The sequence below is a fragment of the Paenibacillus barengoltzii G22 genome (assembly GCF_000403375.2).
In the GTDB taxonomy this organism is placed as follows: domain Bacteria; phylum Bacillota; class Bacilli; order Paenibacillales; family Paenibacillaceae; genus Fontibacillus; species Fontibacillus barengoltzii.
In genome coordinates, this window is sequence record NZ_KE159652.1 from 939,819 (window position 1) to 1,055,161 (window position 115,343).

Annotated in this window: 106 protein-coding genes, 4 tRNA genes, 1 pseudogene and 1 other annotated feature (1 of these 112 only partly in view); of the genes and pseudogenes, 86 read left to right on the forward strand and 25 right to left on the reverse strand. The window is 51.8% G+C overall.

The annotated features are described in order from the left end of the window. Positions 1–135: 135 nt before the first annotated feature. The 3 genes from C812_RS04360 to thiI all read left to right on the forward strand — a co-directional run bounded on the left by C812_RS04360 (position 136) and on the right by thiI (position 3,416). A complete protein-coding gene (locus C812_RS04360; protein WP_016311475.1) occupies positions 136–906 on the forward strand; it encodes a lytic transglycosylase domain-containing protein in 771 nt (256 codons plus the stop codon). A 119-nt stretch (positions 907–1,025) separates the two neighbouring features. Beyond that, positions 1,026–2,165, forward strand: coding sequence for a cysteine desulfurase family protein (locus tag C812_RS04365; RefSeq protein WP_028537917.1), 1,140 nt, complete (start codon positions 1,026–1,028; stop codon positions 2,163–2,165). 15 nt (positions 2,166–2,180) lie between these two features. Beyond that, positions 2,181–3,416 carry a tRNA uracil 4-sulfurtransferase ThiI gene (gene thiI, locus C812_RS04370; protein ID WP_016311477.1) on the forward strand — a complete coding sequence of 412 codons (1,236 nt, stop codon included), beginning with the start codon at positions 2,181–2,183 and terminating at the stop codon, positions 3,414–3,416. Positions 3,417–3,477: 61 nt separating this feature from the next. On the opposite strand, the gene C812_RS04375 is transcribed toward thiI, so the two are convergent. Next, a complete protein-coding gene (locus C812_RS04375) occupies positions 3,478–4,182 on the reverse strand; it encodes a TerC family protein (protein WP_016311478.1) in 705 nt (234 codons plus the stop codon). A gap of 131 nt (positions 4,183–4,313) precedes the next feature. Between C812_RS04375 and C812_RS04380 the strand changes: the two genes are divergently transcribed. The 6 genes from C812_RS04380 (at position 4,314) to C812_RS04405 (ending at position 9,766) form a co-directional block, all read left to right on the forward strand. Further along, complete coding sequence (locus tag C812_RS04380; protein WP_016311479.1) at positions 4,314–4,973, forward strand: TerC family protein; 660 nt, start codon at positions 4,314–4,316, stop codon at positions 4,971–4,973. Between the two features lie 161 nt (positions 4,974–5,134). Next, positions 5,135–5,629 carry a hypothetical protein gene (locus C812_RS04385; RefSeq protein ID WP_028537918.1) on the forward strand — a complete coding sequence of 165 codons (495 nt, stop codon included), beginning with the start codon at positions 5,135–5,137 and terminating at the stop codon, positions 5,627–5,629. A gap of 202 nt (positions 5,630–5,831) precedes the next feature. Further along, positions 5,832–7,673, forward strand: coding sequence for a translational GTPase TypA (typA, locus tag C812_RS04390; RefSeq protein ID WP_016311481.1), 1,842 nt, complete (start codon positions 5,832–5,834; stop codon positions 7,671–7,673). Positions 7,674–7,710: 37 nt separating this feature from the next. Further along, positions 7,711–8,019 (forward strand): YlaH-like family protein, encoded by a 309-nt coding sequence (locus C812_RS04395; RefSeq protein WP_016311482.1) that lies wholly within the window; start codon positions 7,711–7,713, stop codon positions 8,017–8,019. Between the two features lie 93 nt (positions 8,020–8,112). After that, positions 8,113–9,207, forward strand: a complete 1,095-nt coding sequence (locus C812_RS04400) for an LCP family protein (RefSeq protein ID WP_016311483.1) — start codon at positions 8,113–8,115, stop codon at positions 9,205–9,207. Positions 9,208–9,313: 106 nt separating this feature from the next. Further along, positions 9,314–9,766 (forward strand): pyridoxamine 5'-phosphate oxidase family protein, encoded by a 453-nt coding sequence (locus tag C812_RS04405; RefSeq protein WP_016311484.1) that lies wholly within the window; start codon positions 9,314–9,316, stop codon positions 9,764–9,766. 40 nt (positions 9,767–9,806) lie between these two features. Here C812_RS04405 and C812_RS04410 read toward each other — a convergent pair whose 3' ends face one another. Next, positions 9,807–10,382, reverse strand: a complete 576-nt coding sequence (locus C812_RS04410; protein ID WP_016311485.1) for a YhcN/YlaJ family sporulation lipoprotein — start codon at positions 10,380–10,382, stop codon at positions 9,807–9,809. A gap of 125 nt (positions 10,383–10,507) precedes the next feature. Between C812_RS04410 and C812_RS04415 the strand changes: the two genes are divergently transcribed. Then, positions 10,508–11,839 (forward strand): PhoH family protein, encoded by a 1,332-nt coding sequence (locus C812_RS04415; RefSeq protein ID WP_028537921.1) that lies wholly within the window; start codon positions 10,508–10,510, stop codon positions 11,837–11,839. Between the two features lie 293 nt (positions 11,840–12,132). Next, positions 12,133–13,398 (forward strand): extracellular solute-binding protein, encoded by a 1,266-nt coding sequence (locus C812_RS04420; RefSeq protein ID WP_016311487.1) that lies wholly within the window; start codon positions 12,133–12,135, stop codon positions 13,396–13,398. A 15-nt stretch (positions 13,399–13,413) separates the two neighbouring features. Here C812_RS04420 and C812_RS04425 read toward each other — a convergent pair whose 3' ends face one another. Further along, positions 13,414–14,490 carry a coiled-coil domain-containing protein gene (locus C812_RS04425; protein WP_028537923.1) on the reverse strand — a complete coding sequence of 359 codons (1,077 nt, stop codon included), beginning with the start codon at positions 14,488–14,490 and terminating at the stop codon, positions 13,414–13,416. Positions 14,491–14,619: 129 nt separating this feature from the next. Continuing rightward, positions 14,620–14,856 carry a DUF2626 domain-containing protein gene (locus tag C812_RS04430; RefSeq protein WP_009225581.1) on the reverse strand — a complete coding sequence of 79 codons (237 nt, stop codon included), beginning with the start codon at positions 14,854–14,856 and terminating at the stop codon, positions 14,620–14,622. A 346-nt stretch (positions 14,857–15,202) separates the two neighbouring features. Between C812_RS04430 and C812_RS04435 the strand changes: the two genes are divergently transcribed. From C812_RS04435 to C812_RS04620, 38 genes are all read left to right on the forward strand, one after another. Next, positions 15,203–15,856 (forward strand): RsfA family transcriptional regulator, encoded by a 654-nt coding sequence (locus tag C812_RS04435; RefSeq protein ID WP_009225582.1) that lies wholly within the window; start codon positions 15,203–15,205, stop codon positions 15,854–15,856. Between the two features lie 104 nt (positions 15,857–15,960). Then, complete coding sequence (locus C812_RS04440) at positions 15,961–16,890, forward strand: ketopantoate reductase family protein (RefSeq protein WP_016311489.1); 930 nt, start codon at positions 15,961–15,963, stop codon at positions 16,888–16,890. A gap of 88 nt (positions 16,891–16,978) precedes the next feature. Further along, a complete protein-coding gene (locus C812_RS04445; protein WP_341860317.1) occupies positions 16,979–17,356 on the forward strand; it encodes a DUF3397 domain-containing protein in 378 nt (125 codons plus the stop codon). Between the two features lie 225 nt (positions 17,357–17,581). Beyond that, on the forward strand, positions 17,582–19,297 hold the full coding sequence (locus tag C812_RS04450) for a peptide ABC transporter substrate-binding protein (RefSeq protein WP_016311491.1): 1,716 nt from the start codon (positions 17,582–17,584) through the stop codon (positions 19,295–19,297). 186 nt (positions 19,298–19,483) lie between these two features. Then, positions 19,484–20,416, forward strand: coding sequence for an ABC transporter permease (locus C812_RS04455; RefSeq protein ID WP_016311492.1), 933 nt, complete (start codon positions 19,484–19,486; stop codon positions 20,414–20,416). Beyond that, complete coding sequence (locus tag C812_RS04460) at positions 20,416–21,387, forward strand: ABC transporter permease (RefSeq protein ID WP_269635492.1); 972 nt, start codon at positions 20,416–20,418, stop codon at positions 21,385–21,387. Before C812_RS04455 ends, C812_RS04460 begins: the two co-directional genes overlap by 1 nt. An 11-nt stretch (positions 21,388–21,398) precedes the next feature. Beyond that, entirely contained in the window at positions 21,399–22,394 is a 996-nt protein-coding gene (locus C812_RS04465) for an ABC transporter ATP-binding protein (protein WP_016311494.1), read from the forward strand. After that, positions 22,391–23,332 carry an ABC transporter ATP-binding protein gene (locus tag C812_RS04470; protein WP_016311495.1) on the forward strand — a complete coding sequence of 314 codons (942 nt, stop codon included), beginning with the start codon at positions 22,391–22,393 and terminating at the stop codon, positions 23,330–23,332. Before C812_RS04465 ends, C812_RS04470 begins: the two co-directional genes overlap by 4 nt. 170 nt (positions 23,333–23,502) lie before the next feature. Then, complete coding sequence (gene bshC / locus C812_RS04475; protein WP_016311496.1) at positions 23,503–25,140, forward strand: bacillithiol biosynthesis cysteine-adding enzyme BshC; 1,638 nt, start codon at positions 23,503–23,505, stop codon at positions 25,138–25,140. Between the two features lie 12 nt (positions 25,141–25,152). Next, positions 25,153–26,421: an adenosylhomocysteinase gene (locus C812_RS04480; RefSeq protein WP_016311497.1), complete on the forward strand. Its 1,269-nt coding sequence runs from the start codon at positions 25,153–25,155 to the stop codon at positions 26,419–26,421. Between the two features lie 521 nt (positions 26,422–26,942). Then, complete coding sequence (mraZ, locus tag C812_RS04485; protein WP_009225592.1) at positions 26,943–27,380, forward strand: division/cell wall cluster transcriptional repressor MraZ; 438 nt, start codon at positions 26,943–26,945, stop codon at positions 27,378–27,380. Between the two features lie 54 nt (positions 27,381–27,434). Then, positions 27,435–28,409 (forward strand): 16S rRNA (cytosine(1402)-N(4))-methyltransferase RsmH, encoded by a 975-nt coding sequence (gene rsmH, locus C812_RS04490; RefSeq protein ID WP_016311498.1) that lies wholly within the window; start codon positions 27,435–27,437, stop codon positions 28,407–28,409. After that, entirely contained in the window at positions 28,410–28,808 is a 399-nt protein-coding gene (locus C812_RS04495; protein ID WP_016311499.1) for a hypothetical protein, read from the forward strand. 19 nt (positions 28,809–28,827) lie between these two features. Beyond that, positions 28,828–31,074, forward strand: a complete 2,247-nt coding sequence (locus C812_RS04500) for a penicillin-binding transpeptidase domain-containing protein (RefSeq protein ID WP_016311500.1) — start codon at positions 28,828–28,830, stop codon at positions 31,072–31,074. An 83-nt stretch (positions 31,075–31,157) separates the two neighbouring features. After that, positions 31,158–33,122, forward strand: coding sequence for a stage V sporulation protein D (locus C812_RS04505; protein WP_016311501.1), 1,965 nt, complete (start codon positions 31,158–31,160; stop codon positions 33,120–33,122). 130 nt (positions 33,123–33,252) lie between these two features. Next, complete coding sequence (locus C812_RS04510) at positions 33,253–34,743, forward strand: UDP-N-acetylmuramoyl-L-alanyl-D-glutamate--2,6-diaminopimelate ligase (RefSeq protein WP_016311502.1); 1,491 nt, start codon at positions 33,253–33,255, stop codon at positions 34,741–34,743. Continuing rightward, positions 34,740–36,140, forward strand: coding sequence for a UDP-N-acetylmuramoyl-tripeptide--D-alanyl-D-alanine ligase (locus tag C812_RS04515; protein ID WP_016311503.1), 1,401 nt, complete (start codon positions 34,740–34,742; stop codon positions 36,138–36,140). The genes C812_RS04510 and C812_RS04515 overlap by 4 nt, the downstream gene beginning before the upstream one ends. Positions 36,141–36,163: 23 nt before the next feature. After that, positions 36,164–37,129: a phospho-N-acetylmuramoyl-pentapeptide-transferase gene (gene mraY / locus C812_RS04520; protein WP_016311504.1), complete on the forward strand. Its 966-nt coding sequence runs from the start codon at positions 36,164–36,166 to the stop codon at positions 37,127–37,129. Positions 37,130–37,134: 5 nt separating this feature from the next. Then, positions 37,135–38,559 (forward strand): UDP-N-acetylmuramoyl-L-alanine--D-glutamate ligase, encoded by a 1,425-nt coding sequence (gene murD / locus C812_RS04525; protein WP_036624674.1) that lies wholly within the window; start codon positions 37,135–37,137, stop codon positions 38,557–38,559. 49 nt (positions 38,560–38,608) lie between these two features. Then, positions 38,609–39,706 carry a stage V sporulation protein E gene (gene spoVE / locus C812_RS04530; protein WP_016311506.1) on the forward strand — a complete coding sequence of 366 codons (1,098 nt, stop codon included), beginning with the start codon at positions 38,609–38,611 and terminating at the stop codon, positions 39,704–39,706. Between the two features lie 4 nt (positions 39,707–39,710). Then, positions 39,711–40,820 carry an undecaprenyldiphospho-muramoylpentapeptide beta-N-acetylglucosaminyltransferase gene (murG, locus tag C812_RS04535; RefSeq protein ID WP_016311507.1) on the forward strand — a complete coding sequence of 370 codons (1,110 nt, stop codon included), beginning with the start codon at positions 39,711–39,713 and terminating at the stop codon, positions 40,818–40,820. A 232-nt stretch (positions 40,821–41,052) separates the two neighbouring features. Then, complete coding sequence (gene murB / locus C812_RS04540; protein WP_016311508.1) at positions 41,053–41,958, forward strand: UDP-N-acetylmuramate dehydrogenase; 906 nt, start codon at positions 41,053–41,055, stop codon at positions 41,956–41,958. A 16-nt stretch (positions 41,959–41,974) separates the two neighbouring features. Further along, the gene (murA, locus tag C812_RS04545; protein ID WP_028537939.1) at positions 41,975–43,255 is read left to right on the forward strand and encodes a UDP-N-acetylglucosamine 1-carboxyvinyltransferase; all 1,281 of its coding nucleotides are present in this window, start codon (positions 41,975–41,977) and stop codon (positions 43,253–43,255) included. A 116-nt stretch (positions 43,256–43,371) separates the two neighbouring features. After that, a complete protein-coding gene (locus tag C812_RS04550; protein ID WP_016311510.1) occupies positions 43,372–44,139 on the forward strand; it encodes a cell division protein FtsQ/DivIB in 768 nt (255 codons plus the stop codon). A 242-nt stretch (positions 44,140–44,381) separates the two neighbouring features. Then, a complete protein-coding gene (gene ftsA / locus C812_RS04555; protein WP_016311511.1) occupies positions 44,382–45,632 on the forward strand; it encodes a cell division protein FtsA in 1,251 nt (416 codons plus the stop codon). A gap of 56 nt (positions 45,633–45,688) precedes the next feature. After that, positions 45,689–46,804: a cell division protein FtsZ gene (gene ftsZ, locus C812_RS04560; protein WP_036624324.1), complete on the forward strand. Its 1,116-nt coding sequence runs from the start codon at positions 45,689–45,691 to the stop codon at positions 46,802–46,804. A 187-nt stretch (positions 46,805–46,991) separates the two neighbouring features. Beyond that, positions 46,992–47,963 (forward strand): sigma-E processing peptidase SpoIIGA, encoded by a 972-nt coding sequence (gene spoIIGA, locus C812_RS04565; RefSeq protein WP_016311513.1) that lies wholly within the window; start codon positions 46,992–46,994, stop codon positions 47,961–47,963. Positions 47,964–47,982: 19 nt separating this feature from the next. Then, complete coding sequence (sigE, locus tag C812_RS04570; RefSeq protein ID WP_016311514.1) at positions 47,983–48,705, forward strand: RNA polymerase sporulation sigma factor SigE; 723 nt, start codon at positions 47,983–47,985, stop codon at positions 48,703–48,705. 155 nt (positions 48,706–48,860) lie between these two features. Then, complete coding sequence (sigG, locus tag C812_RS04575) at positions 48,861–49,643, forward strand: RNA polymerase sporulation sigma factor SigG (protein ID WP_016311515.1); 783 nt, start codon at positions 48,861–48,863, stop codon at positions 49,641–49,643. Positions 49,644–49,764: 121 nt separating this feature from the next. Further along, positions 49,765–50,583, forward strand: a complete 819-nt coding sequence (locus tag C812_RS04580; protein ID WP_016311516.1) for a MerR family transcriptional regulator — start codon at positions 49,765–49,767, stop codon at positions 50,581–50,583. 108 nt (positions 50,584–50,691) lie between these two features. Further along, on the forward strand, positions 50,692–52,635 hold the full coding sequence (locus C812_RS04585; protein WP_016311517.1) for an FAD-dependent oxidoreductase: 1,944 nt from the start codon (positions 50,692–50,694) through the stop codon (positions 52,633–52,635). A 189-nt stretch (positions 52,636–52,824) separates the two neighbouring features. Next, a complete protein-coding gene (locus C812_RS04590; RefSeq protein ID WP_016311518.1) occupies positions 52,825–53,160 on the forward strand; it encodes a YlmC/YmxH family sporulation protein in 336 nt (111 codons plus the stop codon). 219 nt (positions 53,161–53,379) lie between these two features. Beyond that, a complete protein-coding gene (gene pgeF / locus C812_RS04595; protein WP_016311519.1) occupies positions 53,380–54,216 on the forward strand; it encodes a peptidoglycan editing factor PgeF in 837 nt (278 codons plus the stop codon). A gap of 8 nt (positions 54,217–54,224) precedes the next feature. After that, positions 54,225–54,917, forward strand: coding sequence for a YggS family pyridoxal phosphate-dependent enzyme (locus C812_RS04600; RefSeq protein WP_016311520.1), 693 nt, complete (start codon positions 54,225–54,227; stop codon positions 54,915–54,917). Then, on the forward strand, positions 54,917–55,366 hold the full coding sequence (locus C812_RS04605; protein ID WP_028537946.1) for a cell division protein SepF: 450 nt from the start codon (positions 54,917–54,919) through the stop codon (positions 55,364–55,366). Before C812_RS04600 ends, C812_RS04605 begins: the two co-directional genes overlap by 1 nt. A gap of 7 nt (positions 55,367–55,373) precedes the next feature. After that, entirely contained in the window at positions 55,374–55,649 is a 276-nt protein-coding gene (locus C812_RS04610) for a YggT family protein (protein WP_016311522.1), read from the forward strand. A gap of 2 nt (positions 55,650–55,651) precedes the next feature. Next, a complete protein-coding gene (locus C812_RS04615) occupies positions 55,652–56,434 on the forward strand; it encodes a YlmH family RNA-binding protein (RefSeq protein ID WP_016311523.1) in 783 nt (260 codons plus the stop codon). 181 nt (positions 56,435–56,615) lie between these two features. Continuing rightward, a complete protein-coding gene (locus C812_RS04620; RefSeq protein ID WP_016311524.1) occupies positions 56,616–57,122 on the forward strand; it encodes a DivIVA domain-containing protein in 507 nt (168 codons plus the stop codon). Between the two features lie 52 nt (positions 57,123–57,174). On the opposite strand, the gene C812_RS04625 is transcribed toward C812_RS04620, so the two are convergent. Both C812_RS04625 and C812_RS04630 read right to left on the reverse strand, forming a co-directional pair. Beyond that, a complete protein-coding gene (locus C812_RS04625; protein WP_016311525.1) occupies positions 57,175–58,089 on the reverse strand; it encodes an AraC family transcriptional regulator in 915 nt (304 codons plus the stop codon). 99 nt (positions 58,090–58,188) lie between these two features. Continuing rightward, positions 58,189–61,218 (reverse strand): family 78 glycoside hydrolase catalytic domain, encoded by a 3,030-nt coding sequence (locus C812_RS04630; protein WP_016311526.1) that lies wholly within the window; start codon positions 61,216–61,218, stop codon positions 58,189–58,191. Between the two features lie 220 nt (positions 61,219–61,438). After that, positions 61,439–61,750, forward strand: a binding site (T-box leader). A gap of 52 nt (positions 61,751–61,802) precedes the next feature. Between C812_RS04630 and ileS the strand changes: the two genes are divergently transcribed. Continuing rightward, positions 61,803–64,898 (forward strand): isoleucine--tRNA ligase, encoded by a 3,096-nt coding sequence (ileS, locus tag C812_RS04635; RefSeq protein ID WP_016311527.1) that lies wholly within the window; start codon positions 61,803–61,805, stop codon positions 64,896–64,898. Positions 64,899–65,030: 132 nt separating this feature from the next. Continuing rightward, complete coding sequence (locus C812_RS04640; protein WP_036624334.1) at positions 65,031–65,396, forward strand: DUF5665 domain-containing protein; 366 nt, start codon at positions 65,031–65,033, stop codon at positions 65,394–65,396. Here the strand turns inward: C812_RS04640 and C812_RS04645 are convergent. Beyond that, complete coding sequence (locus C812_RS04645) at positions 65,383–66,120, reverse strand: TraR/DksA C4-type zinc finger protein (RefSeq protein WP_016311529.1); 738 nt, start codon at positions 66,118–66,120, stop codon at positions 65,383–65,385. The genes C812_RS04640 and C812_RS04645 overlap by 14 nt on opposite strands. Before the next feature lie 210 nt (positions 66,121–66,330). Here C812_RS04645 and lspA point away from each other — a divergent pair, with 210 nt between their 5' ends. The 10 genes from lspA (at position 66,331) to pyrE (ending at position 78,991) form a co-directional block, all read left to right on the forward strand. Further along, the gene (gene lspA, locus C812_RS04650; protein ID WP_036624676.1) at positions 66,331–66,825 is read left to right on the forward strand and encodes a signal peptidase II; all 495 of its coding nucleotides are present in this window, start codon (positions 66,331–66,333) and stop codon (positions 66,823–66,825) included. Then, complete coding sequence (locus C812_RS04655; RefSeq protein ID WP_016311531.1) at positions 66,822–67,769, forward strand: RluA family pseudouridine synthase; 948 nt, start codon at positions 66,822–66,824, stop codon at positions 67,767–67,769. Before lspA ends, C812_RS04655 begins: the two co-directional genes overlap by 4 nt. A gap of 191 nt (positions 67,770–67,960) precedes the next feature. After that, entirely contained in the window at positions 67,961–69,214 is a 1,254-nt protein-coding gene (locus tag C812_RS04660) for an LL-diaminopimelate aminotransferase (RefSeq protein WP_016311532.1), read from the forward strand. 876 nt (positions 69,215–70,090) lie between these two features. Then, a complete protein-coding gene (pyrR, locus tag C812_RS04665) occupies positions 70,091–70,636 on the forward strand; it encodes a bifunctional pyr operon transcriptional regulator/uracil phosphoribosyltransferase PyrR (protein ID WP_016311533.1) in 546 nt (181 codons plus the stop codon). Position 70,637: 1 nt separating this feature from the next. Next, a complete protein-coding gene (locus C812_RS04670) occupies positions 70,638–71,549 on the forward strand; it encodes an aspartate carbamoyltransferase catalytic subunit (RefSeq protein WP_016311534.1) in 912 nt (303 codons plus the stop codon). Between the two features lie 91 nt (positions 71,550–71,640). Continuing rightward, complete coding sequence (locus tag C812_RS04675) at positions 71,641–72,948, forward strand: dihydroorotase (protein WP_016311535.1); 1,308 nt, start codon at positions 71,641–71,643, stop codon at positions 72,946–72,948. A gap of 51 nt (positions 72,949–72,999) precedes the next feature. Further along, positions 73,000–74,136 (forward strand): glutamine-hydrolyzing carbamoyl-phosphate synthase small subunit, encoded by a 1,137-nt coding sequence (gene carA, locus C812_RS04680; RefSeq protein ID WP_016311536.1) that lies wholly within the window; start codon positions 73,000–73,002, stop codon positions 74,134–74,136. Between the two features lie 4 nt (positions 74,137–74,140). Further along, the gene (gene carB / locus C812_RS04685) at positions 74,141–77,353 is read left to right on the forward strand and encodes a carbamoyl-phosphate synthase large subunit (RefSeq protein WP_016311537.1); all 3,213 of its coding nucleotides are present in this window, start codon (positions 74,141–74,143) and stop codon (positions 77,351–77,353) included. A gap of 224 nt (positions 77,354–77,577) precedes the next feature. Next, on the forward strand, positions 77,578–78,345 hold the full coding sequence (pyrF, locus tag C812_RS04690; protein ID WP_051134897.1) for an orotidine-5'-phosphate decarboxylase: 768 nt from the start codon (positions 77,578–77,580) through the stop codon (positions 78,343–78,345). A gap of 1 nt (position 78,346) precedes the next feature. Continuing rightward, complete coding sequence (gene pyrE / locus C812_RS04695) at positions 78,347–78,991, forward strand: orotate phosphoribosyltransferase (RefSeq protein WP_016311539.1); 645 nt, start codon at positions 78,347–78,349, stop codon at positions 78,989–78,991. A 139-nt stretch (positions 78,992–79,130) separates the two neighbouring features. Here the strand turns inward: pyrE and C812_RS04700 are convergent, their stop codons facing one another. Beyond that, positions 79,131–80,726: an S-layer homology domain-containing protein gene (locus C812_RS04700; protein ID WP_016311540.1), complete on the reverse strand. Its 1,596-nt coding sequence runs from the start codon at positions 80,724–80,726 to the stop codon at positions 79,131–79,133. A gap of 255 nt (positions 80,727–80,981) precedes the next feature. Between C812_RS04700 and C812_RS04705 the strand changes: the two genes are divergently transcribed. From C812_RS04705 to C812_RS04735, 8 genes are all read left to right on the forward strand, one after another. Next, the gene (locus tag C812_RS04705; protein WP_016311541.1) at positions 80,982–81,830 is read left to right on the forward strand and encodes an ABC transporter ATP-binding protein; all 849 of its coding nucleotides are present in this window, start codon (positions 80,982–80,984) and stop codon (positions 81,828–81,830) included. Beyond that, positions 81,793–82,893 (forward strand): efflux RND transporter periplasmic adaptor subunit, encoded by a 1,101-nt coding sequence (locus tag C812_RS04710; RefSeq protein ID WP_016311542.1) that lies wholly within the window; start codon positions 81,793–81,795, stop codon positions 82,891–82,893. Before C812_RS04705 ends, C812_RS04710 begins: the two co-directional genes overlap by 38 nt. Then, the gene (locus C812_RS04715; protein ID WP_016311543.1) at positions 82,893–85,790 is read left to right on the forward strand and encodes an ABC transporter permease; all 2,898 of its coding nucleotides are present in this window, start codon (positions 82,893–82,895) and stop codon (positions 85,788–85,790) included. The genes C812_RS04710 and C812_RS04715 overlap by 1 nt, the downstream gene beginning before the upstream one ends. Before the next feature lie 3 nt (positions 85,791–85,793). Further along, positions 85,794–86,678, forward strand: a complete 885-nt coding sequence (locus tag C812_RS04720; protein ID WP_016311544.1) for an ABC transporter ATP-binding protein — start codon at positions 85,794–85,796, stop codon at positions 86,676–86,678. After that, positions 86,675–88,174, forward strand: a complete 1,500-nt coding sequence (locus C812_RS04725) for an ABC transporter substrate-binding protein (protein WP_016311545.1) — start codon at positions 86,675–86,677, stop codon at positions 88,172–88,174. Before C812_RS04720 ends, C812_RS04725 begins: the two co-directional genes overlap by 4 nt. Before the next feature lie 129 nt (positions 88,175–88,303). Further along, the gene (locus C812_RS22495; RefSeq protein ID WP_139817567.1) at positions 88,304–88,483 is read left to right on the forward strand and encodes a hypothetical protein; all 180 of its coding nucleotides are present in this window, start codon (positions 88,304–88,306) and stop codon (positions 88,481–88,483) included. Positions 88,484–88,544: 61 nt separating this feature from the next. Then, a tRNA-Met gene (locus C812_RS04730) sits at positions 88,545–88,618 on the forward strand. Positions 88,619–88,631: 13 nt separating this feature from the next. Further along, positions 88,632–88,705: transfer RNA gene (locus C812_RS04735), tRNA-Ile, on the forward strand. 262 nt (positions 88,706–88,967) lie between these two features. Here C812_RS04735 and C812_RS04740 read toward each other — a convergent pair. From C812_RS04740 to C812_RS04755, 4 genes and pseudogenes are all read right to left on the reverse strand, one after another. Continuing rightward, positions 88,968–89,420, reverse strand: a pseudogene (locus tag C812_RS04740) (manganese catalase family protein); the annotation flags it as partial. A 118-nt stretch (positions 89,421–89,538) separates the two neighbouring features. Next, positions 89,539–89,697, reverse strand: a complete 159-nt coding sequence (locus tag C812_RS04745; RefSeq protein WP_009225645.1) for an aspartyl-phosphate phosphatase Spo0E family protein — start codon at positions 89,695–89,697, stop codon at positions 89,539–89,541. A gap of 269 nt (positions 89,698–89,966) precedes the next feature. Further along, positions 89,967–90,623: an S-layer homology domain-containing protein gene (locus tag C812_RS04750; protein ID WP_016311547.1), complete on the reverse strand. Its 657-nt coding sequence runs from the start codon at positions 90,621–90,623 to the stop codon at positions 89,967–89,969. A gap of 70 nt (positions 90,624–90,693) precedes the next feature. Then, on the reverse strand, positions 90,694–90,894 hold the full coding sequence (locus C812_RS04755) for a hypothetical protein (protein ID WP_016311548.1): 201 nt from the start codon (positions 90,892–90,894) through the stop codon (positions 90,694–90,696). A gap of 166 nt (positions 90,895–91,060) precedes the next feature. On the opposite strand from C812_RS04755, the gene C812_RS04760 reads away from it, so the two are divergent. The 5 genes from C812_RS04760 to C812_RS04780 all read left to right on the forward strand — a co-directional run bounded on the left by C812_RS04760 (position 91,061) and on the right by C812_RS04780 (position 95,438). Continuing rightward, a tRNA-Leu gene (locus C812_RS04760) sits at positions 91,061–91,146 on the forward strand. A gap of 172 nt (positions 91,147–91,318) precedes the next feature. Next, positions 91,319–93,601 carry an Ig-like domain-containing protein gene (locus C812_RS04765; RefSeq protein WP_016311549.1) on the forward strand — a complete coding sequence of 761 codons (2,283 nt, stop codon included), beginning with the start codon at positions 91,319–91,321 and terminating at the stop codon, positions 93,599–93,601. 153 nt (positions 93,602–93,754) lie between these two features. Next, positions 93,755–94,660: a ComEC/Rec2 family competence protein gene (locus C812_RS04770; RefSeq protein WP_016311550.1), complete on the forward strand. Its 906-nt coding sequence runs from the start codon at positions 93,755–93,757 to the stop codon at positions 94,658–94,660. Between the two features lie 6 nt (positions 94,661–94,666). Next, positions 94,667–94,885, forward strand: coding sequence for a DUF3006 domain-containing protein (locus C812_RS04775; protein ID WP_016311551.1), 219 nt, complete (start codon positions 94,667–94,669; stop codon positions 94,883–94,885). Positions 94,886–94,919: 34 nt separating this feature from the next. Next, on the forward strand, positions 94,920–95,438 hold the full coding sequence (locus C812_RS04780) for a DinB family protein (RefSeq protein WP_016311552.1): 519 nt from the start codon (positions 94,920–94,922) through the stop codon (positions 95,436–95,438). A gap of 76 nt (positions 95,439–95,514) precedes the next feature. Here C812_RS04780 and manA read toward each other — a convergent pair whose 3' ends face one another. Next, on the reverse strand, positions 95,515–96,462 hold the full coding sequence (gene manA / locus C812_RS04785) for a mannose-6-phosphate isomerase, class I (RefSeq protein ID WP_016311553.1): 948 nt from the start codon (positions 96,460–96,462) through the stop codon (positions 95,515–95,517). Positions 96,463–96,490: 28 nt separating this feature from the next. Then, on the reverse strand, positions 96,491–97,405 hold the full coding sequence (locus C812_RS04790; protein ID WP_016311554.1) for an ROK family protein: 915 nt from the start codon (positions 97,403–97,405) through the stop codon (positions 96,491–96,493). Between the two features lie 104 nt (positions 97,406–97,509). Here C812_RS04790 and C812_RS04795 point away from each other — a divergent pair, with 104 nt between their 5' ends. After that, the gene (locus tag C812_RS04795) at positions 97,510–98,544 is read left to right on the forward strand and encodes a LacI family DNA-binding transcriptional regulator (protein WP_084770590.1); all 1,035 of its coding nucleotides are present in this window, start codon (positions 97,510–97,512) and stop codon (positions 98,542–98,544) included. 102 nt (positions 98,545–98,646) lie between these two features. Here C812_RS04795 and C812_RS04800 read toward each other — a convergent pair whose 3' ends face one another. Further along, positions 98,647–99,264, reverse strand: coding sequence for a superoxide dismutase (locus C812_RS04800; RefSeq protein WP_016311556.1), 618 nt, complete (start codon positions 99,262–99,264; stop codon positions 98,647–98,649). A gap of 193 nt (positions 99,265–99,457) precedes the next feature. On the opposite strand from C812_RS04800, the gene C812_RS04805 reads away from it, so the two are divergent. After that, on the forward strand, positions 99,458–99,709 hold the full coding sequence (locus C812_RS04805) for a YuzB family protein (RefSeq protein WP_016311557.1): 252 nt from the start codon (positions 99,458–99,460) through the stop codon (positions 99,707–99,709). A gap of 51 nt (positions 99,710–99,760) precedes the next feature. Here C812_RS04805 and C812_RS04810 read toward each other — a convergent pair whose 3' ends face one another. Both C812_RS04810 and trhO read right to left on the reverse strand, forming a co-directional pair. Beyond that, the gene (locus tag C812_RS04810) at positions 99,761–100,396 is read right to left on the reverse strand and encodes a helix-turn-helix transcriptional regulator (RefSeq protein ID WP_016311558.1); all 636 of its coding nucleotides are present in this window, start codon (positions 100,394–100,396) and stop codon (positions 99,761–99,763) included. A gap of 38 nt (positions 100,397–100,434) precedes the next feature. Next, entirely contained in the window at positions 100,435–101,328 is an 894-nt protein-coding gene (trhO, locus tag C812_RS04815; protein WP_016311559.1) for an oxygen-dependent tRNA uridine(34) hydroxylase TrhO, read from the reverse strand. Between the two features lie 130 nt (positions 101,329–101,458). Here trhO and C812_RS04820 point away from each other — a divergent pair, with 130 nt between their 5' ends. Continuing rightward, positions 101,459–101,863 (forward strand): phosphatase PAP2 family protein, encoded by a 405-nt coding sequence (locus tag C812_RS04820; protein ID WP_084770591.1) that lies wholly within the window; start codon positions 101,459–101,461, stop codon positions 101,861–101,863. Between the two features lie 182 nt (positions 101,864–102,045). Beyond that, on the forward strand, positions 102,046–102,519 hold the full coding sequence (gene tnpA / locus C812_RS04825; protein WP_016311435.1) for an IS200/IS605 family transposase: 474 nt from the start codon (positions 102,046–102,048) through the stop codon (positions 102,517–102,519). A 154-nt stretch (positions 102,520–102,673) separates the two neighbouring features. Here tnpA and C812_RS04830 read toward each other — a convergent pair whose 3' ends face one another. From C812_RS04830 to C812_RS04840, 3 genes are all read right to left on the reverse strand, one after another. Continuing rightward, positions 102,674–103,216: a DoxX family protein gene (locus C812_RS04830; RefSeq protein WP_016311561.1), complete on the reverse strand. Its 543-nt coding sequence runs from the start codon at positions 103,214–103,216 to the stop codon at positions 102,674–102,676. A 193-nt stretch (positions 103,217–103,409) separates the two neighbouring features. Further along, positions 103,410–103,598, reverse strand: a complete 189-nt coding sequence (locus tag C812_RS04835) for a hypothetical protein (RefSeq protein ID WP_016311562.1) — start codon at positions 103,596–103,598, stop codon at positions 103,410–103,412. Positions 103,599–103,624: 26 nt separating this feature from the next. Then, positions 103,625–104,395, reverse strand: coding sequence for a polysaccharide deacetylase family protein (locus C812_RS04840; protein ID WP_016311563.1), 771 nt, complete (start codon positions 104,393–104,395; stop codon positions 103,625–103,627). 435 nt (positions 104,396–104,830) lie between these two features. On the opposite strand from C812_RS04840, the gene C812_RS04845 reads away from it, so the two are divergent. Beyond that, complete coding sequence (locus C812_RS04845; RefSeq protein WP_016311564.1) at positions 104,831–105,712, forward strand: metallophosphoesterase family protein; 882 nt, start codon at positions 104,831–104,833, stop codon at positions 105,710–105,712. 453 nt (positions 105,713–106,165) lie between these two features. Here the strand turns inward: C812_RS04845 and C812_RS04850 are convergent, their stop codons facing one another. Both C812_RS04850 and C812_RS04855 read right to left on the reverse strand, forming a co-directional pair. After that, positions 106,166–106,750 carry a hypothetical protein gene (locus tag C812_RS04850; RefSeq protein ID WP_016311565.1) on the reverse strand — a complete coding sequence of 195 codons (585 nt, stop codon included), beginning with the start codon at positions 106,748–106,750 and terminating at the stop codon, positions 106,166–106,168. 320 nt (positions 106,751–107,070) lie between these two features. After that, positions 107,071–107,143, reverse strand: a tRNA-Val gene (locus C812_RS04855). 243 nt (positions 107,144–107,386) lie between these two features. On the opposite strand from C812_RS04855, the gene C812_RS04860 reads away from it, so the two are divergent. The 3 genes from C812_RS04860 to C812_RS04870 all read left to right on the forward strand — a co-directional run bounded on the left by C812_RS04860 (position 107,387) and on the right by C812_RS04870 (position 108,677). After that, positions 107,387–107,671, forward strand: a complete 285-nt coding sequence (locus C812_RS04860) for a hypothetical protein (protein ID WP_016311566.1) — start codon at positions 107,387–107,389, stop codon at positions 107,669–107,671. Positions 107,672–107,916: 245 nt separating this feature from the next. Next, complete coding sequence (locus C812_RS04865; RefSeq protein WP_016311568.1) at positions 107,917–108,369, forward strand: GNAT family N-acetyltransferase; 453 nt, start codon at positions 107,917–107,919, stop codon at positions 108,367–108,369. Positions 108,370–108,437: 68 nt separating this feature from the next. Continuing rightward, a complete protein-coding gene (locus C812_RS04870) occupies positions 108,438–108,677 on the forward strand; it encodes a DUF3892 domain-containing protein (protein ID WP_009227124.1) in 240 nt (79 codons plus the stop codon). Positions 108,678–108,744: 67 nt separating this feature from the next. Here C812_RS04870 and C812_RS04875 read toward each other — a convergent pair whose 3' ends face one another. Next, entirely contained in the window at positions 108,745–109,482 is a 738-nt protein-coding gene (locus C812_RS04875) for an MBL fold metallo-hydrolase (RefSeq protein ID WP_016311569.1), read from the reverse strand. Between the two features lie 180 nt (positions 109,483–109,662). On the opposite strand from C812_RS04875, the gene C812_RS04880 reads away from it, so the two are divergent. Together C812_RS04880 and C812_RS04885 are read left to right on the forward strand one after the other, a co-directional pair. Next, the gene (locus C812_RS04880; RefSeq protein WP_016311570.1) at positions 109,663–110,217 is read left to right on the forward strand and encodes a hypothetical protein; all 555 of its coding nucleotides are present in this window, start codon (positions 109,663–109,665) and stop codon (positions 110,215–110,217) included. Between the two features lie 135 nt (positions 110,218–110,352). Next, a complete protein-coding gene (locus C812_RS04885; protein WP_009227121.1) occupies positions 110,353–110,676 on the forward strand; it encodes a DUF1292 domain-containing protein in 324 nt (107 codons plus the stop codon). A 119-nt stretch (positions 110,677–110,795) separates the two neighbouring features. Here C812_RS04885 and C812_RS04890 read toward each other — a convergent pair whose 3' ends face one another. Continuing rightward, positions 110,796–112,271, reverse strand: coding sequence for an aminotransferase class I/II-fold pyridoxal phosphate-dependent enzyme (locus C812_RS04890; RefSeq protein ID WP_016311571.1), 1,476 nt, complete (start codon positions 112,269–112,271; stop codon positions 110,796–110,798). Between the two features lie 187 nt (positions 112,272–112,458). On the opposite strand from C812_RS04890, the gene C812_RS04895 reads away from it, so the two are divergent. Beyond that, entirely contained in the window at positions 112,459–113,724 is a 1,266-nt protein-coding gene (locus tag C812_RS04895) for an MFS transporter (RefSeq protein ID WP_016311572.1), read from the forward strand. Positions 113,725–113,975: 251 nt separating this feature from the next. Here the strand turns inward: C812_RS04895 and C812_RS04900 are convergent, their stop codons facing one another. Beyond that, positions 113,976–114,599 carry a YktB family protein gene (locus C812_RS04900; protein WP_016311573.1) on the reverse strand — a complete coding sequence of 208 codons (624 nt, stop codon included), beginning with the start codon at positions 114,597–114,599 and terminating at the stop codon, positions 113,976–113,978. Between the two features lie 175 nt (positions 114,600–114,774). On the opposite strand from C812_RS04900, the gene C812_RS04905 reads away from it, so the two are divergent. Next, positions 114,775–115,343 carry the 5' portion of a hypothetical protein gene (locus C812_RS04905; protein WP_016311574.1) on the forward strand. Its footprint extends 28 nt past the window's final position, so 569 of the gene's 597 nt are visible here — the first part of the coding sequence; it begins with the start codon at positions 114,775–114,777; the stop codon falls past the right edge of the window.

Below are 115,343 nucleotides of genomic sequence, written 5' to 3' on the forward strand. Positions count from 1 at the left end.
CCGGCTAACGCCATCTTTAAGGCGTTGGCCTTTTCTTTTCTGCAGCTTTTATCGAAAAAGGGTGGTATGCGTCGCGGATTGCGTGTAAAATATAGGCATTGAACTAGTTATTCCTCGATAAGGAGCTTATTACGCATGCAAATCGATCCGCGAACGGTGGAACAGCTGATTCAGCTTCAGTCTTTAAATCCATTAAATTTGCAACAATCGTCATCTGAACGAGCAACCGGGGATATGGACGGCTCGTTGTTTGATATATTGCTTCAGGAAATGATGTTGGCTGAGCAGGGCGAGAGATCTTTGCCTGAGACCGGCTCCAGTGTTGATACTCAAGCTTTATTAGCATCGCTTCAAGGGTATCTATATTCTGCGGGGATCGACGGCGGAGATTCGTTAGACGCAGCCTCTTTTGCAGAGCTGCTTCCGAATTACTTAACGGCCGCTGCGGCAGCGACAGTAGGGGATGTTCCGGGGCAAGCCGCGGAGGTTACCGCTGACTTGCAGTCTTTGATTGCCGAAGCTAGTTCGCGATATGGCGTGCCGGAGAGTCTGATCAAAGCGGTCATTGCGACGGAATCCTCCTTTAATCCGCAGGCGGTATCGTCCGCCGGAGCCAAAGGGCTGATGCAGTTGATGGACGCAACGGCGAAAGGGCTGGGAGTCAGCGACCCGTTTGATCCTGCGCAGAATATTGATGGCGGCACCAAATATTTGTCATATCAAATCCACCGTTACGGCGGGGATATTAAAACGGCTCTTGCGGCCTACAACGCTGGACCAGGCAGACTGCAACAGCTGGGCATCAGCAACGATGAGCAACTGATGGAGAAGTTCCACTTATTGCCGCAGGAGACGCAAGGCTATATTGCCAAGATTATGCGAGCGCAAGCGAAATACGAGGCTTAATTTGGTTATAAAATTGAGAAGTACATGATTCGAAAGATCAAATGGAAAACGCTCCGATCGCGGTGATTTCGGGAATACGCGTTTTTCATTTGATCTTTTTTGAGATGAAGGTGAACCTAATGATCTATTTTGACCATGCGGCGACGACCCCGCCCTATGAGGACGTCACCAAGACTGTAGCAGAAGTAATGGCAAGGCACTATGGCAACCCGTCTTCATTACACCGGCTGGGCGAAGATAGTGCAAAGCTGTTGGACAAAGCAAGGGAGGTAAGCGCCGCTGCACTAGGCGTTCAACCTCGGGAAATCGTATTTACCGGCGGGGCGACGGAAAGCAACAATATGGCCATTAAAGGGGTTGCCCTCCAGTTTATCGAACGGGGTAAACATTTAATCACAACGGCAACGGAGCATCCGTCTGTACTCGAGAGTGTCAAGCAGTTGGCCTCATGGGGCTGGGAAACGACGATTCTTCCGGTTGACGAGAATGGAGGCGTGACCGTCAAGCAGGTGCGGGAAGCGTTGCGCCCAGATACCGTGCTGGTGACGATCATGCATGTGAACAACGAAACCGGGACCATACAACCGGTGGAGGAAATCGGCCGCATGCTGAAAGCGACTGCCCCTAGGGTGCTGTTTCATGTAGATGGCGTTCAGGGCTTTGGCAAGCTGCCCTTGTCGTTGAATGACAGCGGAATTGATTTATACAGCCTGTCTGCGCACAAACTAAGAGGACCCAAAGGGGTAGGCCTGCTGTACGTCCGCGAAGGGCTTCGGCTTGCGCCGCTGCTGGCTGGCGGCGGACAGGAGGGCGGCTATCGTTCAGGTACGGAGAACATCCCTTATATCGTGGCTTTCGCGAAGGCGTTACGTCTGGCGAAGGAAGGCCGCGAGACTCGGGCAACCAAGCTGTATGGCTTGCGTGAGCGTCTGATGAAGGGGCTTGCAGAATTGCCGGAGCTTGTGGTCAACTCTCCGGCGCAAGGCGCGCCGCATATCGTGCATTTCTCTTATCCGGGGATGAAAGCTGAGGCGTTGCTGCACATGCTGGAGGAAGAAGGTTTTTTCGTATCTACCCGCTCAGCTTGTTCTTCCAAGCGAAGTGAACCAAGCCGTATTCTGCTCGCTATGGGCAAAACGAAGGAAGTTGCCTCGTCCGGCATTCGGATCAGTCTAGGCGAGGAACATGAAGAACGAGACATTGACGCCCTGCTTGCCGCGTTGCAACGAAGTGTGAAGCGGCTGCAGGCTTTACGATAGGAGAGAAACGTTAAAATGGAATATGATATGCTGCTGCTCCGTTTTGGAGAAATCACCCTTAAGGGGCGAAATCGCTCACGCTTCGAGCAAGTGATTCACAATCATGTCAAAGCACTGATGCATAAATTTCCCCGGGCGCAAGTCATCAAAGAATATGGAAGAATTTTTATTGCCATCAACGGAGAGCCGCTGGAGCCGATGATTGCGGAGATGAAGAACGTGTTTGGCGTAACTTCGATGTCTCCCATCAAAGTTGTCCCCTCCCGGTTGGAAGATATTCTGCAGACGGGAGTTGATTTCATTAACGAACTGGGGCCGGCCCCGGGAACGAAGTTTAAAGTGACTGCCCGCCGGATCTGGAAGGCATTTCCCCACTCGTCGCATGAAATGAACAGACTGGTCAGCACCCCTATCCTGAACGCGAACCCCGAACTTAAGGTGGACGTTCATCACCCCGAAGTGGATCTGCGCGTGGAGATTCGAGAGCAGGGTACGTATTTGTTCTGTGAAGTGATCCCGGGGGCAGGAGGATTCCCGCTCGGCTCAAACGGTAAAGCCATGCTGCTCTTGTCCGGTGGAATCGACAGTCCGGTTGCCGGTTGGTCGGCGCTGCGTCGCGGATTGGAAATCGAATGCGTTCATTTCCACAGCTATCCTTTTACGAGTAAAAAAGCCGAGCAGAAGGTCATTGATTTAGCCCAAGTGTTAGCTAGGTATTCCGGCTTCATCAAGCTGCACCTCGTGCCGTTTACTGAAATTCAAACGAAGCTGGCACAGACCGGTCAGGATAACTTGATCATCACGATGATGCGAAGAGCGATGCTGCGCATTGCCACGAAGCTGGCGGAACGGAATGGCGCCTTGGCTCTGGTCACCGGAGACAGCTTGGGCCAAGTAGCCAGCCAAACGTTGTCCAGCATGAATGCGATCGGACGCGTAACGAATCTGCAAATACTTCGGCCGTTGGTGATGACCGACAAAGTGGATATCATTGCGTTGGCACAGCAGATTGGCACGTACGACTTGTCGATTTTGCCCTATGAAGATTGTTGTACGTTATTTGTTCCGAAATCTCCAGCAACCAACCCAAATCTGCGAGTCCTGGAGAATGTGGAGCGTTCGCTGACGGATTTGGATGAAATGATTGACAAAGCGGTCGAGGATACGGAAACGATCTTTATCCGCCCTGGGCGCACCATTAAGCGACGGGAGAACACAGAGGATAATGTCGTTCAGGAAAGCTGGTTCTAACTATAAAAAAAGAGAAACCCGCCAAGCCAATTCAAATGGCTTTCGGCGGGTTTTACTGTTTCTAGCGGGTTGCCGGATGCGTCTGAGCTCCTTCAGTTTCTTTGCGCTGTTGGCGCTTCTTCATGTAACCCGCTAACAGTACAGCGGCGATTACAATGGCGATCAGTAGATAACGAAGAGCTGGATTCTCTTCGAAGAAATGCACGAAATGGCGCTCCTCGGTAATCATATTGGCGGCGGTGTAGGCAAGCACGGCAGCGCCAAGATAAGCGATCCAAGGGAACTTGTCCAACAGTTTAATAAACAAAGTACTACCCCAAACAACGATCGGGACGCTGATCAGCAGGCCGATGACCACCAGCACCATATGCTGCTTGGACGCCCCTGCGACGGCAATGACGTTGTCGAGCCCCATGGCAGCGTCAGCAATGATAATGGTACGAATTGCCGGCCATAGCTTGTCCTTGGCTTCAATGTTGTCATGACCGCCTTCATCTGCTAGCACTTTGTAGGCGATAAAGATTAGCAACAACCCGCCTATGGCTAGCAGCCAAGGGATTTGCAACAACCATACAACAATCAGCGTTGCTGCGATTCTTAGCACAACGGCACCGATTGTACCGTATAGGATAGCTTTCTTCTGTACCGTGTGGGGCAGCTTTCGTGCCGCCATCCCGATGACGATGGCATTATCACCCGCTAAAATGAGATCGATAAAAACAATATTGATCAGAGCGAGAAAAAATGCAGCACTAAATAAGTCCACGTTATGTCACTTCCTCTATAGACGTATATACGTATTAAATCGCTAAAAAGATTCATTTGTCCAGAGATGTTTTTATAAAGTGGCATAGCTTGGCTACATCCCTCATACAAGTTGTAGGGGGAGGGATGAGCTTGGAACATTTGCTGCTGTTATCAGAAATTTTAATCATCAATCTCGTACTCAGCGGCGATAACGCCGTTGTAATAGCTATGGCAAGCAAGAATTTGCCGCTCAAACAACGTAAGCGGGCGGTATGGTGGGGGGCATTGGGAGCCGTACTGTTGCGTTGCGTTTTGACCTGGGTAGCCGTGTTACTGTTGAAAATCCCGTTTATTCATGCGGCAGGCGGCGTGCTGCTGGCTGCGATTGCCGTGAAGCTGCTGCTGCCGCAGGAGGAACACTCCCGCGTGGCGGGCGCAAGCTCATTATGGAAGGCGGTGCAGACGATTCTCGCCGCCGATTTTATTATGAGCTTGGATAACGTGCTGGCAATCGCTGCGCTGGCAGAGGGCGATGTGTCGATTCTTGTAATCGGGATCGCCATCAGCATTCCGATCGTGGTCTGGGGCAGCAATCTGATCGCCGATTGGCTGCAGCGTCTGCCGATCCTCGTTTATGCCGGAGCAGGCATACTCGGATACACTGCCGGAGATATGCTGCTGCAGGATCCGCAGCTTGGACCAGCGCTTGCGGCGGCTGCCCCCGCATTGGCACGAGCTGTACCGGCGGGAACCGCCGCGGTCGTTATTATGTTCGGCTGGCTGCGAAAATATAACGCCGGGCGCAGCTAACGCCCCCAGCAGTTCCATCCACACCATCCGAAAAAAAACATCGGGCCCCGCCTTAGGCCGAGTGGTTTTTTGGGCAGAATTCATATAAACTGGAAGTGAAGGGGATGTCGTAAATTGCAACGTCTTGTCCCTCATTGTCTTCTGGAAGGTGTGTGATGGATATGTCCGACAACAACAAACTCATGACTGGCGTCTTGATCCTCGCTGCCGGAGTGATTATCCTGCTCGGTAAATTAGGGTTTTTCAGCTTTCTGGGAAGAGCGCTTTGGCCGCTGCTGCTGCTGATCCCTGGGATCTTGCTGCACATCTGGCATTTCTGGCGGAAAGGTCCTGCGGAATTGCTGCTTCCTGGTGCCATTCTGGTCGTCTACAGCCTTGTATTTTTTACCGGGGTTATCGGTGGATGGCAAACCTTGAAATACACCTGGCCGATCTTCTTCCTCGGCGTTGCCGTCGGTTTGTTTGAGTATGGTTACTTCGCGCCTCAGCGCCAGAACGGAATATTCATCGCCGCCCTGATTTTGGGAGCGATCTCACTTCTGTTGCTCGGTTGGACGTTGTTTGCTTCATCCATCGTTTATTTCTTGGCTATTGTTCTAATCGTTGCCGGGATTTGGTTGATTGCAGGTCGAGGCAACCGTCGGAGATCATGGTGAGGCAGGGATAGTTCTTGAAAATTTCAAGATTTCACGTATAATATAAGGGATATGTCAAGCGTCGGCATTTAAGTCGACGCTTTGTTTTGTGGTCGATGAGACTGCACTTGGTCTTGTCGACTAATTCCTGTTCGAAGTGCAAATTGTATTGATAAACCCTTCTCAATAATCTATAGAGACGAAAGGATATGGAGACAAACCTATGCATGATAGAAAACAAATTCGCAATATTGCGATTATTGCCCACGTTGACCACGGGAAAACGACACTTGTCGATAAACTGCTGCAGCAATCCGGGATCTTCCGGGAGAACGAAGCAGTGCAAGAGCGGGCCATGGACTCCAACGATTTGGAGCGGGAACGCGGAATTACCATTTTGGCCAAAAATACCGCCATTACGTATAAAGACTATTTGATTAATATTGTGGATACTCCGGGACACGCCGACTTCGGCGGGGAAGTAGAACGGATTATGAAAATGGTCGACGGCGTGCTGCTCGTGGTGGATGCTTACGAAGGCTGCATGCCGCAGACGAAGTTTGTACTTCGCAAAGCGCTGGAACATCATCTGACACCTATCGTTGTGGTGAACAAAATCGACCGTCCAGCCGCACGTCCGGCCGAAGTCATCGACGAGGTGCTGGATCTGTTTATCGAGTTGGAAGCCAGCGATGATCAGTTGGATTTCCCTGTCGTTTACGCTTCGGCGTTGAACGGCACATCCAGCCTGGATCCAGAGAAGCAGGATGACAACATGCTGGCATTGTATGAAACGATCATCGATCATATTCCGGCACCGACGGAGAACGTCGACGAGCCGCTGCAATTCCTCGTCACGTTGATGGACTATAACGAATACTTGGGAAGGATCGCTATTGGCCGAGTGAACCGCGGCGTGATTCGCCAAGGTCAATCTGTCGCAGTCATGACGCGTGACGGCAGCAAGAAGACCGCACGCATCGAGAAGCTGTTTGGCTTCCAAGGCTTGCGCCGCGTGGAAATCGAAGAAGCGGGCGCCGGGGACATCGTCGCCGTTGCCGGGATTAAGGATATCAATATCGGGGAAACGATCGCCGATCCGAACAACCCGGAAGCCTTGCCGGTCTTGAAGATCGATGAACCAACGCTCCAAATGACGTTCCTTGTGAATAACAGTCCGTTTGCAGGACGTGAGGGTAAATGGGTAACTTCCCGTAAACTGCGCGAGCGTCTGTTTAAGGAACTCGAAACGGACGTTTCCTTGCGTGTGGATGAGACGGACAGCCCGGACGCCTTTATCGTATCTGGCCGTGGTGAGCTTCATCTGGGGATTCTGATCGAGAATATGCGTCGTGAAGGATACGAGCTGCAAGTATCTAAGCCTGAGGTTATCGTACGGGAAATCGACGGCGTGAAGATGGAACCGATCGAACGCCTGCTGATCGACGTGCCGGAAGAGAGCATGGGCGCCGTTATGGAAAGTTTAGGTTCCCGCAAAGCGGAAATGGTGAATATGGTCAACAACGGTAATGGCCAAGTTCGCTTGGAATTCTTGATTCCAGCCCGCGGCTTGATCGGGTATCGGACGCATTTCCTTACGTTGACTCGCGGCTACGGCGTTATGAACCACGCGTTCGACAGCTATGGTCCATTTGTTGGCGGCCAAGTTGGCGGACGTCATGAAGGCGTGCTGGTTTCCAGTGAAAACGGCGTTTCGACTCTTTACGGGATCTTGTCCATTGAGGATCGCGGCATCCTGTTTGTGGAACCAGGTACAGAAATTTATGAAGGTATGATCGTAGGGGAGCATACCCGCGATAATGATATCGTTGTAAATATTTGTAAAGAAAAACAACTGACCAACGTCCGTTCTGCTACGAAGGACGAAACAGTGAAGATGAAGACACCGCGGCTCTTCTCGCTGGAACAGGCGCTGGAATATTTGAATGACGACGAATATTGCGAAATTACGCCAAAATCGGTTCGCTTGCGCAAGAAGATTCTGAACAAGAGCGAGCGGGAACGTGCAGAAAAACATCGCAAAATGGCGGAAGCCAACCTATAATTAGGAATAAGGTTGCCATTTGAAGGAGGGTTTCGTTATGCAGGCTTGGTTTGCCAGCCATCCGATAATTTCCTACGTGCTGATCTTCGTGCTGATTATTTATGTTTACAATAAGGTGTTTCGTGCACAGCAGAAGCTGCCGCTGTTTAAGGAGATTATTTTGTACCTCCTCATGGCGCTGGGTTCCTTCCTGCTGCTCATTTTCCAAATTGATAAGCTGCCGATCATTCAATGTTTGCTGGTGGCTGTCGTATTGATGCTTATGGTGAGAATTCGTTATTTTGTCGAGGGACGACGGAACAAGCAGAGCAAGAAGGGTTCACCGTCTGGCGATAAATCGCTATAATTTACCTTCGCTTTCGAACCGGTAACTTTTCCGAAGCTCGGTACGTCTTATTGAATACAACAACATTTTTACAGAAATAAGGTGTTTTAGTTCATGAGTTCTAACCGCAGCGGCTTACCTCCACGAGGGAAGGGCCAACGAGGGTCGACAAAAGGTTCAAAACGGGGTTCCACTCGAAAAAGAAAATCCAGCGGCCTCAAACGGTTCTTCCGAACCGTCCTGACGCTCCTCATTGTCGGAGTGATTGGGGTAGGACTTTATGCAGGGTATTTATTCTATACCGCCGATAAGGTGATCGATGCCACAGGGACCTCAGGCGAGGTGCCACCTGAGAAATCCGCCAAGGTCAAGCCGATTACGATGCTGCTCCTAGGGACGGATTACCGTCCGCAGACCGGCACCCATCTGAGTGACGTGATGATGGTCATCGCGATGAACCCGGATACGAAATCGGCCACGGTTGTCTCTCTTCCGCGCGATACGAAGCTGGAATTGGACGGATATAAGACGAATAAGCTCAATGCGTACTATCCGAACTTCCTAGCGGCAGAGAAGAAATCAGGAATCCCTGCCACTCAGGAAATGAAAACGATGATGAGCAAGTTTTTTGGGATCAACATCGATTATGTAACGGTGCTGAATTTCCAAGGGTTCCGCGATGTGGTGGATGCGCTGGGCGGCGTAGACGTCAATGTGGATGCCAACATGTGTTATCGGGATACGGCGGATGGCACGAACATCAATCTGAAGAAAGGCGAGCAGCACCTGAACGGGGAAGATGCGTTAGGTTATGTTCGCTACCGCAAATCGAACTGTAGTCCGAAGACGAAGGGTTCGGATGATTTCGATCGTAACCGCCGACAAAATGAAGTACTGCACGCCCTGATTGATCAAGCGAAGTCGCTGAATGGGGTCATGGGGGCTGGCAAAGTCATTGAATCCGTCGGCAAGAATTTGGAGACGGACCTGGAATCGCAGCAAATGAAGAATATCATTCAAGCGTACTGGAATATTTCCAAGGAAAATGTAGATTTCATGCCAGTAACCGGGGATTGGAAGAGTCCGTACGTATACTTGCATCAGGATGAACTCGAAGCGGCTAAGCAGGCGCTGAAGGATCAGCTCGACGGGAAGGCAGGTTCGGCGCAGGCAAACACCGGGGAGACGGAAGACGGACAGGTCAACTGACGATTGAATGCAAGTTTTACTGCGTGCTATAATACAATTGACTTAAGGATAGCTGAAGCGTATTGAGCAGAAATCCGATGTAACACCGTACAGGAGGGCTGGTCTAATGTCCGAAGTCGTAACCCAATTGTCTGATTCGCTTTATTCCCTACTCCAGTCCGAAACGTATGTATTGTTGAACACGGTGGATCAGGAATCCGGCGGCCCTACATCCAGTGCGATTTCTTGGGTGTATGCCGTGGATCCTTCGAAGTTGCGGCTGGCTCTGGATCATCGCTCCAGATTGGTCGGCAATTTGAAGGCCAATCCGCGGGCGACAGTGACGGTGTTTGGCCAGGATACGATTTATGCCATCAATGGCCGAGCTTCCGTTGTACAGGATCCACTGGATGGAGTGCCGTTTAATATGTGCTGTTTCGACATCCAGATCGATGCGGTGCGAAACGCGTTGTTTTATGGCGCGCAACTGGTGTCACCGCCGGAATATGCCAAAGTTTATGACCAGCGTGCTGCGGACATGCTGGATCGTCAAGTGTTTGAAGCCATGAAGAAAGCCTAGCGAGTTGATCGCTAGGCTTTTTTTCCTTCTTGGGACAAACTTAACGCAGATTTTGCCGCGTTCCGCCGTCGCCAGGGGCGATTTGCATTTGCTTCGGATTGCCTTCCGGCGGACGGGTATCGTTCGGAATTTGAGGGACGATCCGGCCGATAATATCTGCCAGCTCGGTGGCGAAGCCGGACACCGGCCGACCTTCGCGGATTTTTTTGCCGATCTCGGCAATCCGTTGATTTAAGTCGATATCCGCGGTGACGATGGCGCCGGCCCCGTGCGGATCTTTTCGAAGCGCTTCAGCTACCGTATACTTAATGCTTCCAACCCTTGCACGTTCGAGGCGGCTATCCACATCGATACCCACGATGGCGGTTTTGCCCATAATGACACAATGCGCGCCTTTCACGCCGGGGACCTTTTTCACCAATTGTTCCAAATATTCTTGTCTTTCCTGATCCGACATGACCTCTTTATCGTTGATATTGGTTGCATAAGGGTCCAGGCTATGTGCCTGGGGCGCATTCCCTGTTTGATTATTTGGAGAGGGTGATGCCTTTTCAGAACGAGTTCCGCAACTTGTAAGCAGGGTAGCCGTCAGTAACAAACACAGCCATAATCGCATGTTCGATCCGTCCTTTCGGAATTGATCTCTCGATACCGGGTTCTAATATCGGTTATAGAGTTCCCGGGACGCCAAAAAATATGTATGCTCATAAGGCTGCAATGACCGCGGTGGAGGGGATAATGGTGAAGAAGATCTTTGTATTGGATACGAATGTATTATTGCATGATCCGGGGGCCGTATTTGCCTTTGACGAACATGATGTGGTCATTCCGGCTGTCGTGCTGGAGGAAATCGACAGCAAGAAGCGTAACGCCGACGAGATCGGCCGGAATGCGCGGGGCGTCTCCCGCTTGCTGGATGGCTTGCGGTCGACGGGCCATTTGCATGATGGCGTACCGCTGGAGGGCGGCGGGCGAATTAAGGTGGAGTTAAATCACCGCAGCTTCGTCAAGGTTCAGGAAATGTTCGGGGAAGTCACTAACGACAACCGGATTCTTGCCGTAGCCCTGAATTATCACCTGGAGCAAGCGGAGATGGAAACGCCGCGGCCGGTGATCCTGGTCAGCAAGGATGTACTGGTTCGGATCAAAGCCGACGTTCTGGGACTTCATGCTGAGGATTACTTGTCAGACCGGACCGTAGGCCCCAGCGATCTATACGGAGGTTATTCAACCATTAAGGTTCACCCATCGGTGATCGATGAATTTTATACGTATCGCTTTTTGCCCATTAACCCGCTGGGACTTAGTTATTCCCTTTATCCGCATGAGTTTGTAATATTAAAAGATGAGATGGGAACCGGAAAATCCGCTTTGCTGAAAGTAAACGAAGATGCTACTCGCTTGGAACCGTTGTATCTTAGCAATGAGCCGGTTTGGGGAATCAGCGCCCGAAATGCGCAGCAGCGCATGGCATTGGAATTGCTGCTTAACGATGATATTCCGCTCGTCACGATCACGGGCAAAGCCGGGACGGGGAAGACGTTGCTTGCGTTAGCCGCCGGACTGTTGAAGGTTGAAGATGAGCACAAATACAAAAAGCTGCTGATTGCCCGGCCCGTTGTCCCGATGGGCAAAGATATCGGTTACCTTCCCGGTGAAAAGGAAGAAAAGCTGCGTCCGTGGATGCAGCCGATCTATGATAACCTGGAGTATCTGTTCGATACGAAGAAATCAGGTGACATTGAGAAAATCTTGATGGGGCTGGGCAGCATCCAGGTCGAGGCCCTCACATACATTCGCGGCCGCTCGATCCCGGGTCAGTTCATCATCGTGGACGAGGCGCAAAACCTGTCGCGCCATGAGGTGAAGACAATCGTGTCGCGCGTCGGTGAAGGCAGCAAGATCGTGCTGGTCGGTGATCCGGAGCAGATCGACCATCCGTATCTGGACGCTTCCAGCAACGGGTTAACCATATTGGTCGAACGCTTTCGCGACCAGGGGATCAGCGGGCATATCACGCTGGAGAAGGGAGAACGCTCGAAGCTGGCTCAGCTGGCGGCGGATTTATTGTAGAAGGGAGAGCTCGCTCACATTCGAGGAAAATCATAGTAGCAGCCCGGCGAATCGTGCAACTTGATTCCCGGGCTTTTTTCGTGCGTGTGAGCCGGACTTTTCAGTGAATGATGGTAAAATCAACTAAGAGGCGGACCGGTACAGTCGAAATCGCATATCGGTCAGAGGGTCCGCCGGGGCGTATACATTTTTTTACGGGACAATTCATCCGGCAATTTGCTACAATACGGAGTATCAGAAGGTTATCGATTGACGTGACGTGCGCTCCTAAATTGTGGAGAGGAAGGACAGGCGTGAAGCGAAAAAATCATTGGGTGCTTTTTGCAATCCTCCTGCTCGCTTTAATTAATCTGTCGCCTAGCGAAGAATTAACGCTAGTTCGCCAAGAAGACGGCGGGGAGGCTCAGCCGGTTACGCCGCCTGAAGCGCAAACCAAGGAGGAGACTGGCCACATCCAGGTGGCAGTACAGATGAATGAGACTGACTTCCGTCGTCTGGAGGAGATGAACCGGCAGTTTACGCTGAGCCATCCGGTGGAGGTGGATCTAGTGAATGTGCCGATGGAGGAGAGTTATCCCGCGTACCAACGCAAGCTGATGAAGCTTGGGGAGTCGCCGGACGTTCTGCTTTTGGACAATGTCTGGGTTCGCCGTTTTGCGGCGGACGGTTACCTGCTGCCCACGGAGGGGTATTTCTCAGGTTCCTTGTCAGGCGAAGTGTTAAGCGCTTCCTTGATTCCGAACGAGTGGAATGGTTACGTATGGGGAGTTCCGCTCGATGTGGATCCCTATGTGCTGGTCTATCATGAGGACAAGCTGAAGCAGTTAGGATGGAAACGCCCGCCGGCTACAGCGGATGATTGGAACGTCTTCGTCTCCACCTTCAAAAAGCAACATTCCCAGCCCTACCTGTTAGGGTTGGATTTCCGTGATCCCTACGCTGCAGCGACCTTACTATGGCAAGTCGGCGGAGGCTGGAAACCAACCGGTTCCGGACCCTTCTATGTAATGGAAGAGGGCCATCTGACATACGCCTTGCAACAGCTGGAATCACTGCGCTCAACGCTTTTGGATTCTAGCTTGACTGGATTGGATGCGTGGAGCAAGCTGAGTGACGGCGAACTGTCGATGATGATCACGACGGCAACGGAAGCCGAGAAGCACCGGCATCCTCGCACGAAAATCTGGATGCCCGAGCTGCAACAGAATCTAGCGTCGACGTGGATCCTCGGCCGAAGTTACGCCGTTTCTTCCCAAACGGATCATCCCGATGCGGCCGGATTGTGGATCTCGGAGATGACCTCCCTTTATAATCAAGCGCGTTGGTATGAAACTACCGGGAATCTTCCCGTGCTCAAAACGATTTATTACGAAGCCGCGCGAAATCAGCTTCCCACTTGGATCCCCGCCACGTTGGCTGCGGGCTCCGGCATTGTACTGCCAGCCAGTCCATCGCTACCGGAACAGCTCGAAAGCTTCGCACCGCCTACCACCGATTTTTTAAGCGGAGCGATTACCGGCAAACAATATCGCGGACGGTTGGCTGAGCTAAGTCGATAAAACATTACCTCGTACTTATAATGTCAACTTCAATTTCACAGTTAACGTCCCCTCGGAGATCACTGCTTCAGTGGCCTCCACGAAGGGGACGATTTTTTTCGGATAAAAGCCAAGGTCGAAATCCCGCTCCAGTTCAGCCCGCGTCGTATCCGGGAGAGCCAATCCATTAAACAGCAAACGGTCTACGTGGAAAACAATTGCGTTCTCCGGTTCCTGCTCCACCGTATAATGACCCTCGACTTCGAGCTCCAAGCCTTCCCGGCTGCCGCGTGCGATGATCTTATTTGTTTTGAATTGAAAGCTCATATCCTTGAGCAGCTCGTTCTTGCGGTAGAGAAACGCATTTAGATCCTGCTCGTGGACTTCTAGACGATAGCCCCCTTTTTCAGCGATCAAACTGCTCTCGTTCTGCTTCAAAAAGTCGGAGAATTGCGACATCGCGGAGCTGAGTGCCTGAAAATATCTGCGAAGCTCGTACAGTCCAACGTTCTCCCAATAGGCAGTTAACTCCTGAATTAACGCCTTCAACTTCTCGGGATCGGCGCTGAGGCCAAGGGATTCGTCGACGCTTTGTCGAAGCGCGGCCACTCGGGTTCGCTGGAGCTCCAGTTCTTCCTTCATACGGGCCAGTTCAATGGACGTGGCTTCCAGCTTCTGTTTGGTCTTCGTCAGTTCAGCATATTCCGACTTGTATTGGTTAAGGATGGTACGATCCCGATCCAGAATGAGTTGATAATAATCCAATACGGTAAAAAAATCTTTCAGACTGTTCACACTCAGCAAAGCATACAGCAGATTTTCCCGTTCCCCCATATAATACGCACGTAATCTTAAGCCAGCTTGTTCGCGGCTGATCCGGATTTGCTCGTTTTTATCACTTAATTGTGCCTGCAGCTTGTGAAGGTCTGTTTCCGTCTCGTGCTGGCGGGAAGCGATTCGCTCGATTTCTCGGTCGATTTCCTGAATGGACAAGCTTTGTTCCAGGATCTGTTGTTCTTCAGCAGTCAGCGGAGCAGCGGCAGCCGACAAACTGGCAAACTGAAGAGCCGCCAGCAACAGCAATAGACAGAGCGATATGATGCGTATCTTCAACAACGATCCTCTCCCATCTGTAGTTGTCCTATATATATGATAACAGGTCCCGAAATAGCAGAACTCACGAAAAAAGGCGTTCCAGCATAATGCCGAAACGCCTTTTTGAAATACTTATGCGATTTGGGATTAGAGGGGTAAACCCATTTTGAAGACCGTCCAGTAGCTGAAACCGGTAAATGCGACGATCATATATCCCCAGAACAGCAGGATATAGGTTCTCTCGGTAAGCTTCAGATAGCCGAAAAGGACGAAAAAGGCGGTTTGCAAGAAGAACAGCAAAGCCATTTCCGTCAGATCGCCCGCAAAGGCCATAAGCCCAATAGCCAGTGTGAAGAAGCCAAGGACGCGAAACATGCGTGCCACGAGGTAATCCCCCTTTCTTATGTATCAACGAGCCTTCCATTCCTTTTCCCATTATACCCGTTAGGCTGAAAAGTGTAAACGAAAAGTCACGATTTAGCCAAATATCGAAGGTGTTGTTGTGACAAACCTTACAGTAGTGTTGGTGCCCCCTACTCTTGTTATTCATTTCATGAAACGTCATGTATGGAGTCCCCGGATTTTGGAAATACATTTTAGTATCAAATAGATTCTATGAACTCTATGAGAGGCATAGAAATGGAGTAAGAAGCATTTTACCCTTACGCCTGCCGGAGACCGCCGGTTGGATGACGGTTAGATTAGGATGTCGTTAGGAGGTTTTTATAGCATGACAGCTGTGAGACAAGATGCATGGAGCCCAGAAGATGATTTGATTCTGGCCGAGGTTACCCTTCGGCATATACGGGAGGGCAGCACCCAATTAAACGCTTTCGAAGAGGTCGGAGAACGGATAGGCAGAACGGCGGCGGCCTGCGGTTTCCGATGGAACAGCTGCGTTCGCAAGAAGTACGAAGCGGCCATAAGCATCGCGAAAGCACAAAGACAGAAACGTAATTATATGAAAAAGCAAAACTCGCTAACGGCCGGTTCCGGCATGGCCTCGCTAACTTCCGTCGATATGGACGACAACGGTTATCGCGGAGATGGGGTGTCGGAGGAGACGATTTCGATCGACGCGGTGATCCGCTTCTTACGCGGATGGAAAAACACGATTCAGGAAACGAATCGCCAAATCAAAACGCTGGAGAAAGAGCTTAAAGAGAAAGAAGAGGAGATTGCGAAGCTTCGCGAGGAAAACGAGAAGTTGTCGGCGCAGGTCAATGAGGTGCAGACGGATTATCGGGTTGTGAACGACGACTATAAAGCGTTAATTCAGATCATGGACCGGGCCAGAAGATTAGCTTTCTTAAATGAAGAAGACGAAGAAAACAAATCCAGATTCAAAATGGATGCGAACGGAAATTTAGAACGGATCGAATAACCGAAAAATATCGCAAAATCTCGCCTAAATGGCGGGATTTTTGTGTTATTAGGGGGGAGTTTGGTATAAAGGGATTAGGAGATACAGAAAGGGAGTGGAGCTTCATGCAGATCGATATCATCGGTGCCGGTGCACTGGGGCTGCTGTTTGGCGGTAAGCTGGCGGCGTCTGGTGTGCCGGTACGTTTTTGGACAAGAACTGCTGAGCAGGCTGAAAAGCTAAATAAAGAGGGGATTCGTCTTACTGAAGCGGACGGGTCCACAACCTTTGTGAATGGAAAGCGGCTCAAAGCTTTTCCCGCTGGAGAAAGTGGCGTGCCGGATCGGGCGGCTGAATGGCTGGTGTTAACGACGAAGCAACGCCATATCGATGCGAAGCTGCTGTCTTTTCTGAAGCAGATTGTGGGGCCAGAGACGAAGGTTGTGTGCTTTCAAAATGGGATCGGACATCTTGAGCTGATCGGCAAAGCATTGCCGGGGATACCGCTCTATGCGGCGATTACAACGGAAGGTGCCAAACGGCTGGATGAATGCAGCGTGAACCGGGCTGGCCAGGGGACAACGCAGATTGGTGCGAACGGCGATATGGCCGATCTGGAGTCTCATGCAGAAAGTTTCGTGAAATTGCTGGTGAAGGCAGGATTTACCGCCCTTTTGTCGAAAGACATCGGGAGAGAAGTCTATAGAAAGCTGCTAATCAATGCGGTGATTAACCCCTTAACAGCTTTGTGGCGGCTGAATAACGGCCAACTGTTGGAGAACGATGAACGAATGGGCCTGCTCCAGCAACTTTGCGATGAAGGATTACAGGTTTATGAGGCTTACGGGATTCCACACGATGCCGATATGTTCAATCAAATCGTCAAGGTTTGTCGATCAACCTCAACGAATATCTCTTCCATGCTAAAGGACGTGCAGCAGGGAGCGCCAACGGAGATTGATCAGATTAACGGGAAAATCGTTGAGATGGCGCGCAGCAAAGGGGTCGCGGTTCCCGGACACGAGATGGTTTGGCGGTTGGTCCGAGCTTTGTAAGCTGACATGGATATAAAAATATAGTTACTTACTTTTTTGAATTGATTTTTTCTATAACCAAAATTGATGCGGAGGTGAGGCTTTGGAAGTGTTGGTCTCTTCCTTTATCGTGTTGGCTATGATACCGGTCATTCCATTTGGGCTCGTTTACTTCATTCATTATTATGTCAAACGGGACAAGAAAAGAGCGTTAAAGCTGGCCATGGACGTAACGACGCTATTTCTGATCTTGTCGGTCTCTGCTTTGTTTAATAATGTGTTCCATTCGACCTTTGGCTTCTATCTGATCGTAATCATTCTATTGGTGGTTAGCGGATTGATTGGCGGGGCGCAGACTCGCTTGAAGGGAAGGGTCGACGCACGCAAGCTGCTGCGTGTGGTGTGGCGTTTGGCGTTTGCGGCAACCGGATTAGCATACGTTTTATTATTTTTGATCAGCTTTATTACATATATCACCGCCGCTTAGGTCAAACTATGCTTAACTTTTCAATACCGAATAAAGGGATGACATACATGGTTAATTGTTAAGAAAATCAAATGTCAATATTGTATATTGGACTATTTTGTTAAAGTCTAGCGCGAAATTTGACAAATTACGCGAAAAATCTTTAATTTTGTGTTGGATTTTTTTGACCGCTGGTTGTATAATCTAAAAACATATACCAAACCATTTTAAGGGGGATATTGCTAGATGAAGAAGAGTAAGAGTCTATTGCTTCTTCTGACGCTCGTTCTTGCAGTCGGCACATTGCTTGCCGCATGCGGATCGAACAACGGAAACAGTGGCGCTGCAAACAATGGCGCAGCAAATGGAGGCAATACAGCTTCCGACAATGGTAACACCGGCGGAGAGAAACTGGCCGCAGATCAAACGCTTAGAATTAACCTGAGCGCTGAACCGCCAACTTTTGACCCGGCTCAAGCTCAAGACAGCCAAGCTAACACGGTTCTGAAATTGATGTATGAAGGTCTTACTCGTATGGATGAATCCGGTCAAGTTATCCCTGCTGCAGCTGAAAACTGGGACATTGACGGAACGAAGTATACGTTCCATCTGCGCAAAGACGCTAAATGGAGCAACGGCGACCCTGTAACGGCGAACGATTTCGTATTCGCTTGGGAGCGCGTTCTGAGCCCGAACACAGATCCGGCTGCACCTTATGCTTACCAATTGTATTACCTGAAAAATGCTCAAGAATATAACGAAGGAACAATTACAGACTTCAGCCAAGTTGGTGTCAAAGCAGTTGACGACTACACGCTGGAAGTAGAACTGGTTGCTCCAACTCCTTACTTCCTCGGTCTGACTTCCTTCTATACGTTCTATCCGGTTCACCAATCCGTTAAGGATGACGCGAAATGGGCGGTTGACCCAAGCAAAATGATCGTAAACGGCGCATTTACGCTGACCAACTGGGTGAAGGGCCAAACGATCGAAGTTACGAAGAACGAAAGCTATTGGGATAAAGCCAACATCAAGCTGAACAAAATCACCATGTCTCTGGTGAACAGCAGTGCAACTGAGTTGGCATCTTACCAAAACAACGAATTGGATCGCGCAGGTGCGCCTAACGGCGAAATCCCAACCGACCAAATTCCGATCCTGAAAGATCAACTGAAAGACGAACTGGAGATCAAAGGGATTGCAAGTACGTACTACTATGAATTTAACGTAACGGCTAAGCCGTTTGATAACGTAAATATCCGCAGAGCGTTCTCGATGGCAATCGATCGTCAAGCGATCGTTGACAACGTAACGCTGGGTGGTCAAGTTCCGGCATTTGGCTTCGTACCTCCGGGTATCAAAGGCGTGAATGACGAATACCGTAACGAACATAAAGACGACTACTTCACGGAAAACGTGGAAGAAGCGAAGAAGCTTCTTGAGCAAGGTATGCAAGAAGAAGGTTACACAAAACTGCCTGAGATCACATTGACTTACAACTCCAGTGAAGGCCACAAGAAAATCGCTTTGGCTATTGCTGATATGTGGAAGAAAAACCTGGGCGTTGACGTGAAAACGGAAAACCAAGAATGGGCCGTGTTCATCGAAAACCGTCAAAACCTGAACTACCAAGTAGCTCGTGCTGGTTGGAGTGCAGACTACAACGATCCGATGACATTCATGGATATGTGGGTAACAGGTGGCGGTAACAACGACACCGGCTTCTCGAACGAAGAATACGACAAGCTGATCAAAGAAGCGAAAAATAGCGAAGATATGGCACTTCGTGACGCGAACTTCGCAAAAGCCGAAGAAATCCTGATCAAGGACAACCAAGTCTTGATGCCGATCTACTACTACACGAACGTTTCGGCTACGAAACCGTGGTTGAAAGGTGTAGTACTTGATTACAGTGGTGCGATCGATTACACCCGCGCTTATATTACGGATGATCGTAAATAAGTCATTGCAAATTGCATAGAAATCTCGGGATATATATGTGGGTATTCCATATATATCCCGTTTTTTTTGCGTGTCCTCTTCTTCCAAGCATTACGTCCTTATACAAATATATGGAATAGACAAAGTGGTTCTTTTCACCTAAAATCGATATATGTCGAAATTTAAAAGAAGGAGGTGTGAACGGGCATGGTACGCTATATTGCCAGTAAGTTTTTTTACATGTTAATTTCACTGTTTATTTTGATCTCGGCTACCTTTTTCTTGATGAAGGCGATTCCAGGGAATCCGCTGACTTCAGAGAAGCAGGTACCTCCGGCAATTAAGGAGCGCCTTATAGAACAGTTAGGTCTCGATAAGCCCGTTTACCAGCAATATCTGAAATATTTGGGTGAAATTGCTCAGGGCGATTTGGGAATTTCCATGAAGCAAATCAACCAGGATGTATCGAACATTATCAGTCAAACGTTTTCGGCTTCATTGAAGCTGGGGATCGTGGCGATTATCGTCGCGTTAATCCTTGGGGTACTGCTTGGTATGCTGGCAGCGCTGTATCATCGCAAATTGATTGACAATGTGGCGATGGTGTTAGCGGTGCTGGGCATCGCGGTACCTAGCTTCGTCGTGGCTTCATTGCTGCAGTATGTGTTTGCTTCGAAGCTGCACTGGTTGCCAACGATGGGTTTTAAAGGTCCAATGTACTATGTGTTGCCGGTAGCGGCTCTCACGGCGCAGCCGATCGCGTTTATTGCCCGTTTGACTCGTTCCAGCATGCTGGAGGTATTGCATGCGGACTACATTAAAACAGCAAAAGCAAAAGGCTTGGGCTGGATGGCCATTCTGTTCCGTCACGTTATTCGTAACGGGATTATGCCGGTCATCACCTACATGGGACCGATGACGGCAAACATTGTAACCGGTTCTGTGGTTATTGAGCAGCTCTTCGGGATTGGCGGCATCGGGAAGCAGTTCGTGCAAGCGATCAGCGTTCGCGATTATCCGTTGATTATGGGGATTACGATCTTCTACGGCGTAATCTTGATGGTGGCTCGGTTTATCACAGACATCCTTTACGTGCTGGTGGATCCGAGAATTAAGCTTGCGAAAGGGAAGGAGGGATAATGCGCATGGAAAATACAAATCCGATGAAAGTGATGCCGACACCGGTCGATCTGACAGCGGAGGATTTCCGCAAAATTGGCGCGGACGAGAAAGAAGCCGAAGTCATTCAACGCGAAAGTATTTCTGCTTGGCGTGATGCATGGCAACGATTGCGCAGCAATAAGCTGGCGATGACGGCTTTGATTTTCTTGGCGCTAGTTACGCTCGCTGCGATTATCGCTCCTTGGATTGTCGGTAAAATTTACGGCTACAACTATTATTCGAATGATCTTCTAAATACGAACAAAGCGCCATCGGCCGCACACTGGTTTGGCACGGATGATCTCGGTCGTGATATGTTTATCCGTACCTGGATGGGGGCTCGTATATCCCTGATCGTAGGTTTGGCGGCGGCGTGTATCGACCTCTTGATTGGCGTTATTTACGGCGGAATCATGGGGTACTACGGCGGTCGCGTCGATGAAATTATGAGTAAGTTTTCGGAGATTTTGTACTCCATCCCTTATTTGCTCGTTACGATTCTTTTGCTGGTCGTGATGGAGCCAAGCTTAGGGACGATTATCCTGGCATTAACTATCACCGGCTGGATTAATATGTCGTGGATTGTCCGCGGTGAAATTATGCAGCTGAAGAACCGTGAATACGTACTGGCATCCCGCTCGATGGGCGCAGGCCACGGACGCTTGTTGTTCCGCCACCTGTTGCCAAACGCAGTTGGCCCAATCATCGTTACGGTGACCTTATCTGTGCCTAACGCCATTTTCGCAGAAGCATTCCTTAGCTTCCTTGGCTTGGGCGTTCAAGCCCCGGTTGCTTCGCTGGGTTCGATGATCAACGATGCCTTGACCGGCTGGTTGTATTATCCTTGGCGGATGCTGTTCCCGGCTATTCTGATCAGTATCATCATGCTGGCGTTTAATATTTTTGGTGACGGTCTTCGCGATGCGCTTGACCCTAAACTGAAGAAGTAGGAGGTGGAATGATGGAGCCGATTTTACAAGTTAAAGATTTGCATGTTTCCTTCCAAGTCAAAGGTGGAGAAGTGAAGGCCGTTCGCGGTATGAACTTTGAAGTGGGGAAAGGTGAAACGGTTGCGATCGTCGGCGAATCCGGCAGCGGCAAGAGTGTCACAGCCCAAACGATTATGCGCCTGATTCCGTCTCCTCCTTCCATTATTAAGCAAGGTGAAATTATTTTCCAAGGGCAAGACCTATTGAAGAAAAGCGACAAGCAAATGGAATCGATCCGCGGGAAAGATATTGGCATGATATTTCAGGACCCGATGACCTCCTTGAATCCTACAATCAAAGTAGGCCGACAAATTACTGAAGTATTAATCAAACATCAGAAAATGTCAGCGGGCGAAGCGAAGAAACAGGCTATCGAAATGCTGAAGCTTGTAGGCATCAAAAATGCAGAAGCCCGCTTTAACCAATATCCACACGAATTTTCCGGGGGGATGCGGCAACGCGTCATGATCGCCATTGCGCTTGCCTGCCGGCCTGCGCTGTTGATCGCTGACGAACCTACAACGGCGCTCGACGTGACGATTCAAGCTCAAATCATGGACGTCATGAAAGAAATGCAATCCCGGCTGGGCACCTCCATCATTTTGATTACCCATGACCTTGGCGTTGTAGCAGGCATGTGTGATCGCGTCATCGTTATGTACGCGGGTGAAGTGGTGGAGACCGGAACGAAGTGGGAGATCTTTAAAAACCCGCAACATCCGTACACCAAAGGTTTGTTACGTTCGATGCCGCGTTTGGACCAGAAGAAAGGCGAACCGCTGATTCCAATTATCGGGACGCCGCCGGACTTGATTAAGCCGCCAATTGGTTGTCCATTCGCTGCTCGTTGCGACCAAGCGATGAAGATTTGTGAACGCATCGACCCAGGCGCGACGGTATTTAGCGAAACACATACCGCCCGTTGCTGGGATCTTCATCCGATGGCCAAGGAGGTACAGTCGTCATGAGCAAAGGCAAGACGTTAATTGAAGTTGAAGGCTTGAAAAAATACTTTAATGTTGGCGGCGGTAACGTCCTGAAAGCAGTTAACGACATCAGCTTCTCGATTGCCGAAGGCGAAACGCTTGGCCTCGTTGGCGAATCGGGTTGCGGTAAATCGACCGCAGGCCGTACCATCCTTCGTTTGTACGAGCCTACAGCTGGCAGCGTCCGCTTTAACGGCGTTGATATCAGCAAATTGCCGCCGAAGAAAATGAAAGCGATGCGCCGTGATATGCAGATGATCTTCCAGGATCCATATGCATCGCTGAATCCACGGTTTACCGTAACGGATATTATCGGGGAAGCGCTGGATATCCACGGTTTGGCCGGCTCGAGAGCTGAACGTAAGAAACGCGTTGAGGAATTGCTCGATATGGTTGGCCTGAACCCGGACCATGCAACCCGTTATCCGCATGAGTTCTCCGGCGGTCAACGTCAACGGATTGGGATTGCTCGCGCGCTTGCGGTAAATCCGAAGTTCATCATCTGTGACGAACCGATCTCGGCGCTGGACGTTTCCATTCAAGCCCAGGTTGTTAACCTGCTTGAGGATCTGCAGGATCGTCTCGGGTTAACGTATCTGTTTATCGCGCACGACTTGTCCATGGTGAAGCACATCAGTGACCGTGTGGCCGTGATGTACCTGGGCCGGATCGTAGAGCTGGCTGACAGTGAAGAGCTGTATGCCAACCCGTTGCACCCTTATACGAAAACACTTCTGTCCGCGATTCCGATTCCGGATCCGGAAGTTGAAGCGAATAAGAAACGGATTGTTCTGGAGGATACCACCAGCGGTCCAATCGGCAAAGCAGGCGCAGCCAGCGGAGGCTTGTACGACTTGGAGAACTCCGAGTTGGTGGAAGTGTCGAAAGGACATTTCGTATCCATGCCGAAAAAAGGTTGATCGAACCTGCGAACTCCCGCAGCCGTGTATGACGGATGCGGGAGTTTTTTTGCGCCTTATTAATTACGGAAAGTTAGAGGTTTAGCTAAAGTAAGGATTTCTTTGACGGAGCAGTGGGACATCCGTTACAATCAAGGAAGGTTTTGATGCAGACAGGAGGACGCAAACTGATGAATGTCGTTCAAGAGCAACTTCCATTTGCAGGGCCGCTGGCTGAAGTTTACGTAAATCAGTTTGCTACGGTTCAGCAATTGTATGAGAGCAACCCGGCGGAAGCGAGCAGCTGGGCTGAACGAGTCGCATGGCTTGATCAATCAGAGCATACGCGCGTAGGTCGGAAGGCGCTAGCAGCCCGACTTCGTGAATATAACAGACAATATAACCCGGACCCAGCCGTGGAGCAGGCAATCCATCAGCTTGAGCAGCCGGGAACGGCGGTGATTGTCGGCGGGCAGCAAAGCGGATTGTTTACCGGGCCGCTGCTCGTGATCTATAAAGCGGTGACCATCCTCAAAGCGGCGAAGGATGCTTCTGCCCGGTTAAATCGCCCGGTGGTGCCCGTGTTCTGGATTGCCGGCGAAGACCACGATTGGGATGAGGTTAATCACACCTATGTCATGGCGCCGGATTTGCAGGTGCGTCGGATCCGCATGCATCGAGGCGGCATGGAACGGCTCCCCGTCAGCTTTACAAAAGTGACGTCTGAGGCGTGGGACAAGGCTCTAACCGAGCTGGAGCAGCTGCTGCCCGACAGTGAGCATAAGGCGGTGGTCCTGGATTTGGCACGAAGCTCATCCGCGGATGCGGATAACTTGTCCGTTGCTTTTGCCAAGCTCATGGGGACTTTGTTTGGAAAATACGGGCTGGTGCTGCTCGACTCGTCGGATCCTGAGCTTCGCCGCTTGGAGATCCCTGTGTTTGAGCAAATGATTCGTCGCAATGACGAGCTGGAGTCGGCTTACCACGAAACGGTACGAGATTTGGCAATCTTGGGATTTGAACCTTCGGCTGAAGTGGCTGAAGATGGAGCAAATTTGTTCTATATTAATGAACGCGAAAGGCTGCTGCTGTTTAAACGGGAGGGCCGCTTCGAGGATCGTAAGGGCAAGCTCTCCTTTACGGCTGACGAACTGCTTGACGAGTTGCGAGAGCATCCCGAGCGGTTCAGCAACAATGTGTTAACTCGCCCATTGATGCAGGATAGTTTACTGCCTGTCCTCGGCTCGGTTCTTGGCCCCGGCGAAATTGCATACTGGAGTCTGACGCGCAAGGCGTTTCATAAACTGGGGCTGAAAATGCCGTTGCTGCTGTCACGGGAAGCTTTCACCGTAGTCGATCGCACCGTCCAAAAGCATATGCAAAAATACCAGCTCAGCTGGGAGGATGTGAAGGATGCGGAAGGCTTCCGACGCAGACGTGATGCTTGGCTTGCAGCGCAGGAGCGAATGCCGGTCGACCAACGGTTTGATGAGGTCATCGCTGCATTTGTGGATCTGTACAATCCGCTCATTGAGGAGCTGGCAGGGATTCAAAACGACTTATCCCGACTCGGGGCGGTGAATCGGGACAAAATCATTGGTCAAATCGAGTATTTGCGGGGCAAAGCGAAGGATACACTGGAGAAAATTCATGAGACCGGCTTACGCCATTTCGATCGGATTCAACTTTCGTTGTTCCCTCTAAGCAAACCGCAGGAGAGAGTCTACAATCTCTTTGATGCATTAAATCGGTATGGGACAGATTGGATCGAAGACCTGATGAATATCCCTTATGAGTTAACTGGCAAACATCGAATTATCTATTTATAGGAGGAGACATTAATGAGTTCGTTGGCCATTCAGAACAGCATCATTACCGACTTGAAGCTTGCGCCGGAGGGGCATTTGAAGATCGATTGGGTGGAAGCCCATATGCCGGTGCTCAACCGAATTCGGAAGCAATTCGAGGCAGAGCAACCTTTCAAGGGCTTGAAAGTAACCATCTCGCTTCATTTGGAGGCCAAAACAGCCTACTTGGCCAAAGTCATCCAAGCCGGTGGGGCAGAAGTGACGATTACCGGCAGTAATCCGCTGTCGACGCAGGACGATGTATGCGCTGCACTCGTTGAAGATGGCATCACCGTTTACGCCAAATATAATCCGGAACCGGAAGAGTATAAAGCCTTGTTGATTAAAGCGCTGGAGACGAAGCCGGATCTGATCATCGATGATGGCGGTGATTTGGTGACGATCCTGCACTCGGAACGTCAGGATTTGCTGGAAAATGTGCGGGGCGGCGCTGAAGAGACGACTACCGGGATTTTGCGCCTGAAAGCGATGGACAAGGAAGGTCAGTTGAAATTCCCGATGGTTGCAGTTAACGATGCTTATTGCAAATACTTGTTCGACAACCGTTACGGCACCGGCCAATCGGTGTGGGATGGCATTAACCGGACGACAAACCTGGTCGTTGCGGGGAAAACCGTGGTTGTTGTCGGCTACGGCTGGTGCGGCAAAGGCGTGGCGATGCGGGCCAAAGGCCTCGGCGCTAACGTTGTGGTTACCGAAGTTGACGCGATCAAAGCGGTGGAAGCGGTGATGGACGGCTTCCAAGTGATGCCGATGCTGGAAGCAGCGAAGATCGGCGATTTCTTCGTTACAGTAACAGGCAACCGCGATGTCATTCGCGGCGAGCACTACGATGTGATGAAGGATGGCGCGATTCTGTCCAATGCCGGCCACTTCGACGTGGAAGTGAACAAGCCAGATCTTGAGGAGCGTTCGGTTTCTGTTCGCACGGTGCGTAAGAACATTGAAGAATATCAGCTGAAAGACGGACGCAAAATGTACCTGCTCGCCGAAGGCCGTCTGGTGAACTTGGCTGCTGGTGATGGACATCCAGCTGAAATTATGGACATGACGTTTGCGCTGCAGGCGTTGTCTTTGAAATACGTCAATGACCGTTATAAAGAAATCGGGAAGACGGTTGTTAATGTCCCTTACGAATTGGATGAGCAGGTAGCTCGCTTCAAATTGGAAAGCCTCGGCGTGAACATCGATACGCTGTCCGCGGAGCAACGCGCTTACCTAGATAGCTGGCAAGAGCATTAATTTGTTGGGAGTGCGGGAGCAGTTCAATCGCTGGTGGAGAGAAGATCCTCGTTCCAATTGGTGCTGCTCCATCGCCAAGAGGCGATAGTTAACGGTAAATCGTACCGTTAATTGCTGATTTTCCCCCGCTAGAGGAGATTTAACGGTAAATCCTACCGCTAATTCCGACAGATAGAGCAAAGTTGGAGGATTTCACCTAAAATAACGGTACAAAATGCTCTTAATTCGCAGAAACCAGAGATCAATCCATAAAATAACATTAGTTTTTACTGTTAACGCACGATAAGCGGACTATCTCAGGCAGATTCAATCTGTCGGGATAGTCCTTTTTGCTGCTTCTTAAGCGCCAAACGAACTTCTACCGCGGTCGCTGTCCTAAAGCAATACACTCTTCGCATCCACCTCATGTCAAAAAAAATTTGAACCAAAGAAGGAATTTCACATTTAGTGTGGAATAGTTACATATCACAGTGGTGTAAAGTGGTGCAAAGTGGGGGAAAGAGGTAAGGAGTGAGTCACCAATGTTTATGGGGGAATTCCAACATAGCATTGACGATAAAGGCCGGATTATTATTCCGGCTAAGTTTCGTGAACTCCTCGGCAGCTCTTTCGTTGTAACCCGCGGCTTGGACCAGTGTCTTTTCGTTTATCCAATGCAGGAATGGGAAGTGCTGGAACAGAAGCTGAAGGCCTTACCACTGATGAAATCCGACGCCCGTGCGTTTACCCGGTTTTTTTTCTCGGGAGCAACCGAATGTGAATGGGATAAACAGGGAAGGGTAAACTTGCCGAGTAATTTACGGCAGTATGCCAAACTGGAGAAGGATTGCGTTGTTTTAGGCGTGTCGAATCGCGTGGAAATTTGGAGCAAAGACACGTGGGAGCAATACTTCCAGCAGTCGGAAGATACGTTTAACGAAATTGCTGAGAAGCTGGTGGATTTCAACTTCGATCTTTAGAAGAGGTTATTCTTTAAGCTAAGTCAAATGAATTCAGGTTTGGGGGCGTAAGTCTTGTTCCATCACATCACGGTACTCAAAGAAGAAGCAACAGAAGGGCTGCGCATCAAGCCGGACGGCATTTATGTGGATTGTACGCTGGGAGGCGGAGGCCACAGCTCCGTTATCTTATCCAAGCTAGGTCCCGGGGGAAGGCTGATTGCTTTCGACCAGGACGACTGGGCATTGGACAATGCCAAGGAGCGGCTAGCAGCCTATGCGGACAAGTTAACTTTGGTAAAAAGCAATTTCCGCTACATTGAGCAAAAATTGCGGGAGATCGAAGGGGTGCCGCAACTAAACGGAGTTCCCCAGGTGGACGGCGTATTGTTCGACCTCGGCGTTTCCTCTCCCCAATTTGATGAAGGAGAGCGGGGGTTTAGCTATAATGCGGACGCGCCGCTCGATATGCGGATGGATCAATCGGCCTCGTTGACGGCTCGGGAGATCGTAAATACGTGGCCAGAACGCGAAATTGCTCGGATCTTGTTCCAATACGGCGAGGAGAAATTTTCCAGGCGGATCGCCAAGGTCATTGTAGACCGGCGAGCGCAGGAGCCGATTGAAACGACGGGTCAGCTCGTCGAGCTGATTAAGGAGGGCATCCCGGCGGCCGCAAGGCGTACGGGGGGGCACCCCGCCAAGCGCAGCTTTCAGGCCTTGCGTATCGCGGTCAACGATGAGCTGGGCGCATTCGAAGAAGGGCTGCATGCCGCTATCCGTTGCTTGGCGCCGGAAGGACGGGTTTCGGTCATCACCTTCCACTCGTTGGAGGACCGAATCTGTAAGCAAATCTTTGCCAGCTATGTGGAGAAATGTACTTGCCCGCCCGATTTTCCGATGTGCGTATGCGGCGGCAAAGGATCACTTAAATTAATCAACCGGAAACCAATCGTTCCGTCGGAGCAGGAGTTGGCTGAGAATCCGCGAGCCCGTTCCGCGAAATTGCGCGTGGCGGAGAAATTGCAAACCGGTGTGGAGGTATCGTAAATGGCTTATACGCGTGGGAATCTGGCAGTCAAGGAGAAGCAATCAGAACGCAGCTATCAACCGCAGCGTTATCGGGAAACGACGAAGGTGGTCACCCGCCGTTCGCCTTTGCCGGTCCGTGAGAAGTTGCTGTATATGATGACGGTTATTTTTTGCGTGGCCGTAATGGGCGGGTTGTTATGGCAAAATGTGTCACTTTACAACATTAAGCGCCAAATGTTTAATTTGAATACGGACATTCAAGCGATCAACGCGGAAGTGAAGGAACTTAGTATCCAAAAAGAAAAGCTGGAGGAACAAATTCCGGAGAAGGCGCAGGAGCTCGGTTATGTTCAGCCGGAGGTAGAAGGTTTTCATGTGAACGTGCCGGCAGATGGCGTTGAAACGGCCAAGAAATAATGTCTAAAGAGGTTTTGCCATGATCAAGCGAATAAAGCTTCGAACACTGCTGATAGGGGGATGTATTACCCTCTTTTTTGCTGTATTGATCGGTAGAGCGTTTTGGCTGCAGGTTGTACAAGCGGACTTTTGGCAGGCGCATGCAGAGGAGCTGTGGTCAACCAAAAAGTTGCTGCCCGCAACGAGGGGGACGATCACGGATCGGAACGGCGATGTCCTGGCGGTGGATGCTCCGGCTTATACGGTGGCGGTTAATCCCGAACTTATTAACAAATACGGCATTCAGGACGAGGTCGTTGAAGGGCTTGGCAAGGTCCTCGGGAAAGACGAAAGTGAACTCCGAAAGATCGTCAATGCGAAAAAAGAGTCCGGCGAGTTCTATACGCAACGTGAGGTGCGGAACGAGGGCTGGAAAATTGATCAAGACCTGAAGAATCAGGTGCAGGCATTGATCGACGAGCTGAAGGAAGAGCATAACAACCTGCAGGACGTCGGTATTTACTTGATCAAGGATCAGAAGCGATATTATCCGAATCAAAGCTTGGCTTCCCACGTTTTGGGATATATCGATCGAGAGGGCAAAGCGGTATCTGGAATTGAAGCCTACTTCGATGAACAGCTCAAGGGCGTGAACGGTTCGCTCGAATACAAGCGGGACGGCCGAGGAATTGAGATTCCGAAAGCGAGCGAAATTTATAACCCGCCGAAGAACGGAGACAACTTGAAGCTGACGATCGACTACACGATCCAGTACTACATCGAGCAGGCGATGAAGGAAGCGTACGATCAGCTGCAGCCGATCAGTATGACGGTTATTGCGGCCGATCCGAAGACGATGGAGATCCTTGGCATGGCGAATATGCCAACCTATAATCCCAATGAATATTGGGCGGACGTTGACCAGAAAAATTTCTATAACCACGCGATCAAATCCGTTTACGAACCAGGGTCCACCTTTAAAATTGTAACCTTGGCCGGGGCGGTACAGGAAGGCTTATTTAATCCCAATGCTACATACAAATCCGGGAGCATCCGGGTGCCGGGGCAAACGATTCACGACTTGAAGCGGTCCGGCTGGGGCGAGATTACGTATCTGGAAGGTGTGAAACGCTCGAGTAACGTCGCTTTCGTCAAGCTGGGCTACGAGATGCTGGGACCGGAACGTTTGAAGACGTACGTCGACCAATTTGGTTTCGGTAGAAAAACAGGCATTGAGCTGCCGGGCGAATCCAAAGGAATCGTGGATCCGGTGCAGCAGGCTGACTTTGCGGCGATGTCATACGGCCACGGGAAGCTGCTTGTGACGCCATTGCAACAAATTGTCGCGGTATCGGCCATCGCCAACGGCGGCAAGCTGATGGAGCCCCATATCGTCAAGTCCATCACCGATCCGCAGACCGGGGAGACGGTGGAAACCCAACCGAAGGTACTTCAACAGGTGATCTCTCCTGACAAAGCGAAGGAAGTCGGAACCTACTTAGAGCAAGTCGTTTCGGACCAAAAGATCGGTACCGGGCGCCATGCCTACATCGATGGTTATCGTGTAGCTGGTAAGACGGGGACTGCGGTAAAGGTAGTTAACGGCCAATATGATTACACGAAGCAGGTCGTTTCATTTATTGGCTATGCGCCGGTGGATGATCCAAAGATTGCGGTCATCGTCTTAATCGACGAACCGAAGGACTCGGAACTGGGCGGGGGGGCTGCCGCCGCCCCGGTATTTAAGCAGATCGTTAATCAAACGCTGCAGTATATGGGCGTTCCGAAAAAATACGAAGGCAGCACTTCCGGTAACTCCTCGAAATCCGTTGCCTCGGGACCTAAAGTTCCGGATGTCGGCGGGTTGTCGGTGCAACAAGCCAAGGACAAACTGTCAGCAAGCCATATCTCCTATGCAACCTATGGGAAAGGGGACACGATTATCTCCCAATTCCCGAAGGCGGGCACGACGCTCAAGTCTGGGCAATTCGTTTACTTGGTTACAGAGAAAGGCTCGGACATCAATGTGCCGAACCTGCAGGGCGAATCGTTGCGCGATGCGGTGGAGCTGCTGTCCATCCTGCAGATCCCGGTTACGACACAAGGGGAAGGTTACGTCGTTTCGCAGGAGGTCGTGAACGAAAACGGCGGCAGACGCGTGATCCTTACCTTGGAACCGCCGGACAAGGAGGAAACTTCGTCCGACGAGGAGCAGGCGGAGGATGCCACAAACGGCGGTGATCAAGGGGACGATGCAGGAGAGAAGAAGACCTCGGACTCGCCATAGCTTGTTCTAACCCCTGGTTGTCCTGAATAGTCATGTGATGAGTACAATCATGATGATGTCAGGATGGGTAAGGGGGGCAACCTGTGAAAGTATCCAGATTTACCGTCAGACGAAGATTATTCTGGCTGTTAATGGTGTTATGTTTGCTGTTTGCGGCGCTGGCCGTGCGTCTTGCCTACGTTCAAATCGGGAAAGGGGCTGAATTGTCCGCCAAAGCGGAGGATTCCTGGCGCCGGAATATCCCGTATTCGGCGAAGCGCGGCGAAATCAGCGACCGCAACGGCACGGTGCTAGCTTATAATATTACGACGCCAACGGTGATGGCCATTCCGGTGCAGATCAAGGATCCGGAGCTGACGGCCAAGAAGCTGGCGCCGCTGCTTGGGATGACCGAGGAATCGGTGCTGAAGACGATCACCAAGAGACAATCCATAGTCAGGCTGCAACCCGGCGGACGCAAAATTACGATGGAAAAAGCGCAGCAAATTCGTGATTTAGCTCTTCCGGGTATTGTTGTTGCCGAAGACAATAAGCGCTACTATCCCTTCGGAGGATTGGCGGCACATATCCTGGGCTTTACCGGAGGGTACAACCAAGGCCTTACCGGCGTGGAAAGCAAATACGATAATTTACTCAGCGGCATGAACGGGAGCGTATCTTATCTATCTGATGCCGGCGGGCGCTTGATGCCAGGTTCGTCGGAGAAGTACGTAGAGCCGAAGGACGGTCTAAATCTGACGCTAACGATCGACAAGACGATCCAAAGCATCATCGAACGGGAGTTGGATCAAGCGATGGATCGGCTGCAGGCTGATTCGGCACTGACGATCGCGATGAACCCGAAGACAGGAGAAATCCTTGGCATGGCAGCCCGGCCGGGGTACGAGCCTGGAGCTTACCAAGAATATGATACCGAAGTATATAACCGGAACTTGCCGATTTGGATGACGTACGAGCCAGGTTCCACCTTCAAGATCATTACGCTGGCAGCGGCATTAGAAGAGAAGAAGGTGGATTTGCTGAATGAGCGTTTTTTTGACCCAGGTTATGTTAAGGTAGGAGGGGCTACGCTGCGCTGCTGGAAGAAGGGCGGCCATGGCAGCCAAACGTTCCTTCAGGTTGTTGAAAACTCCTGCAACCCGGGATTTGTAGCGTTAGGCCAACGGCTGGGTAAAGAGACGTTGTTCGATTACATCAAAAATTTCGGCTTCGGCAGCAAAACCGGCATCGATCTGAATGGAGAAGAGAACGGGATTTTGTTTAAGCTCTCGCAAGTAGGGCCGGTGGAATTGGCAACCACCTCGTTTGGTCAAGGCGTATCGGTGACTCCGATCCAGCAGATTACGGCGGTTTCTGCAGCGATTAACGGCGGGAAGCTGTATAAGCCTTTTGTCGCCAAAGCGTGGACGAATCCGGAGACAGGCGAGGTTGTTTCCGAGAACAAGCCGCAGATGGTGCGGCAGGTCATTTCGGAGGAGACCTCGAAGCAAATTCGTATGGCGCTGGAAAGCGTCGTCGCCAACGGAACTGGCGGGAACGCGTTTATCGACGGGTATCGGGTTGGCGGGAAAACCGGGACAGCGCAAAAGGTCGTGAACGGACGGTACTCGCAAAATGAACATATCGTTTCCTTTATCGGCTTCGCCCCGGCGGACGACCCGCAGATCGTGGTTTACACGGCGGTGGATAACCCGCAAGGCATTCAATTCGGCGGCGTGGTAGCTGCTCCGATCGTTCGCAACATCATGGAGGATGCGCTGGAGTATATGAAGGTTCCTCCTCGTGAGCAACAGGTCAACAAGAAATATAAATACGGCGAGACGCCAATCGTCACGGTACCTGATTTGATCGGCCACACGACGCAGGAAATCTACGAGGACTTGAATATGAATTTCAATCTGGCCAGATCCGGCGCCGGCAATGTGGTGATCAACCAAGCCCCGAAAGCGGGGGCACGCGTAGAGAAGGGATCGACGATCCGCATCTACATGGGGACAGAAGCGGAAGCAGAGCAACAGCATGATCATAACTCGATCACAAGTGAATAATAATCCTGAACTTAGTTAAATTTGGTGATAATATAGTATGAGTGTGTATCGGTAATTCAAAAATTGCGTATGGAAACCCGATTTTTGAATTTCGTATAGGGCACGCAGTTGAAAGACGGAGGGGTAACCTATGCTGCTTAAGAAACTAGCAACGTATTTTATGACATCGCAGATACGAGGAGATGAAGAAACGTCCTGTACGGGGATCGCGATCGATTCGCGCAAGGTACAACCGGGGGATCTATTTATTTGCCTTCCCGGCCATACGGTGGATGGTCACGATTATGCCCGGCAGGCTGCAGAACAAGGGGCTGCAGCACTGGTGGTAGAACGGTGGCTGGACGAGGTTGCCCTGCCGCAGCTGAAAGTCAAGGACTGTCGACAGGCGATGGCTGTACTCGGAGGCGTATTCTACGGGGCGCCTAGTTCGCGGCTGAAAGTCATCGGCGTGACTGGTACGAATGGCAAGACGACCACTACTTATCTGATCGAGCGGATTTTGCAGGATCAAGGCAAGGAAACGGGATTGATTGGCACCATCCAACGCCGGTTCGCCGGGCAGACGTATCCGATGTCCGGGACAACACCGGAGTCGCTGGAGCTGCAGAAATATTTACATGACATGGCTGAAGGCGGCGGTGAGTATTGTGTTATGGAAGTGTCCTCCCATGCGCTGGCGCAAGGACGTGTGAAAGGAACCCGCTTCCGGACGGCCGTATTTACGAACTTAACCCAGGATCATCTGGATTATCATAAGACCATGGACGAATACCGCTGGGCCAAAGGATTATTTTTCTCCCGATTGGGGAATACGTATGCGGAAAATCCAGAGGAACGCAGCTATGCCGTGCTGAATGTTGATGACCCGGCGAGCGCTTATTTTGCCAAACAGACGGCGGCTGAAGTGATTACGTACGGCGTGGAGCAGGATGCCGACGTTAGAGCCTCCAACATCTCGATTACCGCACGGGGGACATCCTTTCACGTGGATACGTTCCGCGGCAGCGCAGATATCTCCTTGCGGATGGTAGGGAAGTTTAATGTATACAACGCGCTGGCCGCCATCTCCGCGGCACTATTGGAAGGTATCCCGCTTACGCAGATCAAGGCCAGCCTGGAATCGGTGAAAGGCGTTGAGGGACGAGTGGAAGCGGTGGACGAAGGTCAGGATTTCGCCGTCATTGTGGATTACGCCCATACCCCGGACGGGTTGGAGAATGTGCTGCGGACGGTAAATGAATTTGCGAAAGGCCGCGTGATTTGCGTCTTCGGCTGCGGCGGGGATCGGGATCGGAAGAAACGCCCGATTATGGGTCAAATCGCCGCGAAGTATGCGGATTACGTGCTGGTGACCTCGGATAATCCGCGTACGGAAGACCCGCAAGCGATCTTACGGGACATCGAACAGGGACTCATCGAGGACGGCGTGGATCAGGCGCGTTATGAGATGATCGTCGACCGCCGCGAGGCGATTGGCAAGGCTATTGAAATGGCAAGCCATGAGGATGTAGTATTGATTGCGGGCAAAGGCCATGAGACCTATCAACTGATAGGTACGAAGGTGCTGGATTTTGACGATCGAATCGTTGCAAAAGAAGCGATAAGGGGTCTGGCAAAGTGATTAAAAGAAACTTAGCGGAAATTGCCGCGATGTGCGGCGGACAGATTCGGGATGCGGGCGATGCTGGCATCGTAGTGCAGGGGGTTGTGACGGATTCCCGGCAAATAACGAAAGGCTGCCTGTTTGTGCCGCTGGCGGGGGAACGGTTCGACGGCCATGATTTCGCGTCAGACTGCCTTCAGGCTGGAGCTGGCGCTTGCCTATGGGCGCGCTCAAAGGGAACGCCGCCAGGCCCGGCCGTACTCGTGGACGATACGCTAATCGCGCTGCAGGCGCTGGCCAAATCCTACTTGACTGCAACCGGAGCAAAAGTAGTCGGGATCACCGGAAGCAACGGGAAAACGACGACCAAAGATCTGGTTTACGCTCTTTTGTCGACGACATATCAAGTGCATAAAACCAAAGGGAACTTCAACAACCATATCGGACTTCCGTTAACGATCTTGGCCATGCCGGAAGATACGGAAATCGCCGTGCTGGAGATGGGCATGAGCGGGCGCGGGGAGATCGAACTGCTCTCGAAGATTGGTGAACCGGAAACGGCGGTCGTCACCAACATCGGCGAATCTCACTTGCTGCAGCTGGGTTCGCGGGAGGAGATCACAAGAGCCAAACTGGAAATTCTGGCGGGGATGAAGCCAGGAGGACTGTTCATCTACAATGGGGACGAACCTCTTATCCCTCAAGTGCTGGCCGAGCCGTCTACGGTGAAGCCGGAAGGTCTGCAAACAGCAACATTTGGGCTGCGTCCGGAGAATGACTTGTATCCCACAGGAATCCTGTTTACGGACCATCATACGTTGTTTACGCCGCATGGCAGCGAAGGCGAACCGCTGGAACTGCCGCTTCTGGGTGAACATAATGTATCCAATGCGCTTGCGGCGATCACGGTTGCCCGTCAATACGGGGTGAGCGACGCAGCGATCCGTGAGGGCTTCAGCAATGTGGAGCTGACCGGAATGCGGATTGAAGTCATTACTGGACAGAGCGGCATTACGATCCTGAACGACGCGTATAACGCCAGCCCGACTTCGATGAAGGCGGCCCTTGGCGTTTTGGAGCATATGAAAGGGCATCGGAAGAAGATCGCCGTGCTGGGGGATATGCTCGAACTGGGCGATTCCGAAGCAGATTATCATCGCGAAATCGGGGAGATGTTGACGCCAGGTACGGTGGATCTGCTGTTCACCTGCGGTCCGCTGTCGCGCCACATTGCCGAGGGGGCGAAGAAACAGTTGGACCCCAATTGTATTCATGCATATACTGATAAGTCTGAACTGATCCGCAAGCTGGTTTCGTTGCTGCATCCTCAGGACATTGTCTTGGTTAAGGCTTCCCGGGGCATGAAACTCGAAGAAGTCGTTGAAGCGATCAAAACTAGCGAGCTAACACACTAATACCGGCGAAAGGGGGGGATCCCATGGATTTTGGACTTATCTTGTTAACGATCGGCGTATCTTTTATTCTGGCGGTCATCTCGGCTCCGCTGATCATACCGCTGCTGAGAAGACTCAAATTCGGCCAGCAAATTCGCGGCGAAGGGCCGCAAAGCCATTTGAAAAAGGCGGGCACGCCAACGATGGGCGGCATTATTATCCTACTAGCGTTTACGTTGGCTTACTTAAAATTTTCCGTTGTGAATACCGACTTCTACGTGCTACTCGTTGCCACGCTGGGGTTTGGACTGGTCGGATTTCTCGACGACTATATCAAAATCGTATTTAAACGGTCTTTGGGTCTCACACCCAGACAGAAATTAATTGGACAGCTGCTGTTCGCCGGAATCATGTGTGCCTTGCTCATTTCGGAGGGTCATAGCACAGCGATTGCTATCCCGGGGACGGACATTTCGTTTGACTGGGGCCCGTGGTTCTACTATCCGTTTATCGTGATCATGATGATGGCGGTGACGAACGCCGTGAATTTTACCGATGGCGTGGACGGCTTGCTGTCGGGCGTCAGCGCAATTGCGCTGGGGGCATTCGCGGTGATCGCCATGCAGGTGACTTCGCTTCCATCTGCGGTATGTGCCGCAGCCATGATCGGTGCCGTGCTGGGCTTTCTCGTCTTTAACGCGCATCCGGCCAAGGTGTTCATGGGCGATACCGGTTCGCTGGGCATCGGCGGGGCGATTGGCGCGATTGCGATCGTCACCAAAACCGAGCTGTTGTTCCTGGTCATCGGCGGAATATTTGTCATCGAAATGTTGTCTGTCGTCATCCAGGTCGTTTCGTTTAAGACACGCGGCAAGCGGGTATTTAAGATGAGCCCGATTCACCATCATTTCGAGTTGTCCGGTTGGTCGGAATGGCGCGTTGACGTCACCTTCTGGGCGGTTGGACTGGTGCTGGCGGTCATAGGACTTTACTTGAACAAGGGGTTGTAATGAAGATGAATCATCCAGAAGAATACCGGGGACGTCAGGTTGTCGTTCTCGGTTTGGCGAGAAGCGGCGTTCAGGTCGCCAAAACCCTGCATCATTATGGCGCCGTCATCACGGTCAATGATCGAAAAGAACGAGAACAGTGTCCCGAAGCATCCGAATTGGAGGCTTTGGGAATTTCTGTTGTATGCGGAGGTCACCCGGACGATCTCATTCATGAGGGCGTTTCGTTGGTCGTTAAAAACCCGGGGATCCCCTATACCGCGCCTCCTGTGGCCAAGGCGATGGAGCTTGGCATCGAGGTTGTGACGGAGGTGGAGATCGCTTATTTGATCAGCCCGGCTCCCATTCTCGGGATTACTGGCTCCAATGGCAAAACGACCACAACGACGTGGGTTGGCAACATGCTGGAGGCTGCCGGCATGAGACCGATTGTCGCCGGTAATATTGGCATCCCGCTGTGCGAGGCTGCTGAGGAGGCGGATGTACGCAACTGGTTGGTCGCCGAGCTCAGCAGCTTTCAGTTGAAGGGGACCCGGGCGTTCCGCCCGGAGGTGGCCTGCCTGCTGAACGTGACGGAGACGCACCTGGATTATCACGGGACGATGGATGATTACATCTCGTCGAAAGCCAAGCTGTTTGCGAATCAACGAGAAACGGACCGCGCCGTCCTCAATTGGGACGACCCCGTGTGCCGGGAGCTTGTGCCCTACATAAAAGCGAAGCTGATCCCTTTCTCGATGACTGAAGAATTGCAGTCGGAGGGGGTTTATGTCGCACCGGCGTACATTCCGGATGTCGAAGACGGATTAACCCGTCACATCATGTACCGGGGGGCTGATGGCGTGGCGCGGGCAATTGTCGACATCGCTGACATCGCTTTGCCGGGCCGCTTTAACGTCGAGAATGCGCTGGCGGCGGTTGCGGCGGCGATTGCTGCGGGAGCTGCACCAGATGCGCTGGCGGAGCCGCTACGAACGTTCCGCGGCGTGGAGCATCGCTTGGAGTATGTCGACGAGAAGCAAGGCGTCGTTTACTATAACAACTCCAAAGCGACCAACTCCAAGGCAACGGTCATGGCCCTTGAAGCACTGCAGGCACCTATCGTGTTGATCGCCGGCGGATTGGACCGCGGCTCGGATTATATGGAGCTGCTGCCGGTTTTCAAAGAGAAGGTAAAGGCCGTCGTGGCGATGGGGCAAACGAAAGAAAAAATTGCTAGAGTCGCTGAGCTGGCGGGTCTATCGCACATCGTGCTGGTCGATACTGTGGACAGCGCCGCAGATACGCTGCGCGCTGCGCTGAAGGAGGCTTCAAGCCTGGCGGATCCGGGAGATATCGTTCTGCTCTCGCCGGCCTGTGCAAGCTGGGATATGTTCCCTTCCTATGAAGAGCGTGGACGCATTTTTAAAGAGGCGGTGCATACCCTTTAAGTAGGGGGGTGGAAAAGCCCCTACTTTCGGTTAAGAGGTGGCATCCACGATGGGCAAGAGCCGTACGGCGCCGGATTTTTGGCTGGCGGCCAGCATTCTCGGATTGCTGGCGATCGGAATCGTAATGGTATACAGCGCGGGTTCCGTACTCGCTTTCCATGATTACGGCGATTCTTTCTATTTCGTTAAGAGGCAGCTGCTCTTTGCTGTACTTGGGTTAATTGCGATGTTCTTGATGATGAATGTAGATTACCGTCTGCTGCGAAAATACGCGAAAGTCGGGCTGGTTCTCTGCTTTATCCTGCTCGTCATCGTACTGATTCCCGGGATCGGGGTCGTGCGCGGCGGGGCGCGCAGCTGGCTGGGCATCAGCTCGTTTGGGATTCAACCCTCCGAGTTTATGAAGCTGGGGATGATCTTGTTTCTATCCTATTGGCTAAGTAAAGAAGATTACAAGATCACGAATTTTACGAAAGGCTTGCTGCCGCCGCTTGGGATTATCGGACTTGCCTTTGGATTAATCATGCTGCAGCCTGATTTGGGGACAGGAACGGTTATGCTGGGCGCTTCCCTGTTGATCGTGTTTACCGCAGGTGCACGCATTCGCCATTTAGCTGGATTGGCGGCTGTAGGTGCGATAGGCTTCGTTGGTTTGATCCTGGCGGCACCTTATCGGCTGAAACGGATTACCGCCTTCCTGGATCCATGGTCGGATCCATTGGGTGCGGGTTATCAGATCATCCAGTCGCTCTATGCGATTGGGCCCGGTGGATTGGCAGGCTTGGGTCTGGGGATGAGCCGGCAAAAATACAGCTATGTGCCGGAGCCGCAAACCGATTTCATCTTCTCGATTCTAGCTGAGGAATTAGGTTTTATCGGCGGACTCTTAGTTTTGTTATTGTTTTTGATATTAGTATGGCGCGGAATGCGCGTGGCCATGACCATCGATGATCTGTTTGGCAGCTTGCTTGCTGTCGGAATCGTAGGTATGGTAGGCGTGCAGGTTGTCATCAACATCGGCGTTGTCATCGGTCTGATGCCAGTCACCGGCATTACGCTACCGTTGATCAGTTACGGCGGATCTTCGCTGACGCTGATGCTGACCGCGCTAGGCATTCTACTGAATTTATCCCGTTACGCGAGGTGAGAATATGCGCGTCGTACTTAGCGGCGGTGGAACCGGGGGGCATATTTACCCGGCTCTGGCCGTCGCCAGCCAATGCGCCAAGGAATTTCCCGGCTCTGAGTTTCTGTACATCGGGGGCAAGCGCGGGCTTGAAAGCTCGATTGTACCGCAGCAAGGAATTCCATTTGAAGCGATTGAGATTACCGGCTTCCGTCGGAAGCTGTCCTTCGATAATGTGAAAACGGTCATGCGTTTTCTCAAGGGAGTGCAAACTTCCAAGAAACTGCTCAAAGAATTTAAGCCTGACGTCGTCATCGGAACCGGCGGATATGTCTGCGGTCCGGTGGTCTACGCTGCGGCCAAGCTGGGCATTCCTAGCATTATTCATGAACAGAACGCCATTCCGGGCTTAACGAACCGCTTTCTGAGCAAATACGCATCGACGGTTGCCGTCAGCTTCGAGGGATCGGAGAAGGCGTTCCCCGCAGCTCGCAACGTGATTTACACCGGGAATCCGCGGGCGACAACCGTATACGCAGCCGATAAGCAAAGGGGCTTTGAATCGCTGGGGTTGCCATCTAGCAGCTCGGTTGTCCTTGTGGTCGGCGGCAGTCAAGGGGCCCGTGCCATCAATCAAGCGATGGTTGAAATGGCTCCGCTACTTAAGCAGTCCGAACACTTGAAATTTGTATACGTCACCGGAGACCGCTACTATGCCTCGACGGTGGAGGCGATTTCAGCGAAATTGGGCGAACTTCCTGCCAATCTGCAGGTGCTTCCTTATGTGCATAACATGCCGGAGGTTCTGGCCTGCACCTCGCTGATCGTGAACCGTGCCGGGGCTTCTTTTTTGGCGGAAATTACAGCACTGGGGATTCCGGCGATTCTGATTCCATCTCCTAACGTAACGAACAATCATCAAGAGAAAAATGCCCGCGCGCTGGAGAGCGCCGGTGCGGCCGAAGTGATTTTGGAGCCGGAGCTGACGGGACAGAGCTTGTATGCATCCATTGAGCGCGTGATGAGCGATTTGCGTCGGCACAGCGCGATGTCGACCGCTTCCCGTGCCTTGGGCAAACCGGATTCCGCCCATCTCATCGTGGGAGAGATGGAAAGGCTCGTTAAGCACCAATAAGAGGCGCTGTTCAGAGGCGATGCAAGGGCTTGTGCCGGGAAGTCTGGGCGATTGTCACACTCTCCGTTAGGGAGGCATAAGATACTCTATAAATCGTGACAACCAAGCGGGGCAAGATCTTCAGCCCTGCAGGACCCGGGCTCCGGCAGCCATCGACTGCCGATATGAAACAGCGGCACCCGGCGAAGTACCGTCGAAGGGATCCGCCATTCAAGTCAAGGAGGGTTATACGATGCAGCAGTGGATATCACAATTGACCAGGCTGGAAGCCTTGGAGGTGTTGCCGAATGAACCAATGTCGAAATACACGACTTGGAAAATCGGCGGTCCGGCGGATGCGATGGCCGTTCCACAAACGACCCGGCAGCTTGCGGAGCTGATGCGCTTGCTCCACGCAGAAGGAATCCCGTGGATGATGATCGGAAAAGGCTCCAATCTGCTGGTTTCCGACAAAGGCATCCGAGGCTGCGTCATCCGGCTGGGTGGTGAGTTCGAGCAGATTGTATTCGACGATACGCAAGTCAGCGCCGGAGGCGGCGCATCCACCGTCCGGCTCAGCATCATGGCTGGCAAACAGGGACTAACCGGGCTGGAGTTTGCGGGGGGAATTCCGGGTACAGTCGGCGGCGCCGTCTACATGAATGCCGGTGCCCACGGGTCCGATGTGTCACGTATATTTAAATCCGCTGACATTGTTCTGGAGACGGGTGAATTGGTCACATACACAGCGGAGGATATGAAGTTTGCCTACCGGCATTCCGTCCTGCATGAACAGCGAGGGATCGTGGCTCAGGCACGTTTTTCGCTTGCCGTGGGTGATCGGCTGGAGATCGCGGCGGCCATGGCGGCGTACAAGGACCGCCGTCGCAAAACGCAGCCGCTCTCGCAGCCTTGTGCAGGCAGCGTATTTCGCAATCCGCCCGGCGATCATGCCGCTCGGCTGATTGAAGCGGCGGGTCTCAAAGGGATGAAGGTCGGCGGGGCTGAAGTGTCCACGCTGCATGCCAATTTCATCGTCAATACCGGGCAAGCGACAGCAGAGGACGTTCTTGCGCTCATGGAGCAAGTCAAGGCAGCCGTCCAAGATCAATTTGGGGTGGCGCTGGTGCCGGAGGTCTTCTTCGTGGGTGAACGGTAAACTCGGAGGTGATACATTGGACAAATTGGTGATCGAAGGCGGGAAACCCCTATCAGGAACCATTCGTATCCATGGAGCGAAAAATGCCGCATTGCCGATTCTGGCCGCATCGCTGCTGGCGGAAGGTAAGGTGCAACTTCGAAATGTCCCCCGCCTGCTCGATATTGATGTCATGTTAGGCATTCTCAGTCGACTGGGCTGTAAAGCCGTCCATTTGGGAGATACGGTGACTGTGGATACCTCGGGGGCAGATTCCAGCCATGTTCCTGAGGACTTGATGAAACAGATGCGCTCCTCCATCTTTTTGATGGGGCCGCTGCTTGCCCGTTTTGGGGAAGTATGCATCTATCAGCCGGGAGGCTGTGCGATCGGGGAACGGAAGATCGATCTGCATTTGAAGGGACTTGAAGCTTTAGGAGCGAAGATTGAAGAACACGATCAGCAAATATGGTGCAGAGCCAGCAAGTTGATTGGTACCGACATCCATCTGGATTTCCCCAGCGTGGGTGCAACGGAGAACATCATGATGGCTGCAGCGCTCGCTGAAGGCACAACGATGATTACGAATGCAGCGCGGGAGCCGGAGATTCAGGATCTGCAAAACTTCTTGAATGCCATGGGCGCCAGCATCATCGGCGCGGGAACCGACACGATTACGATCCGAGGAGTGAAGCGTCTCACCCCTTGCGATTACGAGATTATCCCGGACCGTATCGTTGCGGGAACTGCATTGATTGCTGTGGCTGCCACCCGCGGCAGCGTTACGTTGACCCACAGCAACCCTTCACACCTGGTATCGTTGCTTACCGTGCTCAAGCGGGCCGGTGTTCAAATCGGAGTGAGCGATGATATAATAACGTTGAGCAGTGCAGGCCGTCCGAAAGCGGTGGAACGAATTGTGACCTCGCCGTATCCTTCGTTTCCTACCGATTTGCAGTCCCAAGTGATGGTTCTATTATCCTTGGCGGACGGAATGAGCGTGATGAAAGAAACCGTGTTCGAAGGCCGGTTCAAGCATGTCGGCGAGCTGGTTCGCATGGGCGCCGACATTACGGTGGACTTGAATTCCGCGTTTATTCGCGGGGTGCCCCGGCTTTACGGCGCGACCGTGGAAGCAACCGACCTGCGTGCAGGGGCGGCGCTGGTGATCGCTGGTTTGGCCGCCCAGGGTCAAACCGTGGTGGAGCAGGTTCATCATATCGACCGCGGTTATGATCGAATCGAAACGATGTTCCAACGGCTTGGAGGCTCGGTACGCCGTGAATCGCCAGCCTTGCGTCAGCTGGATCTGGCTTAAGGCTATCGTGGTGCTGATTCGCGAAACCTTCGTAGTATAGCCCTAAACTTTTGTCCCCTCCCCTGGAGGGGATATAAGCTTTGTAATACTTATTCAGAAAGTTGCGGAGAAATGACATGCCAAAAGCGAATGTACCCGTCCTAAAAGAACCTGCGCCTAAGAAGAAAAGCGGACGAAAAATCAAAACCATACTTATTTTGTTGTTCCTCGCATTATTATGCGTTCTATTTTTCCGTTCATCTCTTAGCAAAATATCTGTTATTACGTTCGACGGCAATGAGTATACAACGGAGACAGAGCTGCTGGGCGCCACAGGGCTTCAGGTGGGTTCGCCGTTTTTTGCGGTCAGTGCCGATCATATCGCCCGCAGGCTGGAAGAAATTCCTTCGGTGAAGCAAGCAGAGGTAGATAAGACGTTCCCCGGCAGCGTTACGATCCATATTGAGGAGTATCCGATTGCAGCGTATGTGCTGGCAGAGGACGGGAAGCTGCATGGCTTGCTCGCCAACGGGACGCGCATCGACCTGAAGGACGGGTCGATGCCGGTGGACAAGCCCATATTAACCGGTTGGAAGGACGACGATGAAGGACTGGTCAAACTTTGCCAAACGTTGTCGCAAATTCCGGACGAGCTGACTGCAGACATTTCGGAGATCGTACCTTCACCTACGTTGTCTTATCCGGACCGAATTAAGCTGTATACCCGGTCCAAGTTCGAAATCATTTCAGCCACTTCCCTCCTAGCCAAAAAGGCGGAATACATGAACGAAATTTTGCAAACCCAGGACCCTGGAAAGCTGACGATGCTGGACGCGGATTCATATGTTCCATACTCCACGACGGAGGACGGAGACGATGGACAAAATGATACTACTCATGATTGAAAAACAATGATAAAATACATTTTATGGGCTAGTTGGCGTTCTCCCTCTTTTTTCTTCTAATTTTTCAAATAGGGGCAGGTTCTCTGTCACAGTCAGGATACTTCCTGTCTATATGGTGTTAAAAGTTGGAAGTCAAAAAATTTGTAGAAAAAAGAGGGAAAGGTTAAGTGGCGTTGAATTAGTAGATAGTGCATCTAACACGGCAAGTATATTTTGATGGGGAAATAGGAGGTGCCAGGGGCTTGAGCAACAATGACATCATTGTTAGTTTGGACATCGGTACATCCAAAGTTCGTGCTATTATTGGGGAAATTAATAATGGAACCTTTAATATTATTGGGGTTGGATCTGCCGACTCGGAAGGAATTCGAAAAGGCGCGATTGTAGATATTGACCAAACGGTGCAATCGATCCGCAGCGCTGTGGATCATGCAGAACGAATGGTAGATATTCAAATATCTGAAGTGTATGTCGGCATTTCGGGAAATCACATCGGACTCCAAACGAGCCACGGGGTTGTAGCCGTACAAAATGAAGACCGGGAAATCGGTGAAGAAGACATCGAGCGGGTCCTGAAGGCGGCCGAGGTGATCGCCCTGCCGCCAGAACGCGAAATTATCGACGTGGTGGCCAAGCAGTATATCGTGGATGGACTGGAAGGAATTTCGGATCCACGCGGGATGATTGGCGTCAGACTGGAAGTGGAAGCGACGATCGTCACCGGCTCCAAGACGGCGATTCACAATTTGCTTCGCTGTGTGGAGAAGGCTGGCCTTAAAGTTCGGGATCTGGTATTGTTGTCGCTTGCTGCCGGTCAATTGGCGTTGTCCAAAGACGAAAAAACGATGGGATCCGTCCTGGTGGACATCGGTGCGGGTTCCACGACGATCGCTGTATTTGAAAGCGGCACGATCGTTGCGACATCCACGCTTCCGATTGGGGGAGAATTTATAACGAACGACATTGCTTACGGCCTTCGGACGTTAACGGACCATGCGGAGAAGGCGAAGCTGAAATACGGCTGTGCTTCCATTGAGGACGCGGCGTCGGATGTTACTTTTAAGGTGACACGGATCGGAAGTAATGTGGACAAGGAGTTTACACAGGAGGATTTGGCCGCGATTGCGGAGCCGCGCGTACAGGAGATTTTCCAGCTGATTCGCCAGGAAGTCAAGCGTCTTGGCTACAGCGAGCAGCCGGGGGGATATATCCTGATCGGCGGAACGGTATCCATGCCGGGATTGCTCAAGATTGCCCAGCAGGAGCTGGAAGCTTCGGTACGGATTGCTGTGCCTGATTTCATCGGCGTTCGTGATCCTTCTTACACCGGCGGGGTGGGAATTCTGCATAAAGTGGTTAAGAATATGCGGATCCGCAGCGCTTCCAGCCCGAAGAAGAATGCGAACCGGAGCAAGGCTCCAGCACCGCAGGAACCCGTTCGGAAGAACGGTTTGATGGAACGACTCAAGAACTTGTTTAGCGAATTTATATAGTGGTTCAGGAATGATGCATGGTCGATCCATGCATATTGAGGGGGAGATGGAAGAGTATGTTGGAATTTGATTTCGAAATGGAGAGCTTGGCACAAATCAAGGTGATCGGGGTTGGCGGCGGCGGAAGCAACGCGGTTAACCGAATGATCGAGAACGGCGTGCAGGGCGTGGAATTTATTACGGTCAACACAGACGCTCAAGCGCTGCATTTGGCCAAGTCCGAACATAAATTGCAAATCGGGGACAAGCTGACCCGTGGTCTCGGCGCCGGAGCTAATCCGGAAGTGGGCAAGAAAGCAGCTGAGGAATCCCGCGATTTGATCGCCAATACGTTGAAAGGCGCTGACATGGTGTTTGTTACTGCCGGTATGGGCGGCGGTACAGGAACTGGGGCAGCGCCGGTCATTGCCGAGATCGCCAGAGAGTGCGGCGCACTAACGGTTGGCGTCGTAACCCGTCCGTTTACGTTTGAAGGTCGCAAACGCTCCACGCAAGCGGAGATGGGGATTGAAGCGTTGAAGGAAAAGGTAGACACGCTGATCGTCATTCCTAACGATCGCTTGCTTGAGATTGTGGATAAGAAGACGCCAATGCTGGAAGCGTTCCGCGAAGCGGATAACGTCCTGCGTCAAGCCGTGCAAGGCATTTCTGACTTGATTGCCGTGCCGGGTCTGATCAACCTCGACTTCGCCGACGTGAAGACGATCATGACCGAACGTGGATCCGCCCTGATGGGTATCGGTCTTGCAACCGGCGAGAACCGTGCTGCCGAAGCTGCACGCAAAGCCATCATGAGTCCGCTCTTGGAGACTTCGATCGAAGGGGCGCGCGGCGTCATTATGAACATTACCGGCGGGGCGAACCTGTCGTTGTATGAAGTCAATGAAGCAGCAGAGATCGTTATTGCCGCTTCGGACCCAGAAGTGAATATGATTTTTGGTGCAATCATCGATGAGAATATGAAAGAAGAGATCAAAGTTACCGTGATCGCCACGGGATTCGAGAACAAGCCGTTGCCTAGCCGCAAGCCGGCAGCAGCTGCTCCTGGTGCTCCGGAGCCGCAGGAGAACCGTTCGAACTCCACCCTGAGACCGTTCGGTAACCAGCCTAGCGGCGACCAACTGGATATTCCGACGTTTCTTCGTAACCGTTCGCGGAACAACAACGAATAGGTTAGGAGCTATTAAAACGTCTTCCCCTAGACCTTGACCCGAGATGGGCCAAGGTCTTTTTTTCTTTCTCCCCTTCTGCAAATCTCTCCCGTGAAGTCGACAAAAATAGTGGCATTCTACTTTCAATTTTAGACAGACTTTATCGCTCGTTCTCTTTATACTGATAACCATCTACCCAGGCAGGTGAATGCCGTTGGTTGTCTATATCGATCTCATATTTTTGATGAACCTATTGATCGATGCAAGCTTGCTTCTAGTCACGGCTTGGATGCGAAAGCAAAAAGTCGTTCTCTGGCGGCTGGCCTTGTCGGCGGTGGTTGGGGCGATGTACGTCGTCATGATGTTTTTGCCGGAGTTCTCATTTCTGTACACGTTTCTGGTGAAATTTCTATTCTCTGTCGTGATGCTGTGGGTTGCGTTCGGATTTGGAAGTTTACAAAACTACTTACGGAATATGGGAGCTTTTTATATCGTCAATTTTGCAGCGGCCGGCGGAATTCTAGGTGTACATTATTTGCTGCAAGATTCCGGAGAAATCTGGAGCGGGATATGGTATTCGGCTTCCGGCGGGCTTTCGTTTTCCTTGAAAATTGGAGCGTTGTTTATTCTGGTTTGCTTCTTCGCCGTATTGTATGGGTTTAAGCGGGTGATCGATGCACGTCAGCGGCAGGAGCGGATTCGCTCCTTCTTAGCTGATTTGGAAGTACGCGTAGGCGATACAGCGATTACGTGCACGGGATTGATCGATACGGGCAACCAGTTATCCGATCCCCTCAGCCGGCTTCCGGTGACCGTAATGGAAGCTGTGCTTTGGGAGCAGGTTTTGCCCCCGTCGTATCGGGGTAAGCTGGCTGACGAACGTGCGGACAACCTCATCTTGCAGCTGACGGAGGCAGGAGATTTTCCATGGCCGGAGCGGCTGCGGTTGGTTCCTTACCGCGGGATCAACAAAGGCACCCAGTTTATGCTGGCGCTGAAGCCTGACGAGGTCATGGTCCGTCTAGACGGCAAGGAATATCGTTCGTCCCGCGTGCTGATTGGTCTGGACGGGGGGCGGTTATCGACGGAAGGAACCTATCAAGCGATTGTTCATCCCGCACTGGTTGAGTCGACAGAGGCGAAGGAGAGTATGGACACCATCAGTAAAACGGGAACGTAACTTAGGAGGATACAAAGCGATGCGTGTAAAGTGGAAAATGATGCTGCAGCTGCAGTATTACCGGCTGCTGTTTCTTTTTGGACTAAAGAGTGAAGAAATCTATTATATCGGCGGCAGCGAAGCGCTCCCTCCGCCATTAACCCGTGAAGAGGAGGAATATTTGCTGCAGCGGCTGCCCAGCGGCGATTCCGCTATCCGGGCCATGCTGATCGAACGTAACCTGCGGCTGGTCGTATATATCGCCAGAAAGTTCGAGAATACGGGAATCAATATCGAGGACCTGGTATCCATCGGCGCCATTGGCTTAATTAAAGCAGTTAACACGTTTGACCCGGAGAAAAAGATCAAGCTGGCGACCTATGCATCTCGTTGCATCGAAAACGAAATTCTGATGTACCTGCGCCGGAACAGCAAAATCCGCACCGAAGTCAGCTTTGATGAGCCGCTGAACATCGACTGGGACGGTAACGAGCTGCTGCTCTCCGACGTACTTGGTACGGAGAACGATACGATCTACCGTAATATCGAGGAGCAAGTTGACCGGAAGCTGCTGCACAAGGCGCTGGATAAATTAACCGAGCGCGAGCGGATGATTATGGAGCTTCGCTTCGGGCTCGTTGACGGCGATGAGAAGACGCAGAAGGATGTAGCTGACCTGCTGGGCATCTCGCAATCGTACATCTCGCGTCTGGAGAAACGAATTATTAAACGGCTGCGCAAAGAATTTAACAAGATGGTTTAATGAATGGCATGATAGATATGCGTTTATCGAAATTCCAATTATTTCGACAGAGGTCGACTTGAGTGTTTTCACTTCGACGAGGAAGATGACGGCGGAATAAAAATGCAGTCCCGGGAGATACTGTTCATTAGTTTCTCCTTGGGAGGTAAGACACGATGACCCGAAACAAAGTCGAAATTTGCGGTGTAGATACCGCAAAATTGCCCGTTCTAACCAATGCGGAAATGCGTGAATTGTTCCACTCGTTGCAGCAGGACCACGTAAGATCAGCCAGAGAAAAGTTAGTAAATGGCAATCTGAGACTCGTGCTGAGCGTCATCCAGCGGTTCAACAATCGGGGGGAGTATGTGGACGACCTATTCCAGGTTGGCTGCATCGGACTCATGAAAGCCATCGATAATTTCGACCTATCGCAGAACGTCAAATTCTCCACGTACGCTGTACCGATGATCATCGGGGAAATTCGGCGTTACCTGCGGGACAACAACCCGATCCGCGTCTCCCGAAGCTTGCGAGACATCGCCTACAAGGCGCTTCAAATGCGGGACAACCTGACCAATCAGAATTCCCGTGAACCTACGATTTTTGAGATCTCTGAGGCTTTGGGCTTACCGAAGGAGGACGTCGTCTTTGCCCTCGACGCCATCCAGGACCCGGTTTCCTTGTTCGAGCCGATCTACCATGACGGCGGGGATCCCATCTACGTGATGGATCAAATCAGTGATGACAAGAACAAGGACGTCTCCTGGATCGAGGAAATCGCCTTACGTGAAGCGATGCAGCGGTTAGGCAACCGCGAGAAGATGATTTTGTCCATGCGTTTCTTTGAAGGCAAAACGCAAATGGAGGTCGCCGAGGAGATCGGGATCTCCCAAGCCCAAGTGTCCAGACTCGAGAAATCCGCTATTTTACAAATGCAGAAACATGTGAAGTCGTAATTCGGTCCCTGCGGGGGCCTTTTTTCGTGTGAACATTTCCATATCTTCACCCCCCCTTGCTTCAATATCATAGAAGTGGGACATAAGGCTTATGACTTGAGATGTGCGGGAGGGAAGGTAGATGAAGTATTGCATTGGGGAATTTTCTTCACTGCTTGGCATCACCCGGGATACACTGAGGCTGTATGAGAAGCATGACATCGTGAGGCCGGTCAAGGACCGTCATAACAGCTACCGCTATTTCAACGATTTGGACGCCCGGGATTTGTTGATGAGCCGGTGGTATCGCAGTTTGCAGATTCCACTGCAGGATGTGGCCAGCTTGATTCAAAATGCCTCGTTGGACGACATTCTCAACAAGATGGAACAGAGCAAGCGGGAGCTGGAGGAAGAGATCCGCAAAAGCACGATGCTGCTGCATAAGTTAGATGAACTGAGCCGGGAGGTCCAGAATCTAGAGGGGAGACTTTATCGTTGCACGCTGGGGGACCGACCAGGACTCTACCGATTAAAGCAAACGGATAAAAATCACCTGCTTAACACGAAAGGTTTGGAGGGCACCATTAATGCGTTAATGGAGGTGCTTCCTTACTCATTTTATTGCTTCCGCATCGACCGGGATTCCATTGAATCTGAGGCAGAGGGCTTGGAATACAGCTGGGGCCTGTCGATTTCGGAAAACGAGGTGCACCAACTGGGCATCACGTTGGATGAGCATTTAGAGTATATTCCGCCGTCTCGTTGTGTGACATCGGTGATTTTGTCCCCGCAGAGTGAAGATATTACCAAAGAATCGCTTCGTTTTATGCTGAATTACATAAATGAGCAGCACTATGCAATTTCCGGCGCGGTAACCGGACGATTGATGTTGACCGAGAATCACGAGGGAACGAAACGTTCGTTCCTAGAGATCCATATTCCTATCGAGAATTCCTATTGACCTTGGTGCAACACCAAGGTTTATGCTTCAAGTGTAGCCTTGTTTGTGAACATAAGTGAAAACATTCACAACAACAAGGCAGACTATGCAGTAAGGGGAGAAGAGGGAATGCGCAACAAACGAGTGAACAAGGTGCTCTTGGTTACGATCTGCATCGTATTGGTTGCGTCGATGTTCGGTTGGGGTTGGCCATCTGAGAAGCTGCTAAACAGCTCCTCGACAGCGGTCGCGGCCTCAGCGTTTAAGGCGGGGACGTATACCGGGGAGGCCGAGGGCAAAGACGGCGTCATCAAAGTGCTCGTGACGATGGAGCAAGCGGATCGGATCAAGGACATCAAGATCGTCAGCCAAACCGAAACCGAGGGGCTTGGTGACAGCGCGCTGAACAAAATCAAGGATCAAATCTTGACGAACCAATCGCTGAAGATTGATGCGGTAAGCGGCGCAACTGTATCCAGCGACGCCATGCTGAAAGCGGTAGAGGATGCGGTTAAAAAAGCAGGCGGCGATGTGAATGCCTTGAAATCGGTTAGCGTCAAGAAGCCTGGCACAGGCAAAACGGAAAAGCTCCAAGCCGACGTCGTCGTCGTTGGGGCCGGTGCTTCCGGGGTGTCGGCTGCGGTAGCGGCGGCGGACAAAGGCGCAAAAGTGATCATTATCGAAAAGACCAGTATCATTGGCGGTGCCAGCAATCTGTCTTGGGCGGGCAAATTCTATAACTCCTCCGCTGCACTTGAGAGCGGTGTCAAGGTGGACGCGGAGAAGGAGATCGCCGATTGGATCGTCAACAACCACTGGAGAGTGGATGCAGCGGCTGTGCGCCAATATGTGACGAAATCCGGGGATACGTACGATTGGCTGAAGAACAAAGGGTATGTTACGACGTTCCTGAACTTCGGTGGAGAGCAGCTGCATGTGCTGCCGGCTTATAATACTCGCGAGCAGACGCTCCGTAAGATGCTGACGGCTTCTGTTGAGAAGAACGGAGGCAAGGTAATTACAGAAACCACCGGGAAGAAATTGATCACGAACGCTAAAGGAGCGGTGACTGGCGTTATCGCGGAAAAAACGGATGGCACCACGCTGGAAATCAGTGCAAAAAGCGTCGTAATCGCAACGGGCGGCTACGCAGGAAACAAGGAAATGGTGAAAGAGGCATTTGGGTTTGAGGGCGTGAATGGCGGGCTCGCCCAAAATATTGGCGAAGGTCTGAAAATGTCCTGGGAAGTTGGAGCAAAGGTACCGGACAACTTTGGCGGACAAATGCTGCACCAAACACTGGCCCGAGGAACCAGCAATCTGAAGAAGCAATATTCCTCCTTCGAAGCCAGCTATCCACTCATGCTCAGCTATCTGCCGAACTTGATGAACGTAGGTCCATCGGGAGCTCGTTTCAGAGATGAGACGGCGACTTTAACGGCAGTAGCGGCAGCGAATACGAGTGCGTTTAACGGGCCTTACCATCTGGTGATTGTATCTCAATCACAGTTGAAGGCTTTGGAAGCGAAGGGCATGAACGGCATCAAAGCGCCGAAGCTGCCAGGGCTTCCACCGGAATTTTACGCGGATTTCACCGATCAGTTTAAGCTGGATACTCCATGGAAGAACGTGACCGCCGTCTTTGAATCGATGGTGAAGAACGGGGATGGATATAAAGGCAATACGATTGAGGAATTAGCCAAAAACGCTGGCATGGACGTCGAGGTGTTTAAGGACGCGTTTAATAAATATACGCAAGCGACCAAAACTGGCGTAGATACAGAGTTTGGCAAATCCAAAGAATATTTGCTGTCGATGGGTGAGGGTCCTTATTATGCGATCATTGCCGAGATTAACAACCTGGGTTCGGTTGGCGGCTTGCTCGTAAACCCTAAATTCCAAGTGTTGAACGACCAACGTGTACCGATCAAAGGACTTTACGCCGTTGGGCTTGAATCTGAAGGTGTGCTGTTTAACGACACTTACGTTGGGAACGGGGTAGGCATTGGCTATTCCTTTACTTCCGGACGACTGGGCGGCGAAAGTGCAGCTGCCGGGGCGCTGGGGAAATAATAGCATAAAAGCGAACGGATAACTGAAAGGACGGCTTCTTCTGGAATCTTACAGATTTTCGGAAGGGCTGTCCTTTTCTGTGTGGGCTTGGTCGGGCATCTCTTTTCCTGTGGCCAAGGGCATGCACCGAATCCCAAGCTCATATAGTAAAGGGACGGAGTAATTCGACGGGACGGGGGCGGTAGAAGTATGGATAATGTGGTAAGGGCGAGTATGAAAATATCCGATTTTCAGACGAAGGACGTTATCAATGTTGTGGACGGGAAGCGGCTTGGCCATATCAGCGACCTGGAGCTGGATTTAAGACAGGGTGTCATTGAAGCGATTGTCGTGCCTGTCGGGGCGAAATTTATGGGGTTGTTTGGCGGCGGGAGCGATCTCATTATCCCATGGAAAAATATCGTGAAGATTGGATCTGACGTTGTATTGGTGAAAATGGAGGAGCTTCGAGAACCAAGAACCCAGACAAACTACGATACGACGGTGTATATCGACCGAGACGGACGGGCGGAACGACGGAGCTAGATTCCGCAAGCGGTATTGTGGCGATTTATGGTAGACTTGAAGTAATTCCAGTATTGACCTTTAACGGACCTCACAGACCTTATTCGACTAAACTGGGTACAAATTGCTGCAAGATCAAGGATAGAGGCTCTCCAGTCCGTTAGATCTTTGTTTGACGCTTTTTCTGGCAAATAAGGTCGTTTAGGTCCGTTAAATTTAATTACCTTAAGGAGATGGATGATGGAACCGTTTGTAAGGAATGCTAAGAACCAACAACCGGAACGGTTCGAGCTGGCTCCTTGGGCCAATGTTATTCCGGGAATCAGCGCCGGGTTTACCGGACGGTCTGGCGGAGTCAGCGAACCGCCGTATGATAGCTTGAATCTGGCTCTTCACGTAGGCGACGACCCTAAGCACGTGCTAGAGAACCGATGCCGGGTAGCGAAAGCGTTGGGGTTTGCCTCCGATGCATGGACTTGCGGGGAGCAGGTTCACGGCAACGCCGTCGCCGTGGTCCGTGCCGAAGATCGCGGCAAAGGGTTCCTGGACCGCAGCAGTGCTTTTCAGGAGACGGACGGACTGGTGACCAACGTACCGGGGGTACTGCTCACCTCGTTTTATGCCGATTGTGTTCCTCTTTATTTTGCTGACCCGGTGAGAGGTGTCGTTGGCTTGGCCCACGCTGGGTGGAAAGGCACCGTCCGTCTGATCGCTGCAGAAATGATTCACACGATGGAGCGCGAATTCGGCAGCCAGCGGAGCGAGATCCGGGCGGCGATTGGCCCCAGCATTGGGGAATGTTGCTATGAGGTGGACGAAGTGGTGATGGAGAAGGTTCGTGAGGCGCTGCCGGGTGAAGAGCCGCATTTCGCTTCCGCATCTCCCCGTGCAGGAAAAACAATGCTGAACTTGAAAGAAATGAATCGAATCATTATGATTAAAGCAGGAATATTGCCGACTCATATCGAATGTACAACGTGGTGTACAAGCTGTCATCCGGAGTATTTTTACTCTTACCGGGCGCAGAATGGCGTTACAGGGAGAATGGCAAGCTGGATTGGCATAAAAGAGAGGTGATCCTTCCCGTGTCGCTGAAGGAACGGATACAGCACGTGGAAGAGCGGATTAAGGCAGCCTGCGAGCGAAGCGGAAGAAAGCGCGAGGAGGTCCATGTCGTCGCCGTAACTAAATATGTATCGGTTGAAGCTACGCGCGAAGTGCTGGACGCAGGAATCGTGCATATCGGTGAGAATCGCCCGCAAATCGCCGTTCCGAAATGGGAAGCGCTCGAAGGGCAAGGGACCTGGCATTTTATCGGCCACCTGCAGAGCAATAAGGTCAAGGACATCATTGGGAGATTTCAATATATTCATTCGTTGGACCGGCTGTCGCTGGCCCGTGAATTGGAGAAACGAGCCTCAGCGATGGGAACGAGCGTTACTGCATTTTTGCAGGTGAACGTCTCCGGCGAGGCGTCCAAGCAAGGAATTGAGCCTGAGCAAGCTGCTGATTTTTTGAAGGAAATCGCAGATTTGAAGCATGTTCGCGTGGTGGGGCTCATGACGATGGCTCCCATCGAGGAAGATGCCGAGCGGACAAGACCGGTTTTCCGCAAGCTGCGGGAGCTGCGCGATCAACTGAACGCTCAAGCTGTGACGGCGGAGCCGCTGACAGATTTGTCGATGGGGATGTCGGGAGATTTTGAAGTGGCGATTGAGGAAGGGGCGACATGGGTTCGCCTCGGAACGCTGTTAGTGGGGAAAGGGGAATTGTCGTAATGGGAGTAATGAACCGGTTCATGAACTTTCTGGGCTTGCAGGAAGAAGAAGAGATTGTGGAGCGAGAACGGTTTTCTGGTCAAGAAGACGCGGAAATTGAAACCCCAAGCTTTGAATCCCGTAGAAATCAGAGAGGAAGCAACGTGGTCAGTATTCACTCCCAGAAGAATGTCAAGGTGATTCTCTATGAACCTCGCTCCTATGAAGAAGCGCAGGAAATCGCTGACCATCTTCGTTCCCATCGATCGGTCGTCGTTAATTTGCAGCGGGTCCGCAATGATCAAGCCATGCGCATTATTGATTTCTTAAGCGGAACGATTTATGCGCTTAGCGGAAGCATCTCCAAAATTGGATCGAATATTTTTCTTTGCACACCGGATACCGTTGAAATTCAGGGATCGATTACAGAGATTTTAACGGAGGATTCCGATTATAACAGAATGAGGTGATGACAGCTTGGTAGGTTATATCGATTCCATTGTATGGCTGCTATACAATATTTATTTTTATATGATCCTGGTTTACATTCTGATGTCATGGGTACCTAACGCCCGCGACAGCTTTATTGGCGAACTGCTGGGCAAGCTCGTTGAGCCCTATTTGGCTCCCTTCCGGCGGTTTATTCCACCGATCATGGGGATGATCGACATCTCCCCGATTATTGCCTTGTTTGTGCTCCGATTGGCTGTGTACGGATTAATTAGTGTTCTCCACTATATCTTTGGGTACTAATAATGAAAGCCGATATTTATGAGCATTTTAAACCGGAGGAACGGCCGTTTGTCGACCGGGCCTGGGAATGGGTCGTGAATGCCGGGGATTATCATGAGGTCAAGCTTAGCGACTTCCTGGATCCGCGGCAGTGTTATATTCTGGAGACCCTGGCGAATCGCCATCCCGATGTGCAAATTCGGCTGGACGGCGGTTATGAAGGCGCGGAACGACGGAGGGCACTGATTGCTCCGGATTACCGGGATCTCAGCCAAGAGCCGATGGGACTGAAAGTGCTCGATATCACCTCAGGAGACCAGAAATTTCTCGCCCTGCAGCATGGCGATTATTTAGGGGCGATTTTGGGGCTCGGACTCAAACGCGATAAAATCGGCGATATTCATGTTCGTGAGGACGGATGTCACGTCATTGTTGCGGAAGAGATTGCACCGTTTCTGCAAATGAACCTCCATCAAGTGCATCGCATGAATGTCATGACCGATGTACTGAACCTAGGCGAGCTGAGGACGATGGAGAAAGAACTGGAACCGATGGAGCTGACAGTGGCTTCATTGCGCTTGGATGGGATTGTTAGCGATGTATTTCGCTTAAGCCGTAACAAAGTGCTGATTCCAATCAAAGCCGGCCGTTGCCGAGTAAATTGGAGAACGGAGGAGGACCCCTCCACACCGTTGAAGGTTGGCGATGTCGTAGCACTACAGGGCTTTGGGCGATTTAAGGTGCTGGAAGCAGGCGGTTTGACTAAGAAAGGCAGACATCGTGTCAAAATCGGTAAATTTGTATAAGGCGTTTTGCAGGAGATGGTGGATTCTTGTCGAATATGATAGTTCGAACTGGTTCTTGAATGTAACTCGTGATTGAATTGAACCCATCTTCCCGCTGGGGTGCGAGTTCAACAACGGGACAATTCACCTGATGGAACTATCGCTTCACGGGGAGTTTCGAAATTTCTAGGAGGTGAGGATCATGCCATTGACGCCGCTGGATATACATAACAAAGAGTTTTCCAGACGATTGCGCGGTTATGACGAAGATGAAGTGAATGAGTTTCTCGACCAAGTCATTAAAGACTATGAGATCGTGATCCGGGAGAACAAGGAGCTTCATAACCAACTGTTGGCTTTGCAAGAGAAACTGGATCATTTCGCAAATATTGAGGAAACTCTTAGCAAGACCATTATCGTTGCACAGGAAGCGGCCGATGAAGTGAAGAACAATGCGAAGAAGGAAGCTCAGTTGATCGTGAAAGAGGCGGAGAAGAACGCCGATCGGATCGTCAACGAATCGCTGGCCAAATCGCGCAAAATCGCGATGGAAGTGGAAGAGCTCAAGAAGCAGGCTTCCATTTACCGCGCTCGCTTCCGTACACTGGTGGAAGCCCAGTTGGATTTACTTAGTAGCGAAACCTGGGATTCGCTGGAGAGCCGCGAACGTGCCCCTGAGAAAGGTCAAGAAGTGCAGGAACTGTATTAATCAAGAGCAAACGCCATTTGGCTTCTACGAGGGAGTGCCAAATGGCGTTTTTTTATTTGTGTTCAAGCGGTCGATCCAGGCTGGCTTGCCGTCGGTATTCGGTAGGAGAGACGCCGGTCGATTGCTTAAAGAGGGACAGAAAATGCTTTTTATCTGTGTAGCCCACTCTCTTCATAATCTCTATCACCGAAAGGCGGGTGGAGGCCAGCAGCTCGCGGCTTCTCTCCATTCTTTTGTTCCGGACATAATTGTGAAAGGTACAACCGGCATACTGCCGGAACAAGCGACGGAAATGGCGTTCGCTGAGATGGGTTGCAGCAGCAAACTTCCGCGCGGACAACCGCGTAGCATAGTCCGTATCGATCCGGCGCAGGACTGTTTCCATCATTTGATTTAACGGTTCTGCGGCAGAGCTGGACTGGAGGCGCTCCAAATGACGTTCCAGCATGACGGCCAGCTCAATAAATTGGCTGTACAGTTGAAGAAGATAGCCCGGCTTCCGTTCGGTAAACTCACGGTAGGCAGAGCGAAACCAAATACTCCACGGACTGCCGCCATCCCTCAAATGCAGCCATCCTGGTGAGGAGGTCGCAGATCCCTCGAACAAATACGGTCTGGAGCGGCTTAACTCGTGAAAGCCGGGCAGGTGTTCCAGGCATGAGAGCAACTTGCCCGGCTCATATAAGCAGTTGTATACGATTAGCGGACGGCGAGATCCCGCATGTCCGGGGCGAAACACATGTCTCGTTCCGGCAGGGAGCAGGAATACATCGTTTTTGGTGACACGAACGACATCCTCATCGATAAAATGAAATCCTTCACCTTCAGCCACGAGCACAATTTCCACGAAACGATGACTATGCATCTGTAAATCAAAGGTCTCCTCGACCCGGTTAAAGTAAAAAGGTAAGGAATCCGTAAAAAATTCAGCCCCGTCCAGTACCTTCTCCCCTCGGTATAAAGACAACGGTGATCCCTCCTACGCTACAGTTGCCCCTATTATAGGGTCAGCTCCGGCAAGGGTCAATTTCGAATGCACCAAGCCCAAGGCAAGATACAACATGGCTTATGCTGAAGGACTGGGGCTGGAAGCCACACGAATATGCTCGATCACGACGTCAACCTCGCTTGGGGACTGAACCTCGATCTTGATGGCTTCTGGAGAAACGATCCGCAAGTGCATCCGGGGCAGGCGGGGTTGCGCTTGACGTTTCTCTGCTGTAACGGCTGCAGGGGATTCCAGACGCCAGGAAACGTCGATTCTGCCTCCACCTGGAACGGGAACGGTGCCGCGCACCCAGGTTAATCCGCCGCATGGCTGCGGTGCCACAAGCACTCGGCTCCACCCCGGCTCCAGGCTGCGTACGCCGAGGACGTAAGCGCCTAGGAAATAGGCGGGTCCCGCAGACCAAGCATGGCAATGACTCCGGGTCAGCAGGTCGGCTTTCGCCCGGTTTTCTGTGAAGTTTGGATACATCTCCCAGCAGGTGGTCGCTCCCCAATCGATCATTTGCCCATACCCATGACGCATATCCTCGAGCATGACATCCCATTGACCCAGCTTAGCCAGCGCTTCGTAATAGAAGAAGGACATAAACGGGCTGCCGATTTGAACGAAGGAACTGGGGGGATGCAGAATCAGTCGTTCAACGGAAGCAAGTCTACGCTCCGCGAGCGTTGCGTTTGCCGTTTGAGAGGCTGCAGAGTTTTCGTCCTTAGCCTGCTCGGGAATGCCGCACAACAGCGCCACAACTTGCGTTTGAATGCTGAAGATGTCAGAGCGACGCCCATCCGTATGGATGCAATCGAGATAGGCTTGATGTTCTTCCGACCATAAATGCTTGTTGATGGCCACCGCCAAGCGGTTCGCCTGATCCGTGTAGAACGCCTCCGTTTCACGATTGCCGAGAGCCGAGGCAATAGCGGCGGTGGACATCAATGCTTTGACCAGGAACATGTTCTGATGAGATACGATCCCGTCGTTCGGCTGGTCCAGCGGAGCCCAATCGAGCAGGTTCCAGCTGCGGATCCATAGTAATCCCCGATCATCCAGCCGCTCTAAATAATGCTTGAGCGTATACTCGATATGGGGGAAAATATCCGCGGCAAAGGATTTGTCCCCATTATAGCGATACAGCTCCAAGCAGGCGATAATCCAGAAGAATGTCCAGTTCGGAATGACGCTGTTCCATCCGCTCGGTACTTGATCGGCGTAAAACGGGGTCTGGAACTTGGAGCCGGGAACCAACCGCAGGCACCGTTCGACGATCCGGTCGGCCCCAAATAGATAATAGTTGATCAGCGCTTCATTCCGGGCGTCGCCAACCCAGAAGGTCTGCTCGTACATCGGACAATCAACAAAAGTATCCTCCATACATAGCCGAGTCGTATGTTGGCTGATTTGCCAAATGTCATTTAGGCGCGGGTCCGATGACTGGAACTGCCCAATCTCAGCGATCGGATAATTGCTTTGCAGCATGCGAATATAGCGGATGCGCACAGGAACCGTTGCGTTTCGTACGGTGACCTGGCAGTATCGCAGTCCACGCCGCACTGGTGACGTGTACCGCCGGCGTCCCCCGGCGCAGATGTAGCGAAGCGTATGGTCCAATCCATAAGTATCCTGGCGTCGACCTTCATGCATAAACTCGAATCCGTAAAAATCGAGGATCGCCTCCTCCGGCGCTTCAACTTCGAACTCTAAATAACCTGACAGCTCTCTGCCAAAGTCGATCACGAATTCGGTATCTCCATCGGGATACCAAGGGACCTCCGCCAGCTCGAAGCTGGGAATCACCGCTTGTTGCAGCGTGTCTGGAATCGCTAAAGGGACTTCATCCCTTTTCCACACGGAAAGGATAAAGACATCTTCCTGGCTGACCAGCGCCTCGGGAACCGGACGGAGCCAGTTCACAAACGGTACAAGTCCTGCCGCATCTGCGATCTCTCGGGCCCGCAAATAGTCGGGGTGCGTCGGATTCATCGGAGGATTTGGTTTATGGTCGTAACGGATTCCGCCGTCAAAGGGACCAAGGGTAACAAAGACGGACGAATCGTCTGCTTGGGCGTTTGAGTGTGCTTGAATGAACGTGAGAGGCGATAAGAACTCCAGCGGCTCCTCCGCATCCACCGCAAAATGATGCCCGCTTCCGTGCGTCCCTCCGCTGACATCGATGAGCAGGAAATGATCACCCGGTTCAAGCTCAAGGCGGAGAAAGCGTTCGGGAGCTTCTCCTGTCAGTGACTTCTCATCGTACCAAACCCCGTCCAGACTGCAGCCCCGAAACGTTCCGCCTACATCGATCAGCCCCAACGTAGCCGTGCACTTCTGCGGACAACGCACCACGGTAGCGAGCAATCCAAGGAATTCGGCTGGGTTCGCCGTGTCGGTACTCTCTTCGAAAAATTGATTGCGCAGGTCAATAGCCGCCGTATATTGAACGGGCTTAACCTTGCTCAAGCGTTCGATGCGCCGGGGATATACGGTTTCTTCCGTCAAATAGGGAATGTCCCGGGGGACCGGCATTCCCCAAGGCTCGCAGCCTGCCGGGCCGATGACCGCGGCTGGCTGCCATCCTGGGCCAGGCTGGTAGTCCGGTTGGATCCAGTTGTCGTCCCACAGCCGCGCGTCGATCTTCTCGGCAAAAGCATGCTGACAGGACATTCGCGGGGAACGGCTGTCATGACCTGAATGGACCGCAGTGAACCACGTATCGTCTGTTGCTGCTAGGATTTGCGGGGTGTTGCCAAGCTCCAATTGGGCCAGCAAGCCGCCGCGTCCCCGCAAATAATAGAAGTTGCTGATTCCAAAATGCATCACCATGACGGCGATGACGTTCGTTTGTCCCGGTCTCAGCAAATGGCCGATGTCGTATTCATCATAAGCCAGCCGAAACGGCCAGGAGCGCGGAGGGCCTTGACCAATCCGCTGCCCGTTTACGTACAGGACGTATCTGGAGTCCGCCGTAAGCTTGATCACTGCTCGCCCGCTGTTGGCTGCCGTCCACGCAAACGTTTTGCGGAAGCAACGCCACTCGTTGCGCGGGCTGGATTCGCCGGAATGCCAAATCCATTTTCCTTGCCAGAGGGTCTCCATCGGTATGCTCGCTCCTTCTCACACGAAAATGTAATCCCTTTCATTATAAAAGAGGTACCTGAGGAACAGGGGAGGGGGAAAACGTACGAAAGAGGGGGATTACGGACATTTCCAGGGCAATAATGAATTGTCTTCTAGGCAAAAAAACAGGTTGAGGGCGGGATGTTGACATGAGGGAGGCAATAAGATATAACTATTTACATATTGCACTTGCATAAAGGATCATTCGATGATGGGACCAGTACGCCGTGATGTTGTTCCCCAGAGAGTTGGCATCCTGCTGAAAGCCAACGTTCAATGCGCGGACGGAATATCCTCCCGGAGAAGCAAGGCTGAACTTAAATGTGATTCAAATGCCAACATTTTGAATCTCTGCTTAGTAAGCTTTGCCGGTTGTCGGCCGTTATACCGACCCCATATGAAGCGTATGGGATCAAGGTGTCATGCCTAAGATTCGGCTCGTCCTTCGGACAGCTGTGTTTATCAAGCATGAAACAAGGGTGGTAACGCGAGCTAATGCCTCGTCCCTTCTAGGGACGGGGCTTTGTTATTTTTACAGGTTGATTAAAGAAAGGAAGAGAAGTATGAAGAAGGTTGACGTCAAAGAAAATGCGCGGGCTCGCGACCTGCGGATTCTGGACAAATGGAGCCGCGAAAATACGTTTAAAAAGAGTATCGAAAATCGGGCGGGCCGGCCGAATTACGTTTTTTTTGAAGGACCGCCTACCGCTAACGGCTTGCCGCATATCGGTCACGTGTTAGGCCGCGTCATCAAGGACTTCGTTGGCCGCTACCAAACGATGAAAGGCTATCGCGTTGTCCGCAAAGCGGGCTGGGATACGCACGGATTGCCGGTCGAGCTGGGCGTAGAGAAGGAGCTTGGCATCTCGGGCAAGCAGGAGATCGAGAAGTACGGTATCGAGGATTTCGTGAAAAAATGTAAAGACAGCGTGTTTGGCTACGAAAAGCAATGGCGGGAATTTACCGAAGCGATTGCGTACTGGGTGGATCTCGACGATCCGTACATCACCCTGAACAACAGCTACATCGAAAGCGTGTGGAACATCCTGGCGACGATCCACGACAAAGGCCTGCTGTACCGCGGCCATCGCGTCAGCCCGTATTGCCCATGCTGCCAAACGTCGCTCAGTTCCCACGAAGTGGCGCAAGGGTATGAGGATGTGAAGGATCTCAGTGCCACAGCGAAATTCAAGCTGACCGACACCGGCGAATATGTACTGGCTTGGACGACCACGCCTTGGACACTTCCGTCTCACGTGGCACTGGCTGTGAATCCAGACATGGAATACGCCCGTGTACAGCAGGAAGACGGTGTATATATCGTTGCGAAGAACCTGGTTGAGAAAGTCATGAAAGGCGATTACACGGTATTGTCGACGCACAAAGGTTCGGAATTCGTTGGCAAAACCTATACGCCGCCGTTTACCTACATCAAAGCGGATAACATTAACGTGATCGTTGGTGCTTCGTTCGTTACGGATGCCAGCGGTACAGGGATCGTTCACATGGCACCGGCTCACGGGGAGGACGACTACCGCACTTGCCGCGAGAACGGCATCACCTTTGTCAGCGTTGTGAACGGTCAAGGCCGCTATACGGACGTGGTAACCGATTTCGCAGGCCGTTTCGTCAAGGACTGTGACCTTGACATCGTTAAGATGCTGTCCGAGCAAGGAACGCTGTACAGCAAAGAGAAATACGAGCACAGCTACCCGCACTGCTGGCGTTGTAAATCGCCGCTGCTCTACTATGCGATGGAGAGCTGGTTTATCGAAACAACAGCCATTAAGGATCAGCTGATTGCCAACAACAATTCCGTGGACTGGTATCCAGGGCATGTTCGTGAAGGCCGCTTCGGGAAGTTCCTCGAAGAGCTGGTCGATTGGAATATCAGCCGGAACCGCTATTGGGGGACGCCGCTGAACGTGTGGGTTTGCCCGGATTGCGGCGGACAGTTCGCCCCGCATAGCATCGCTGAGCTGCGGGAGCATGCGGTAGGCCATGTCAGCGAGGATTTGGAGCTGCATAAACCGTACGTCGACGAAGTGAAGGTGCATTGCCCGCATTGTGAAGGCGGCGTGATGGAACGGACGAGCGAAGTCATCGACGTTTGGTTCGACAGCGGTTCGATGCCGTTTGCGCAGCATCATTATCCGTTTGAGAACCAAGAGACGTTCGCAGAGCAATTCCCAGCAGATATGATCTGCGAAGGGATCGACCAAACGCGCGGCTGGTTCTACAGCTTGTTGGCCGTGTCCACGCTGTTCACTGGCAAAGCGCCATACAAAGCCGTGATCGCCACCGGCCACGTGCTGGACGAAAACGGGCAGAAAATGTCCAAATCCAAAGGCAATGTCATCGATCCTTGGGAAATTATCAACGAGTTTGGCACGGACGCGTTCCGCTGGGCACTCTTGTCCGACAGCGCGCCTTGGAACAGCAAACGGTTCTCCAAGGGCATCGTAGCTGAAGCCAAATCGAAAGTCGTAGATACGCTGGTGAACACCCATGCGTTCCTGACGCTGTACGCCGGGATCGACGGCTATAAACCGGAAGAGCACGCTTACCGACCTTCCGAGAATAAGCTGGACCGCTGGATTCTGTCCCGTCTGAACAGCTTGATTCAAGTGGTCGACAAAGGTCTGGCGGTGAACGACTTTGTGAACTCCTCGCAAGCGATCGAAGGATTCATCGATGAGCTCAGTAACTGGTATATCCGCCGTTCCCGCGACCGGTTCTGGGGCAGCGGCCTGAACGATGATAAATTGTCCGCTTACCAAACGCTGACTCACGTATTGCTCACGCTATCCAAAGTGATCGCGCCGTTTGCGCCGTTGATCGCTGAGGATATTTTCACCAACTTGGGCGGCGGGGAAAGCGTCCACCTGGCCGATTATCCGCAAGCGGATGAATCGCTGATCGATCTTGCACTGGAACAAGACATGGAGAGCGCACGGCAAATCGTTGAGCTGGCCCGCAACGTCCGCAACGAGAGCGGCATCAAAACACGTCAGCCGTTGTCCAGCCTGATCGTCTCCATGGACCGGGAGTTTGCGGTGAGCGAATACGAAGACATCATCAAGGAAGAGATCAACGTCAAAGCGATTGACATCGAAACGAGCGACAGCGGTTTTGTTGATTTCACATTGAAGTTGAACCTGAAGGTGGCCGGTAAGAAATACGGTAAAAACGTCGGCTTCCTGCAAGGCTACCTGAAAAATCTTGCGCCGGAGCAAACCCGCGCCATTGTGGAACAAGGTCAATTTACAGTGACTTCGCCAGAAGGCGAAGAGCTGACGGTGACGGCAGACGAATTACTCGTTGAGAAACAAGCGAAGCCGGGTTACGCCTCTGCTTCCGGTTACGGCTTAACCGTTGCGCTGAACACGGACATCACGCCGGAGCTGGAACAAGAAGGCTGGGTGCGTGAAGTCGTCCGCGCGGTGCAGGATACCCGGAAGAAGCTGGATCTGCCGATCGAGAAACGGGTACACCTCACCTTGGATGTTGACGATGAATTAAAAGCAGCCATCACTGCATTTGAACATGTGCTGCGTGAGAACGTCTTGATCACGGACGTCGCCTTCGGCAAGCCGCAAGGCCAGGCTGAAACGGTAGATCTCGGCAGCAAAACCATCGCGATTTCGATTGATGCGTGAGTACCTGAATGGAGCTTTTCCAGGAAGGTCATAATAATCGTAATTGAAGCAAACGAGCCTGCGCTCTCCTGTAAAGGGGAACGGGCTCGTTTGTGTTTTGGGATACACTGGGGAGCAAAGGATGGGTTGTTCATGATTCGTAGAAAACCGAGGCCTGAACCAGAGACAGCACCTGAGGCTGCAGAACCTTTGCCGAATACGCCGGAGGAGCAGATGAACGCCGTATACCGTCTGACCTTGAAGTGGACCCGGCAGTTAGAGAAATCGCGGATCACCGAGTACATCCAACTGCTGAACCGCCCATGGCGCATGGTTTGGCTAAGCCTGTTGTCCGGAATTGCCCGGGGGGTGGGGATCGCGATTGGGTTTACTTTTTTTGCGGCAACGATCATCTACCTCCTGCAGCTCTTGGGGGCACTGAACTTACCGATCATCGGCGATTATATCGCGGACATCGTGCGGATTGTGCAAAGACAGATGGAGCTTAATACGTATTAGGTCCGGTTCCGAGCGAATCCTCGCTGTCCAAATGCTCCGTGGCACTCATATGTTTCCGGTAAACGCCGTTGCGGTAAAAACAAACATTCTTGCCATAGATATCTGTGGCAACAAAGGATTCGTAAGGCTCTACGAATCCGTCGAGCTCATCGGAGGCCTCGATTTCCATATCGTTATAATCATCGATTTCCCGATCCTCGGCCATCGCCGGTGAATTCGAAGTTCCGTAGCTCTCAACGATTTGCCAAGCATCCTCCCCGTCAAAGCCATTCTGGTCCTCGCGTTCATCCAAGCTCGTGCGGCCAAACGGAGGCGACAAGTAGATTTCCTCGATCGGCCGTTTGGCGGACACGAACGATTGCGGACTGTGGTCTTTACAATACGCTGTTTCCGGGATGGCGCGGAGCCGTTCATAGCTGATCGGCTTGCCGCAAGTTGCGCAGTAGCCGTAGCTGCCATCCTCGATTCGTTCAAGTGCATCCTCAACCCGGGCCAGATGCATTTCATGATGCTCGGTCAGGGCCAAATCTTTGCCCCGTTCGAAGACTTCGGATCCGAGGTCCCCGGGGTGATTATCGATCTGGCTCAGCTCGTTGGTATTATCGCGCATCGATTCATTCATTCCATAATGATCATTGTCCGATAATTGCTCGGTTAAAGCAGACTTGGTTTCCTGCAGTTTCGCGGTAAGCTCCGCGAGCTGGGCTTTCGTTAAATGCGGCATGTGGTTGCTCCTTCCTTCCTGCATCTAGAGCGGTGATTTATAACGTCTCTCCTAGCGGTATTTTGTGCAGAACCATGACGAAATACCTAAGGAAAATCCTTTCGCGCATGGACGGGCCATTTCCGGCTGTGCTACAATATACAAGGCTTAGAAGAGGAATATCCTGCCGCTTGGTGCGAGCGGGAAATGAAAAACGAGGTGACGGACCGCGTGGTATACTTTTTGATTGCATTAATCGTTTTTCTGGTGGATCAAGGCACGAAATATTGGATTGCAACCGGAATGACGATCGGGGAACAGATTCCAGTGATCGGCAACTTTTTCTTGATTACCTCCCATCGGAACCGCGGCGCGGCGTTTGGCATTTTGCAGGATCAACGCTGGTTTTTTATTGTGGTGACTACGGTTGTGGTGCTTGGGATCATCTGGTATTTGCTAAAAATAAAAAATCAACCCAACAAAATGCTGCCGGTAGCGTTGTCTCTGGTACTTGGCGGAGCCATCGGCAATTTTCTCGATCGTGCCGTCAGTGGGGAAGTCGTTGATTTTCTGATGTTTAATTTCGGTTCGTACACGTTCCCTATTTTTAACGTTGCGGATTCTTGCATTGTCATTGGCGTGGCGCTGATCATTTTGGATTCGCTGCTGGAGCTTCGCCGGGAGAAGCAAGCCGCAACACCACAGGAGCATGAGGAAAACGTATGAGTTTGGATCAAACGCTAGAGGATTTTGAAGAAGAGAAGCTTGAGTGGGTGGCCGGACCGGCCGACGCGAAAGAGCGAATCGATAAATTTGCAAAAATGCAGCTGGGCGAAGAGTTCTCCCGCAGCCAGATTCAGCTGTGGATTGAAGCGGGGAACTTGGTTGTAAATGGGGCGTCGGTGAAAGCCAATTACAAGCTGGCCGAAGGCGACCGCATCGTACTGGTGATTCCGGAGGCAGAGCCAACGGAAATTGTACCGGAAGACATACCGCTGGATATTTATTATGAAGACAGCGATGTGATCGTTGTTAACAAGCCGCGCGGTATGGTCGTGCACCCTGCACCGGGACATAACTCCGGGACGCTGGTGAACGCCTTAATGTTCCACTGCAAAGATCTGTCGGGAATCAATGGCGAGCTTCGGCCTGGGATCGTGCATCGGATCGATAAGGACACCTCCGGCCTCATTATGGCAGCGAAGAATGATAAAGCACACGCTTCGCTGGCTGCTCAACTGAAGGCGCATACGGTGACGCGGAAATATTATGCTTTGGTTCACGGCAACGTCAGCCATGACCAAGGCACGGTCGATGCGCCGATCGGCCGCGATCCCCATGACCGTAAGATGTATACAGTGATTGAGCGGAACAGCAAGCATGCGGTCACACATTTTCAAGTGGCGGAAAGGTTTGGCGATTATACGCTGCTGGAGCTCAAGCTGGAAACGGGACGTACGCATCAAATTCGCGTGCATATGAAGTTTATCGGCCATCCGCTGGTAGGGGACCCGCTGTATGGACGCAGCAAAGGGATCAAAATGGACGGACAAGCGCTGCACGCCGCCGTGTTGGGGTTTGATCATCCGGAAGACGGGCGGTATTTAGAGTTTAGTGCACCGATTCCGGCGGATATGGAAGATGTGCTGCAATCGCTGAGAAATCGCTAAGCCACTGCTTAGATATGGTTATTTAACCTATAGAATGTTCACCTCCAGGAGACAGCTTGATCAAAAAGTACAAACGATCAGGTGATTAATCCATTCTCTAAATGGGCCGAATTCCTGCATATTTAAAGTGCGAGTTCGAATCATTTGAGGATGGATTTTTTTCATGAATACGAAGGAGATGGACGTTTGAGATGAGTACGCTGAATGGACAGGAAACTTATATTCAACAACAATTTGCAGAACGCATTGGCGGGGCGAACTACGGCAAAGATACCGCTATTTATAAATTCGAGAAAATCAAACGGGCGAAAGCGGCAGCGAAGAAGGATTTTCCCGATGTTGAACTGATCGACATGGGTGTCGGCGAACCGGATGATATGGCGGATGCCGGCATTGTGGCCAAACTGGCGGAGGAAGCGGCAAAACGCGAGAACCGCGGGTACGCCGACAACGGCATCGCTGAGTTCAAGGAAGCGGCGGCGAAGTATCTTCATGATGTTTTTGGCGTTGAAGATATCGATCCGGTTACGGAAGTGGTGCATTCGATCGGCTCCAAGCCAGCGATCGCTATGCTCCCTTCTTGCTTCATTAATCCTGGGGATATCACGATTATGACCGTGCCGGGATACCCGATTATCGGGACCCATACGAAGTATTTAGGCGGCGAGGTGTACACCGTGCCGTTGACGGAGGAGAATGACTTCCTGCCGGATTTGGACGCGATTCCAGAAGAGGTCGCACGTAAGGCCAAGCTGATGTACTTGAACTACCCGAACAACCCGACGGGCGCGAGCGCGACGAAGGAGTTTTTTGCCAAAGTCGTGGACTGGGCGAAGAAATATCATGTCGTGATCGTACACGATGCACCGTATGCTGCATTGACGTATGACGGCTTGAAGCCGCTCAGCTTCTTGTCGGTACCCGGAGCGAAGGACGTAGGGGTCGAGCTGCACTCCTTGTCCAAGTCGTACAACATGACCGGATGGAGAATTGGGTTTGTTGCTGGCAACCCGCTGATCATTAAAGCGTTCAGCGACGTGAAGGACAACAACGATTCCGGCCAATTTATCGCCATTCAGAAGGCGGCCGCTTACGGGCTAAACCATCCGGAAATCACGGAGCGCATCGCCGAGAAATATTCGCGCCGCCACGAGCTGCTGGTGAATGCTCTGAATGACTTGGGCTTTAAGGCGAAGAAGCCGAAGGGTTCGTTCTTCCTCTATGTGGAAGCGCCGAAGGGCGTGGAAGGCGGACCAACGTTTGAAACGGCGGAAGACTTCTCACAGTTCTTGATCCGCGAGAAGCTGATTTCGACGGTGCCGTGGGACGATGCCGGCCATTACGTGCGCTTCTCCGTGACGTTTATCGCCGATGGGGAAGAAGAAGAACGCCGCGTCATTTCTGAAATCAAACGTCGCCTTGGCGATTTGAAGTTTATTTTCTAAGAAGAATTAATTAACATTGACCATAACGACTTTTTTGATGCCTCTTGGGTTGATCCCAAGGGGCGTTTTTTTGGATTTGCCGCCGCTGCTGCCACCGATGTGCCATGTGTGCAGAATGAAGGGGCAGAGTCCACTTGTAATCTAACGCTTACCAGAGTGCTTATTTGTGCGAAAAACGCAAAGTTTTACTTTTAACGCTTACCAGCAGTCTTATTGAGTCAAAAACAGCCTCTTTTACGATGAAATATCGCAAATAAGCTCTCCTGTAAGCGTTACGACGCAGAATGCCCGAATTTTCCCCAAATAGCGCTTCTGGTAAGCGTTACACAGCAAGTACCGTGCACTAACAAGAACCGTGCACTAAATGACATTACTGCCCACCATCCGCCAAACATCCCGGTTAAATATTCAACATGTTAGGAAATTTATGCAGGGATCTGGCGGGGAGAGCACACGGGTTAAACGGCTTCAGATCAAGGATAAGCCGGGAAAACTAACTGTTGAATAAATATTACATTGAATGTATAATTATTAACAAGCGCATCACAGCAGGCTTCACACGGGGGAAGAATCAACCTCAGTATCGGGAGGTTACAAACTCGGCAGGGTGTCTTGACAGGCTATTTCCATTCTGTCATAATTCATGTAAACCATAAGCACCTTTAATTCAGTCCCGTGAGGCTGGCAAGGTAACGTGAGTGGGGAAATGGGCGAACTGCGCTTATTTAAGTCGGTTCTCTGTGCCTAAATCCTACATGATAGTCATAGGTACACTATGGCTGAAGACTCCTTGCCTGGATATACGGGCAGGGAGTTTTTTTATGCGCCTATCACGGACCGATGCAAGGTGACCCTATCCCTAAGGAGGTCGCAGCTGTGAGCAACGAAAGTCATATCATTATGGACGAAACCGCGATTCGGAGGGCACTGACAAGAATTGCACATGAAATTTTGGAACGCAACAAAGGCATCGAGGGCTGTGTATTGGCCGGCATCAAAACCAGAGGAGTTTACCTCGCAAAACGGCTGGCTGAGCGCCTGGAGAGTATTGAAGGAACCGCAATTCCATGGGGCGAGCTAGACGTAACAAACTACCGCGATGACAAAGTGGAGGCTACTCAAGGGGCGGCCAAAGCCACGTTCCCGGTCTCGATTCAAGGCAAAAAAGTGATCCTGTTCGACGATGTTCTCTACACAGGCCGTACGATTCGTGCAGCCATGGACGCGATCATGGATTGCGGTCGTCCGGAGTCGATCCAGTTAGCGGTACTCGCTGACCGGGGACATCGGGAACTGCCGATCCGAGCTGATTATGTTGGCAAGAACGTACCGACATCGCGATCGGAAGAAATCGAAGTGCTCTTGACCGAGCATGACGGCACTGATCTGGTTCGCATCCTGCATGCACGGGAGGGGAACTGAGATGGCGCTGACTGCAACCGCACTGAAGGAACGCAGCCTCCTCGGGCTGAAGGATTTAAGCGCAGCGGAAATTTCCTCGATTCTCGACCGGGCTGGCTACTGGGATGCCAAGGAAGAGAAGATGATTCCGGTGTTGAAGGAGCACTTTGTTGCGAATATGTTTTTCGAAAACAGTACGCGTACCCGCTTCTCATTCGAGATGGCGGAGAAACGGCTGGGTGCCCAGGTGCTGAACTTCGCGGCAGCCGCCTCTAGCGTAGAGAAAGGCGAGTCGATTTACGATACGGTTCGCACGTTGGAATCGATGGGCATTGATGCTGGAGTCATCCGGCTGAAGCCGATCGGTGTGTTGGAGGAGCTGGCGAAGCGGGTATCCATACCGCTGGTAAATGCCGGGGACGGTAACAATGAGCACCCGACGCAAGCGCTGCTGGATCTATATACGATGAGACAGCATTTCGGGGAACTCGTCGGGCTAAAGGTATCGATCATCGGAGATATCAAGCATAGCCGGGTGGCACGTTCGAATCTGTGGGCGCTGCAAAAGTTCGGTGCCGAAGTGAAGCTGTGCGCGCCGGACAATATGCAAGCACCGGAGCTGAGCGCGTATGCGCCTTACGTTCCGATGGACGAAGCGCTTTGCGCCGATGTGGTGATGATGCTGCGAGTGCAGCTGGAACGCCACGTTGGCGGGCTGATTAAGTCGGCCGAAGAATATCGACTGCATTACGGCTTAACGGAGGAGCGGGCCGCGAGCCTTGCACCGCACGCGCTGATCATGCACCCGGCTCCAGTGAACCGGGGCGTGGAAATCGACGATGCGGTGGTGGAACACCCGCAATCTCGCATCTTCAAGCAGATGCAAAACGGCGTTCCGATCCGCATGGCGGTTCTGGAACGCGCATTGCTCTAGCAAATGAGGGGGAGCGCCTGTAGCTTAGGCGACGGGCGATGGACGTTATTTTTCGGATCGTACTTCAAAATCAGCGGGAGGAGAAATCAGAATGCGGCTCGTCGTAATCAATGCCAAGATCTTAAACGAACAAGGGGAACAAGAAATCGCTCAAATCGTCATCGAGAACGGAGTGATCTCGAACATCGAGAAAACAGGAAGCCTCAAGCAGCTAGTCGCTGAGGAAGGAACACAGGTGATCGATGCAGGGGGCAGACTGGTCACTCCGGGATTTATTGATATGCACGTCCATTTGCGGGAACCGGGATTTGAACATAAAGAAACGATCGAAACCGGTTCGCGTTCAGCAGCGAAAGGGGGATTCACCACCATCGCTTGCATGCCAAATACGCGGCCGGTGACCGACAATCCGGATACGGTTCGCTATGTGAAGGAGAAGGCGGAGGAAGCCGGGCTGGTGAACGTGCTGCCTTATGCGGCGATCACCAAATCTGAGCTGGGTCGCGAGCTGACCGACTTTGCCGCTTTGAAGGAAGCTGGTGCGATCGGCTTCACCGACGACGGCGTAGGCGTACAGAGCGCACAAATGATGAAGGATGCGATGCGTCAGGCGGCTGCGCTGGGGATGCCGGTAATTGCCCACTGCGAAGACAATTCGCTGGTGGAAGGCGCGCCGGTGGCTGAAGGGGAATTCGCCCGCAAGCACGGACTGAAAGGGATCCCGAACGAGTCGGAGGCGATTCATGTCGGTCGGGATATTTTGCTGGCGGAAGCGACCGGGGTTCACTACCATGTGTGCCACGTGAGCACGGAGCAGTCGATCCGGCTGATTCGTCAAGCGAAGCAGCTCGGCATTAACGTGACCGCGGAGGTGTGTCCGCACCATCTGGTGTTGTCGGAGGCGGATATTCCCGGACTGGATGCCAACTGGAAAATGAACCCGCCGCTGCGCTCCCGCCGAGATGTGGAAGCCTGCATCGAAGCGCTGGAGGACGGCACGATCGACATCATCGTCACCGACCATGCTCCGCACAGTGAAGAGGAAAAAGCAAAAGGCATGCAGCTGGCGCCGTTTGGGATCGTTGGTTTTGAGACAGCCTTCCCGCTGCTGTATACGAAGTTTGTGACAACTGGCCGTTGGAGCCTGAAGATGCTGGTGCAGCGTATGACAGCGGACCCTGCTCGTGTGTTTGGTCTAGAAGCCGGACGGTTGGTTCCAGGCGCTCCGGCGGATCTGACGATCGTTGATCTGGACGCGGAACGCACGGTGGATCCTGAGACCTTCGCCTCGAAGGGACGCAACACCCCGTTTGCCGGTTGGAAGCTAAAAGGCTGGCCGGTCGCCACAATCGCCCGTGGAAGACTGGTATGGAATGATGAACTAGAACTGACCCGTTAACGGGCGGATAAGAAAATGTAGTTTAGCTTATGGATAAAGGAGTGCTTCAGGATGCAGGCAAGACTATTGTTGGAGGACGGCACGCTGTTTACCGGAACCTCATTCGGAGCGGAAGGAGAGAAAACAGGCGAGGTCGTTTTTAATACGGGAATTACGGGGTACCAAGAGGTGCTGTCCGATCCATCTTATTGCGGGCAAATCGTCACGATGACGTACCCTCTGATCGGGAACTACGGCATTTCGCGCGATGACTTTGAATCGATTACGCCGTCGATCCACGGGTTTGTGGTTCGCCGCTATGAACCAACCCCAAGCAACTGGCGGGCGCAGTACAATTTGGGTGACCTGCTGAAGGAATACGGAATTCCCGGCATTGCCGACATCGATACGCGCATGCTGACGCGACTTATCCGCCATCAGGGAACGATGAGAGGGATTTTAACGACCTCCAATAAATCGGTGGAGGAATTAAAAGAAATGATGCTGGCAACCAGCATCGCCGAGCTGCGCAACCAAGTGGCGCAAACCTCGACGAAGCATGTGTACAGCAGTCCGGGTTCGAAGGAACGTATCGTGTTGGTTGACTTCGGTGCGAAAAGCGGTATTTTGCGCGAGCTGAACAAACGCGATTGCGACGTCGTGATCGTCCCGCATGATACGACTGCGGATGAAATTCGCCGCCTGCATCCCGACGGGATTCAGCTGTCCAACGGACCGGGGGACCCAAAAGACGTACCGCATGCGGTGAAGATGATTTCTGAACTGCTTGGTGAGTACCCGATCTTCGGCATTTGCCTGGGCCACCAGCTGTTTGCCCTCGCCTGCGGCGCCGATACGGAAAAGCTGAAATTCGGCCATCGCGGCGGGAACCACCCGGTGAAAGAGCTGGCTACCGGCCGCTGCTATATCACATCGCAAAATCATGGATACACCGTAAACGAAGCATCCATCGCTGGGACGGAGCTGGAAGTTACCCATATTAACAACAATGATAAAACCATCGAAGGCTTGAAGCATAAGAAATACCCGGCCTTCTCTGTGCAATACCATCCAGAGGCGGCTCCGGGACCGTACGATAACAGCTACCTGTTCGACCGATTCATCGAGATGATCCGCGAGCACAAGCGGCAAAATCCGCAAAAGCCTCGCCAAGCCGAACTGATGGCCGCTGCGAAAGGAGAACTATAAACCTATGCCGATCAACAAAGACCTTAAGAAAATTCTCGTCATCGGTTCCGGACCGATCGTTATCGGTCAGGCGGCTGAGTTCGATTACGCCGGAACGCAAGCTTGCCAAGCGCTGAAGGAAGAAGGCGTCGAGGTGGTGCTGATCAACAGCAACCCGGCGACGATCATGACCGATACCAACATGGCCGACAAGGTTTACATTGAACCGATCACGCTGGAATTCGTCACGCAAATCATTCGCCAGGAGCGGCCGGACGGCTTGCTGCCGACGCTTGGAGGGCAGACCGGTCTGAACATGGCGGTGGAATTGGCCCGCGCAGGCGTGCTGGAGCGCGAAAATGTGAAGCTCCTTGGCACTCAACTGACGTCGATTGAGAAAGCGGAAGACCGCGACCTGTTCCGCGAACTGATGCGCGAGCTGGAGCAGCCGGTGCCGGAGAGCACAATCATCACTTCGGTGGAAGAGGCGCTGGATTTTGCAAGCGAAATCGGCTATCCGGTGATCGTTCGTCCGGCATATACGCTGGGCGGCACCGGCGGCGGGATCTGCGCTACGGAAGAGGAACTGCGCGAGACGGTGAAGTCGGGGATCCGTTACAGCCCGATCGGCCAATGCTTGATCGAGAAATCGATCGCCGGCATGAAAGAAATCGAATACGAAGTGATGCGCGATGCGAACGACAACTGTATCGTGGTCTGCAACATGGAAAACTTCGACCCGGTCGGCGTACATACCGGGGACAGTATCGTCGTGGCGCCAAGCCAAACGCTGTCTGACCGCGAGTATCAGATGCTCCGTTCGGCTTCGCTGAAGATTATTCGCGCGCTGAACATCGAAGGCGGCTGTAACGTCCAGTTCGCGCTCGATCCGCAAAGCTTCCAATACTACGTGATCGAAGTTAATCCGCGGGTCAGCCGTTCGTCGGCACTTGCGTCCAAAGCGACGGGGTATCCGATCGCGAAAATGGCTGCCAAAATTGCGCTGGGCTACACGCTGGACGAAATCATTAACCCGGTTACAGGGCAGACCTACGCTTGCTTCGAGCCGACGCTGGACTACATCGTCAGCAAAATTCCGCGCTGGCCGTTTGATAAATTCGTTCATGCCAACCGCAAGCTGGGCACGCAGATGAAGGCGACCGGCGAAGTGATGGCGATTGGCCGGACCTTCGAAGAGTCGATTCATAAAGCGGTCCGTTCGCTGGAGATCGGCACCCATCGCCTCTATCTGAAAGGCGTGGAGAACATCGACGATGAAACGCTGAAAACTCGCTTGATCAAAGCGGATGACGAGCGGCTGTTCCTGATCGCCGAAGCGTTCCGCCGCGGCTACAAACTGCAGCTCATTCATGATCTGACCGGAATCGACTGGTGGTTCCTTGATAAAATCGAGCGTTTGGTGGATTTCGAGAAACGGATTGCGGAAGAAGAGTTCTTTTCCTATGAAACGCTGTACGAAGCGAAGCGCTTAGGGTTTACGGACCGGGCGATCGCCGAGCTGCGCGCTGTCGGACAGCCGACAGGCACGCACACGACGGAGGCGGAAGTGAGAAGCTTCCGCAAGGAGCATGGACTGAAGCCGGTTTACAAAATGGTAGATACGTGCGCGGCTGAATTTGAAGCCTCCACGCCTTACTACTACTCGACCTATGAAACGGAGAACGAAGTCGTTCAATCGGACAAAGAGAAGATCGTGGTGCTTGGCTCCGGACCGATTCGGATCGGGCAGGGCATCGAGTTTGACTACTCGACGGTACATGCGGTTTGGGCGATTCAAAAAGCCGGTTACGAGGCAGTGATCATCAACAACAACCCAGAGACGGTATCCACGGACTTTAATACGTCGGATCGCCTCTATTTTGAACCGCTGTTCTTCGAGGATGTCATGAACGTCATCGAAGAGGAGAAGCCGGTGGGCGTCATCGTCCAATTCGGCGGCCAAACGGCGATCAACTTGGCGGCACCGCTGCAAGCGGCGGGCGTTCGTATCCTCGGAACCTCGCTGGAAAGCATCGACGAGGCGGAGGATCGCAAGAAGTTTGAAGCGCTCCTGTCGAAGCTGGGCATCGCACAGCCGAAGGGCAGCACAGTGACCTCGGTAGAAGAGGCGGTTGGAACTGCTCAAGCACTGGGTTATCCGGTACTGGTAAGACCTTCGTATGTACTGGGCGGCCGGGCGATGGAAATCGTCTACTCCGACCAGGAGCTGCTGCGCTACATGGAAGAAGCGGTGAACATCAATCCGCAGCATCCGGTCCTGATCGACCGCTACATGCTTGGCAAAGAGGTAGAGGTCGACGCCATCAGCGATGGGGAAACAGTACTGATCCCGGGGATTATGGAGCATATCGAACGCGCTGGCGTTCACTCCGGCGACTCGATTGCGGTGTATCCGCCGCAGCATCTGTCGGCAGAGCTGAAAGAGAAAATCGTTGAAATCACGGTCAAAATCGCCCGCGAGCTGAAGACGGTAGGTCTGGTGAACATCCAGTTCGTCATCTACAACAACGAAGTGTATGTGATCGAGGTGAACCCTCGCTCCTCGCGTACAGTACCGTTCCTGAGCAAAGTGACGAACATTCCGATGGCGAATGTAGCAACCCAGTGTATTCTTGGGGCGAAACTAAGCGATCTGGGCTACTCCAATGGCCTGTGGCCGGAAAGCCAGCAGGTTGCGGTGAAGGTGCCGGTATTCTCCTTCGCGAAGCTGCGTCGGGTAGAGCCAACGCTTGGTCCGGAAATGAAATCGACCGGCGAGGTCATGGGCCGCGATCCGCAATACGCCAAAGCATTGTATAAAGGCTTGATCGGCGCGGGAATGAAGATTCCTTCAACCGGGGCGATTATCGCTACGGTAGCCGACAAGGATAAACAAGAAGCGGTTGAGCTGCTTCGCGGCTTCTACCGCCTGGGGTACAAGATCATCGCTACCGATGGCACGGCTTCTGCGCTGATCGAGGCGGGTATTCATGTGACGACGGTTTACAAGCTGTCCGAAGGGGTGCCGAACATCCTCGATCTGATCCGGAACGGCGAAGCTCACTTCGTCATCAACACGTTGACGAAGGGTAAAGAACCTGAGCGCGACGGCTTCCGGATACGCCGGGAAGCGGTGGAGAACGGCGTGGTCTGCATGACTTCGCTGGATACCGTGCGGGCGCTGCTGGAGATGCTGGAGACGATCAACTTCTCTTCCCAAGCGATGCCTGCACTTTAATCGCAGCGCTAATGGACACCAGAGACGTTATGGATCTGGTTATAAGCGAAAATCAACTCTAACGGACCGAGGAGACTTTATTTCGATTAATTCGCAGCTCAGCGGCTCCATGCTGGCCAAATAAGGTCCATGGAGTCCGTTACAGCGGGAAATCGCAGGGAAATGCTCAAATAAGGTCTTTCAGGTCCGTTAGAGGACGAAGAATATGGCGGCTCGGAAGCAGAATGCTTCGGAGCCGCAAGCATGAATGGAGGAGAGCGGATTTGCGTTCATTTGAAGAAGCGGCCGGGAAGCTGATCGTGGGCCTCGACTTTCCTGATGCGGAGCAGGCGCGGAAGCTGCTGAAGGAGCTGGAAGGCATCCCTTGTTACATGAAGGTGGGGCTGCAGCTGTTCTATGCGGCGGGTCCGGAACTGATCCGGGAATTAAAGCAGCGGGGGTACTCCGTTTTTCTCGATGTGAAAATGCATGATATTCCCAACACCGTCAAAGGTGGTGCGAACAGCGTCACCAAGCTGGGCGTAGACCTGTTTAACGTGCATGCGGCCGGCGGGCTGGACATGATGAAGGCGGCAAAAGAAGGCGCACTGGCGGCGGTGGAAGCCGACCCGACGCTGACGATGCCAAAGATCATCGCGGTTACGCAGCTGACGAGCACCAGCAAGCAAGTGATGAATGAACAGATTGGCGTCCCGGGCGAAGTTGAAGCCTCCGTCGTACATTATGCGGACCTGGCCCGTTCGGCCGGTTTGGACGGAGTGGTTGCTTCTCCACTGGAAGTTACCGCAATTAAGGAGAAGTGCGGACAAGCCTTCCTGACGGTAACGCCGGGGATTCGTCCAGCGAACAGCCCTAAAGGTGATCAAACGCGTACGTTAACCCCAGGCGAAGCGATGGCGCAAGGCACGGACTATATCGTCGTTGCCCGTCCGATTATCGCTGCCCCTAACCCGCGAGAAGCCGCGGAGACGATCATTAAGGAGATGATGTAGCATGACCAATACCCAATCCGTCGAAGCGCAAATTGCCAGCAGCCTGTTAGAGATCGGAGCCGTTGCGCTTCGTCCGCATCAGCCGTTTACTTGGACTTCGGGGATCAAATCGCCGATCTATTGTGACAACCGTCTCACGATGTCCTACCCGCACATCCGCGATCTGATTGCTGAATCGTTTGCTGCACTGATCCGTAAAGACTATCCGGAGGCCGAAGTTATCGCCGGAACAGCTACGGCCGGCATTCCGCATGCCGCGTTTACGTCGCAGAAGCTGGGGCTGCCGATGGCCTATATTCGCGATAAGGCCAAAGGCCATGGCAAGGAGAATCAAATCGAAGGTCTGATTAAACCAGGGCAGAAGGTGGTTGTCATCGAGGATTTGATCTCGACCGGCGGCAGCTCGATCAAAGCAGCACAGGCGGTGCGCGATGCGGGGGCAGAACCGTTGGCCGTGCTGGCGATCTTCAGCTATCAGCTCGATAAAGCGGTGCAGGCGTTTGCTGAAGCCGGCATCCCGCTGCAAACCTTGTCCAACTATACAGCATTGATGGATGTAGCTGTGCAGCGCGGGGATATTCAGCCGGAAGATCTGGAGCTGCTCAAGTCCTGGCGGCAGGATCCGGCTTCCTTCGGAAATGCCTAAGTACATCCATATGGTTATAACAGCCCCGTGAAGGGCTGTTTTTTTGTCTAAATATCAAAAGACCACCCCTGAGAAGCAACATCGCTTTGTCTCATAAGGTGGTCTTTATTATTACATATGATTTAGAAATGATGGCTGATTACTTAAATGAATACCCTGCGTATTTCTCCGCATTTTGAAGACTCGTCCAGATGTCCGGTGATTCACCGCCGATATGCCAGTAGGCATAACCGGCTATTCCGAACTTCATGCCTAACCTCAGCTTCTCCGAGAGGGATCGGGCATCCTCCAGCCAAATTTTGTGGAGCGTCCCGTTCTTGCGATACTCCATGGTGTACTGCCCTAATGCGTCGTTCCATTTTGGCTTCAGGCCGTATTGGTTCATCCGCTTGTTTTGATCCGCGAGGGTGATGTCCTCGTAAGACAGTGTAGCTCCAGTGCTGCTTAGGCTCCAATCCCGCGTATACAGCGGCATCCCCATGATGAGTTGGTCAGAGGGGACTTGGGCCAGCAGTTTTTGAAGGTGGTTCTCCACCCAGCCAAGCGATGCGATAGAACCGGCAGCAGCCCCGCCCCAATGCTCGTCATAGGTCATAATGACCAGGTAATCGGCGCTCTTCGCCAGTTCCGTGTAATTATAGGCGTCCGACCAGTCGGTGTCGAGATCCGGCGGTAAATCCACTGACAAGACGGCAGAGACGGAATGAAGCTCCTGTGCCAGTTTGGCGATAAAGGCCGTATACAAGCTTCGATCGGAAGCTGCGACATTTTCGAAATCGACGTTGATGCCATGCAGCCCGTATTTTTGAACGTAGGACTTCAAGGTTTGAATCGCTTCGGAAGAAAGCGAGCTGGAAGATAGAAGCTTGTGCGTCGTTTCCTGGTCAAATCGGTTTCCGATCATGGCCCAGACTTGTTTGCCGTTATTTTTCGCCCAGGTTACGAGCGAGGGAACGCTGGAATCAGAAAATTTGCCGGTACTTTCGAGAAAAAACCACCGAGGCACCAGCACGTTCACATTCGATTGCAACACGGCTTTCTTGTAGGCTTCGGTTGACAGGCCGTATTGCCATCCTAGCTTGATGGTCTGGTTCGTGCTGGCTGCGAGCGCATCGGTCCATCGGGTGTCCTGCAGCAGGCGATCCAGGATGACAGCGGTCTCCTGGCGGGTTATCGGCTGTGTTGGATGAAATAACCCGTCGCTGCCCTGCATCAACCCGAGCTCGGTAATGGAGCTGACCGAAGGCTTGGCCCATGCCGCGATCATCGCTGCATCCTGATAATTGGAAGACGAATTGCCGGCGGCGTTTTGTTTTAAAGCGCGGACGATCCATGAAGCGGCCTCCTGCCGGGTTAACGGCTGGTTTGGCTTAAAGATCCCGTCTCCCAAGCCGTTGGTAAGCCCAAGTTCCGTGGCGGCTTGGATTGTGCCATAGTACCAGGCGGTTTTGGGGACATCACGATAAGCGGGGATAGCGGATTTGGCCGGTTCCACCTTAAAGATGCGCGTCAATGTAGTCATAAACTCGGCTCGGGTAATGGAGCGGGTTGGAGAAAATTCAGAACCTGAGGTTCCTTTCATTACATTGTTCGCATTTAAACGGAGGATGGCATCTTTAGCATAGCTGTTTGAAATGTCGTTAAAAGGAAGATCGGCAGCGACCGGCTCTTGCCGAAGCACGACATTGGTGAATAAGAGCGTCGCCGTGAGCAGGATGGGAATCATTTTCTTCATGAAATATTAGTTCTCCTTGCCGAAATTAGTAGAATCCTCCTTAATTCTAACAGAATTGTAACCATGCATCAGCGCGAAAAATCTGGTAAAAAATTAACGATTTCGTTAATGAGCTTGTAACTTTTTGCCATCGTATTTCGTTTATAATGCAAGACGTGAATGTATTGCTAGACAAGGCCAATTAGACCAAGAAGTCCAAGAAGAGGAAGCAGAAGAGGAGAAGCACAATTTAGGGAAATGGGAGACCGATACACAATGATGCGATGGCTTCGCAAGAAAGAAAAAGTCGAAGTTCAGCCCGGAGCTGATTCTCCGGTACCGGAAAGTGCGGAGGGGGAGACCGCCGCTGCCGCAGAGAAGACGGCATTAGCAGAAGCAGATGCCGAGGTTATTGCAGCCCATGTTGTACAGAAGGAGGAAGAGAAGGAGACCGGACCTATTTTGTCGGTCAAAGACGTTCGCCGATCATTTCCGGTGGGCGGAGGAGAAATCCAGGTATTGAAGGGTATCAACATGGAAGTGCTCTCCGGCCAGCTGGTCATGCTTAAAGGCCGTTCTGGCTCGGGCAAAACGACATTGCTCAACATGCTTGGCGGATTGGATCAGCCGACTTCCGGTGAAATCTGGTTCCGCGGTCAGCCGCTTCATGAGCTGAACGACGATAAGCGTACCCTGCTGCGTCGGAATCAGATTGGATTTATTTTCCAGGCCTATGCCTTGCTGCCGTTGCTCTCCGCTTGGGAGAATGTCGAACTGTCGCTGCGTATGGCGGGAGTTCCCCCTCAGGAATGGAAGCCGCGCGTTAAGCATTGCCTGGAGCTCGTTGGACTCGGGAAACGGATGTTTCACCGCCCGTTCGAGTTGTCCGGGGGCGAACAGCAACGGGTGGCCATCGCCAAAGCGATTGCCCATCGCCCCAAGCTGTTGTTGGCGGATGAACCAACGGCCAACCTCGATTCGCAAATGGGAGCACAAGTCATGGCAGTATTCAAGAACATCATACAGACCGAACGCGTGACGATCTGTATGACTACTCACGATCCTACAATCCTGGAGGTAGCGGACCATGTTTACGAAATGGTGGATGGCAAATTTATCGAATAAAAAAGGGGGGATAAGGCTTGTCCGAACGCTGGGGGTATTCGCTCTGTCCCTGACGTTAATTGCGTCCACAGGCTGCGCCCTGCTGCCGGACGAAGAGGCGGAGGAGGACCTGCCGGTGATCACGCCGCCGACAATCTCGAAGAAGCCGGAGTATGAGGTGCGCACGGAGACGATCGAGCTTAGCGTCAGTGCGGTTGGGAAGATCATGAGCCAGCGCGAGGAGCCGTTATTTTTCACAAAGGATAATCTTCACGTGAAGGAAGTACTCGTTAAGGCAGGCGACAAAGTCAAGCAAGGCGATGCTCTCATTCAATTGGATGTCGAAGATTTGCAGAAGGAATTACGGAAGAAGAAGCTGGAGTTCCGCAAGCAGGAAATCTCCATGAAGGAGCTGCTGCGTACGAAGGACGAGAAGGACCCGATCGAATTTGAGGAGGCCTCGATCGTCTTTGAGGAACAGCGTCAAGAGCTGGAGGATTTGGAGAAGACGATCGCCGACGGCACACTCCGTGCGCCGTTCTCCGGAACGATCATTTCCGTCTCCGTCCAGAAAGGAGCCGCGATCAAAGCATATGATACGGTAGCCGTGTTGTCCGACACGTCTTCGTTGGTCGTGGCAGCTCAGTTTGCCAAGGAGGACTTAGAGAAGATTGCCGTTGGTATGAAAGCCAAGGTTGATATTAATGCGATGGGCGTATTCGACGGGAAGGTGAAGGTCATGCCTGTGGATTCCGGATCGTCCGACGACAATAACGGCGGCGGAGGCGGTAAACCTCCAGAGAAAGATACAATCGATAAGTACCTGATCGTGGAACTGGACAAATGGCCGGAGGGACTTGAACGTGGACGGCCGCTCAGTGTGTCCATTGTAACGGAACGTAAGGAAAACGCGGTGTTGATTCCGATTTCCGCCCTGCGGACGATTGGCTCGCGCACTTATGTTCAGGTGGTAGAGGAAGACGGTTCGAAACGTGAAGCCGATGTTGAGGTAGGTTTGCAGACCTCGACCGACGTGGAAATTGTTAAAGGACTCACGCCGGGGCAGAAAGTAGTGGGTCGTTAATGGGACTTCCTTTATTACGTTTATTGTTCCGCAAAATGTGGAACACGAAATGGCTGACGTTAAGTACGCTATTGGGCCTCATTGTCGCGGTCTCGTTCACGGTCAGCATTCCGATGTATTCCGACGGTTCGCTGAAGCGGGTCGTTGCGACCACCCTGCAGGCGGAGAGCGAAGGGCTGCCCGCCGGTTCGTTGATCATGAGCTATCAGGCGCCGGGTGGTACCAAGACGGATTTGAATGCACTATCCGCCGTCAATCAATACATTGTTGACGAGGTGCCGGGGCAAATTGGCTTCCCGTTTGACACCTACGTGAACATCAGATCCATCCGCAGTACGGAGGTATTTCCGGAGGACCCGACTAAGGTTGACGCGAGCCGAACGCGGACGATGTCCATCGTATCCATGAGCGGTTTACAGGACCATGTGGCAATTTCCGGCGGCCGGATGTATTCTGATCAAGGCGATGGCGATACGCTTGAGGCTTTGATGCTGGAAGAAGCGATGTACCGGCAGGATCTGCACGTCGGTGACGTGATGGAGTATCCGGTGTACAGCGGTGTGGACGTGACGCTTAAGGTGAAGATCGTGGGCACCTTCCAGCCGGAGAACGAGAATGACCCGTACTGGTATCAAGGCTTTGAAGGGATGATGAACACTTTCTACATCTCGGATCAAGCCTTTAATGAAGGCCTGTTGAATCGATTATCGATTCCGCTGCATAGCTCCAGCTGGTATTACGCTTTTGATCTCGGTGAGATCAAGACGAGTCAGCTGTCACCGCTCTCAGATACACTGGAGCGGTTGAACGTAGAGTTATATCAGAAGCTGAAAGATACGAAGGTGGATGTCTCTTTTGGCAGTCTGCTCAGTGACTTCCGCAAGCAGAGCCTGCAGATGCAGACGCTGTTGTTTACCCTGGCGGCACCGATGATTGCCATGGTGTTCTATTTTATTGTGATGAACGCTCGCCAGGCGCTCGACAAGCAGCAAAGCGATATCGCGGTTTTGCGCAGCCGCGGAGCTTCTACGAAGCAGATTATTTTCATCTATTTATTTGAAAGCCTGATTCTTGGCGCGGTTGCACTCATCGCAGGTCCATTGCTCGGCTGGTTTATGTCGAAGAGCATCGGCTCGGCAGACGGCTTCCTGACGTTTGTGAACCGTAAGTCCATTCCGGTAGGCTTTAATGCCGATGCCTTGGTATTGGGAGCGGTAGCGGTTGTGATCGCGATCTTATCGACGCTGTTGCCGGCAATTTCCTTCGCCCGCTCCTCGATCGTCAAGGCCAAGCAGAAGCAAGCGCGCTCCGATCGTGCGCCATTTTGGCAACGTTGGTTTATCGATATCGTCTTGATGGCGATTTCGGGTTATGGGTATTACCTGTTTAATGAACGGCAGATGCTGACGTTCCAGACAGGGATGACGACGGATGAGCTGCAGGTTCAACCGTTCCTGTTCTTCGTACCCGCGCTTGCCATTTTTTCCATCGGACTGTTTTTCCTGCGGGTGTTCCCGTGGTTGCTTAAGCTGATCGGCTGGATCGGCAAAAAGTGGCTGCCGGTTCCTTACTATCTAAGTTTGACGCAACTGTCCAGATCGTCTTCTTCGTATTATCCGTTGATGATCCTGCTCGTTCTGACGCTGGGTCTTGGGGTATATAACGCTTCAGCCGCACGGACAATCGACCTGAATTCGACGGAGCGGACGCTCTATAAATATGGAGCAGATGTGATCATGCGAACGGTATGGGAAGGCACGCCGGAAATCACTCGTCCTTCTCAAGGAGGCTCCGGCCAAGGTCAAGGCGGCGGTCCGGGAGCTCCAGGCGGCGGGAACCCAGGTGGAGCACCTGGCGGCGGCCCAGGAGGCGGAGGGCAAAATCCTACCCCGTCTAAACTAATCTATTCCGAGCCCCCGTTCGAAATCTTCCGGAGGTTGGACGGCGTCGAGCATGCGGCACGTGTGCTTCAAACGAAGGGGAACATCATTATCTCTGGTCGTTCGGCAGGCCAAGGGAATGTGATGGGGATCGACAATGTCGATTTTGCCAAAGTGGCCTGGTTCCGGAACGATCTGTTCCCAACGCATCCCTACCATTATTTAAATTTTCTCGGAATGAACGAAAGTGCAGCTTTAGTCCCGTCGAACTTGGCGGAGAAGTATAAGCTGAAGCCGGGCGACGTGTTTACGGTTGCCTTGGGTGAGCAAGCGGTGGAATTTGCCGTATACGGGATTATTCCGTATTGGCCAAGTCAATATCCAGATCAAACACCGTTTATTATTGCGAATTTGGATTATATTTACGATCAAGTTCCGCTTATTCCTTATGAGGTCTGGCTTAAGATGAAGCCGGGGGCTAAAGTCGCCCCGCTGATTCCGAAGCTGGCGGATCAAGGAATTGAGCTTTATTCGGTTGATGATGTTCGCAGTGAATTGGCGGCGCAAAGCAAGCATCCGACCCGGGGAGGCGTATTTGGGATCCTAAGTCTCGGTTTCCTCGTCTCGGTCATCGTGTCGTTGATCGGGTATGTGTTGTACTGGTTTTTCAACTTATCGGGCCGGGTCGTCCAGTTCGGGATCCTGCGGGCGATGGGCTTATCCCGGAAGCAGCTGACGTTCATGCTGCTGGCCGAACAGATCTTAACTGCCGGCTTATCCATCGTGCTCGGGATCGTCATCGGGAAGATTGCCGGCAAGCTGTACTTGCCGTTCCTGCAAACGGCGGATAATGTTACAACGCAGGTTCCGCCTTTCCGCATCGTATTTGATAACCAGGATACGCTTCAGCTTTATGTTGTTGTGTTCGTGATGCTCCTGATGGGAGCCGGCCTGCTGTTCTGGCAAATCCGGCGACTGCGTGTGCATCAGGCGGTAAAAATGGGAGAGGAGCGCTAAGAGATGATTCATTGCGAAGGACTCGTCAAGATTTTCAAATCCGAAGATATCGAAGTTGTGGCGCTCCAAGGCCTGAACTTAACCGTGGAACAAGGCGAAATGATGGCGATCATCGGCAACAGCGGCAGCGGCAAATCCACCTTGCTGAATATTCTCGGCGGGCTGGATCGCCCGTCCGCCGGCCAAGTTAACGTCGGGGGTTGGGATCTGCTGAAAATCCGCGATGACCAGCTGGTGGAATATAAGCGCAACACGGTTGGTTTCGTCTGGCAGAACAATGCCCGCAACTTACTTCCTTATTTGACAGCTTTGGAAAATGTAGAAATGCCGATGCTGCTCACCGGGAAGCTGGACAGAGCCTATGCGAAAGAGCTGCTGGAGCGGGTTGGCTTAAAGGATCGAATGCACAACAAGCTGCATCAGCTCTCCGGCGGGGAGCAGCAACGGGTTGCGATTGCGATCTCGCTGTCGAATCGACCGAAGCTTCTGCTGGCCGACGAACCCACGGGTTCGGTCGACACGGCCACTTCCGATCAGATCATGCAAATCTTCCGGCAGGTGAACCGTGAGCTGGGTATCACGGTTGTGATCGTCACGCACGATTTGAACCTGGCTGGGAAGGTAGACCGCGTGGTCGCCATCCGTGACGGCTTAACGAGCACCGAGTTCCTGAAGCGTAACCCGAATCTGGATTTGGCGGCAGCCGAGCTAGGCGGAGGATTGCAGGAGGTTCACGAAGCCTTTGTTGTGGTTGACCGCGTCGGACGTTTACAGGTTCCGAAGGAATATCTGGAATCCGTCGGAATCAATGGGCGGGCGAGCATGGAGTTTGACGGAGAGAAAATCATTATTACAGCACCTAAATCGTTGGAGGGGGATCCATCATGAGGTTCAAGAAATTATTGTCTGTATCGCTGGCTGCAACGCTGGCGTTGGGCCTGCTCGCTGGCTGTAACGGCAGTAAAGCGGCAGACCCACAGCAGGAGAAAGTACTTCGCATCGGCGTGCTTTACGGGGGATATGACGATTCTTATTTCCGGCAGCAGTATACCGATGTATATGAATTTACAAATAACGTACGTATCGAGGTTGTGCCAGCGATTGACTCCAATCAATATCGTTATCAAGATAGCTCGGAGCCTTACGTACAACCCGATTATTTGGAGAACATGAAGAAGATTATGACCGGCAGCAATCCGGTAGATATTGTGGTCACTGACACGTCTGTATTGTATCAGTTGATCAAGGAAAATATGCTCAAGCAACTGGATCCATTAATTCAGGAAGACAAATTTGATACTTCTGACTTTGTTCCGGCGGTGATTGATGGAATCAAGGACCTTGGGGATGGGAACTTGTATGCCTTAACGCCTAACTTCTCCTCTTCGGCCTTGTACTACAATAAAAAGATGTTCGCGGATGCAGGCGTCGAACCGCCAACCGATAACATGACCTGGGAGGACATGTTTAATTTGGCGCGTCGGGTAGCGAAAGGGGAAGGAAAAGACCGGGTGTTTGGATTTTCCTTCTTCCGTTACAATGGAAGTGATCCATATTGGGATATGCAGTACAGTTACCTCAATCCACTACAGTTGAAGACGTTTGATGACAAGGCCGAGACGATGACGGTGAACACGCCGCAATGGACCAAGGTATGGGAAACCATCAGCAAGCTAACGAAAGACAAGATCATTCCAGACAGTAACAGTATTATGATAGATGATGCGGAGTACACACCTATTAGTAACGATATGTTCCTGTCTGGGAAAGTTGCGATGACGGTTGCCGAAAGCTACTACGTTAATGAAATCACCGATGCCAACAACAATGCTTCTAAAATCAAAAACTTCACACCGGTGGATTGGGATGTCGTGACCTTACCTGTTCATCCGGAGAAACCAGGTGTAGGCGGCAACATTTGGCTCAGCAATACCTTTGCGATCAATAGCGCTGCGCCAAATCCGGAAACAGCATGGGATTTCATCAAATTCATTAATGGCGAGGATTGGGCGAAGCTGAAGTCTCGCAGTAACTCCTACGAAATGTTGGCACGTAAGTCGTACATTAAACCAAAGGCTGGGCTCGATTACAACGTTCAAGCATTTTACTTGTTGAAGCCTACGACACCAACTGACCCTAAACTTGATAAACTGATGAGTGATAAACCAGGTTTGTATAGCATCTCCAGCGTCGGACAGAGATTTTTCCGGGAGGTTCTGGAAAATAAGAAGACACCTGCGGAAGCTCTAAAGGAATGGGAAGAGATAGGAAACAAGATGTTACTTGAAATTAAAAACAATCCAAAAACCCAATTCCAGGAGGATGGTACGCCATTTGTTCCTGAGGAAGGGGCGGCAGCAGGCGGAGCCGTATTTAAGGGGTAAGCCGAGGTTTGCATTGAACACCAAAAAATTACCATATAGATTTAGGGCCGCTGGACGAAATCCGGCGGCTTTTTTTGTTAAGGTTGGGCATTCTATAGACATGAACAATTTGCTCTAATTCACGAAAGGATGGACGAAACAATCATGCGTTGGGTATACTTCAATAAACTGTATCGAACGAAATTCCAAGCGGGATGTCTCGCCCGGCGGTTGGAGCAAGACGGTTGGATCTATGGTTTTGATGATATGCGGCAAATCGAAATTTTCCGATCGCGCAAGGGCAAATACGGCGTGCGATTTATTCCATAATCTTAGACTTGACGTGCCCTGCGAGAATCGTGTATATTATTGATTGTCGCCAATTTAATGACGCGGGGTGGAGCAGCCCGGTAGCTCGTCGGGCTCATAACCCGAAGGCCGCAGGTTCAAATCCTGCCCCCGCAATCCAAGTTCTCCCGGGCCCTTAGCTCAGTTGGTTAGAGCGGTCGGCTCATAACCGATTGGTCACAGGTTCGAGTCCTGTAGGGCCCATAAGTGCAAAACCCTCTTGCTTTGGCAAGGGGGTTTTTGCTTTTCAACCATTAAAATCAAAGTTTCGTAGATTCCTGTTGAGCGTTTTGTAGTAGGTCATTTTCTTGTGAATAAATGAAGAAGTAAAATGTGTACGATATGTATATTAGAATATACGGGCTAGCTCAACTATAAGTATCGTTTTCTGGATAATTTGTCTCATAAATAGTAAACGCCGCTTGTTCCTGTCTTCAGGATTAAGCGGCGTTCTTGGCTCTAAGTGTTCAAATACAAGATTGTCCAGTAAGTCGCTGATCAGATTACCGTGGCTGTACACGTAGTTGCCGTTCCATGGATTACCGGCAGCATCAACTGACAGGGAGCTTTGAGCGCCCATAATAAAATGATGCGGATTGGCATGCTTAATGGCTTCATCCAACGGAGCGCCATCTACACCTGCGCTTCCGGGGGTCGACTCACCTGCACCGGTAAGCAACTGGTTAATCGTATGCTGCACTAACTCCACATGACTGATCTCTTCTAAGAACACTTCGCGAACCAAGTCACGATATTGTGGGGCATTTCCCCGGAAGTTGCTGCTTTGAAAAAAGAACTGCATCATCGTCCGCATTTCACCAAATCTTCCGCCCAGCGTCTCTTGAAGCACTTTCGCGGCTGCGGGATCAGGACGATCCGGGACGATGAGGTTAATCAAATCCTCTTTGTAGAAGTACAAGTTGGCTTCCCCTTTCAAATGGTTGGTTTGGTCATTCGCTGTATAAGATAGTGTGCATTGCTAGGGGGGAGGATATCCAAAATAGAAAAAAAGAGCCGTTGTCACAGCTCCCTAAAGATCATTTGACTTGCTTCTGGATCATTAATCGATGGTATTCATTCAGCAATTCATCTAGTTGCTGACTTACCATGATCATTTCCCGATCCGCAAGACGTTTACTTCGGGCAAGATGGTTTAATTCCATCCGGAGCTCTTCAATTTTGAGGATGAGTTCCATGACGAACAACTCCTAGTTGAGGTATTAATGCCATCCGTCCGCTTTCGACTGGTGATTGTCCGACCTCTTCCATGTACTGTCACTGTTCTGCACCAAATTAAAGCGGTACCCTTATGTTTTCTATGTCCGTTTTTGTAAATCCTCCCTAAATCCTGAAATAAAATGCAAAAATCTGTCGATTTAGTGAATTTTATTAAAATTTAAGCTTTTCACGGAAATCAAAAAAGGACCGCACAAGGCGGTCCTTCCAATTTTTATCGAATAGGCGATCACTTGCTGTCCGGAGACGGAGCAGGATGTGCGGCCAAGTATTCCACCGCATGATAGGTCAAGAGAGCCGCTTCTGCGCGGGTAATCAGATCTCCCGGATGGAATTGATTGTTCTCATCCAGCTGGGCGATCCCGAGTACAAGCGCACGTTGAACCGTCCCTTGATAAGAAACCGTCAGCTGGTCTTCGTCAGCAAATTCGATTGGTTTGATATTGATCATCGGCAAATCGCCATGCTTCTCCATCGCCAAAATCAGCTGATGGGTAAATTCCTCACGCGTCATAGGCTTGTCCGGATTCACGTTGACGTCAAGATCAAACCCGTTAGTTTGAGCAATCGAGAACGCAGGGGCATACCAGGCATCTTGCTTGACATTGACAAAATAATCACCAGCGTTTTCTGGAGTATCGGACTTCAACCCTAGCAGATTGACGATCAACTGAACGCCCTGGCTAGTCGTCAATTGGTCATCCGGCAGGAAGCTGTCGGCGCTGACGCCGCGAACGATGCCTTTCGCTTGCAGGACAGAAATACTGTCTTTGGCGACAGATTGGCTTACATCTTTAAAGTTCCCTGCAGCAGCAAAGCTTTCTCCAGCCAAAGACAAGCTCAAAATGGCGGCGGCGGACAACAGGGCTACATTACGTTTAAACATGGTGATCACCTCGTCTAGTATTTTTTGACAACCTCTAGACGATGAGTATTGGAAAAGGTTGCAGAAAAAATTAAAAAGATTTTCCAAATGGAATGATTCGCGTCACGTGATGGATTTCGTCGAGATTCACCCAGACGGCCCCTTCTGTTGTGCGCAGATGTACTTTGTCAGGCGCTGAACCCCACTTCGGCAGTCCGGTCATCAATTGTCCGTCATGCAGTTGAATGACCACTTGATGACCCAGCGTAACTGCCATTTTCAATTCGTGCATGAATGCTAACCTCACCTTTCCTGAAATTCAAGCCTTTTTTCGCAAGACTAACCTTAACTTACCATAATTCCTAACTGAATAGTTTATCGGAATAAGACAGCATGAATTTTGGGTTGATATTGATTGGAATTCTGTATATAATCATAAATACGGAATTTTTGAACAAGCCGGGGTGGCGGAATTGGCAGACGCACAGGACTTAAAATCCTGCGGTAGGTGACTACCGTACCGGTTCGAGCCCGGTCCTCGGCATTTGTGAAGATAGAGTGCACTCGTTTATTGAGTGTGCTCTATTTTTTTATAGGACAAATGGATTATTTTGACGAAAAACGTTACGAAATATCTACTAAATGTCGATATAAAATGGGAGAAGGCTGGAAAAAGGTTCCGGTACATCAGCAATGAGAATAAAGGAGAGGAATCAATGTTGGCTAACAGGAAGATGACGTATTGGATGCTCGTCTTGACGCTCCTCCTTTCGGTACTTGCTCCTACGGGCGCATTTGCAGCATCCGGGGACATCAAGGAGATTAATATCGATGGAGCCGGCACGACCGTTGAACTCGGCGTGGGGAAAACGAAGCAGCTTAAAGTAACGGCTGGGCTTGAAGGGGGCGGCACCAAAGATGTGACTTCTACTGTAACTTGGACGTCCGGTGATGATACCGTAGCCAAGGTTAGTGCCGGCGGTTTGGTCACCGCGCTGAAGAGCGGTACTGCGATCATCACGGCGGAATATAAAAATCCAACGACTGAAGTCGGGTCGGTATCGTCTATTACGATTAAAGTTACAGACACCTACACTGAATTAACTTTGGACTACAAATTAGACGGAAAATATAGTTTGGACACCCCTGACTCCGATCTGACCATCACCGCTAAGGCGAAGGTGGACAACACGTCTGTGGAACCCAAGGATGTAACGGATGAGGCGGATTGGACTTCCTCGAATACGGGTGTACTGACCGTTGAAAAGGGCAAGATTACGCTAAATGGTACAGGGGAAGCGACGATTACAGCGAAATATGCCGGTTTGACCGCTTCGTTCAAAGCGAAGGTCACGTCGCCTTACTCTGGCTTGAAATTGTACAAGACATCTGGAACGACAGAGACGGAAATTCAGGATAAAGAAGACCTTGAGTTGATCGTGGCTGATAAAGAAGTAGAGCTTAAGGTGAAAACGGTGCTGAAGAGCAACCCGGATACAACAAACGACGTTACGGAAAAGGCGACCTGGAGTTCTTCGGATACCAGCGTTGCTACGGTTGAAGACGGAACGGTTAAAATCGTATCGACGGGGAAAGCGACGATTACGGCAACCTATTATGGCGAGCAAGCGAAAGTCGACATTTACGTACGAGCTCCGTATGAAGCGATTCTGCTCACGCCGTCGGGTGATCAGACGCTCTTCATTGGGGAAACGTTGGCAGTAAATGCCGGCGTGAGAGTGAAGGCAAACGAAACTCAAGACGTCAGCAATAGTGCGGAATGGACTTCTTCCAATAAATTAGTTGCGACTGTAAGTGACACCGGTGTTGTGACGGCCAAAGCGGCGGGATCAACTACGATTAAAGCCAGCTATCAAGGCGTGAGCAAGAGCTTCAAAGTTACGGTACTTCCTACGGTGACCGAGCTCAAAATCGAGAAAGAGCAGCTTGATATCTATGTAGGCGGATCGGCGAGCCTGCCGAAGGTGACCGGCACGAAGCTGGACGGAGAATCCATCGATCTCAGCGATGCCATCACGTGGACCTCGAGCCAAGAGGATATCGCGGTAGTCGAGGATGGAAAGATCGTAACGAAGGATCTGGATGACTCGGTTGTATCTGCCGAAGTTACGTTGACCGGGAAGCTGGCAGAAGCCGGAACAGGGCTGACCCCGAACGCGGACTTCCCAATTCGCGGAACTGAAGTGACGGTTAAAGTTAACGTGAAAGAAAAGGTTCTGACGCTTCTCGCCACGCAAACTTCAATGAACATCGTCATCGGTGAAGAAAATGCGCTGCCGGAAATCACGGTGGTCTATGAAAATGGTGTAGAGCAAACGAATCCGGCTGGCGTTGAATGGAGCGTTACCGGCTCCAATGTGGTGTTGAAGTCGACAGCAGACGGCAAGAAGCTGAAAGGTCTCAGCAAGGGCTCGGCCACGCTGAAAGGAACTTTCGAGAACAAGACCATCAATATATCGGTCTCTATTGAGCCGAAAATCACCAAGATTGTTGTAGAGCCGCAAACGATCGAGCTTAACATCAAGAAATCGAAATCGATCAAGGTAACGGGGTATTATGCAGACGGCAAGAAAGTCACCCTGTCCTCCAAAATGGGCTGGGTCTCCTCCGATGTGAACGTTGCTACGGTGTCGTCCTCCTCGGTGAAGGCTGTCGCTGAAGGAACCGCAACGATCACGGGTTCTTATCAAGGCAATGTCGTTACCGTGAAAGTGAATGTGGTTCCGAAGCTGGTGAAACTGGAGGTTAGCGAGAAGAAGCTCCAGCTGGCTCCTGGTGCGGCCAAAACGGTTGTCCTGACGGCAACGTACGATACTGGCAAGGTCGCCACGGTAACGGGCAGCGCGAAGTGGACAACCTCCAAGGCGAACGTTGCGAAAGTGTCGGCTGGTCAGATTCAGGCGATTGCCAAGGGCTCTGCTTCCATCAAAGCAGAGTATGGCGGCAAGAAGGTATCTATCAGCGTTTCAGTGAAATAAGATCGAACATGAATCATTTGAGTCTGCCTTTGGAAAGGCAGACTTTTTTTATGAACTAACTATTTTTTATGTGCTATTTGCTAAATTTTGATTGATTTAAGGCTCGATTATCCGCTATAATTAGAACAAATGTTCTGGGAAGGATTAACATCTATGATTAGGCAGAAGACATGTTGGACGGTTATTGGCGTATTTTTGGTGTTTTTAAGCGTACTTCTTGCAGGCTGCAGCGCAGCGAACTGGGAAGAAGTTGCGGGGCGGCTGGTGGAGAACACCTCCGTTGCTTCCGAAGTGGAAGGAGACGGTCAGCTACGCGTGATTTTTCTGGATGTGGGACAAGGTGCATCCCAGTTGTTGATCAGCCCCTCCGGGCATACGATGCTGATTGATGCCGGCAACAATGACCAGGAGCAGGCGATGCTGGACTACCTTCGCTCTTATGGCGTAAATCATTTGGATATCGTGATTGGGACACATCCAGATGCGGATCATATCGGCGGGCTGGACCGGGTCATCGATCGTTTGGACATCGGCGAAATCTACATGCCAAGGATCCAGTCCAATACGAAGACATATGAGTCCTTGCTGAACTCCATTCGGAACAAAGGGCTGAAGGTGAAGACCGCCAAAGCGGGCCTGGAGCTAGCCTGGGACGAGCAGGTGAAGGTGAGTATGATCGCACCGGTGACCGTGACCGACGACAGTAATAACATGAGTGCCGTTGTGAAGGTAACATATGGCCGCACTTCTTTTCTGTTAACCGGGGATGCTGAATCGGAGAGCGAACGGGCAATGTTAGAATCCGGAGTGAATTTGCGCGCCGACGTTATGCTGGTCGGGCACCATGGCTCGAAATCTTCAACAACGGCCAAGTTTTTGAATGCAGTGAAGCCAAAATATGCGGTGATCCAGGTGGGAGAGAATTCTTACGGGCACCCGACGAAGACGATCCTGGATCGGCTGTCCAAGCAACAGGTAGAGGTCTATCGCAACGATCTTCAGGGTACCGTGGAGATCGCCAGCGACGGCGAGGGCTACCGGATCACAACGGAAAGGTAGGATAAGATGAGCCATATCGTGGAAGGCTTTGAGGGCGATTTATGCATTTTGGAATCGGACGGGAAGCTCCGAAATGTCCCGCGTTCCCAGGTGGATCCTAAGGTCAAACCGGGAGATGTTGTGGAATGGAACGGCACGAAATGGGTTCCCAACCTGCGGGAAACAGAAGAGAGAAGCCGTCATATCCGCGCTCTAATGGATGAAGTGTGGGAAGACGAGGAATAGGATTGATTACGTTCATGAAGGAGGAATGTTGGAGATGTTGATTCGGCCGCAGACAGGGGAATACGCCCCACATTTTGAACCTTACATTCAGATGGTGCCTGAGGGGGAGTTCGTTAAGTTTCTGGAGGAGCAGACGAAGCGGCTTCGAGAGAAGTGGGCAGGTATTCGTGAAGAGCAAGCAAACTACCGGTATGCCGAAGGAAAATGGAGCGTGAAGGAAGTCATCGGCCATATGGCGGATACGGAACGGGTCATGCAATACCGTATGCTGCGGATTGCCCGCGGCGATACGACGCCGCTTCCAGGCTTCGACGAGGAATTGTTCGCCCGTCATGCCGGGTTTGACCGCCAGTCGATGGAGGAGATCGTAAAGGGCTTCGAGATCGTGCGGGAATCCACGTTGGCGCTGGTTCGTCAGCTGGATGACGATGCATGGGCCCGCAAGGGGAACGTAGCCGACTATCCGGCCACAGCCCGTGCCATCGCCTATAACATCGCCGGGCATGCGGAGCACCATATGCGGATTTTAAACGATCGGTATATTCAAGCTTAATTAGAGGAAAGCGATAGGTAAAAAGGACGGATGTCGTCATCGTATGGATGAGCGCTTCCGTCCTTTTTGCCTGGAATTATTCGTGGGACATGATCATTTCAAGCTCCCCGCTTAAGCGGTAAGGACCAAAGCCTGCTGGCAAGATGAAATGCTCGCCTTTGGCCAGATCATAGCTTTGTCCGCCTGCCGTCAGCTTCCCGTTACCGGCAAGCACGCTGAAGATTGTATATTTCTCGTTCGCGGCAACCTCGGTTTCTTCGCCGGAGACGTTCCATTTTTCCACCGTAAAGAAGGAATTGGAGACGAAAGAAGTGACCGTCAGGCCGCCGCGCTGCGTCGTTACATAAGAAATGGGTTCATACGCTTGCGGAACGGTGGTGACGTCGATCGCTTTCTCCAGATGAAGCTCACGGGTGTTGCCGTCTTTGTCACGGCGATCATAGTCATACACACGGTAGGTGGTATCCGAGCTTTGTTGCGTTTCAAGCACAACGATGCCTTTCCCCAGGGCGTGCAGCGTGCCGCTTGGAACATAAAAGAAGTCGCCTGGTTTCACCGGCACTTTCGTGAGGAAGCGATCCCACTCGCCGTTATGGATCATGGAGACGAGTTCTTCTTTGGTTTTGGCTTCATGGCCGTAAATGATGACAGCCCCCGGCTCAGCATCTACGATGTACCAGCATTCGGTTTTGCCCAGCTCGCCGTTCTCGTGTTTGCCAGCGTACTTATCGTCTGGGTGCACTTGCACCGACAAGTCGTCGGAGGCGTCGAGAATTTTCGTCAGCAATGGGAACACCTTGGACGAGGAGCGGAACAGCTCCGGATGAGAGGTCCACAAATCCCCCAGCTTCATGCCTTGGTACGGCCCGTTCTTCACAACACTTTGCCCGTTCGGGTGAGCGGATACGGCCCAGCATTCACCGGTGTGGTCATTGGGGATGTCATAGCCAAACAAATCTCTGAGCTTGGTGCCCCCCCAAATGCGTTCTTGGAAAATCGGCTGCAAAAAAATTGGTTCATTCATCGTTATCGGACTCCTTTTGTCTGTAGGATCAGTATGGAATATGGATTAGGGCAGCGGCGCCGATCAAGCCCGCGTCCTGATGAAGCGCAGCAGGAACAATAGGGGTTTGACGGCCCGAAGGATTCAGCGCGTACTTAGACACGTAGTCCCGTACCGCGTTGAACAACGGCTCGCCAACCTGAGATACACCGCCGCCGATGACCAGCTTCTCCGGATCAAACGTATTAATGAGGGTTACACAGCCAACGCCGATATTTTCAAAGACTTTGGCTACGAGTTCCTGTATCACAGGTTGCCCAGCCGCCGCCAAATCAAAAGCTTCTTTAGAAGAAACCTCACGGCCCAGCAGCGCCGAAGCTTGTCTGGCGACCGCGGTGCCGGAGGCTACGAATTCCCAGCAGCCCTTCTGCCCGCACACACAGGTGCCGACGGACGGATCCACAACGATATGACCGACATCGCCGGCATTTCCGCTTGCTCCAGTGAGGAGCTTGCCGTGGGAGTAGATCCCGGCTCCAATCCCCGTACTAATTGTGATAAACACGAAGTGGTCCGCATCCTTGGCAGCACCAAGCCATTTTTCCGCGAGGGCCGCAGCGGTCGCGTCGTTCTCCAGTCGGATCGGCAGACTGAAGTAGCGCTTCAGTGAGTCGACGATCGGGAAGTTCCACCAGCCCCGTAAATTCGGCGGTTCGGCGATTTTACCTTCCTTCGTGTTAAGTGGGCCGGGAGCACCAACGCCGATGCCTAGAAGCTCGGACTCTGCGATACCTTGGGCGGTAATGATGTCTTGGATGGCTGCAGCCATCCGATCGACCATCACTTCAGGCCCTACCGTCTGATCGGTTGGCAGAGAACCCTTCGCCCGCACTTCACCGTCCGTGCCAATCAACCCGATGGCCGTCTTCGTGCCCCCGATGTCGATACCAATTGCATAACTCAACGTTCATTCCTCCTGTGGAAGTGAAGATTCACAACTTGACAAACTTGACAAAATAAATATTTGTAAAGTACTATGTAGGTTAAGTGTAGCATGATTCGAAAGGAATGAAAAGAATGGGCCGCAAAAAGAAAGTGTCTATGCAGGATATCGCCGACCGTCTGCAAATTTCTAAAAATGCGGTGTCCTTGGCGCTAATGAACAAAAAGGGCGTCAGCGAGGAGATGCGCCGCCGTGTGCACGAAACTGCGCGAGAGCTGGGGTATGGCCCATACGCGCACCATGAGAGCGGACAAGCGAATATTCTGGTGCTCGTTCCCGAACGGATCATGAGCTATCAGGATAATGATCATTTTCAGTTTTTTCACGATATGATTTGGGGATTGGAACGAAGCGCGCGCAAAAAAGGGCTTAACGCCGTTATCACCCCGCTTGACCGAGAGATGGAAGCAGCACGTTTGCTGCCGGGACCGTTCTCCGATATTCCGTACCGGGGAGTGATTCTGTTTGGGATCGTGGACCGGGCGTATGCGGAGCGGATATGGGAGCTGGACACGCCGCTGGTGCTGATGGATTCCTACTACCACGATCTGCCTTGTCCGGCCGTCACCTCGGACAATTTGGAGGGGGCCTTTACGGCGGTCTCCCACTTAATTGAAGCCGGCCATCGGGACATTGGGTTTATCGGACCAACGAATCTATCGACCAGTCATGAGGAGCGCTGGTTTGGGTTTGAGAGAGCGATGAAACAGCAGGGGCTCATGATTCGGGAGGCGGCTTGCTTGACGACGTCCAAGGGATATGATTACACTGCGGCGGAAATTGCGCAATTTCTGGATGGATTAGAGGAATGGCCGACGGCGTTTTTTTGCGGGAATGATCGCATTGCTTATTTGCTGGCGGGTCTCTTGAAGGAGCGAAACCAACGATTCCCGGAGGATGTCTCGATCGCCGGATTTGACGATTTGCCTTATGTCAACAGCGAAGGGTTACATGTGACGACGATGCGGGTGGAGAAGGAGCGGATGTGCGATGCCGCCATTAGCTTGCTCTTGTCTGACCTTGGGCGTTCCCGAGAGAAGATTCACTGGCAGGTCCCGCCGACATTGGTTGTGCGGGAGTCCGTTGCTCGGAGACGATAGGGCCCACGGGTTACATGAAAAAAAAGGGTGCCCACAGAGCCGGTTAACCGGTCCAGTGGACACCCTTATGCGTTCGTGCAGGCGTTACGCCAACACGTGAACTTACTTGTTCAGCGCTGCTTCGTAACGTTTCTCAACTGCAGGCCAGTTGATGACGTTAAAGAAAGCGGCGATGTAGTCAGGACGTTTGTTTTGGTATTTCAGGTAGTAGGCATGCTCCCATACGTCCAGGCCAAGAATTGGCGTTTTGCCTTCCATCAGCGGAGAGTCTTGGTTAGGCAAGCTGTATACGGACAATTTGCCGTTAGCATCTACAGCCAGGAAAGCCCAACCGCTGCCGAAGCGAGTGGTAGCTGCTTTTGTGAAGTCTTCTTTGAATTTGTCGAAGCCGCCCAGCTCGTTGTTGATCGCTTCAGCCAGTTTGCCGGAAGGTTGGCCGCCGCCGTTCGGGCCGATCGTTTCCCAGAACAAGGAGTGGTTCGCATGGCCGCCGCCGTTGTTGCGAACAGCAGTGCGGATGCTTTCTGGTACGCTGTCCAGATCGCTGATCAGTTCTTCAACGGATTTGGATTGCAATTCTGGAGCGGATTCCAGAGCTGCGTTCAGGTTCGTTACATACGTATTATGGTGACGATCATGGTGAATCATCATCGTTGTTTCATCGATATGAGGTTCAAGTGCGTTGTTTGGGTAAGGCAATGCAGGTAATTGATGTGCCATTTCTAAACCCATCCTTTCTTCAATATGTAGTAGTAATTCCGACAAGACTAATTATAAATCCGCAAATCGACTTAGTCAACATAAATGTATATTAAGTATGTTAAATCGTTCGCAGCCATTGACAAATCGGTTCATGAATTTCATAATGAGGGTTCAAGCATCATTAGCCTAATAGTTTGGGGTGAACGACGTCATGGGGTTGGGCATCGTAATCGTTGAGGTGTGCGACAGCAACCTGATGAGCGCGCTTGAGCTGGAGAAGCTGGAAGAGGAATACCCCGAAATTGCCGTGATGCGTCAGGACTGTCTTAGTTTATGCGGGTTATGTAAGCTCAGACCTTATGCACTGGTGAACGGCAAACGCGTCTTTGCCAAGACGACGGAAGAGTGTATCCAGCTCGTGAAGCAAGCCATTGAGGACGAGTTAGCCGTCTATGATATATAACCAAAAAAGCAGCCATCAGGCTGCTTTTTTCTATAGGCGAATTTTCTTCCCTTACCGCTCCCGCTGGCGGATCACATACACGCATTTTCTCCCTTGCTGGGCTAAACATTCCGTACGGTCGACATCGGCATCCAGCAGCGATTCGAACAGCTTCAATTCGCAGTCGCAGGCATGATTGTAGCGATTCGCGATTTGCGAGATCGGGCAGTTATGCTCCATCAGCACGTATTCGCCGCCATCGGTTTCTTGAAGCTCCGTCATGTACCCGTTGTCGTTTTGAATTTCCGAGAGCGTGCGCACCTTTTCGGTAAGCGATTTCCCTTGCATCTCGGCCATATATCTGCGGCTCAGCTTCTCCTTACGGCGATCGAACAGGCGGTCCACCATGACTTCGCCGCCCTCCTCGGCCAATTCGTCCAGCAGATCCAGCGTCAGCGAATGATATCTCTTAGGAAAAAGTCCCTCAGCCAGCTCGGTTAACCCATACACTGCAGTGGGCCGTCCTGCCGTCTGCCGAACCATTTTCGATTCGATCAGCCCGTCGCGTTCCATCGTGCCGAGATGGCGGCGCACCGCCATTTCCGTAATCTGCAGCTCGGTCGTCAGCTCTTTGGCACTCAGAGGTCCGGCGGTTTTCATTAAATGTAAAATCCGCTCGCGGGTGGAAAGGTCTTTCTTCGTATTCATGTGAGACACTCCCTTTCGGGTGATAGTTCCGGCGGTTCTTAGCTTTGCGAGGCGGCGAGAGCAGCTTCCCGGCACGCCTCCGAACAGAAGCCTTGATGTTCCTCTTCACAATCCTCACAGCAGACATATTGCAAGTTGCATACCGGGCAGTTGATATACCGGTCATGCGACGTACCGCAATGGTGGCAGCTGGCGATCACGATGTCCTCGTCCGTACGGTTGATCGGCACGGAAATCCGTTCGTCGAACACATAGCACTTGCCGTCAAAAAGACGTCCTTTCACCTGCGGATCTTTGCCATAGGTCACGATTCCGCCTTCCAACTGAGCAACGTCGGTGAACCCTTCGTTCAGCAAGAAGCCGGTCAGCTTCTCGCAACGGATGCCCCCGGTGCAGTAAGTCAAAATTTTCTTATCCTTGTACTCGCTCAGATTCTGGCGAATCCATTCCGGAAACTCGCGGAAGGATTCAATATCCGGCCGAATCGCCCCGCGAAAATGGCCAATATCGTACTCATAATCGTTACGTCCATCTAGAACGATCACATCATCTCGCTGGAGTTGCTCGTAAAACTCGACGGGGGAGAGACGCTTGCCGCTGATCACGTTAGGGTCAAGCTCCTGATCAACGCGGAAGGTCACCAGTTCTTTTTTGTGGCGAACAAACATCTTCTTAAATGTATGGCCGTCGGCTTCATCGATCTTAAAGACGATATCGGCGAACAGCGGGTTCGCTTTAAGGTCGTTCATATATTTCTCGGTTTGCTCTACTGTCCCGGACAAGGTCCCGTTGATGCCTTCGGCAGCGATTAGGATGCGGCCCTTGATCCCCAGCTCCTTGCAGTATTGCAGATGCTCGGCAGTGAAGGCGGCAGGATCCTCGATGCGGACAAACTTATAAAATAATAATACGCGGTAAGCGTGTTGTTCCATTATTCAGATCACCTATCTATTCTATGATGAATTCTACTGCATTGTATTCCAAGGTTCTCAACTTAGTCAATATATAAGTATAGTAAGTATATTAATACAGGTCTAGCGGTTATTCTTTCCTTACGCTGTCGTGGAAGCAAAGCATTTGGAAAATAAGGGTTGCCAAGACCTTTGGTTGACGATCAGCTTGGCAGGCGGGTGGCTGCTGAACCAAGCGTTGAAAGCTCTATACACCCGGGAACGTCCTGACCTGTGGGGCAGCCTTGTGGTACCGGACGGGTACAGCTTTCCCAGCGGGAATGCGATGATCTCCGCCGCGTTCTTCGGGGTGATCGCGTTGCTGCTGCTTCGTTCTGGCAAAGCAGGGAACCGCATCTGGGCGGCAGTCTTGCTGCTGATCATTTTGCTGATTGGAGTCAGCCGCTTGTACCTAGGCGTGCATTATGCCAGTGACATTGTTGGCGGTTTTCTCGCAGGTGCAGTAATCGCCGAGCTGTGTGCTTGGGGTGCCGTGGGTCGACACAGAAGATATTAAATAGAAAAAAAGCCCGCCATCCTGCGGGCTTTCTTCTTTATGGCTTTAGCCAGTTGAGCTCGCGAAGCGTGCGAAACAAAAAACCACCCGCTATGCGGGTGGAGGAACGAAGGTTTGACCAACTAGACCATTCCCATAAAATTGAGATGTTCAGGCTCAATAAAAGAAAGGAATGGTCTTAGATGGCAAACAAGAGCTATAGTTTAGCTCACACGAAGTGGATGTGCAAATACCATATCGTGTTCACCCCGAAGTATAGACGGAAAGAGATCTATAATCAAGTGAGGAGAGATTTGATCGAAATATTTAAGCGTCTGTGCAAATACAAGGGAGTGGAGATCATAGAAGGCCACATGATGCCGGATCATGTACACATGCTGGTAGCGATACCACCCAAAATCTCAGTATCCTCATTTATGGGGTATCTGAAGGGAAAGAGCTCACTAATGATATTCGAAAAGCATGCCACCCTAAAGTATAAATATGGAAATCGGAAATTTTGGGCGGAGGGATACTACGTAAGCACAGTGGGCTTGAATGAGGCCACTGTCGCAAAGTATATCCGCGAGCAGGAAGCACATGACCAGGCAATCGATAAACTGAGCGTCAAAGAGTATGAAGATCCATTTAGCAGAAACGGTAGCAAGAAAAAGTAAACCAGTTTAACTGGTAAGTGAAAGTGACAAAAACACTGAGCCTGAACAATTTTATTGTCAGGCTAGCGTCTTTAGGCGCAGTTTGGCAACAAGGGGTTATACCCCAAGAGCAAACCACCCGTTGGACGGGTGGTTATGATTGTATGCTTGGCAGTTACGCCGTGCGTTTCATATCGTTCAACGGTTGCTTAGGTGTTGGAGCTTGCGTTCCGGCATCGCCTTTTTTGTGGAACAGCTTGCGGAGGTAAGGCATTACGTAGTAGTCGAGACCGATTTTACCAGCGTTTGCGGCTGCCACAAGAACCAGCACTTCAAGGATTAACATTTGCGCGTTGGTGCTTACCGTACCCGTGAAGAGGAACGCGGCGTTCATCACGAAGCCCATCAGTGCGGCGAAGGTGGTGAAGGTACCGAGGATCAGCCCCAGACCAACCAGGAACTCACCGTAAGGCACCAGGAAGTTAAAGAGTCCGACATTCGGCAGGGCCACGTGTTCCAGGAAGGCTGCCCACCAGCCTTGTACGGCTGGATGGTCGCCGGTGCTGTTCGCGATCGCTCCGGTCAGGAAGCCTGCGGCATCGAAACCGCCGGTGATTTTGTGATAGCCAGCTTCGATCCATTGGTAGCCAAGGTAGACGCGGATGACGGTCAAGAGCCACATTGCCACTTTGTTTGTTCTGAGGAAATTGTTAAACATAAGAACCACTCCTTTGATTTATCTTTAGTTTTTGTTTTTGGGATGATCATCTTTGATGTCTTTATTATATGTGATTTTTTTCACTATATATGTGATTTAAATCACAAATATCAGAATTTGAGAAAATAAATTTTTAAATAAAACAGCAAGGCGGGCTGGAATCCCGTCTTGCTGCATGGTTGGAGGATTTCACTTATTTGGCTTGATCCTTGTTTTGATTCGTTTTTTCCGATTCCCCCGTCAAAGTTTCCGTCCATTCCTCCATCATCTCGCCAACAAAATCTTCGAGCTTCTCCGTGGCTGCGGTAGGGTGCTTCGGAACGGGAATCGGATCCACACCAGAGCCCTCCCCGGGAGGCAGGGTGTTCTGCTTTTTATCCATGAGTGCCTGCTCCTTTCCAATGAAGTTTAGTGATTCTCTTTCATTTGAGGATCCGGCGTCGTCACCTTATGCGTCAGCAGTTCGGATACGGTAACGAAGCGATAACCCCGGCGTTGCAGTTCAGGCAAGATGACCTTTAGCGCTTCGATCGTCTGTGTGCTGTTGTACACGTAATCATGCATCAGGATAATATCGCCGTTGCGGGCGTTATCCAATACCTTGCGCACGATTCGTTGTACGCCGGGCGACGTCCAATCCTTCGTATCCTGATGCCAGGACCAGAGGACCATCTGCAGGTTGTGATGCTTGGTTAGTTCGACGATAGCATCATTATAATATCCGCCCGGAGGACGGAAGAGGACCGGTTTGCGTCCGGTGGTCTCGAGAACGGCTTCCTGAGTCATGGTCATCTCTTCCTTCAAGGCCGACAACCCCAGTCGGTGTAAGGATGGATGGTGATAGGAATGGTTGCCGATTTCATGACCGGCGGCTTGTTCCATTTTCACGATGTCGGGGAATCGCTTCACCCGGTCACCAACGACAAAAAAGGTCGCCTTCGCATGATACTTCTCCAAGAGCTCGAGGATTTTCGGTGTTTGCTGTTCATCTGGTCCGTCATCAAAGGTTAAGGCGATGTATTTTTCTTGCGTTGGCACTTCCCATACAATGTCCCCGCGTTCTTCATAATAGCTTCGTTGCTTGCCATGAACCGGGGAGGATGCCTCTGTTACAGGGGCAGAGAGAAGCGCAATGCCAAGGGCGATGGTGAGCGCTGCTCCCAGTTTGATTTTGACCATCGGTTTTACGTGCCTCCATCAACTATACTTGAGCGCTTGTCCGTCCGGGCAACTCGCAGCTTCCGGCCGGCGCTGTCCGTTTAGTTTGGCTGTACATCGGCACTTTTATCCATGGTTGAGGGGGTCTCCTCAGCTTGTGCAAATCCTCCAGGCACTGTTTGCGCTCCTCTTCAGCAGTTTCCAGCGACAGTATCGTCTCGATTGCACGGCACAGCTCATGTGGGTTTTGCTCTTACGATCGATCCTCGAAAACAGGATGCCGTAGTATATTAAGGTAAGTGCCGTGTACACGGTATGGTCGGGGGGGGGAGCATTGTGCTGATCTTTTTGGTGCAAGTTTCAGGAGAAATTGTCGCTGTCTTCGCTCCCGTGGATTGGCGGGATTGTCCTCGGTGTTGTCGGATTGAATATGAGCGATAAGGGAGGCTGAAAACAATGGCAGATCGCATTGAGCAGCAGGCAGGGGAAGGACAGCGGGACGAGGAACTTTTGCTTTCGTTTCAGGTTATTACCGACACGCATGTTCGGGGAGATGAGCAGCATACGCACAACGTCAACTTGGAACGGGCGCTGCAAGATATCGCGGAGAATGGAGCGGGAAGCGTTGGCATCATGCATGCGGGGGACGTGACCGATCACGGGTTTCCGGAGGAATACGAGGCGTGGAACCAAATTTGGCATCGGTTTGGCGAAGCATTGCCCCCACTGTATGTAACGATGGGCAATCATGATGTTGCAATGGGGAACTGGGAGGCGCGTTTGGGACAATTTTTGCGCGGCACCGGGGCGGAAGGCATTTATCATGATCATTGGATTGATGGGTATCATTTTATTTTTCTTGGAACCGAAGAGGGGCTGGAGTTGTTCAGCTCGCTGTCGGAGAAGCAACTGGCATGGCTCGATGACAAGTTAGGGGAAAATGCTGCCGCCGACCGCCCGGTGTTCGTCTTCCTGCATCAGCCGCTGCTCAATACGGTCGCCGGTTCCTACGAGGCGCAGCGTTGGTACGGCGTCGTGCAGGATGCGGAGCTGCGCGCCGTACTGGCCCGTCACCCGCAGGCGATCCTGTTTACGGGGCATACCCATTGGGAGATGGATGCGCCTCACACTTCTTATGGCGCGGAGGGCGACGGGCCGGCGATGTTTAACGCCGCATCGGTCGCCTACCTGTGGACCGACGAAGACGAACATAAAGACGGCAGCCAAGGCTTCTACGTTGAAGTTTATCGCAACCATGTCCTCGTGCGCGGCCGAGACTTTACCTGCGGCGAATGGGTGGAATCCGCGCAGTTTCGGGTGGAGTATCCGCGGGGGTAGCAGTGAATGGGGGACGAGAGGACGTATGGGGACAGTAACATACTTTAACGAGAACGCGCGCCTTTGGGGCGCACGTTTTTGTTGTGGGGGCTTGTGGCGATGTTAGGAGACCAGCCGGTGGCGGCTAGGCCTTCGTTTTAGTGCTGGTCGTTGGCGCTGATGGGTTGTTGCTTGACAGCCGTATGCAAGTAGCCGTATGCAAGTAGCCGTATGCCAGTAGCCGTATGCTGATAGCTCCGTTGCAGGTTACCGATGCAAGTAACTCGGTTGCGCTAACGGACACCAGCGCCGTTATTTCGGTCCGGACGCTAGCCTGCCCATTTTAACGGACCTCAGAGACCCTATTTGGTTTGGTGTTGGCGAACCCGTGATAATTTTTGCCCAATAAGGTTACTTGAGTCCGTTAGCTCGGGAAATCTCCGGGAAATGAACAAATAAGGTCGGTACGGTCCGTTAGAGGTGGGGAGGTTGGACAATAGAGTTAGCAATCTGAACGAGTTCAGAAATACTGTACAAAGGAACAAAGTTACCATCTTCCACCTTGTTCGATCCTAAGGCATAGGTTAATCCTTGCTTTCTCCAATAGAGCCCGCTTAAGCTTGGTGTGCTTTGGATCCAGGTTTGTGTGCCATCACTTAATTTTGGCCCCTTTTTACCATCCGGTTTGGACTTTACCTGCGAATTTGAAACAGCCAGTATCAGTTGCTCTCCTCGCTCTTCATTAGCAAAGGTCAATTGGATCAAGTCAAAGTTAGCTGGGACGATATCGGCAGACTGATGGGTAATCGGAAAAGGAACTTTTGGAATAGAAACCTCAAATGGCACTTCATCCAAGGTATCTTCAAAAGATTTGCAACACTCTGAGCCTGGGTCCCATACGGCTACACCATCTCTTATGGATAAGCCTGGTGAAGTTCCGGGCGTTTGCTTGACATCCTCAGCAATGGGGGAGATGTCGTTGTACTTTGCCCCAGTTCCGCAACCACCAGCTAGGAATAGAATAACAACAAGGATAATGACATCAATGATTTTTTTCAAAAGAATCCCTCCATCATACTCTAATAGTATACAATGCTTTAAAAAAATTCCATATTTATGGAAGAAGAGATCTATGGGAGAAGAAGGGGGAACTAAACACTGAGCAGGGAAAGGAGTTGTTCGTTGCCGTGCACATAGAGTACCGGATGACGGTGGATTTGTAGAAATACATATTGATAGATGAAGACTCCTTAAATAAGGAGGGAAGTGAGACGAGGCTCTTCAAACTTGATTCGGATCACCTAAGTACCAGAGGGCATCGTTGACTACAAAGAGAAAAAAAATCCCCCAAAGCCATACGCTTTAAGGGATTTTCTCAATGATCTGCAGTGGGCTCGAACCACTGACCCCCACCCTGTCAAGATGGTGCTCTCCCAGCTGAGCTAGCAGATCAAATTTATAGTGAAGACAAAAATTATGTTATCAGGCGGCGGGGCTCTTGTCAACACTTTCCTAGAGTATAAGCTGTCTGTCCCCTGTCAACAATGGAAAAGGAACGCGTGTCCAAGTGGTAAGGTACATGACGGCATAACGTTGCATTTATCCAAGACGCTCATACGCTCATTACTTGCGATTGATCCAGTCATGGCACGCATACATCAGACAGGCACACCGTAACGAAAGGAAGTAGTGAACATGCATTGGAACCACCATCATCGCCATATTGGCCATAACCATAACCATTCTAACAACAACGATCAAACCCCGTCGCCGGAGAATGAGATGAAACGGCCGCGATCCCTTTGGATTGCTGCAGCGGGGGCCATCCTGCTGCTGGCCTTGACCAGCGCCTGCCAGATGGCGCCAAGCGCGGAGACTTTAAGCCGGCAGGCCGGCGCTTTTCCTTGGCCGTTTGGGCCATCCGTGTCGGACGGCGTCTATTCGCCTACGATTGTAGAGGATGTGTATTCCACGGAATAAAACGCTTTATTCTTCCTCGTCCCATTTGCGGGAATAGCCCTTCTTCGTCGTGTAAAACATGGAGGTAATCAGCAATACCGCGATGACGACCGCCGCGGCGATTGTTACGCCCATGACCATACCCCTATGCCAGCTCCTTTCCATCGATGTCCATGAGACAACTATACATGAAAATGATTTTTTTGTATAATGATGCAGTTTAAATGATCCAATAGACAAGCAATCAATGGTGGGAGGGGAACGAAGTGTCGGCTGCAACAATTATTCATGTCGAGAATGAGGAGCAATTACAGAAATGCCTGGACATCCGCAAAGAGGTGTTCGTCGAGGAACAGAAGGTCCCCGTTGAATTGGAAATTGACGAGTATGATCAGATTGGCCCGGATGTGCATCATGTGCTGATCGAATTGGAAGGGGACTATGTTGCGACAGGCAGATTGATTTACTATAAAGACAATGCCGCTAAAATGCAGCGGATCGCCGTACGTGCGCCGTATCGCTCGAAAGGCGTAGGCAAAATCCTGCTGCTCGCCTTGGAGGAACTGGCGCGGGAGCTTGGACTCACGAAGTCGGTGCTGGATGCCCAATGCCAAGCCGAAGGGTTCTATGCCAAACTTGATTATGAGACAATCTCGACCGAACCGTTTGATGACGCCGGTATTCCGCACGTCCGGATGGTTAAGTCGTTAAAATCGTAAAGGTCATAGGTTTGGAGATTTTGGGGCAAGCTAGATCTAATCTTATTGAAGAGGAGATGAGCTAGCCGATGGCCCTGAATACCAGAGAAACGTTTATTGCTGTGCGGAAGAACGGAGACGGGGATTTGGTCGCGTTCAAGACGTCCAGCGGCCGCGTGCTGGATTACCAGCAAGCGCTGCAGGAAGTGAAGGCAGGTGCAATTGCCGGCGTCAACGTGTTTAAGGGACGGGACGGAGAGATGTATATCCGCGGCGATGCTGATGGAGATCCGTCCAACAACTTGGATAATTTGCCTAGCTTCGAATAACGTTGATCCATATCCTATATTGAAAAAAAGAACCTTGCAGGCCATCATGCCCGCAGGGTTCTTTTGGTTACAGCGTATAGACTTCGTGCTGGCGCAGAAAGTCCATGTTGCCCGTAGCGCCTCGGAAGGATTCCATATCATCGCTATAATGCATTAGCAGAATTTGACTTTGGATCTCGGTTGGCAGGGACAATAGCTCCTGCAGCGTCGTATGTACTTCGCCCTTTCCGGTCAGTTGGACCTCGTGGAAGATACGACGGCATCCCCGTTCACGCACAAGCTCCGTCAAGAGCTCCGGCTTGAACGTCATATCCGCACTGTAAAAAATCTCGTCATTAATATAAAGCGAATAGCTGGGTTTACCCGGGATATGCGGCGTTCGGATGAGCTCCACTTTTAACTCAGGTGCAAGCTGCGCGGGCTCGCGTTCTTTTAATAGACGTACGTCAAAAACATCGCTTAGGGAGTGAATGACACCGTCCTGGCTTAGCCCGCCTTTCAGTGTATTTTCCCAGAGCGGTTCCACCAAATTCTCAGCAATATACAGGATCGGTTTCCGTCCAGAACCAAATTTCCGGCGGAACGCCAGCTCTTCCAAGCCGCCAACATGATCGCCATGGATATGGGTAATCAGCACGGCATCGATCTCTTCTACCGACTTGCCGATCGTGTGCAGCGCCAGGGGGGCGGTGATTCCGCAGTCGATGAGCAGGGTGAAGTCACCGGCATAGAGGAGCGCGTTGTTATTAAAATATTTTTTGGCAAACGCTCCGCCTGTCCCCAGCATTTGGAGTTGTAAAGCCATTAGGATTCCCCCTTAGGTCAAGTATGGATCACCTCTTAAATGTACACAATTTCCAGTCGAAACAAAAGGTCGGGCTCCCTCATTAAAAAAATACCGTCATTTCCCATCATCACCGCAACTTGAACGGAGGCAGGGAGTATAACTATACATCAACAGGAATCAAATGGAGGGTCAACATTCATGAAATGGAGAAGAGTTGCATTACTGGTGGTGGCATTCTCTCTTATGGGGGGTTCCCTGCTGTTTGCTGACGCTGCTAGCACCAAGGTAAAACTGATGCTGAACGGCCGCGAACTGGAAGACGGTGGATATATTATAGATGGCAAAACTTATGTCCCCGTACGCAATCTCGAAGGTTTAGTTGAATTTAATGACAGCACCAAAACGGTGAATTATTATAAACCCAACGTCCATATGTTTCTATTCGCAGATGACAATGTGTTCGGCGATGTGAAGAAGACGGGGAAGCTGAAGTTTAATGTGTTCTCACAAATTGATAATTTACGCACGAGCATCTCTGCAGTGCGGGTGTCCATCACGGCCCCGGACGGGACGTCCAAGGAAATCCAGACGGATGAAATCAAAGAGCAGCGCGATAATTTCTGGTTCCGGACCAAGGACTACACGTATGATTTCAAGACACCGGGCCGCTATATCGTAGGGTTCTACATGCAACCGTCCAACGGATCAGATTTCGTGCTCGTTGCCGAGAAGAGCATTAACGTTCTGAAATAAACGATAAACAGAGCACAACGCGGGTAATCGCCGCGAAAATTGACCTGTCCCCACCAAAAGTGTTACGATACGGGGGGAACGAAGCGGGAGACCCTTCTTCAGTCCATTAAAACATACTTAAAGTGAGGTAATTTCATGAGCGACCACAATCACGAACACGGCGAAGCATGCGGCTGCGGCCACGATCATGACCATGATCATGAGCATGAAGAGTTTGTGTTGACGCTGACCGACGAAGAAGGGAACGACGTAGAGATGGTTCTTGTCGAGACGTTCGACGTTGGCGAGAAAGTGTACGCATTGCTGCTCGAACGCAACAATCCGGAAGCGGACGGCATCATTCTCCGCATGGAAGAAGAGAACGAGGAAATGGTGCTTTACAATATCGAAGACGAACAGGAATGGAAACAGGTAGAAGAAGCTTACAACGAGCTTGTCGCCCAAATGGATGAAGCCTAATTTGCGGCGGATCACCTGGTATAGAAGCTAAGAGCTCCCCGGAAGCGGGGGGCTTTTTGGTTTGCAGTAAAAAAGAGCAGGAGGCGGGACAAACATATCCCTCTCCTGCTCTTGTTAAATTAAAAAATCGGATCCGCTTCAACAATCACCTTAACCTTGTCGATATATCGATCCTCCGGCCCTTTCACCGGCAAGCCGACCTCGACATGATCGAGAATATAGTCGATGTTGTCCTGGGAAATGACTTCACCCGGAAGCAAAATCGGAATCCCCGGCGGGTACACATAAATAAATTCGGCGATAATCCGGCCGGCGGATTCTTTAAACGGAATGACCTCGGTATCTGCATAGAACGCATCCCGCGGAATCAGCGATAAATGCGGGATTTCCGGAACCTTGACGATCAGCTCATTTGCGTTATTTTCCTTATAATAGGTTTTAGACAGCTCCCGCAGGGCGGTCAGCAAAATATCGGCCGTCTCCTGCGTATCCCCTGGCGTGATCAGGCACAGAATGTTGTACATGTCGCTAAGCTCTACTTCGATGTTATAGTGCTCGCGCAGCCAATTTTCCGTCTCATACCCGGTAATCCCCAAATGGCGAACGTGGATCGTCAGTTTGGTAGGATCATGGTCATACGTGGCTTCTCCGCCTAAAATCTCCCGCCCGAAGCAGTACAAGCCTTCGATTTGGTTAATTTCCGACCGAACATATTCGGCTAGTTCCATCGCCCGTTCGGCCATTTCCCGTCCGTGCAGCGCCAAATTGCGGCGTGCGGTATCCAGAGAAGCCAGGAGCAGATAGGAAGTGGACGTCGTCGTTAACATACTGATGATCGTTTGCACACGCTGCGGATTGACGTATCCGTTCTTCGTGTTCAGATTCAGAATCGAGCTTTGCGTCATCGAGCCGCCCAGCTTATGCACGCTGGTTGCCGCCATATCGGCGCCTGCTTGCATTGCAGACATCGGCAGCTTCTCATGGAAATGAATATGGACCCCATGCGCTTCATCCACCAGCACGGGAACATGGTAGCTGTGGGCTAGATCCACAATTTCTTTCAGGTTGGCGCATACGCCGAAGTACGTTGGGTTAATGACCACCACCGCTTTGGCGTCGGGATGACGCTGCAGCGCGCGGCGAACCGAAGACGTTGTGATTCCGTGGTCGATGCCCAAATTCGGGTCTTGCGCCGGCGAGACAAATACCGGCTTCGCTCCGGCGAATATAATGGCCGACATTACGGATTTATGAATATTTCTCGGGACGATAATTTTATCCCCCGGAGAACAAACAGATAGAATCATGGTCATGATGGCTCCGCTGGTCCCTTGCACCGAGAAGAAGGTGTAGTCCGCGCCAAAGGCGTCGGCAGCCAGCTTCTGCGCCTCTTGAATGACGCCGGTTGGCTGGTGCAAGTCATCTAACGGGGCGATGTTGATCAAGTCGATAGACAAGGCGTTATCGCCGATGAACTCTCGGAATTCTTTATCGGTGCCGAGCCCTTTCTTGTGCCCAGGAATGTGAAACTGAACGGGATTGCCGGCCGCATGCTTTTTGAGAGCAGTGAAGAGCGGCGTGCTTTGATGATCCATACGGGCCATCCCTGCCTTTCGTCTACATAATTTTCAAACAAGCTAGAGTATAGCAAAATGCGCCCGGAATGCAAGCAAAAACCGCTGCTTTTTACATAAAATTGACGGAATATGGGTTAAATTGCCGACAAAAAAGGACAAAATGAAAGAGTATCGGTGATCGGAAACCAGGAGAGGGGGCTTTTTCGTGGAACTGACAAGCAGCATGGCAAGGAAAAAACTGCTGAATCCCACGTTCGCCAGCCTGTGGCTGATTATGTTTTTGGTGGAGTTCGTGAAGGGGGCGCTGATCGTATCCATCCTGCCGGTTTACATGGGGGATGTGCTGAAGCTGAGTGCGTTTGCGATCGGGTTGTCGTTTTCGATGCAGTATATCGGGGATAATTTGTTCCGCAGCCCGGCGGGCTGGTTGATTGAACGGATTGGTTTTCGCCGGACGATGAGCCTGGGGCTGACCATCACCCTAGGTGCCGTTGCGATGATCGCGTTCCTTCCCTCTATGGGGTTTCTCGTGCTGGGCTGCGCGCTTCTTGGCATCGGGACGGCACCGCTCTGGCCCTGTGTTTTAATGGGCATCACTGCGGTAACGGAGGAGAATAACAACTTCGCGACAGCGATGGGGGTCATCCAAATTTCCAGCCTTGGCGGAACCGGGTTGGGGCCGGTTCTGATTAACTTTTTCCTAAATGATTCGTATCAGCCGATCTTTTGGTTCTTGCTCGGATGTCTTATGCTGGTCTTGCTGGTATCGTTGATGTTGCCAGGCAAAAAAGGCGGCTCCACCGCCGCGGGCTCGTCCAAAGCCGCCGTTCCCGCACATTCGCCCTCCGCCAAGATCGGAGGGATGTGGCGTCAACTGCGTGCTTCAATTCACCATATCCGCACGCAGTTGGACGTCAGCCCGTTGTTATATCCGGCGCTGTTCCTGCAATCCTTCTCCGTCGGGCTGCTGACGCCGGTCATCACGCTGTATGTCCGGACGGAGCTGGGCCTGTCGCCGGAGACGTTCAGCGCCATGCTCGTGATCGGCGGCGGGATCACCGTCTTGGGGCTAATTCCCGTCGGCAAGCTGGTCGATCAGCTGGGGACGCGTTGGTTCCTGCATATCGGCTTCGCTCTGGCGGCGCTCTCGATCGGCCTGTTTGCGATGACGCGGGAGGTCGCCCTGGTCTGGTCGTTTGTGATCCTGATCGGATGCAGCTATGCGTTAATTCTCCCGACCTGGAATACGATGATCGCGCAAATGATCCCAAGCGGGGAGAAGGGAACGATTTGGGGCCTGTTTCTCACGATCCAAGGCTCCGGCATGGTTGTAGGACCGATCATCTCCGGCAAAATGTGGGACCTGCTTGGCCCAGCTGCCCCGTTTTTGACCAGCGCAGTCACGATGGCGTTGCTTTTCTTCCTGCACCTTGGCCTTGTCCGTACACAAAAAGCCTCCCCCAACCCATAAGGTCAGGGAGGCTTGAAGTGCTGGCCAGAAGGCAGGCCATCCATGGGTATAACGGACCGTAGTGACCTTATTGGTCGATTTCCCGGTCATTTCCCGCTGTAACGGACATCAGGGGCTTTATTTACCAATAGGGGCAACGGGCTTGCCGCTTATTCCATAAGTAAGGTCTTCTCAGTCCGTTAGCCAACAGGAGGTCGCTTAGGAAAGTCCGCAGCGTCTCTGGTGTCCGTTAGACCGCTTCTGCGTCATGCTTAAAACGCGCCTTTATACAATGGCAACAGCGTTTGGAACGTCTCTTCCACTGTGCGGATCAGCTTGGTTCCGTCGGATACGATCGGGTCGTTCCGCTCCAGCCGCAGTCCGCACAGGGCTTCGGACTTCTTGATCGTCTTCAGCTTCTCGGCCCAGGCCTTCAGCTGCTTGGCATCCGCTTCCCGGTTCGGTGTGCCGTCCGGGCTCATATGATCCAGGGACCAGTAGAACCCGTCTGGGATCGTCTTCTTGATTTGCGCCGCATGCTTGTCCAAATAATTGGCAAACACGGCCTTATTGGGGCTCTCGTAAATGACGGCGAAGATGATAAACAGGTGCGTGGAGAACATCCCGACCTGAAAATGCGGCAACGCCTTATACCCGCGCTTGCTGGCCGCCCAAGCGACCCATGTGTCATTCGGCGGGTTCACCGTCCGGCGCGCATGCTTGGCCACATGCGGGAACATCTCTTCTCCGCATAAAGCGGACAGGTACGGGGCCATCTCCGCACCCAGCGTCTCCAATTTAGGTCTAATGTGACTTATGATCGCTTCCATTCGGGACTCCAGCCCCGGAACGGTAAGCGCGTCGAAATCTTGTGTCGTAAAACCTTCAAAGGCCATCGTGTAGTACCTCCAACTTTCGGCATGGATCTCATTTCGTTCGATGTGCAACGGTACTAGTATAACATATTTTCCGCGGCAACTCCGGCCTGAACGGGCCAAAAATAATCAATAAACCAAGTTCCATTACATAAGATGGAGTATAAGATATGGTAAACCGTTAGGAGGGAGTGCCGTGAACAAAAGTTACGAAGTGGAATACTGCAACCTGGAACTCCGATTCGACCGCCGGCACATACAGCAATTGATTCGCGACTTGATCCAAGACGGGTATTCTTTATATTGGAGCGAAAACGAATCGCTCTTCATCATCTCCGTTCGCACTGGACGCAAGCTGACTAAGCTGCGGTTTCAGCGTCTCGCCAAAGGATACAAGCTGGTAGGCGACTACGTCATCCGCGATGCCAAGCTGGCGGAATGGCTGGAGAAGCTGATCGGCGATCTGCGCGGTCATGCGGTGGTCAAACGGATAAGGGATCGTCAGATCCTGGTCGAGAACATTTTATTCGGAGAAGTGATCCGCCTGGTGGAAATCTCGGGGATGGAGCATCGGGTTATTTTTCAAAAAGGACCCATTGTCGACATGGCGCAAATGGTTGAGATGTTCGCATCCGAAGCGGCAGAGGAACGGTTGGCACAACTGCAGAAGGAGCTGGATGCCGAGCTTGAGCGGTTGTTCGAGGCCATCCAACAGGGGGATGCCGAAGCCTCGGAAGCCTGCAAAGAGCGGCTGCGCAAGCTGAG

What these genes read in the sequence shown, in the direction of transcription:
- C812_RS04360 (WP_016311475.1), top strand. Translation starts at nt 136, where the DNA reads ATGCAAATCGATCCGCGAACGGTGGAACAGCTGATTCAGCTTCAGTCT.
- C812_RS04365 (WP_028537917.1), top strand. Translation starts at nt 1,026, where the DNA reads ATGATCTATTTTGACCATGCGGCGACGACCCCGCCCTATGAGGACGTC.
- thiI (WP_016311477.1), top strand. Translation starts at nt 2,181, where the DNA reads ATGGAATATGATATGCTGCTGCTCCGTTTTGGAGAAATCACCCTTAAG.
- C812_RS04385 (WP_028537918.1), top strand. Translation starts at nt 5,135, where the DNA reads ATGTCCGACAACAACAAACTCATGACTGGCGTCTTGATCCTCGCTGCC.
- typA (WP_016311481.1), top strand. Translation starts at nt 5,832, where the DNA reads ATGCATGATAGAAAACAAATTCGCAATATTGCGATTATTGCCCACGTT.
- C812_RS04395 (WP_016311482.1), top strand. Translation starts at nt 7,711, where the DNA reads ATGCAGGCTTGGTTTGCCAGCCATCCGATAATTTCCTACGTGCTGATC.
- C812_RS04400 (WP_016311483.1), top strand. Translation starts at nt 8,113, where the DNA reads ATGAGTTCTAACCGCAGCGGCTTACCTCCACGAGGGAAGGGCCAACGA.
- C812_RS04405 (WP_016311484.1), top strand. Translation starts at nt 9,314, where the DNA reads ATGTCCGAAGTCGTAACCCAATTGTCTGATTCGCTTTATTCCCTACTC.
- C812_RS04410 (WP_016311485.1), bottom strand. Translation starts at nt 10,382, where the DNA reads ATGCGATTATGGCTGTGTTTGTTACTGACGGCTACCCTGCTTACAAGT.
- C812_RS04435 (WP_009225582.1), top strand. Translation starts at nt 15,203, where the DNA reads ATGACAGCTGTGAGACAAGATGCATGGAGCCCAGAAGATGATTTGATT.
- C812_RS04440 (WP_016311489.1), top strand. Translation starts at nt 15,961, where the DNA reads ATGCAGATCGATATCATCGGTGCCGGTGCACTGGGGCTGCTGTTTGGC.
- C812_RS04450 (WP_016311491.1), top strand. Translation starts at nt 17,582, where the DNA reads ATGAAGAAGAGTAAGAGTCTATTGCTTCTTCTGACGCTCGTTCTTGCA.
- C812_RS04455 (WP_016311492.1), top strand. Translation starts at nt 19,484, where the DNA reads ATGGTACGCTATATTGCCAGTAAGTTTTTTTACATGTTAATTTCACTG.
- C812_RS04460 (WP_269635492.1), top strand. Translation starts at nt 20,416, where the DNA reads ATGCGCATGGAAAATACAAATCCGATGAAAGTGATGCCGACACCGGTC.
- C812_RS04465 (WP_016311494.1), top strand. Translation starts at nt 21,399, where the DNA reads ATGGAGCCGATTTTACAAGTTAAAGATTTGCATGTTTCCTTCCAAGTC.
- C812_RS04470 (WP_016311495.1), top strand. Translation starts at nt 22,391, where the DNA reads ATGAGCAAAGGCAAGACGTTAATTGAAGTTGAAGGCTTGAAAAAATAC.
- bshC (WP_016311496.1), top strand. Translation starts at nt 23,503, where the DNA reads ATGAATGTCGTTCAAGAGCAACTTCCATTTGCAGGGCCGCTGGCTGAA.
- C812_RS04480 (WP_016311497.1), top strand. Translation starts at nt 25,153, where the DNA reads ATGAGTTCGTTGGCCATTCAGAACAGCATCATTACCGACTTGAAGCTT.
- mraZ (WP_009225592.1), top strand. Translation starts at nt 26,943, where the DNA reads ATGTTTATGGGGGAATTCCAACATAGCATTGACGATAAAGGCCGGATT.
- C812_RS04495 (WP_016311499.1), top strand. Translation starts at nt 28,410, where the DNA reads ATGGCTTATACGCGTGGGAATCTGGCAGTCAAGGAGAAGCAATCAGAA.
- C812_RS04500 (WP_016311500.1), top strand. Translation starts at nt 28,828, where the DNA reads ATGATCAAGCGAATAAAGCTTCGAACACTGCTGATAGGGGGATGTATT.
- C812_RS04510 (WP_016311502.1), top strand. Translation starts at nt 33,253, where the DNA reads ATGCTGCTTAAGAAACTAGCAACGTATTTTATGACATCGCAGATACGA.
- mraY (WP_016311504.1), top strand. Translation starts at nt 36,164, where the DNA reads ATGGATTTTGGACTTATCTTGTTAACGATCGGCGTATCTTTTATTCTG.
- murD (WP_036624674.1), top strand. Translation starts at nt 37,135, where the DNA reads ATGAATCATCCAGAAGAATACCGGGGACGTCAGGTTGTCGTTCTCGGT.
- spoVE (WP_016311506.1), top strand. Translation starts at nt 38,609, where the DNA reads ATGGGCAAGAGCCGTACGGCGCCGGATTTTTGGCTGGCGGCCAGCATT.
- murG (WP_016311507.1), top strand. Translation starts at nt 39,711, where the DNA reads ATGCGCGTCGTACTTAGCGGCGGTGGAACCGGGGGGCATATTTACCCG.
- murB (WP_016311508.1), top strand. Translation starts at nt 41,053, where the DNA reads ATGCAGCAGTGGATATCACAATTGACCAGGCTGGAAGCCTTGGAGGTG.
- C812_RS04550 (WP_016311510.1), top strand. Translation starts at nt 43,372, where the DNA reads ATGCCAAAAGCGAATGTACCCGTCCTAAAAGAACCTGCGCCTAAGAAG.
- ftsZ (WP_036624324.1), top strand. Translation starts at nt 45,689, where the DNA reads ATGTTGGAATTTGATTTCGAAATGGAGAGCTTGGCACAAATCAAGGTG.
- spoIIGA (WP_016311513.1), top strand. Translation starts at nt 46,992, where the DNA reads ATGCCGTTGGTTGTCTATATCGATCTCATATTTTTGATGAACCTATTG.
- sigE (WP_016311514.1), top strand. Translation starts at nt 47,983, where the DNA reads ATGCGTGTAAAGTGGAAAATGATGCTGCAGCTGCAGTATTACCGGCTG.
- sigG (WP_016311515.1), top strand. Translation starts at nt 48,861, where the DNA reads ATGACCCGAAACAAAGTCGAAATTTGCGGTGTAGATACCGCAAAATTG.
- C812_RS04580 (WP_016311516.1), top strand. Translation starts at nt 49,765, where the DNA reads ATGAAGTATTGCATTGGGGAATTTTCTTCACTGCTTGGCATCACCCGG.
- C812_RS04585 (WP_016311517.1), top strand. Translation starts at nt 50,692, where the DNA reads ATGCGCAACAAACGAGTGAACAAGGTGCTCTTGGTTACGATCTGCATC.
- C812_RS04590 (WP_016311518.1), top strand. Translation starts at nt 52,825, where the DNA reads ATGGATAATGTGGTAAGGGCGAGTATGAAAATATCCGATTTTCAGACG.
- pgeF (WP_016311519.1), top strand. Translation starts at nt 53,380, where the DNA reads ATGGAACCGTTTGTAAGGAATGCTAAGAACCAACAACCGGAACGGTTC.
- C812_RS04605 (WP_028537946.1), top strand. Translation starts at nt 54,917, where the DNA reads ATGGGAGTAATGAACCGGTTCATGAACTTTCTGGGCTTGCAGGAAGAA.
- C812_RS04615 (WP_016311523.1), top strand. Translation starts at nt 55,652, where the DNA reads ATGAAAGCCGATATTTATGAGCATTTTAAACCGGAGGAACGGCCGTTT.
- C812_RS04620 (WP_016311524.1), top strand. Translation starts at nt 56,616, where the DNA reads ATGCCATTGACGCCGCTGGATATACATAACAAAGAGTTTTCCAGACGA.
- C812_RS04630 (WP_016311526.1), bottom strand. Translation starts at nt 61,218, where the DNA reads ATGGAGACCCTCTGGCAAGGAAAATGGATTTGGCATTCCGGCGAATCC.
- ileS (WP_016311527.1), top strand. Translation starts at nt 61,803, where the DNA reads ATGAAGAAGGTTGACGTCAAAGAAAATGCGCGGGCTCGCGACCTGCGG.
- C812_RS04640 (WP_036624334.1), top strand. Translation starts at nt 65,031, where the DNA reads ATGATTCGTAGAAAACCGAGGCCTGAACCAGAGACAGCACCTGAGGCT.
- C812_RS04645 (WP_016311529.1), bottom strand. Translation starts at nt 66,120, where the DNA reads ATGCCGCATTTAACGAAAGCCCAGCTCGCGGAGCTTACCGCGAAACTG.
- C812_RS04655 (WP_016311531.1), top strand. Translation starts at nt 66,822, where the DNA reads ATGAGTTTGGATCAAACGCTAGAGGATTTTGAAGAAGAGAAGCTTGAG.
- C812_RS04660 (WP_016311532.1), top strand. Translation starts at nt 67,961, where the DNA reads ATGAGTACGCTGAATGGACAGGAAACTTATATTCAACAACAATTTGCA.
- C812_RS04670 (WP_016311534.1), top strand. Translation starts at nt 70,638, where the DNA reads ATGGCGCTGACTGCAACCGCACTGAAGGAACGCAGCCTCCTCGGGCTG.
- C812_RS04675 (WP_016311535.1), top strand. Translation starts at nt 71,641, where the DNA reads ATGCGGCTCGTCGTAATCAATGCCAAGATCTTAAACGAACAAGGGGAA.
- carA (WP_016311536.1), top strand. Translation starts at nt 73,000, where the DNA reads ATGCAGGCAAGACTATTGTTGGAGGACGGCACGCTGTTTACCGGAACC.
- carB (WP_016311537.1), top strand. Translation starts at nt 74,141, where the DNA reads ATGCCGATCAACAAAGACCTTAAGAAAATTCTCGTCATCGGTTCCGGA.
- pyrF (WP_051134897.1), top strand. Translation starts at nt 77,578, where the DNA reads ATGCTTCGGAGCCGCAAGCATGAATGGAGGAGAGCGGATTTGCGTTCA.
- pyrE (WP_016311539.1), top strand. Translation starts at nt 78,347, where the DNA reads ATGACCAATACCCAATCCGTCGAAGCGCAAATTGCCAGCAGCCTGTTA.
- C812_RS04700 (WP_016311540.1), bottom strand. Translation starts at nt 80,726, where the DNA reads ATGAAGAAAATGATTCCCATCCTGCTCACGGCGACGCTCTTATTCACC.
- C812_RS04705 (WP_016311541.1), top strand. Translation starts at nt 80,982, where the DNA reads ATGATGCGATGGCTTCGCAAGAAAGAAAAAGTCGAAGTTCAGCCCGGA.
- C812_RS04710 (WP_016311542.1), top strand. Translation starts at nt 81,793, where the DNA reads ATGTTTACGAAATGGTGGATGGCAAATTTATCGAATAAAAAAGGGGGG.
- C812_RS04715 (WP_016311543.1), top strand. Translation starts at nt 82,893, where the DNA reads ATGGGACTTCCTTTATTACGTTTATTGTTCCGCAAAATGTGGAACACG.
- C812_RS04720 (WP_016311544.1), top strand. Translation starts at nt 85,794, where the DNA reads ATGATTCATTGCGAAGGACTCGTCAAGATTTTCAAATCCGAAGATATC.
- C812_RS04725 (WP_016311545.1), top strand. Translation starts at nt 86,675, where the DNA reads ATGAGGTTCAAGAAATTATTGTCTGTATCGCTGGCTGCAACGCTGGCG.
- C812_RS22495 (WP_139817567.1), top strand. Translation starts at nt 88,304, where the DNA reads ATGGACGAAACAATCATGCGTTGGGTATACTTCAATAAACTGTATCGA.
- C812_RS04745 (WP_009225645.1), bottom strand. Translation starts at nt 89,697, where the DNA reads ATGGAACTCATCCTCAAAATTGAAGAGCTCCGGATGGAATTAAACCAT.
- C812_RS04750 (WP_016311547.1), bottom strand. Translation starts at nt 90,623, where the DNA reads ATGTTTAAACGTAATGTAGCCCTGTTGTCCGCCGCCGCCATTTTGAGC.
- C812_RS04755 (WP_016311548.1), bottom strand. Translation starts at nt 90,894, where the DNA reads ATGCACGAATTGAAAATGGCAGTTACGCTGGGTCATCAAGTGGTCATT.
- C812_RS04765 (WP_016311549.1), top strand. Translation starts at nt 91,319, where the DNA reads ATGTTGGCTAACAGGAAGATGACGTATTGGATGCTCGTCTTGACGCTC.
- C812_RS04770 (WP_016311550.1), top strand. Translation starts at nt 93,755, where the DNA reads ATGATTAGGCAGAAGACATGTTGGACGGTTATTGGCGTATTTTTGGTG.
- C812_RS04775 (WP_016311551.1), top strand. Translation starts at nt 94,667, where the DNA reads ATGAGCCATATCGTGGAAGGCTTTGAGGGCGATTTATGCATTTTGGAA.
- C812_RS04780 (WP_016311552.1), top strand. Translation starts at nt 94,920, where the DNA reads ATGTTGATTCGGCCGCAGACAGGGGAATACGCCCCACATTTTGAACCT.
- manA (WP_016311553.1), bottom strand. Translation starts at nt 96,462, where the DNA reads ATGAATGAACCAATTTTTTTGCAGCCGATTTTCCAAGAACGCATTTGG.
- C812_RS04795 (WP_084770590.1), top strand. Translation starts at nt 97,510, where the DNA reads ATGAAAAGAATGGGCCGCAAAAAGAAAGTGTCTATGCAGGATATCGCC.
- C812_RS04800 (WP_016311556.1), bottom strand. Translation starts at nt 99,264, where the DNA reads ATGGCACATCAATTACCTGCATTGCCTTACCCAAACAACGCACTTGAA.
- C812_RS04805 (WP_016311557.1), top strand. Translation starts at nt 99,458, where the DNA reads ATGGGGTTGGGCATCGTAATCGTTGAGGTGTGCGACAGCAACCTGATG.
- C812_RS04810 (WP_016311558.1), bottom strand. Translation starts at nt 100,396, where the DNA reads ATGAATACGAAGAAAGACCTTTCCACCCGCGAGCGGATTTTACATTTA.
- trhO (WP_016311559.1), bottom strand. Translation starts at nt 101,328, where the DNA reads ATGGAACAACACGCTTACCGCGTATTATTATTTTATAAGTTTGTCCGC.
- tnpA (WP_016311435.1), top strand. Translation starts at nt 102,046, where the DNA reads ATGGCAAACAAGAGCTATAGTTTAGCTCACACGAAGTGGATGTGCAAA.
- C812_RS04830 (WP_016311561.1), bottom strand. Translation starts at nt 103,216, where the DNA reads ATGTTTAACAATTTCCTCAGAACAAACAAAGTGGCAATGTGGCTCTTG.
- C812_RS04835 (WP_016311562.1), bottom strand. Translation starts at nt 103,598, where the DNA reads ATGGATAAAAAGCAGAACACCCTGCCTCCCGGGGAGGGCTCTGGTGTG.
- C812_RS04840 (WP_016311563.1), bottom strand. Translation starts at nt 104,395, where the DNA reads ATGGTCAAAATCAAACTGGGAGCAGCGCTCACCATCGCCCTTGGCATT.
- C812_RS04845 (WP_016311564.1), top strand. Translation starts at nt 104,831, where the DNA reads ATGGCAGATCGCATTGAGCAGCAGGCAGGGGAAGGACAGCGGGACGAG.
- C812_RS04860 (WP_016311566.1), top strand. Translation starts at nt 107,387, where the DNA reads ATGCATTGGAACCACCATCATCGCCATATTGGCCATAACCATAACCAT.
- C812_RS04870 (WP_009227124.1), top strand. Translation starts at nt 108,438, where the DNA reads ATGGCCCTGAATACCAGAGAAACGTTTATTGCTGTGCGGAAGAACGGA.
- C812_RS04875 (WP_016311569.1), bottom strand. Translation starts at nt 109,482, where the DNA reads ATGGCTTTACAACTCCAAATGCTGGGGACAGGCGGAGCGTTTGCCAAA.
- C812_RS04880 (WP_016311570.1), top strand. Translation starts at nt 109,663, where the DNA reads ATGAAATGGAGAAGAGTTGCATTACTGGTGGTGGCATTCTCTCTTATG.
- C812_RS04885 (WP_009227121.1), top strand. Translation starts at nt 110,353, where the DNA reads ATGAGCGACCACAATCACGAACACGGCGAAGCATGCGGCTGCGGCCAC.
- C812_RS04890 (WP_016311571.1), bottom strand. Translation starts at nt 112,271, where the DNA reads ATGGATCATCAAAGCACGCCGCTCTTCACTGCTCTCAAAAAGCATGCG.
- C812_RS04900 (WP_016311573.1), bottom strand. Translation starts at nt 114,599, where the DNA reads ATGGCCTTTGAAGGTTTTACGACACAAGATTTCGACGCGCTTACCGTT.